The organism is Herbaspirillum sp. NPDC087042, assembly GCF_044745245.1.
Lineage (GTDB): Bacteria > Pseudomonadota > Gammaproteobacteria > Burkholderiales > Burkholderiaceae_D > Herbaspirillum.
Genome location: NZ_JBIUZW010000002.1, coordinates 1 through 112,123, shown reverse-complemented (window position 1 = coordinate 112,123; position 112,123 = coordinate 1). Strand labels below are relative to the sequence as shown.

Here is a 112,123-nt window from a genome sequence, read left to right as displayed (position 1 = left end):
GGGGCCTTCAAGCTCGATGCCGCGCAGATCGATCGCGCCTTCGCCGCTAACGATGCGGCGCCCGTGATCGATATCACGCCACCCCGGCAACGCCTGGGCCAGCACTGATACGCCGCGTCACCCTCATGTGAAAAGCGCCACGACGGCCAACCCGTCGCGGCGCTTTTTTTCTGCATGGCCAAAGACCTCAGGAAGACGGCTTGCCACCCTGCTGCGCACTGGCCGATGAGGGCGTGGCGCTCTGTTCGTTCCAGCCACCACCCAACACCTTGTAGAGCGTGATGCGGTTGCTCTGCTCGGTCAGCCGCAGCGAGATCAGCGTCTGCTGCGCCGAATACAGCGTGCGCTGCGCCACCAGCGTGCTCAGGTAGCTGTCGATGCCATTCTTGTAGCGCGCCTCGGAGAGGCGGAAAGCCTTCTCGCTGGCCGCTGTCGAGCGCGACTGGGCATCCAGGCGCTGGTCCAGCGTCGCCCGCACCGACAGCGCATCGGCCACTTCGCTGAAGGCGGTCTGGATCGCCTTCTCGTAGTTGGCCACATCGATGTCACGCGTGATCTTGGCCGAGTCCAGGCTGGCACGCAGGCTGCCGGCATTGAAGATGGGCAGCTTGATGGACGGCGCGAAACTCCAGGAACCACTCCCCGGATTGAACAGGCCACCCAGCGTGGGACTAGCCGTGCCGCCGCTGGCGGTGAGCGTAATGCTGGGGAAGAAGGCCGCGCGCGCCGCACCGATATCGGCATTGGCCGACTTCAACGTGTGTTCGGCGGCCAGCACGTCGGGCCGGCGCAGCAGCACTTCCGAGGGCAGTCCGGCGGGCGTGGCCGGCAGCACGCTGGCGGTCTGCGGCAAGCCTTGCGGCAGCAACTTCTCATCCACATCGCCGCCCACCAGCAGGCGCAGGGCATTGATGTCCTGTGCCACCTGGCTGGTATAGCGAGCCACGTCGGCACGGGCCGATTCCACGGTGGCTTCCTGGCTGGCCAGGTCCACTCCGGAGACAGTGCCGATGTCGTGACTGCGCTGGCTCAGCGCATAGGTGCGCGACTGGCTGGCATAGGTATCCTCGGCCAGCCGCAACAGGTCGCGGTCCGAGGCCAGCGTCAGCCAGGCGGTGGCGACTTCGGCCACCAGGCTGATGTGCGTGCTGCGGCGGGTCTCGACCTGGTACTGGTAGGTTTCCAGGGCGGCATCCGAGAGGTTCTTGAGGCGACCGAAGAAATCCAGCTCATAGGCGCTCACGCCCAGCGTCACGCTGTCCTGGTGCGACACCGTGGCGCGACCGGTGGAGGACAGGCTGGCCGGCGTGCGGCTGGCCGAGCCACTGCCGGTGGCCGAGATGGCCGGATAGCGGTCGGCGTCGGTGATGCGGTATTGCGCACGCGCCTTCTCGATATTGAGAGCGGCCACGCGCAGGTCGCGGTTGTTCTCCAGTGCGCTGGCGATCACCTGCTGCAAGCGCGTATCGAGGAAGAACTGGCGCCAGCCCAGCTGGTCGGCATCGGTGCTGGCGCCGGCGGCAGGGGTGACGCCGCGGGCAGCCACGATCTGCTTGCCATCGACCTGCTGCGACCAGTTGGCCGGCACCGGCGCGGCCGGTTGTACATAGTCGGGCGCCAGGTTGGCGCAACCACCCAGGGCAGTGGCCAGGGCCACCACCAGGACGCTGCGTTGCAGGAAGGATCGGTGTCGGATGTTCAGGGTAGGCATCACACGCCCTCCTTGTGGTTGGCATGATCGTCAGCCGGGTGCGCCTTCTTGCTGGCGCGGCGATCCAGCCAGGTGCCGATCAGGTAATAGAACAGGGGCACGAAGAAGATGCCCAGCAGGGTCGCCGACATCATGCCGCCCAGCACACCGGTACCGATGGCGCGACGGCTGGCCGAACCGGCACCGCTAGCCACCGCCAGCGGCAGCACGCCGAACATGAAGGCCAGCGACGTCATCAGGATGGGCCGCAGGCGCAGCTGCACCGCCTCCAGTGTGGCATCCCACAGGCTCTTGCCGGACTCGTGCAACTGCTTGGCGAATTCCACGATCAGGATCGCGTTCTTGGCCGACAGCCCCACCGTGGTCAACAAACCCACCTGGAAGTACACGTCGTTGGACATGCCGAAGATCCCCGTCAGCAGCACGGTACCGATGATGCCCAGGGGCACGGCCAGGATCACCGCGAAAGGCACCGACCAGCTCTCATAGAGCGCGGCCAGGCACAGGAAGACGAACAGGATGGAAATCGCATACAGCATCGGCGCCTGGTTGCCCGAGAGCCTTTCCTGATAGGACGAACCGGTCCATTCGAAACCGACCCCGGCCGGCAGTTGCGCCACCAGCTTCTCGACGGCGGCCATGGCCGTGCCCGAGCTCACACCCGCGGCCGGCTCACCGACGATCTCGAAGGAAGACACGCCGTTGTAGCGCTCCAGCAGCGACGGGCCGTAGGTCCACTGACTGCTCATGAAGGCCGAGAACGGCACCATCTGGCTGGCCGAGTTGCGCACATACCAGCGCTTGAGGTCGTCGGCCTGCATGCGGAAGCCGCTATCGCCCTGCACATAGACCTTCTTGACGCGGCCATTGCTGAGGAAGTCGTTGACGTAGGTGCCGCCCATGGCGGTAGCCAGGGTGGCGTTGATGTCCGAGGTCGAGACCGACAGCGCATCAGCCTTGCGGTCATCGATGGCCACGCGCAGCTGCGGCGTGTCATCCAGGCCGGTGGTACGCACGTTGGCCAGCGCCGGGTTCTGGCGCGCCAGTTGCAGGAACTGGTCACGCGCCTGCAACAGCGCATCGTGGCCGACGCCGCCCACATCCTTCAATTCCAGGTCGAAGCCGGAGCTCTGGCCCAGGCCACGCACGGCCGGCGGGTTCATCAGGAACACCCGTGCGCCACGGATCTTGGAGAGGTCCGCATTGGCACGACGCACCAGCTCGGAAGCCGACTGGCCGGCACCGGTACGCTGGTCCCATTCCTTCAAGCGGATGAAGGCACGCGCACCGTTCTGGCTGTTGCCGCCCACGCCGGCACCGACGATGGCCAGAACCGAGTCCACCGATTCGGGCTTGTTCATGAAGTATTCCTGCACCGTCTTGACCACGGTCGCGGTCTGCTCGGCGGTAGCGCCCGTGGGCAGCTGGATCTGCGCCATCAGCACGCCCTGGTCTTCTTCCGGCAGGAAGGAGGTCGGCAGGCGCATGAACAGCACGGCCATGGCCACGGCGATCAGGGCATACATCAAGAGGCCGCGCTTGCCACGCTTGAGCAGGCCACCCACGCCGCCCTGGTAGCGCGTGGCGCTACGGTCGAAGCTGCGGTTGAACCAGCTGAAGAAGCGGCCCTGCTGCACATGGCCGGGCGCATGGGGCTTGAGCAGGGTGGCGCACAGCGCCGGGGTCAGGGTCAGCGCCACCATCACCGAGAGTGCCATGGCCGAGACGATGGTGATGGAGAACTGGCGATAGATCACACCGGTGGAACCACCGAAGAAGGCCATGGGGATGAACACCGCCGAGAGCACCATGGCGATCCCCACCAGGGCACCGGTGATTTCCTGCATGGACTTGCGCGTGGCGTCCTTGGCACTGAGCTTTTCCTCGCTCATGAGTCGCTCGACGTTTTCCACCACCACGATGGCATCATCCACCAGCAAGCCGATGGCCAGCACCATCCCGAACATGGTCAGGGTGTTGATGGAATAGCCGAACATGGCGAGGATGCCGAAGGTCCCCAGCAACACCACCGGCACGGTGATGGCCGGGATGAAGGTGGCGCGGATGTTCTGCAGGAACAGGTACATGATCAGCACCACCAGCACGATGGCTTCGATCAGGGTCTTGACCACTTCTTCCAGCGACACCCGCACGAAGGGCGTGGTGTCATAGGCGACATTGGTCTTCAGCTTCATGGAGGCCGGGAAGTACGGTTCCAGTTCGGCCATCTTCTTCTTGACCGCATCGGCGGTGGAGAGCGCATTGGCGCCGGTGGCCAGCTGGATGGCCAGCGCCGAGGAAGGCTTGCCGTTCTGCTGGGAGGCGACCTGGTAGCTCTCGCCACCCAGTTCCACCCGGGCCACGTCGGAGAGCTTCACCACCGAGCCATCGGAGGACGATTTGACGATGATGTTGCGGAACTCCTCCGGTGTGGTCAGCTTGCTGCGCGCGGTGATGGTGGCGTTGATCTGCTGGCCGGGCACCGCCGGCAGCGCGCCGATTTCGCCCGCCGACACCTCGGTGTTCTGCGCCTCCAGGGCGCTGGTGATATCGGAAGGCATCAGCGCATACTTCTGCAGCTTGGCCGGATCGATCCACACGCGCATGGCGTAGTTGGTCCCGAAGGCGGTGACGTCGCCCACGCCTTCGACACGGCTGATCTGGTCGGTCAGCGTGCTGCTGATGAAGTCACCGATATCGATGCTGGTGATGCGCGGATCATCCGAGGTCAGCGACAGCACCATCAGGATGTCGGTAGAGGCCTTGGTCACCGTCACGCCATTGTTCTGCACCGCCTGCGGCAGGCGCGCCGTGACCTGTTGCAGCTTGTTCTGCACCTGCATCTGCGCCACGTCGGCATTGGTGCCGGCGGTGAAGGTCAGCGCCACCGTGGCACTGCCGGCCGAGCTGGAGCTGGCCGACATGTATTGCAGGTTGTCCAGGCCCTTCATCTGCTGCTCAATGACCTGGGTCACCGAGTCTTCCAGCGTCTTGGCTGAGGCACCGGTATAGGTGGCCTTGATGTTGACCTTGGGTGGGGCGATGTCGGGATACTGTTCCAGCGACAGCGAACGGATCGACATCATGCCCCCCAGCATGATGATGATGGCGATGACCCATGCAAAGATGGGCCGGTCGATAAAGAAACGTGCCATGTGCGCCTCGCTTACTTGGACTGGGCGCCGGTGGCGGCGGTGCTGGTGCTGTTGGTGGTGGCATCAGCGTTATCGGCGGCACCGCCCAGCGAGGGATCGGCGGCGGCAGCGGCGGCTTCGCGGGCCAGGTCCTTCTTCAGCGATTCGGTCACATCGATGGCGCGCGGGGTGTCACCGGTGCGGATCTTCTGCAGGCCATCGACGATGAGCTTGTCACCCTCCTTCAGACCCTTGCTGATCCACCAGTTGTTGCCCACGGCACGCGCTACCGTCACCAGGCGCTGCTCCACCTTGCCATTGGCGCCCAGCACCAGGGCCGTGGCCGCGCCGGTCTGGTCGCGGCTGACTGCCTTCTGCGGCACCAGCAGGGCTTGCTCGTCCACGCCCTCTTCCAGCACGGCACGCACATAGGCGCCCGGCAGCAGCACGCCATCCGGATTGGGGACGACCGCGCGCAGGGTGATCATGCCGGTGCCGGTATCGACCGACAGGCCCGAGAATTCCAGCTTGCCGCTGCGCTCGTAGGTGGAACCGTCTTCCAGCACGATCTTCACCTGGGCCGCGTTCTCGCCGCTCTTCCTGATCTGGCCGCTGGCCAGTTCACGACGCAAGCGCAAGAGGTCCACGCTGGACTGGGTCACGTCCACGTAGATGGGATCGATCTGCTGCACCGTGGTCAGCGCCGTGGTCTGGCTGGCGGTCACCAGCGCACCGGGGGTGACGGAGGATTTCTCGATGCGGCCGGTAATGGGCGACAGGATCCTGGTGTACTGCAGGTTGATGGCAGCGGTCTGCACGGCCGCCTGCTGCACGGCCACGTCGGCCTGGTTCTGGCGCAGGGTGCTCTGGGCATCGTCGTTGTCCTGCTTGGCGACGGCGTCGATCTTGTCCAGTTCGGCATAGCGCTGGGCCTTCAGCTTCGAGGATGCCAGCGTGGCTTCGGCCTTCAGCAACGAAGCGCGGGCGCTGTCATAGGCGGCCTGGTAGCTGGCCGGGTCGATCTGGTACAGCGGCTGGCCAGCCTTGACGTTGGCGCCTTCCTTGAACAGGCGCTTCTGGATGATGCCACCCACCTGCGGACGGATATCGGCCGCTAGGTAAGCGTTGGTGCGACCGGGCAGTTCGGTGGTGACCGCCTGGCGCTGGGCCTTGACCACCACATAGCCGACTTCGGCCTGGGTCTGGCCGGGGGTCTGGTTGCCGGACTTGGAGCAGGCCGCCAGGGCGGTGGCCAGCATCAGGGCCAGGGCCAGCCGCGCCGGGGCCTGGCGGAAAATGGAACGGGGGGTGGAGCTGGAGGTGGAGCGCAAATCGATGGTCTGGTTGGGCATCTTGTGAGGCTTTCTGCCCGCCCCACAAGCCAGGTGTGGCCAGGGTCCGGGCGCAATGAGCTATCGGACTTGCGATTGTGGACAACAAATGTGAGGGAAAAATGAGCAATGTCCACAATGCAACATCAGCTCACGAAGCCACCCACCTGCCCCGCTTATCTTGCTAAGCTCATGGCTGGTTCCTTCTGCCCATGCCTGCCCGTCGTGTCCAAGTCCATTGCCCATTCGATCGCGGATCTGTCTGACCGCTTCTTCTATCGTGCCAACATCCGCCTCAAGCTGTTCTACGCGATGCTGGCGCTGATCGTGGCATTGATCGTGGCCATCAATGGCGCCAGCCACTACATCTTCAACCGCGACTTCCTCGGCTACCTCAACGAGCAGGCGCAACAGCGCATGGAAGACATGGTCCCGCGCCTGGAACAGGCCTATCGCGAACACGGCAGCTGGGATTTCATCCGTGGCCAGCCGCGCACCTGGTTCGACCTGATGAAACCGGCCATCGTCGAACACAATGGCGTGGCCGCCACCCAGGGGCCGCCCATGAGCGCCTCCGACCTGACCGGTGCGACGCTGCGCTTCTCGCTGCTGGACGCCAATCGCAAGCTGGTCATCGGCTATCCCTATGTCGGCCCCGATGCTCGGCTGCGCCCGCTGCTGCAGGATGACACCATCATCGGCTGGGTCGCGCAGACGCCCTTCGAGACCGTCATCGGCGCCATCGACCTGCGTTTCCAGCAGAGCCAGTTCGCTGCCCAGATCGTCATCGCGGTCGTCGCCGTGATGCTGGCGGCCTTCATGGTGGTGCGCATCTCGGGTGTGCTCACGCGTCCACTCACGCGCGTGGCGCGCGCCACCCACCGCCTGGCCGGGGGCGACTATGCGACCCGCGTCGAGGTCGAGTCGGGCGACGAGGTGGGCCGTCTGGCGCATGACTTCAACCAGCTGGCCATGACGCTAGAACGCAATGAAAAACTGCGGCGCGAATTCATGGCCGATGTCTCCCACGAATTGCGCACACCGCTGGGCATCCTCAACGGCCAGCTTGAAGCACTGGAAGATGGCGTCATGCAGCCCGATACCCAGACCCTGCGGTCTCTGAAGAGCGAGGTCGAACACCTCAACAAGCTGGTCGGCGATCTCTACGACCTGTCGCTGGCCGATGCCGGCGCGCTCACCTATCGCAAGGCCGACATCGACCTGGCGCCGCTGCTGCGCGATTCGGTACAGGTCTATGCAGACCGCTTTGCCATGCGTGACATGACGCTGGTGGCCGACCTACCGCAGACCATGCCGGTGCATGCCGATGGCGCGCGCCTGCAGCAGCTTTTCAACAACCTCTTCGAAAACAGCCTGCGTTATACCGATGCCGGTGGCCGGCTGGAATTGCATTGCCGGCTGGAGCAGCAATGCTGGCGCCTGTATGTCGATGACAGCGAACCGGGGGTGCCGGGCGAGGTGATGGCGCGCCTGTTCGAGCGCTTCTTCCGGGTCGAGACCTCGCGCAACCGCGCCAGCGGTGGCGCCGGTCTGGGGCTGGCGATCTGCCGCCGCATCGTCGAGGCGCATCAGGGCAAGATTGCTGCGACTGCCTCGCCGCTGGGCGGCTTGCGGGTGACGGTGGAATTGCCAGCCGGTTTCGCCACTGCACCGGAGCAGGCATGAGCGACGACTTCCAGTTCCAGGCACCGGCCAGCGCCGAGATCCTCATCGTCGAGGACGAACCCAAGCTGGCCGAGCTGTTGCAGAAATACCTGGCCGCTGCCGGCTATGGCGCACGCCACGTCGCGCGCGGCGACCAGGCGCTGGACGCCGTGCGGGAACGCCGGCCCGACCTGATACTGCTCGATATCATGTTGCCCGGCCTGGATGGCTGGGAGATCTGCCGCCAGTTGCGTACCTTCTCGGATGTGCCGGTGCTGATGCTGACCGCCCGCGCCGAAGAGGAAGACCGCCTGCGCGGCCTGGAGCTGGGTGCCGACGATTACATCAGCAAGGCGCCCTTCTCGCCACGGGAAATCGTCGCGCGGGTCAAGGCCATGCTGCGGCGGAACCGCCACCTGCAACGCCTGGGCGGACCGGTCGACGCCACCGACACGGCGACGTCACCGCTCCTGATCGATGAACTGCGCCACCAGGCCAGCGTGCGCGGCGAAGCGCTCAACCTGACGCCGCTGGAGCTGCGCCTGCTCAAGACCTTCGCCGATGCGCCCGGCCAGGTGTTCTCGCGCGAGCAATTGCTGAACCATCTGCACGACGACGACCGCTCCGTCACCGACCGCGCCATCGACACCCACATCAAGAACCTGCGGCGCAAGCTGGAGCCCTTCTTTCCGGGCCACAACGCCATCCAGGCGGTCTATGGCGTGGGGTACTGCTTCGAATTGCCGGCATGAAAAAAGCCGGCGGCCGGATTTCCCGGCGGCCGGCCTGACTTGCCGTGTGAGGTCTCAGCGCTGGATCTTGAACACGCTGACCACGTCCGACAGGCGCCCTGCCTGATCCTGCAGGGATTGCGCGGCAGCGGCCGCCTCTTCCACCAGGGCGGCGTTCTGCTGTGTCACTTCATCCATCTGCGTGATGGCGCGGTTGATTTCCTCGATGCCGGTGCTCTGTTCGTGGCTGGCCGCGCTGATCTCGGCCACCACGTCGGTGACGCGGCGCACGCTGGCGACCACCTCGCTCATGGTGGAACCGGCGCGCTCCACCAGCTGGCTGCCGGCGCCGACCTTCTCCACCGAGTCATCGATGAGCTGCTTGATCTCCTTGGCCGCCGCCGCCGAACGCTGGGCCAGCGAACGCACCTCGGAGGCCACCACCGCAAAGCCGCGCCCCTGCTCGCCGGCACGGGCCGCTTCCACGGCCGCATTCAGGGCAAGGATATTGGTCTGGAAGGCGATGCCATCGATGACCGTGATGATGTCGGCAATGCGGTTGGAACTCTCGGTGATGCCTTCCATGGTCTGCACCACCTGGCTGACCACTTCGCCGCCCTGGCTGGCGATGTCGGACGCCGAGGCCGCCAGCTGGTTGGCCTGGCGCGCATTGTCGGCGTTCTGCTTGACGGTGGAGGTCAGTTCTTCCATGGCCGAGGCGGTCTCTTCGAGCGAACCGGCCTGCTCTTCCGTGCGCGAGGACAAGTCCAGGTTGCCGCTGGCGATCTCCTGCGAGGCAGTGCTGATGGTGTCGGTACCGGTGCGTACCTCGGCGACGATCTTCAGCAGGCTGTCGTTCATGGCGCGCAGGGAATGCATCAGCATGCCGGTTTCATCGGTGCTGGTGGCGCGGATCTGCACCGTCAGGTCGCCCTGCGCCACGCGCTCGGCCACCGCCACGGCTTCATTGAGCGGACGTGCGACCGCGCGCGCCACCATGATGGCCAGGCCAAAGGCGATCACCACGATCAGCGCCAGCAAGACCCCGATCCAGCGGATGGCCGACTGGAAGACCTCGTCGGCGGCCTTGTCCGAGCGTGCGCTGCCGGCGTCGTTGACCTTGATGATCTCATCCATGCTCTCGATCATGCTGCGGAAGGTCTTGTTGGAATCGCCCTTGAAGAGCGTGCGGGCCTCTTCCGTCTGTCCGTCGCCGGAGATCTGGGCCAGCTTCTTGTCGATCTCCAGGTAGGCGGCAAAGTTCTTGGAAAACTTTTCGTAGATCGCCTTCTCTTCCGCCTCCGAGATCAGGGCCTCGTAGCTGGCACGCTGCTTGGCCAGGATGTCCAGGCGCGCCTTGATGGCCTTGATGGCCTCCTCGCGCTCGGCCGGATTGACCGCCGTGATCATCTGCAGCTCCGAAATACGCATGCGCGGCAACGAAGCCTGCAAGACCTGGGCTGCCTTGATACTGGGTAACCAGTTGCTGGCAATGTCGGTAGAAGCCTGGTTGACCATCTTGAGTTCGCGGATGGCGAACAGGCCCAGAATCACAGTCAGGACTATGACGGCCGCAAAGGACAAAATTAACTTCTTGGCTATCTTTAGATTATTGAACCAATTCATGTCTGCCTCGTTTTCTTATCACTGTGAAATCTGACCACAGCTGATTCTAGGCAGGACATGTCAGCCCCAAATCGTTGATTATGTGGGGCTTTACGGGGCAATTGCCGCGCCGGAGGGGCGCTGCTGACGGGGCTGTCAGAAACGACGCAAAACTGGTCTTACCATCTGATCAGTTAGTTCTCTTGCGATGATAAAGTTACTTTTCCAACAATGGGTGCGTCCGCCTGTCCCTCGCCCTGGAGACGTTCTTGCCAGTCGCCCCCCAGTGCCTTGATCAGGAATACCGAACTGAGCAGGCGCTGCCCCATCAATTGGGCCGCCTGGCGCTCGCTGTTGAGCAGGCTCTGTTGCGCGGTGATCACATCCAGGTAGGGAGTCGCGCCACCTTCGTAGCGGCTGTTGGCGATATCGAGCACCTTGCGGGCACTGCCGATGGCCGATTGTGCCTGGCTATAGGCACGGTCCAGGGCGGCGATGCCGGTGATGCCATCTTCCACTTCCTGCATGGCGGTCAGCACCGTGCGCCGGTAGGTCGCCAGCGCGGCTTCATAACCGGCCTTGCTGAAATCCACCCCGGCGCGCAGGCGGCCACCATCGAACAGGCTCTGCGTGGCCGATACCCCCAGCGACCACAGCACGCTGGGCGCATTGAAGAGCGAGGCCCAGTTGCGGCTGTCCACGCCATACGAGGGTTGCAGCATGAAGCTGGGATAGTAGGCCGCGCTGGCCACGCCGATCTGTGCATTGGCCGCAGCCATGGCGCGCTCGGCCGAGGCGATGTCGGGACGACGCTCCAGCACATCCGACGGCACCCCCAGCGGGATGGCCGGCAGCCGGATCGCCGTCAGCGAGGGCGCGATGACAAAGCCGGGGGCGGGCGTGCCGGTCAGCGTGGCGATGGCATGCTCGTACTGGGCGCGCTGGCGGCCCAGCACATCGACCTGGGTCAGGGTGTTATCCAGCAAGGCTTGCTGCTGGGCCACATCCAGGCCGGAGGTGGCGCCCAGGTCGTGGCGCGAGGTGGCCAGTTCCAGGGCCTTGCGCTGCAGGGCGATGGCGCGCTGCACCACGTCAAGCTCGACATCCAGCTCGCGCAGGTTGAAGTAGTTGCTGGCCAGGTCGGCGGTGAGCAAGAGGCGGGTGTTTTCCAGGTCGGCCGCCGATTGCTGCGCCGAGGCACCGGCGGCTTCCACCGAGCGCTGTACACGCCCGAAGAAATCCATCTCGTAGCTCACGTTCAGGCCCAGTGCAAAATCGTTCTGCACCGTGGCGTAGTTGGGCGAGTTGTAGTTGGTCAGCGGACGGTTGGCCGAGATGCGGCCCCGCGCGGCACGCGTGGACAGACCCACCTGCGGCGCCTGGGCTGCCCCGGCCACGTTGAGCTGGGCACGCGCCTGGGCCAGCCGGGCGGTGGCAATGGCCAGCGTCTGGTTACCGGCCAGCGCCTGTTGCTGCAGCGCATTGAGCTGGGCGTCGCCGAAGCGCTCCCACCAGGGACCGCGCACCGTCGCATCCTGCGGCTGCATGCTGCGCCAGGGGGCCTCGGGAGTCCAGGCCGCCGGCAGGTCCAGCGCCGGCTTGTGGTAATCCGGACCGCTGGCGCAACCGGCCAGGGCCAGCGCGGCAGCCATCGCCAGCGCCCTCAGGCGCGGCTGCCGCCTCATGATGCGGCCTTCTTCTTGGCGCCGTCCTGCTTGTCCTGGGTGGGCTCGACCTGGTCGCCCTCAGCCAGCGAGTCCGAAGGATTGAGGATCAGCTTTTCATCGCCCTTCAGTCCATCCAGCACTTCCACGGTTAGGCCGAAGTTGCGCCCCAGCTTGACCGGCTTCAGACGTACCTTGTTCTGCGCATCGACCGCTGCCACCAGCGAACCATCGCGGCGGAACATCAGCGTATCGGCCGCCACCAGCAGCGCGCCACTGGGTTTCAGCGGCAGCGCCACCTGCACGAAGGCGCCCGGCAGGAGCGCATTGTCGGCATTGGGCAGGCTCACCTCGATCTGCATGGAGCGCGTCGCCGGGTCGATGGAGCCGGCCGTGCGCGCCACCTTGCCGTCGAACTTGCGGCCACGCAGCTCGGCCTGGGTCACCACCACCTGCTGGCCGGGCTTGACCAGGTTGGCATAGGACTGCGGCACATTCACATAGACCCGCAGCGGATCAGTCTGCGAGAGCACGAAGAGGGCCCGGCCGGCGCCCGGGTCGATCAGGTCGCCCACGTCCACGTTGCGGCGCGTGATGATGCCCGAGAAGGGCGCCACGATACGCTTGAAGCCTTCCACCTGGCGCAGGCGCTCGACGTTGGCGTCCGCCGCGGCCAGGTTGGAATTGGCCTGGGCGTAGGCACTGCGGCGTTCATCGAGCTCCTGCTGGGACACCGCATCCTTCTTGCGCAGGGCTTCCCAGCGCGCCATCGAACTCTTGGCCAGGTCCGTGCTGGAAGCAGCCTGCTGACGCGCGGCAAGGGCCTGGGACAGTTGCTGGTCGATTTCCGGGGTATCCAGTTCGGCCAGCAGATCGCCCTTCTTCACCTCGGCGCCGATGTCCTTGTACCAGCGCTTGAGGTAGCCGCCCGAACGCGCCGAGATGGGTGACTGCACGAAGCCCTGCAAGGTCCCCGGCAGGGCCAGCGTCTGGCCGTCGGCACTGCTGCGTGCCTCGGTCACGCGCACGAAGATCTTGGCGCGCTCGGCGGTGCCGGCTTGCAGTTCACGGGCGTTGGCCACGCGGCTGACGATGGTGCGCGCCGCACCGGCGGCCAGCAGCACCAGGACCACCAGCGTCACCAGGCGGGCGCGCTTCATCATCTGCTGGCGCTGGAGGGGTTCGGCATCCTCGACGGAATGGATGCCAAGTTCGGAATGACGATCATGCGACATGGTTCAGGACTCCTGATGCGCTGGTCCGCCGGCGGCAGGATGCGCGGTATTGCCGCGCTTGTCCGCCCGCCGGGCCAGTCTCTGATGCACACCGGCAAACACCACCGGCACGAAGAACAAGGTCGATACGGTGGCCAGCAGCAGGCCCCCGATCACGGCGCGCCCCAGCGGCGCGTTCTGCTCGGCACCCTCGCCCAGGCCCAGCGCCATGGGGATCATGCCGATGATCATGGCCAGCGCCGTCATCAGGACCGGCCGGATACGGGTCGATCCCGCTTCCAGGGCGGCGGCCAGCGGCGTGGCGCCCTCCTCCTTGCGCTGGCGCGCGAAGGCGACGATGAGGATACTGTTGGCCGTGGCCACGCCCATGGTCATGATGGCCCCGGTCAGGGCCGGCACCGACAGCGTGGTGCCGGTGATGAAGAGCATCCAGGCAATGCCCGCCAGCGCCGCCGGCAAGGCCGCGATGATGATGGCGGCGTCGATCCACGACTGGAAGTTCACCACCACCAGCAGGTAGACCAGCACGATGGCCATGGCCAGGCCGACGCCCAGGCCGATGAAGGACGACTGCATGGTCTCGACCTGGCCCCGGATGACCACCTGGCTGCCGCGCGGCAGCTTGGGCTTGATCTGCTCCACCAGCACCGAGACCTTGCCGGCCACGCTGGCCAGGTCGGTGCCCTGGACGCTGACGAAGACGTCGATGGCCGGCGAGATGTTGTAGCGCGAGGCCACCGCCATCTGGCGTCCGGCGCGCACATCGACCAGGTTGCCCAGCAGTTGCGGCGGCGTGGTGGCATTGGCGCCGGCGCCCACCGGGATATTGAGCAGGGAATCCAGCGAATCGACCTGGTATTGCGGCGACTGCACCGCGATGTTGTAGACCACGCCGTTGTTGGGATTCAACCAGAACGCCGGTTGCGTCTGCGAGCTGCCCGACAGCGCGATCAGGAGGTTCTGGCCGACGTTGGAAGCCGACAGGCCGAACTGCTGCAAGCGCGTACGGTCCATGCGCAGGTCCAGCGAGGGACCATCCAGACGCTGGTGGACGTGGGCGTCGACGGCGCCGGGGATCTGGCGGATCTGCTTGGTCAGCTCGGCGGCCAGGGCCGCATTGGCTTCCATGTTGGGTCCGGTGAATTGCACGTCGATGGCCGCCGGCAGGCCGAAGTTGAGGATCTGGGTGACGATGTCGGCCGGCTGGAAGAAGAACTCGATGCCGGGGAAGCGGCGCGGCAATTCCTCGCGCAGCATGGACACCAGCTGTTCGGTGGGCCGGTGGCCTTCCTTCAGGGCCATCAGCAGTTCGCCGTCCAGGGTGCCGATGGTGCCGGCATTGCTGTAGGACAGGTTGATGCCGGAGTTGGGCACGCCGAGGTTGTCGAGGATGGTCTCCAGCTCGCGCTCGGGGATGAGGCTGCGGATGGTGCGCTCAACCTCGTCGGCGGCACGCGCGGTTTCCTCGATGCGGGTGCCGGTGGGCATGCGCATGTGCAGGCGGATCTGGCCGCCATCGACAATGGGGAAGAAGTCGCGCCCGAGCATGGGATAGAGCAGGCAGGACAACAGGCAGAAGGCCAGGAAGCCCAGCGCGAAGCGGCGCCGGTGCGCCAGCAGCGAAGACAGCACCAGCGTATAGCCGCGCCGCACCCGCTCGAAGCGGTTGTCGAAGGCGCGATAGAGACGCTGCAGCAGGCTTTGCTTGGCGCCGTCGACCTGGCCATGGCTGCCCATGAGCAACATCACCAGCGTGGGCACCAGCGTGCGCGAGAGGATGTAGGAGGCCACCATGGCGAACACCACCGCCTCGGCCAGCGGCACGAACAGGAAGCGCGCCACCCCCGAGAGGAAGAACATCGGCACGAACACGATGCAGATGCATAGCGTCGCCACGAAGGCCGGCACGCCGATCTCGCCGGCACCGACGATGATGGCGTCGTGCAATGGCTTGCCCAGGTGCAGGTGGCGCTCGATGTTCTCGATGGTGACGATGGCCTGGTCCACCAGGATACCCACCGACAGCGCCAGGCCCCCCAGGGTCATGAGGTTCAGGGTCTCGCCCAGCGCGGCCAGCACCAGGATGGCGGTCATGATGGACAGCGGGATGGTCAGGCCGATGATGAGCGTGCTGCGCCAGTTGCCCAGGAACAGCAGCACCATGGCGGCGGTCAGGCCGGCGGCGATGAGCGCCTCGCTGATGACGCCGGTGACGGCGGCTTTCACGAACAGCGACTGGTCGAACAGCGGCGTGATCTTGAGGTCTTCAGGCAGGGTCTGGGCTGCCGTGGGCAAGAGCTTGCGCAGGTTGTCGACGATGTCCAGGGTGGAAGCGCCACCGTTCTTGAGGATGGACAACAGCACGCCGCGCGCGCCATCCTGGCGCACCACGTTGGTCTGGGGCGAGAAGCCGTCGCGTACGTTGGCCACGTCCTTGAGGTAGATGGTGGCGCCGTTGGCGGTGCGCACCGGCAATTCATTCAGGCCCGCCACCGCCTCAGGCGAGCCATTGATCTTGACCGAATACTCGGTGCCGCCGAACTTGGCGGTCCCCGACGGCAGGATCAGGTTCTGGGTATTGATGGCATTGACCACGTCGATGGGCGCGAGGCCGCGCGCCTGCATGGCCGGGGTATCCAGGTCCACCGAGATCAGGCGGGTCTTGCCGCCATAGGGATAGGGCACGGCCACGCCGGGGATGGTGATGAGCTGCGGGCGCAGCGTCTGCACGGCGGCGTCGAAGACGGCCTGCTCGGGCAGCGTGGGCGAGGATAGCGCCAGCTGCATCACCGGGATGCTGGAGGCCGAGTACTTGATCACCAGCGGCGGCGTGATGCCCGGCGGCAGCTGGCGGATCTGCGACTGCACCGACGCCACCACCTGGGAGATCGCCTGCTGGATGTTGGCCTTGGGCTGGAAGAACACCTTGATCACCGACACCCCGGCCAGCGATTGCGACTCGATGTGCTCGATGTCGCTGACCACGGTGGTGAGGCCCCGCTCGTTCTGGGCGGCGATGCGCAAGCCCATTTCCTGGGCCGACAGGCCGTTGTAGTTCCAGATGATGGAGACCACCGGGATATTGATCTCGGGGAAGATATCGGTGGCCATGTTCTTCAACGTCAATGGCGTAGCCAGCACGATGAGCAAGGCCATCACGATGAAGGTGTACGGGCGGCGCAACGCCAGCGCGACCATGTTCATGAACTGCGATCCCGGTGAGACGCAACAGCACGGCGGGGGCGCCTGCGCCCCTGCTTGTGGCCGGCGTCCCGCGACGTCCGGTCACTCTGTTCCGCTTTGCATTGTTCTATCGATCACGGCCTGGCGCGTTTCCCCGGGCGCCGGCCGTGCTCCCTGATGACGATGGTGCTTGCCGGGGCCGTTCTTTTGTAGGTGGCGGGCCGCCTGGCGAGGGCTATTGTAGCGGCCTGCGCGACTGCGTGCAGAGCGGCTTCGGGTATATTTTTTTCTGACAGAAATGTCAGTAAAGGCTTCTCACCGGATAGAAGCACAACAGGAAAAAACGACCCGATTGTGCAGCCGGCACGGGCGGCCCTGCTGTGGCACACTGCCCTTCTCTCTTCGCCCTCGCCACCCCATGGAATTCCTGCGTCATCGCATCGAGGCCAGCGTCCTGGCCATCAGCCGCCCTCCCGGCAGTGCCGATTTCCTGCAACCGCCCGGCGACCCCGGCCTGTTCGGGCCGGATTCGGCGGCCTGGCAGGTACACAGCGACTTCACCGCCATGCTCACCGGCGGCGTGGCGGCGCTGTTGTTGCAGATGCTGCATCCGCTGCCGCTGGCCGGGGTGTGGGACCATTCCAACTTCCAGGCCGACATGCTGGGCCGGCTGCGCCGCACCGCCCAGTTCATCGCCGGCACCACCTTCGGCAGCCGCGCCGACGCCGAGCGCCTGATAGAACGGGTGCGCAAGATCCACCTGGGCGTGACCGGCGTGGCGCCCGATGGCCGCACTTATGCGGCCAGCGACCCGGACCTGCTGACCTGGGTGCATGCGGCCGAGGTGTCGTGCTTCCTGCGCGGCTACCTGCGCTACCGCAACCCCGGCTTTGCCGCCGAGCGCCAGGATCGCTATTTCGATGAGATCGCCCTGGTCGCCGAGGCCCTGGGCGCGCGCGATGTGCCGCGTTCGCGCGCGGCGGTGGACGCCTATATCGAATCGATGCGGCCGCAGCTGGTCTGCGACGACCGTACCCGCCAGACCCTGCAGCTGGTGCTGGCGGCCCCTGCGCCCAATGCACTGGCCCAGCCCTGGACACGCCTGATGATGCGCGCCGGGGTGGACCTGCTGCCGCACTGGGCGCAGCAAATGCTGGGGGTCACGCCGCGCTCGCCGGCGCGCAGCGAACTGTTGCGCAAGTCAGTACTGGTGGCGGCCCAGCCGCTGCGCTGGGCGGTGCGCAACGGCTCCATCCACCTGGCGCGACAGCGCATGGGATTGCCGCCCTAGGCCCCCCTTACTGCGACTCGAAGCTGCGCAGATAGGCCAGGATATCGTCGATCTGGCGATCGCTGCCGATGCCCCAGAAACGCATCTTGTTGCCCGGCACCACATCGCTGGGGGCCTTGAGGAAGGCACGCAGCTTGTCTTCGGTCCAGACGAAGTTGGCACCGGCCATCGCCGGTGAATACTTGAAGTCGCCGGTGGAACCGGCCTTGCGCCCGATCACGTTGCTCAGTTGCGGCCCGAAGCCAGCGCGCGCCGACGGCCCGACCTGATGGCAGCTGGCGCACTTGGCGAAGGCGGCGCGACCGGCAACGGCGTCGCCGGCCGCCAGGGCGGCGGGGCCCGCCAGTGGCAGGCAGATCAGGAAGACAGCGAGGTGAAAGACCGGGCGCATGGGGTGCAATGCGAGACTCTGCTTATTGGATGACGAAGTGGCTGGCCTCGATGCCCGTCTTCTGCAGGAAGGACAGCACCGAGTCGGCCGTGGTGGTCTCGATTCTATCGCTGAAGCGCAATGCCGTGGGATGGTCGTCGAAGGCGATGTTGGCCTTGAACATGCGACCGCCCAGGCGGGTCAGCGGTCCCAGGTTCAGGGTGTCGGGCGCATAGTCCTTGAGCTTGAGCCAGGCCTGGGCCTGTTCGCGGCTGGCGATCTGCGGCTCCATGGCATGCGCCAGCGTCTCGGTCACCCACTGGTTGGACTGCTGGTACTGCGTGGCCCAGGGATAGGCCAGCATGTTGTAGCGCGGCTCATGCATGCGGGTGGCCTGCGAACGGCTGATGGCCACGCGCAGCTTTTGCTGCACCTCCGGCTGCGGTACGACGACATAGGCTTCCAGGCGATAAGGACTGTCCATGAAGAACTGTCCCAGGCCCTGTTCATAGATGTTGCTCACGGCGGTACCGCATTCGTTGAGCTTGTGGACCACGAACCACTGGTCGCCATCGCGATAGGCTATCCCCAGGTGCGAATAGCGCTGGTGGTACTTGCTCAGGTCCTGGCCGATGCGGCCGATGATGACCACGTCCGCGCCGCTGGCGTTGAGGCGTCCCACGGTCTTGACCGCCATGTCCAGTTGCTGGCGGACCGCATCCAGCTGCGGCACCTGCTGTTCGCAGGACTGGCCCGCATGGGCCGACAGGGGCAAGGTGGCGGCCAGCAGCAGAGTCAACGCCAGGCGCTTGCAGGAAGAGAGATCGATGCGCATGCTGTGGCTCCTCAGGACAGCTTGTCGCTCTTGAGCAGGGCGCGGCCCAGGGCATTGGGGATGATCGCCAGCACCTTGCCCGACGCCACCAGCAGCGTGCCCGAGGCGGTCGTCACGAAGCTCACCGACTCACCCACGCCCACCGAGGCCGCGCCGCTGACATTGCCGGCCACGGTGATGGAGCCGCGCACGCCGTCGCTGAGGTTTTCCAGCACATAGACGGTGCCACGGCCCGAGGCTTCCACGCCCTTGACCACATAGTGACCAGACTCCGAGATGAAGGCCGCCGGCACCATCACCGAGATCGCCACCGAGACGGCGGAGGCTTCGCTGGCGGTGGATTGGGCATGGACCGGCGCGGCCAGCAGGGCAGCGACCAGGGTGCAGGACAGGGTCAGGTGACGCAGCAGGGGGTTCTTCATGATGGCTCCTCGAAAACGTAGGTAGTTGGTCTGGTCTGTTCCGTTGTCGCCGGCGGTACTGCTGTGTTGCTGCGACGACGGAACGCACTGTAACCAAGGGCGGTGGTCTTGTTGAGCATTTCGTCGGAAAACGCGCTTTCCGTCTCGAATGGTATCGAAATACAATACCGGCACACTCACCGGGAAAGCGGAGGAAGAACATGGCCCAGGCCGAATCGCTGGTCAATGCACTGAAAAACGTCCTCAAGGCGCGCGGCATCACCTACGCCCAGCTGGCCAAGTCGCTGGGCCTGAGCGAGGCCAGCATCAAGCGCGTCTTCGCCGAGCGCAGTTTCACGCTGGAGCGGCTGGACCAGATCTGTACCCTGCTGGGCATGCAGATCAGCGACCTGGCGCGCATGATCGCGGCCGAGCAGCCGGTACCCACGCGCCTGACGGTGGAACAGGAAAAGAAGCTGGTGGCCGATCCCCGCCTGCTGCTGGTGGCCGTGCATGCCTTGCATCAGTGGTCGCTGGAGGAGATGGTGGAGACCTTTGCGCTCAGCCGTGCCGACGTCATCCGCCTGCTGGCGCGGCTGGACAAGCTGGGCATCCTCGACCTGATGCCCAACAACCGCATCCGGGTGCGGGTATCGCCGGATTTCACCTGGCTGCCGGGCGGCCCCATCCAGCAATATTTCCGCGACCAGTTGCGCAATGATTTCTTCAATTCCCACTTCGACCAGCCCGGGGAAAAGATGGTCATGGTCAGCGGCACCCTCTCCGAGCAGAGCAACGCCGCCATCCAGCGCGCCATGAACCGGCTCTCGGCCGAATTCCTGGCGGCCCACCAGCAGGATCTGGCGCTGCCGCTGGCACGCCGCACCGGCTCGGCGATGATCGTGGCGCTGCGGCCCTGGTCACCGCGTCAGTTCGTCGAACTGCGCCGGCCGGCCGAGGAATGAATCCAGGCCGCAAGGACTGCCTGCGCGTGATCAGCCTATCGGCCCCTTGAAGATGAAGAAGGCCCCCAGGCAAATGAAGGCAAACCCGACCAGGTGGTTGATGGTGAACTGCTCGCCCAGGTAAAGCACGGAAAACACCGAGAACACCACCAGCGTGATGACTTCCTGCATGGTCTTGAGTTCGGCGGCGTTGTAGACCGCGTGGCCGATGCGGTTGGCCGGCACGGCGAAACAGTATTCGGCCAGGGCGATGAGCCAGCTGACCAGGATCACCAGGTACAGGGGCCGGTTCTCGAACTTGAGATGGCCGTACCAGGCAAAGGTCATGAAGACGTTGGAGATGAGCAGGAAGACGATGGGCAGGATTTTTGGCGACATGGTTTCTTGTTATTCATCAGCATGGAAAAAGAGAAGACGGACTGGCCCGCATCGGCGGCTGCATGGTGCGCTCTTGCAGGCACATCCTGATCTCCGACTGTACAACGCTTGCCGGCGGCGTGCGCGGATGGGGAGTACCAGCAACATGGACCGCCCGAGCAGCGCCGGGTTCCGACGGCGCGGTTTGCGCTGGCCCCGATATAGCGCTATCGTCCGGTACTTCGCGCATCGTTCAAGGCTTGTCGCCGCATATGGAAAATACCGTCCGTTCCGAAAAATCCCGGCAGCTCATCATCCAGGCCGCCCTCGCCGTCATCGACCGCGACGGCGCCAACCGGCTGACCATCGATGCGATCGCGCGCGAAGCCGGCATCAGCAAGGGCGGCGTGCTGCATCACTTCCGCACCAAGCAGGCCGTGCTGATCGCGCTGCTGGACAACCAGCGCACCGAATACGCCCGCTTCGCCCGCGACTATCTGGAGCATGACGGCCGCGACTCCGGCGAGCCTTCGCTGGCAACCCAGATCGCCATCCTGCGCGAAGCGACCAAGCAACCGCAGTCGGTCGCCCTGGCGATCCTCGGCGCCATCGGCGAGCAACCCTCGCTGCTCGATGGCCTGCGCGACGCCGAGGCGCTCAACGTGGCCGCCATCCGCCAGGAGTCGGCCGACCCCGACCTGGCCATCCTGCGCTGGAGCGCGGCGCGCGGGCTGTTGTGGACCTCGCTGTTCAACATGTGTCCCCTGAGCGAAGCCGAGCGCGAACAGTATTTCGCCCTGCTGCTCGACGAGGATCACTGGAACAAGCTGGCCGGCAAGACGACCAGGACCGGCAAGACCAGCCCCCGCACTCGCTGACCCACCCCCGGCTTGCGCTGACGCACGGGTGACCGGCGATAGAAAACCACGGTTACAATAAAAACCGTCTGGTTGGTTTGTAAATTGGCGATAAGCTGCTATAGTCCTTTCAGCCCTGTCGCCGGTGGCGTGCGTGTTTCCGGATCGTCCCCCGGACGGGAACGCGCGCGCCGCCGTGCGGGATGGCCTGTCCCGCCCGGCGCCTGTGCGACCGGGCGCTTGTACCGCATCCTGTAGAGGACTATCCCTATGCCTTCCATCCTGACGATGAAGCGTTCCGGCTTCGTCGCGCTCCTGTGCGCCCTGCTGACGGCGTGCGCCAGTTCGGACCCGGTCAAGTACACCGGCATCGACTCGGCCGCACAGCTCTCCAGCAACACCGGCGACCGTACCGGTCGCGTTCCCTTCAGCTACGAGCAGCCGGTGGACTGGAGCCGCTATCGCAGCGTGCAGGTGGCGCCGGTCATCGTCTATGGCGGCGCCGACCACCAGTTCGGCGACATGAGCGATGCCGACAAGGGCGCGTTGGCCAGCTACATGCAGCAACGCTTCGTCGATGCGCTGCGCCAGCGCTTCGCGCTCACGCAGACGCCACGCGACGATACCCTGCTGATCCGCCTCACCCTGACCGGCGCCAGGACCAATACCGCCGTGCTCTCCACGCTGACCCGTTTCGACATCGGTGGCGGTCTCTACAATGCGGTCCAGAACGCCCGCGACCGCGAAGCCATGATCGGCGGCTCGGTGATCTATGCCGTCGAGATCTACGATGCCCGCGATCGCCGACTGCTCAAGGCCTTCATCAGCAAGCAATACCCCAAACCCTGGGATATCGGCGCCAGCATGGGCGCGCTCAGCGCCTCCCGGGCCGGTATCGACAAGGGCGCCGAAGCGCTGGTGGCGCAGCTGCGATAGGCCGCTCCATGACTGCGCGCCCCGATGAGCCACCTGCTTCGCCCCCCTGGATCGCCGAGGCCACCCTGCAGGACCTGGTGGCCTGCCCCTGCTGCGACGGCATCCACCTGCGCGCGCCCTTGCAGGAGGGTGAAGCGGCGCTCTGCCAGCGCTGCGACGCCCTGCTCTATCGGGTCCCGGCCAGAGGTACTGACATGAGACTGCCGCTGGTGCTGGCGGCAGCCGTGTTCCTGGTGACCAGCCATCTCTGGCCCATCGCCGAGGTCAACCTGCAGGGCGTATCACTCCCGCTGACCCTGTGGGGCTGCATCGCACTGATGCAGGCTGGCCGCATGTTGCCCATCGCGCTGCTGATGCTGGTCACCACCATCGTGCTGCCAGCCATCGAACTCTCGCTCATGGTGGCCGGGCTCATCGCTCCACGCCCGCCGCGCCCGCCGCGCTCACCGTGCACGCCGCTCCTGGCCGGGCGCGGCCAGCGCCTGCTGCGCTGCTTGCGGCAACTGCGACCCTGGATCATCACCGAGCTCTACATGCTGGGCATGCTGCTGGCGCTGTACCAGGCCAGCGCCATGGGGACGCTCGTCATCGGCATCGCCGCCAGCGCCAGTGGCTTGCTGGCCATTGTGCTGGTAGCGATCCTGTTCCTGGACAGCGACCACCGCTGGCCATAGCCGGTGCCGGGGTACACGATCATGTCCGTCAATGTCTGCTCCGCCAGCACCATGGGATTGCTGAGCTGTCGCCAGTGCCAGCGCGTCCATGCGGACAGCATGGACAGCTTGCGCTGCCTGCGCTGCGGCCATCCTCTGCACCGCGCTCACGCGCTCAGCCTGACCCGCTGCGCCATGCTGCTGGCCATGGCCGCGCTGGCCTTTCTGGCTGCCGGGCTGCTGACCATGAGCGTGGCCGATGGCCCGGCCGGGCCGGTGCCGCGTCCGCTGATGGCCACCATCAGCGCCGGCTGGCATGCGGGCGACATGCTGGCGGTCATCCTGCTCACCGTCAGCGCCTTGCTCTTTCCGCTCTTGCGCCTGGGCCTGATGGCCATGTTGCTGCTGACGGCATGGCAAGGATGGCGCCAACCACCACGCCGTCTCGCCACGCTGCTGCGCTGGCAGACGGGTGCCAGCCGTTGCGCCATGCTGCCGCTGGTGATCGCCAGCCTGGCGGCCTCCTGCGCGGGGAGCGCAACGCCGCTGCATGTCCACCCCGGACCGGCGCTGCTGGTCCTGGCGCTATCGACGCTGCTGACCACGCTGGCCACGCGCATCTTCGATGCGCGCCTGCTATGGCATGACGCCGCAGGCCTGGCTCAGGCCCTATCGACTGAATGACCGAATGACCGAATGACCGAATAACCATCCGCTCCCGGGCGACTCCCGAGCAGTCCATCGAAACACCATCATCCCTCGGTATTATCGGTAGAGATCATCCCGGTCGATCTTCGTTGACCCTGGATGAGACGACTTTCCCTGTCAGGAGCCCTCATGTCTGCTTATCTCTCGCTCTCGGTGGCCATCATCGCCGAAGTCATTGCCACCACCGCGCTGAAATCCTCCCAGGGGTTCAGCCGCCTGCTGCCCGCCGCCATCGTGGTGCTGGGCTACGCCGTGTCGTTCTATTGCCTCTCGCTCACGCTCAAGACCATGCCCACCAGCGTGGCCTATGCGATCTGGTCAGGGGTGGGCATCGTGCTCATCACGCTGGCGGCCTGGCTGATCCACGGGCAGCGGCTGGACTGGCCGGCCGTGGCCGGCATCGGACTGATCGTGGCTGGGGTGATGGTCATCAACGTGTTTTCGTCCAGCGCGGCGCATTGATCGCGGGCCTGTTGCGGGCCATGGACGTTGCCTTGCGACAAGCTGGTTCATCCCCGGGATCTATGCGTTAATTGCGCCTGTATTCTCCGGGGGGAAATAAAATCAAGCAGTTGAAGAAATATCTGGCGCTGATCCTGGTCATCGCCGTCCTGATGGTCTTTGCCATCTGTGCCAGCACGCTTTACCAGAGCTATCGGCAGACCCGCCTGTCGGCCGTGGCCAATGCCGGCAACGTCACCCTCATTGCCCAGCGCGCCATTTCACGCAATATCGAAATGCTGTCGCTGTCGCTCGATACCCTGGCCTACCGCTACCTGCATCCGCTGGGAACGCTGCCCCTGTCTGACAGCCAGCGCTATGCCTATCTGTTTGGCAGCACCGCCAGCGTGAGCCATATCACGGTCATGGCCGTCATCGATGCCCAGGGGCAGGTGCGCGCCACCTCGCGGCGCAGCGCGACGCAGGTACGCCCCAACTACGCCGATCGCGCCTATTTCACCGTGCATCGTCTTCACCCCGAGACGGGCCTGTACATCTCGCGGCCCATCCAGGCCAGCCTGGGCAACGAGTTGCCGGTGGTGGTCCTGTCCAAGCGGCTGGCACGCGCCGATGGCAGCTTCGATGGCATCGTCGTCATGGCGCTGGACCTGGCTTATTTCCGCGATCTGTTCATGGGCCTGGCGCTGGGCGATGACGGCGTGATCTCGCTGTATTCGGATGAGGGCGTGGCCTACATGCGGGTCCCTTACCAGGCCGCCGTCATCGGCCGCGATCTCGGCAACAACGCCAACTACCTGCGCATCAAGTCCATGCTGGCCGAGGAGGATGGCAGCTTCTTTGCGCGCGCCACCACCGATGGCGTGGATAGGCTCTACACCTTCCGGCGCATTCCGGGTTCGCCGCTGATCGTGTTTGTCGGGCGCGCCGAGCAAGCGATCTTCAGGAACTGGCGCGAGACGCTCTATGCCGTCCTGTTGTCGCTGGCCGCCTTCACGGTCCTGGCCACCGCGCTGCTGCTGCATGTGCGCCAGGAATTGCGCAAGCGCGTCACGGCCGAAAAGCGGCTGGAGGAACTGGCCCGTACCGACAGCCTCACCGGGCTGCTGAACCGGCGCTCACTGGACGAAGCCTTGCGCACCACCTGGGAACGTTGTCTGCGCAATCCCAGCGCCAGCTTCTCGGCGCTGTTCATCGACGTGGATTATTTCAAGCTCTACAACGATACCTATGGCCATGAGATGGGCGATATCGTCCTGCAGGAAGTCGCCACGGCACTGACGGAAAACCTGCCGCGCCAGACCGACTGGGCCGGTCGCTATGGTGGCGAGGAGTTCGTGGTGCTGCTGGAGCAGACCGACGAGCACGGCGCGCTGCTGATGGCACACCGGCTGTGCGAGGCCGTCTACAGCCGCCTGATCGTGCATGCCGCCAGCCCCTTGCGGGTCGTGACGGTGAGTATCGGCGTGGCGACCCTGCGGCGGGAACGGCATCGCCGTGTCGAGGACGTGCTCAATGCCGCCGACGAAGCGCTCTACCTGGCCAAGAGTGCCGGGCGCAACCGCGTCTGCTTTGCCCATCCCGAGCAGCGCTGAACGCGGGCGGGCTCAGTCGTCCTGGGGCGCCAGCAGCATCTCCGGGATCGCCTTGATGGTGCGCACGAACACCGCCGTATTGCCCTGCGCGCGCGCCACCACCAGGGCGCCGTGCAACATCACCAGCCCATCCTCGGCGCGACGGGCGGCTTCGGCCGGCGCAATGCCGGCCTCTTCCAGCACCGCGGCGATGAGCTTGATGCCCTGGCCGATGCGCTGACGGAACTGCTGCTGGAAATAGCCCGCCGCCTCGCCGATGGTGAAGAGGTCGGTCAGGCAGGGCAGCGTCCCCTTGGCGTAGAACTCGCTGAGGGCCGCAAAGTAGCGCTTGATGCGCTTTTCCGGATCGCCACCACCTTGCAGCTGGGGAATCACCTTCTCCTGCATCCACGCACCGACCACTTCCATGGCCGCCAGGCCCATATCCACCTTGCCATTGGGGAAGTAGTGGTAGAGGCTGGACTTGCCCAGCCCGGTGGCCGCCGACAGGCTGGACAGGCTGGCGCCCTCGTAGCCGGAGCGGCGGAATTCGGCGAGCAGGCGTTGCGCAACTTCTTCGCGGGTGAGACTGGGTGCGGGCATGAGCTGGGTTTCCGGATCCGTAGCAGCTTAGCCACGGATGCATGAAGGTTGGAATCGGGTCGATTATAAGACTGCTGGCTCCCCAGGCGCTGCGTCCACCGGCCAAAAATAGTTACACGACGCTGTTGACAAGCCTCTGGAACAGGCTTTATTGTACCGATCGTTCGGTACACAATCAAATGATTGCCGGATATCACGCCCCGCCGGGGGCCTGTCCATTTCCCGAGAAGATCCCATGTCCACCCCCATCCGTTTCTATAGCTTTCCCCTGTCCGGCCACGCGCATCGCGTCAAGCTGATGCTATCCCTGCTGGCCTTGCCGCACGAGGTCATCGATGTCGACCTGCCGGGCGGCCAGCACAAGCAGCCGCCCTTCCTGGCGCTCAATCCGCGCGGCCAGGTGCCGGTCATCGTTGATGGCGACGTGGTGCTCTACGACTCCACCGCCATCCTGGTCTACCTGGCGCGTCGCTATGGTGGCGACTCATGGCTGCCCACCGATGCGGTGGGCGCGGCGCGGGTCCAGCAATTCCTGTCGCTGGCCTCGGGCGAGATCTTCGAAGGCCCCAATCGCGTGCGGCTGGTCAAGCTCTTCAAGCGCGAGCTCGACTACGCACTGGCGCGGGACAAGACCCTCGCCCTGCTGACCCTGCTGGAGGCCCATCTGGATGGACGCAGCTTCCTGGCCGCAGACCACGCCACCATCGCCGACATCGCCTGCTACAGCTATATTGCCCATGTGCAGGAAGGTGGCGTCGCGCTGGCGCCCTACGCCCATGTGCGCAGCTGGCTGGCGCGCGTGGAAGCGCTGCCCGGCTTCGTCGCCATGCCGACGTCACCGCACGCGCTGGCAGCCTGATCCCATCCCACCCAGGAGCGTTCCATGTCCCCGCATCCTTCCAGCATCGACAGTACTTTCCACGCCGGCGAGCGGTATGCGCAAGAGCGCGCCGGCATGCGCGAAAAGATGGCTGAACTGGGCCCGCGCGTGATCCGCGACTACATGCCGGAGCAGCATCGCAGCTTCTTCGCGCAACTGCCCTTCCTGCTGGTGGGCTCGGTGGATGCGCGGGGACAGCCCTGGGCCTCCATCGTGACGGGGGCACCGGGCTTCGTGCAGGCGCCCGACGAACGCCGACTCACCCTCAGCGGCATGCGCATGGCCGCCGGCGATCCGCTGCGCGGCAACCTGCACGACGGCGCGCCACTGGGCCTGCTGGGGATAGAACCGCACACGCGTCGGCGCAATCGCGCCAATGGCGTGCTGCGGGCATGGTCGGAACAGGACATGGACATCGCCATCACCCAGAGCTTCGGCAACTGTCCCAAGTACATACAAGCACGCCAGCCCGAATTGCTGGAGGCAGAGCAACTGCCTGCCACCGTCATCAGCGACAGCACTACGCTGACACCAGCCATGCAAGCACTGGTGCGCGCTGCCGATACCTTCTTCATCGCCACCGCCGCGGCGGGCAGCGAGCGCCCCCACGGGGTGGATGTCTCGCATCGCGGTGGCAAGCCGGGCTTTGTCCGGGTCGACGGCGATGCCAGCCTCTGCGTGCCGGACTTCGTGGGCAATTCCTTCTTCAATACCATCGGCAACCTGCTGGTCAATGCGCAGGCCGGCCTGCTGTTCGCCGACTTCGCCAGCGGCGCCCTGCTCTATCTGGCCGTGCATGCCGAGGTGATCTGGGATGGCCCCGAGGTCAAGGCCTTTGCCGGGGCGCAACGGCTGCTGCGCCTGCAGGTGCAATCCGCGCGCCTGCTGGAACACGCCCTGCCGCTGCGCTGGAGCGAGGCCGTGCCCTCACCCTTCCTCGACGCCATGGGGAGCTGGCGCTAGCAGCCGGGTCACATGAAAAAAGGGCGCTGCAGATGCAGCGCCCTTTTCTTTGCAGAGATCGATGACCGCGGATGGCGATCAGACTTCGCTCACATCCAGCGCAGCCTCGGTCTGCTCGACGACTTCTTCCTTGGTCACGCCGGTGGCCAGTTCGATCAGCTTCAGGCCACCCGGGGTCACGTCGATGACGCCCAGGTCGGTGATGATGCGGTTGACCACGCCCACGCCGGTCAGCGGCAGGTTGCAGTCCTTCAGGATCTTCTTCGAGGTGCTGCCATCCTTGGCCTTGGCCACGTGCTCCATCAGCACCACGACACGGCCTACGCCGGCCACCAGGTCCATCGCGCCGCCCATGCCCTTGACCATCTTGCCGGGGATCATCCAGTTGGCCAGGTCACCCTTGGCCGAGACCTGCATCGCACCCAGGATGGCGATGTTGATCTTGCCGCCACGGATCATGCCGAAAGAGTCCGACGAGCTGAAGAAGGACGAACCGGCAATGGTCGTCACGGTCTGCTTGCCGGCGTTGATCAGGTCAGCGTCGACCTTGTCTTCGGTGGGGAAGGGGCCGATGCCCAGCAGGCCGTTCTCCGACTGCAGCCACACTTCGATATCGCTGGGGACGTGGTTGGCCACCAGCGTGGGCAAGCCGATACCCAGGTTCACGTAGAAGCCGTCCTGCAGTTCCTTGGCTGCGCGGGCAGCCATTTCATCTCTGGTCCATGCCATTGTCGTGTCTCCTCTTATGCGCGCACGGTGCGTTGTTCGATGCGCTTCTCGGGCGTGGCGTTGACCACGATGCGATGCACGAAGATGCCGGGGGTGTGGATCTGGTCAGGATCGAGCTGGCCCACTTCCACCAGTTCTTCCACCTCGACCACGGTGACCTTGCCGGCCATCGCCACGTTGGGGTTGAAGTTGCGCGCGGTCTTGTTGAAGATCAGGTTGCCGGCCTTGTCGGCCTTCTGCGCCTTCACCAGCGACACGTCGGCCACCAGCGAGCGTTCCATGACGTAGCGCTGGCCGTCGAATTCGCGCACTTCCTTGCCTTCGGCCACCAGCGTGCCTACGCCGGTCTTGGTGAAGAAGGCCGGAATGCCAGCGCCACCGGCGCGCAGCTTCTCGGCCAGCGTGCCTTGCGGGGTGAATTCCAGCGCCAGTTCACCGGCCAGGTACTGGCGCTCGAACTCCTTGTTCTCGCCCACGTAGGACGCGATCATCTTCTTGATCTGGCGGGTGGACAGCAACTGGCCCAGGCCGAAACCATCGACGCCGGCGTTGTTGGAAATGGCGGTCAGGTTCTGCACGCCCGAGTCACGCAGGGCGGCGATCAACGCCTCGGGGATGCCACACAGGCCAAAGCCACCAACCGCAATGGTCTGGCCGTCCTTGACGATGTCTTTCAACGCGGTGGCCGCGTCCGGGTACACTTTATTCACGAGTCTCCTTTCGGCTCTTGTCTTGCGAGCATGATGGCAAGCATAAAACGGGGATCGGCATTGGCGCTTCTCTTTCCCGCCGCACACAGGCGACGGCCTGGCGCCAATCAGCGCCAAATATCATAGGTCAGGTGAAATAAGCCATACAATACGGTAAAAATACCTGGCGCAATGCAGCATAACACCGCCCATCGGGTGCCGCGCCGGGTTCGAGGGACCAGCCGATTTTTGCAGCACACCCATGACCCAGCCACTGCCCATCGACTTCGAACAGGTTTTCATGCACGCGCCCATCGGCATGTGCGTCTCACACCACCGCATCATCCAGCAGGGCAACCTGGCCATGGCGGCCATGTTCGGCTACGACGTGCAAGACCTGCGGCAGTTGTCCTTCCAGGAAATCTACCCCACCGCCGACGAGTTCGAACGTACCGGCCTGCGCCTGGTGCCGCTGCTCAACGAAAAGGGTTTCTACTCCGACGAGCGCATCATGAAGCGCTCCAGCGATGAGATGTTCTGGTGCCACGTCACCGGCCATGCGCTGGTGCAGGGCGATCCGCATGCGGCCGGCATCTGGACCTTCGAGGATGTCAGCGCCAAGCGTCCCATCGCCCCCGGCCTGACCCCGCGCGAGCGCGAAATCGCCGCCCTGCTGGTGGAAGGCAAGACCAGCAAGCTCATCGCCCGCCAGGTGGAACTGAGCCCGCGCACGGTGGAAATGCACCGCGCCCGCCTGATGCGCAAGTTCGCCGCCGCCACCTCCTCGGAGCTGGTCCACAAGCTGCTCAGCATCACGCCCTGAACCCGAACGCGCCCGCTCAGAAGGGCTGGCCGGCGAAGCGCTGGGCCAGGAAGTCCAGCATGCTCCGCAGCGTCGCCGGCATGTGCTTGCGCGAGGCATAGACCCCATACATGCCCAGCTGCAGCGGCTCGTAGTCGGGCAGCAAGGCCACCAGTTGGCCGGTAGCCACCAGCGGCGCCACCGTATAGGCCGGCATGTGGCCGATGCCCACCCCGGCCAGCACCGCCTGCAGCAGCACCGTGACCTCGTTGGCGCTGATGCTGCCGCCCACCGCCACCGATTGGCCGCGTCCACCCTTTCTCCTCGCATCGAACTGCCACAGGCTGCGCCCCACATACGAGTGGGTCAGGCAATTGTGCAGGGCCAGCTCCTCCACCTTGCGCGGCGTGCCGTGGCGCGCCAGGTAATCGGGTGAGGCACAGATGATGGAGCGGCACACGCCCAGCTTGCGCGCGATCAGGTTGGCGTCGAGCCGGTTGGTCATGCGGATGGCCAGGTCGATGCGCTCTTCCACCAGGTTCACGGTGCGGTCCAGCGCCATCAGGTCCACCGCCACCTCGGGATAGCGACGACCGTAGTCGACCACTGCCTGGATCAGTTGCGTCTGGGCAAACGAGGTACTGGCGGTGATGCGCAGGAGGCCACGCGGGGTTTCATCGGGCGCTTCCAGCGCATGGCGCATGTCCTCCGAAAACTCCAGCATCTGCCGACAACGCGGCAGGATCTCGTTGCCCGCTGGCGTGAGCGAGAGGCGCCGCGTGGTCCGGTGCAGCAGGCGCGCCCCCACCCAGTCTTCCAGCTCGGCCACATAGCGCGAGACTACCGGCCGCGACAGATCCAGCTGCTCGGCCGCCGCCGACAGGCTGCCGCCATCGACCACCTTCACGAACACCTGCATGGCCATGAGCCTGTCCATCCGCGCTACCCCCTGCGATATCCATTTGAACGATTTCAGAAACAAACTGTGATGGATTATGCTGTTTTTCAAAAACAAAAGCGATCCTATGATGGCGACTCCTGATACCCGAATCCACCGTTACCGGAGCCCGACATGTCCCACCCTTCCCGCCTGCTGCGCCACACCCTGGCCCTGGCCGTCACCGGCCTGCTGGCCCTTGGCAGCACCGCCGCCCACGCCGCCGAGGCGCTCAAGCTCGACGTCTACAATCCCGGCAAGAGCGCCATCTTCCCGGTCAGCTCGGTGCTGGTCAGCGGTGAGCGCGATGCCATCCTGGTGGACGCCCAGTTCGGCCAGCGCGAAGCCCGGGAGGTGGTGGAAAAGATCCGCGCCAGCGGCAAAACCCTGACCACCATCTACATCAGCCACGGCGACCCGGACTACTACTTCGGCCTGGAAACCCTGCACGCCGCCTATCCCAAGGCCAGGATCGTGGCCAGCGCACCGACCGTGCAACACATCCGCGAGACCGCCCAAGGCAAGCTGGCCTATTGGGGCCCCAAGCTGGGTGACAATGCCCCGCACGCCACCCTCACGCCTGAGGTACTGAAAGGCCACAGCCTCACGCTGGAAGGCCGCAAGCTGGACATCATCGGCCTGGACGGCGCGCAACCGGATCGCAGCTTCGTGTGGATCCCCTCGCTCAAGGCCGTGGTCGGCGGCGTGGTCGTGGCCGGCAACATCCATGTGTGGGTGGCCGATACGCAAAGCCTGAAGGCACGCCAGGACTGGCTGGCCACGCTGGCACGCATCGAGAAGCTCAAACCGGCCATCGTGGTCCCGGGCCACTACGCCGCCGGTGCGCCGCAGGATATCGCCTCGGTACGCTTCACCCGCGACTACCTCAAGGCCTTCGATGAAGAAGCGGCCAAGGCCGCCGACTCCGCCGCCCTGGTCGCCGCCATGCAGCAACGCTATCCCGACCTGGGCGACACCGGCTCGCTGGAGCTGTCCGCCAAGGTCATCAAGGGTGACATGAAGTGGCCCTGAGCCCTTGCCCGCCCGCCAACCTGATCCATCCAAGCTGTTGAAGCTGTTCAATCTCCCGAAAGGAAACATCATGAAAATCGCACTCATCGGCGCCTCCGGCAATGTCGGCAGCCGCATCCTGGAAGAAGCACTGCGCCGCGGCCACAACATCGTCGCCATCGCCCGTGACGCCGCCAAGATCCCGGTGCGCACCGGCGTGACCGCCGTCGCCGCCGACGTCAAGAACGCCGACGCCCTGGCCAGCGCCATCAAGGGCGCCGACGTGGTGGTCTCCAGCGGCCGCTTCACCACCTTCACCGCCGCCGACCTGCTGCCGGCCGTGAAAGCCGCCGGCGTCAAGCGCCTGGCCGTCGTGGGTGGTGCCGGCAGCCTGGAAATCGCACCGGGCAAGGCTCTGATCGACACCCCCGAATTCCCGGCCGAATACAAGCCGGAAGCCTCGGGCGGCCGCGACTTCCTCAATGCCCTGCGCGCCGAAGCGGCGCTGGACTGGACCTTCCTGTCGCCTTCGGCCCTGTTCACCGCCGGTGAGCGCACCGGCCAGTTCCGCCTGGGCGGCGACCAGTTGCTGGTCGGTGCCGATGGCAAGAGCTGGATCTCCTACGAGGACTATGCCGTGGCCCTGCTGGATGAACTGGAACAAGCCAAGCACGTGCGCGCACGTTTCACGGTAGGCTACTAAGTCGTACCCACGCAACGGGCCTGACGGTGCAGAACACCGCAGGCCCGATGCCGATTCAATCAAGAGGAATGCCATCATGACCCGCCCCCAGACTGCACCCGACACCGTGCTGCACTACATCCACGACCCGCTGTGCGGCTGGTGCTACGGCGCCGCCCCGCTGGTGGCCGCCGCCCGCCGCGTGCTGCCGGTGCAAGCCCATGGTGGCGGCATGATGGCCGGCCGCAACCGCCGCCGCGTCGACGCACAATTGCGCGACTACGTGATGCCGCACGACCAGCGCATCGCGCAGATGACCGGACAGGTGTTTGGCGAGAATTACTTCAATGGATTGCTGACCGACACCGACGCCGTGTTCGACTCGGCCCCGCCGATTGCCGCCGTGCTGGCGGTGCAAGCGCTCAAGGACGAAGAGGCCGGACTGGACATGCTGGCGGCCATCCAGCGCGCGCACTACCAGCAGGGTCGCCGCATTTCGGAAGTGGCGACACTGACCGAACTGGCCCAGGCGCTGGGCGTCGATGCCACGGCATTTGCCCAGACCCTGCAACGGATGCAGGAAGAAGAACTGGCCGACCACATCGAAGCCAGCCGCGAGCTGCTGAACTACGTCGGTGGTCGCGGCTTCCCCACCTTCGTGCTGCAACGGGGCGACACGCTGGAGGTACTGGACACCGGCCGCTGGCTGGGACAGCCCGAGCAGTGGGCGCAGTACCTGCGTGATGAAGCCGGTGACCAGCCGCCGGCGACGGAGAGCGCAGCGGCCCAGTGCGACCTGCAGAGCGGGCGCTGCGACTAGACAGGCCTACTCAGACCGGCAGGCCCAGCGCACGCAGTTGCGCCCGGGTCTGCGCTGCATCGACGTGATGGATGCCCTGCCAACCGAGGGCGTGGCAAGCGTCGATATTCTTTTGCACGTCATCGATGAAGACCAGCTGCTGCGGCTGCAGATCGGGCAGGTAGCGACCATAGCGTTCCAGCGCGATCTGGTAGATGCGCGCATCGGGCTTGATGCAACGCTCGGTCCCCGACACCACGATGTCGCCGAACAATTGCAGGAAGTCGTGGTTGTCACGCGCATAGGGGAAAGTCTCGGCGGACCAGTTGGTCAGGCCGAACACCGGCACCTGTTGCGCATGCAGGTCACGCAGCAGCTCCACTCCCTCATGCAGGGGACCGCGCAGCATCTCGTGCCAGCGCTCATAGAAGGCGCGGATCAGCGCCTCGTGCTGCGGATGCTGCTGCACCAGCTGCGCGGTGCCCTCGGCCAGGGTGCGGCCACCATCCTGTTGCACGTTCCAGTCGGGCGAGCAGATGCGTTCGAGGAAATGCCGGCGCTCCTCTTCGTCGGCGATCAGTTCGCGATACAGGTGCTGGGGATTCCAGTCGAAGAGTACGCCGCCGAAGTCGAAGACCACGGCGCGGATGCCGCTGGGTGCTGAAAACGTCATTGTTCAGATCCTTTGAAAATCAATCATGGAAGGCTTCCTGCCGGGGACATCGGACGCAGGTACCAGGCTGGCTTGCACAGCTCCTTGTGCCTGGCCATCAGGACATCCATTTTGATCGAAAACTGCCGGGGCGGCAGATGCCATGCGGAAACAAAATTAGCCAGGGCCAGCAGACACAATTTTCTTTACTTTGATTTACAATCTGGACGACATGAGGGGCGAGCCTGGGGGGGTCGCCGCACAGAACAACGACAAGCGCCATATAGAGCCATGAAAACAAGAATGTCCATCTCTGTACTTGCCTGCCCGCACCACCAGCCACCGGCATTTTCCTTGCCATTGCGTTCCTGACCCGATCCTGAAAGCCCTGCCGTGCGTCGCAACGCACTGCCATGCACGCACGCACGCACGCAGGACAAGGCTGCCATCACCGGCGCAGACCAGGCAAGGTTGAGACAAGCACTGCGCTGGTATCGCTCATTGGCAGAAACAGATTTCTCACCCACCACGCAAAGCACCATGACAAATCAAAAGCTTCGCCAGTTGTTCGCCATCACCTCAATGGGTCTTGCCGCCATCCTGATGACCGGATGCGTCAGCGTCAACAAACAGGCCCTCTCTACCAGCAATGTCGACACCCTCAAGGATCAGCGGGTGGCCCGGCTTGCGCGTGACAAGAAGCCCGACTTTGCTGCCATGACTGCCGGGCGGGCCACCTTTGCCATCATCGGCGCCCTCGTCATGATTTCGGAGGGCAACGCACTGGTCGCCTCCAACGCGATCGACGATCCCGCCAACGATATCGCCGCAGGGATGATCGACACGCTCTCCAGGCGCTATGGCGCACAAGGCAGCGCCACGGATACTCCCATCAAGGCGGACGATACGACTACGCCGGCAGGAACCCCGGCAGCGCGCTATATCGTCGACGTCCAGACGATCAACTGGGGTTTCGCCTACTTCCCCACCGACTGGACACACTACCGTGTCCTCTATAGCGTGAAGGCCAGGTTGTACGACGCGCAGACCAAGACGGTACTTGCCGAAGGTTTCTGCAGGCGCGCGCCGGAGAAGACCGACACCAGTCCGACCTATGACGAAATGCTCGCCAACCAGGCGGCGGTGATCAAGAAGGCCTTGCTGCAATGGCGCGATGAATGCACCGCCGAACTGCTCAAGGACATGTTCCCTTCGGCCGTGACCGCAACGACCAATGCGGCTGCCCCGACTGCCGCGGTTGCCGTGAAGTCCGGTAGCTGATACGGGAAGGAACGACTGCCCGGTAGGCAAGAAGGTCCACAGCCAGCCAATCCCCGGAGGTTCTGCGTCAATGGGGATTGGCTCCCCACAATGCCTTGCACGCATTGATCTTGGGAGCCGCGATCGAGAACCACGGTTGCGAAGCCATCGTCTCCGGGTGAGATTGTTGCGCCTCAAGTTGCGCTGCCGTGGCGGAGCTTGTGATGGCCTCGGTGACGCAGGAACAGACTTTCTTCACCGTGTCGAAATCGCGAAGACCATGGTTGTACTGGGTTTTCATGCAACCGATGGTGTAGTCGTTATCCCTGCGCATAAAGGCTTGTGCCGCCTTCGCATAGATCTCCGCCATGCGCTGCCGGACAGGCTTGTCAAATGCATCCCGGCGTCCTTCCTTGTCGACCAGGCGCGTGTACAGATCCCCGCAGGAGGCGTTCCACTCGGCCTCGCTTCGCTTCGATGCAGCAGCACGGAGTTGCTGGTCCTGCTCACGCAGGGCCTGCTCCTTCTTCGTCCGATCGGCTGCGGGCAAGACCATCCATGCCAGGGTCGCACCGTGCAGCACCTCGAAATAATCTCCCTCCCAGAAGAACTCGATGAACTTGAACGTGCGCCCTTTCTCGAGATAGTGTGCTTCGCAAGACTGCGCCTGCGTCAAGATCATCTGCCTGAGCTGTAGCACTTGCGTGGCCATCCGGATATCGTCGTCAGGTGTGGCCGCAGTGGCGGTCCGGGGTGCCAGGGACATCGCCATGGCAAGCAAGAGGAGGAATGCCGCCACATGTCGTTGAAGAACCATCATTGTCGTCCTTGGTATCGTTGCCCAGTTGCCCAGTTGCCCGTCAGGTTGCACACTGCATCGCAGTGGTGACAAGACTGTACACGGTTTGCGTCATTGCCCGGGCGTGTGCCATTCCATCCTGATCCTGATGTTGAGCGACTGTTCGAGGCGCTCCCTCCAGGCAACGAAGGCCGACGTCGGTCCGGACGCCAGGTCCCGCATGTAGACGGTCAGGATCGGTATCTCGGGAGAGCCGGACTCGTAGTGCAGGATCCCGGCAGCCTTGATGACACCCGGGCAGGCGAACACGATGGCAGCCTTTTCAGGGCAATTGTGCGCGCGGCAGGCGGAGGCGAATCTAAGATTTTCACCGATCACCTCGATGTCGTCGGGAGGACCACCCAGGCCGTCGGCGACCTGCTCGCGCAGTTTCCCCGGATAGAAGAAATCAACCCGCTGCGCACCCAGGAAGCGTCGCAGCGACGCCGCGAGATCCCGGTCCCACGCCAGCTGGTTGGTATTGCGGTAGCTGCAGAAATCCCCTCCCCATGCCGGGCCACCGAGTGTGGCAAGGGCAATGATCAGGGCCGTGACGCGCTTGCCCATTCCTAGCGGCTCCCGATGACTGGTGCCAGATTCGTGCTCTGCACGACGCTTTGATTGACCAGATACAGGCTGCAAGACTGGGGAGATCTCTCCCGGCAACTCTTCAGGGCCCGCTCGATGAAATCGGCCCCGCCGGAAACGCTCACCCAGACATGCGCTGGCGAACGCGCGACGGCGCGTGGCATGTGCAGCTTCAGGAAGGCGGCATAGGCGTCTTGCTCTGCCGGGCTCAGGCCCGCAGGCGGTTGCCCATCCACGATCTCGGTGACCGGCAACTCCCCTTCGTCGGTGGCCACGAACAGGCGCCTGGTCGGCAGGCCGACCTTCTGCAATAACGCTTCGGTCGGCGGCCACCAGATCGGGATCCCGGCAACGCTGCCGCCGAGCTGATGGGCGTCCTTGCCAAAGGGGCCGAAGGCCACCAGCCGGACATCGGCCCGGTGTGACTTCGTGTAGGCCTCGAACATGCGGCGGGCCAGCTCAGGATCAAAGAGACTGTCGTTGGCGCCGTAGAACCAGACACTCGGAATGGTGGTGGTCTTGCCGTAGCTCTCGAAGGCCTGCACCAGGGCATCCTGCCAGCGGCAACTCGTACCCTCTTCGTTCAGGCCGCCGGCAAAATTGACCAGCGCTTTCACATGGGCGGGATTGCGGGCGCCGAAGGCCATCGTGCTGAGGCCGCCATGGGACTGGCCGATGACGACGATCCTGTCATGATCGGCCCACGGCTGTTGCTGGACGAAGTTGACGGCGGCCTGGATATCATCGGCCTCATACTTGCCGTCATATTCGAGATTGCAGCCGGGGACGCTGTAGACCCCGCCGGAATGCGAAAAGCCCTGGCGCATTGGCAGGACGACGGCATAGCCTCGCTCTAGGAATTCGCGCGCCACCACCGGCGAACGGTCACGCGGCTGCCAGGCTGGATTGCCGCGCGCCTTGCCATGATTGATGATCACCACGGGAAAAGGGCCATTGCCGCTGGGCTTGAAGATCGTGGTCTCCAGCTGCAGGGTGTCGCCCAGGTTGGGGATCATGATGACCTGCTCGTGCATGGCCTTGCCCCAGATCGCTTCTTGCGCCTGCGCGCGGCCACTCCATAATGCGGTCCCCGTGATGACCACCACTGCAAGCCAGCACGAGATGATCCCCGGCAGCTTGCATGTCTTGCGGATCGCTTGTCTCATGTCCTATCGGATCTCATTGTCGATGGCCTCTGCCTGCGCTCTTTTTTCCGGTCTGGAACTGTCGCGCTCCCCATGCCGGCAAATGTTCGCATGCATTCCTGACAGATGGCTGATGACATCGAGATTGACGTACCTAACGAGGACGATACAGCCGCGCATCGGCGAGCTCATAGGTGCTCAACGGCCCCTTTCTGATCATGCCCGCATCGAACTGTTCCAGCGGCTTCAGATAGGCAAATACCGTGATCGTTTCGCCCGGGTCACCCGTGGCAAGAGCTACGGATATCTGCAGACGTCGATATCCATCGGACTCATGGATGCGTTCGAGCGCATCCATGGCAGCGAGCGCCGTGTCGCTGACCGAAAAGACCTGGCCATGTACCTGCATGCCCTCGCCGGGGTGGGCGATCATCCATGGGGACATGCGATCCCCGATCAGGTAAAGCGGATACCGATCGACGGTCACGAATTCTCCCGGGCGCCTGCTACCCCGGTTCGTAGCGAAATTGGGAAAGCCTTCCTTCAGGGTGCCAAATACAAAGACCAGATGATCGTTGGGCATTCGCGCTTCCTCTCTTCTCTTGGCTGAAACCGGCCGGCTACGCGCCAGGCCTCTCCTCTTGCCGACGCTCCACCGGATTGATCAGCGAACTCAAGACATGGTCTCGCCACTCCCCGTCGATCATCAGGTAGGAAGCGGCCCGACCTTCCTGCTCAAATCCCAGACGCTGCAGCAAGGCATGACTACGCCTGTTCTCGGGCCGATAGTTCGCCATGATGCGATGCAGCCCTAGCCTGGAGAAAACAAAATCGATCGCGCAGCGCAGGCCTTCATGCATCAGGCCCTTTCCTTCAGACGCATGGTCGAGTGAAAACCCGAGGTGACATGCCTGGAATGGTCCGCGCATGATATGGGTAAATCCGCACTCGCCGATGATGGTTTTAGTCGCCCTGTCGCGCAGGATCAGGTGCAATGACTGCTGCGCTTCCATCTTGCATGTCATGTCGTGGATGCGCTTTTCCATCGCGATTGCAGTAAAGAAGTCGTCCGTCTTCGTCGGCTCCCATGGCTTCAGATGGACTCTGTTGCGTACGTAGTAGTCAAGCAGTTCCCCGGCCTCGCTGCGCAAGGGAGGACTCAAGATCAGGCGACTCGTCGACAACAGGATCATGGCGTTCTCTTCATCGGATACCTTGGATGGCACAGGACAGCTAGCCTACAAGCCCCGCAAGAAATCAAACAACTCCGGCACATCCGCATATCCCACATTGAAGCGGAAGCTGGTCTTCTCCGGCGCCGACAGATGGAAGAAATCCCCCGGCGCCAGCCAGATCCCCTTCTGCCTTGCGCGGTCGGCGATCTCGCGTGCCGACAGTGCGCAATCCTCGATGGTGGCCCAGGTGAACATGCCGCCGCGTGCCGCCGTAAAAGGCGTCAGTCCCGCTTCGGTCAGCTTGGCATTGAGTGTGGCCTGGGCGTTGAGCAGGGTGGCATTGAGGGTCTGCACATGGCGCCGGTGATGGCCTTCGGTCAGGACGTTGTGTACCAGCCGCTCGTTGATTTCGGAATTGGTGAGCGTGAGCACCATCTTGGTATGCACGATCTGGCGCGCCAGTTCGCGCTGGCAGGCAATGTAGCCCACGCGCAGCGAAGGGGCGATGGTCTTGGAATAGCTGCCCACGTAGATCACCCTCTGCAAGCCATCCAGCGCGGCCAGCATGGGGTCGGTGGCCTGGCCCAGCTCGCGGAAGATGTCGTCTTCCACCACCCAGAAGCCATGGCGCTCGGCGGCCTGCAGCACGCGCATGGCGCAGGCCGGCGTATAGGAGGTGCCGGTGGGATTCTGCAGCACACTGGTAGTGAAGAACATCCTGGGCCGGTGCGTGCGTGCCAGCGCGTCCAGCATGTCGGTATCGACACCGCCCGGGGTGCGCGGCACGCCGATCACATTCAGGCCGGCCAGGCGCAGCATGGCGATCAGGTTGCAGTAACCGGGATCGTCGATCATGACGGTGTCGCCGGGCTGGGTCATGGTGCGGATCACCAGGTCCAGCGCCTGGGTGGCGCCGTGCGTGGTGAGCACCTGGTCGATGCCCAGCTCCAGCGACCAGTGACCGAGGAATTGCGTGATCAGCTGGCGCAGCGGTGCGTAACCGTAGGGGTGACCATAGCCGACCTGCTGCGCGCCGGGTGAGCGGATGATGCGGCGTTCGGCCTGGTGCAGGCCTTCGTCGTTGAGCCACTTGCCGGGCAGCCAGCCGCAGCCGGCCTTGATGGGCACGCGCTCGTCGGCGAACATTTCCGAGAGCAGCCAGGCCGAGTCGATCACCGGCTCGTGCGGTACGAACACGGCGCGCGCACCGCCCTGCCCGGCGCGCGCGGCCACGAAGAAACCGGCCCCGCGGCGCGCCAGCAGCATGCCGCGTGCGACCAGTTGCTCGTAGGCTTCCACCACGGTGGAGGCGCCGATGGCGTGGCTCTGCGCGAAATGACGCACCGAGGGCAGCCGTTCACCCGAGCGCAGTTCGCCCGATTCGATCAGGCGTGCCAGGCCGTCGGCCACCTGTTCCACCAGCCGGGCGGCGGTATTGCGTTGCAGATCCAGTTGCAGCGGGGCGCGCTGGAGCTTGGCCATGCTCTTCCTTTCGGGGTGGGACATTGTCCTGTGTCTTGCACTGCATTGCCGGGCGAGACATAGGTGTATCGTTCATGCGGGTACTGTATTGCTCGCTTCAGCCGCAAGCCAGTCGTTGCACCTTTCCTTGAAAAGCCTATGCAATCAGGGCTTGTTGCCAACCGAGCCATGCGACCCCGAGCGACCATGGCGCTTATTGCAAGCAACACAGTTTAGCCACTGAAGCAATACAGTTTCAGATCAAAATCAAAAGTGTAGCTAACAATACTGCCAGTGTCTGGCAATAATCAAGCACTCTCATTGCCTCCACGGTTTTCTCCACCCATTCTTCGATGGTGCGCCCCATGTCCAGTCCAGATCATTCCTCCGCTTCCAGCCTGTCCGCCTACTGGATGCCCTTCACCGCCAACCGCAACTTCAAGGCCGCGCCGCGCATGCTGGTCTCGGCCGAGGGCATGTACTACCGCGACGATGCCGGCCATCCCATCCTGGACGGCACCGCCGGCCTGTGGTGCGTACCGCTGGGTCACGCCCATCCCAAGATCGTGTCGGCCGTACAGAAGTCGGTGGCCACGCTGGACTATGCGCCGTCCTTCCAGCTGGGCCATCCCAGCGCCTTCGAACTGGCCGAGCGTCTCAAGGCCTATACCGGCAACCGCTTCTCCAACGTGTTCTACACCGGCTCCGGTTCGGAATCGGTGGATACCGCCATCAAGATCGCCCTGGCCTATCACCGTGCCACCGGCAACGCCACCCGCACCCGCATGATCGGGCGCGAGCGCGGCTATCACGGCGTCGGCTTTGGTGGCATGTCGGTGGGTGGCATCGGCGGCAACCGCAAGACCTTCAGCACCGCGCTGCTGCAAGGCGTGGACCACCTGCCGCACACCCACAACCTGGAAAAGAATGCCTTCACCAAGGGCGAGCCCGAATACGGCGCCCACCTGGCCGATGAACTGGAACGCATCGTCGCCCTGCACGATGCCTCCAACATCGCCGCCGTCATCGTCGAGCCGGTGGCCGGCTCCACCGGTGTGCTGGTGCCGCCCAAGGGTTACCTGAAGCGCCTGCGCGAGCTGTGCACCAAGCATGGCATCCTGCTGATCTTCGATGAAGTCATCACCGGTTTCGGCCGCCTGGGGACGCCCTTCGCCTCCGACTACTTCGATGTCGAACCGGACATCGTCACCACCGCCAAGGGCCTCACCAATGGCGTGGTGCCCATGGGCGCGGTGTTCGTCAAGCAGCACATCCACGACGCCTTCATGAACGGCCCGGATGGTATCGAGCTGTTCCACGGCTATACCTATTCGGGTCACCCGCTGGCCTGCGCCGCCGGCCTGGCTTCGCTGGAGGTGTTCCAGACCGAAGGGGTGCTGGAGAACGCACAGGCGGTCTCGGACTACTTCCAGGATGCGGCCCATGCACTGCGCGGCCTGCCGCACGTGATCGACGTGCGCACCATCGGCCTGATCGCCGGCATCGAGCTGTCGTCCATCCCGGGTCGCGTCGGCGCCCGCGCCTATGACGCCTTCGTACGCGCCTTCAACGATGGCATCCTGATCCGTGTGACCGGCGACATCATCGCCCTGTCGCCGCCGCTGGTGATCAACAAGCAGCAGATCGACGAGCTGTTCGGCAAGCTGGCGGCCATCCTCAAGACCCTGGCCTGATCCCTCACTACAACGCAAGAAAGATTCATGGAAAAGATTGCACACTACATCGGCGGCCAGCGCGTCGATACCAAGAGCGGGCGCTATGCCGATGTCTTCAACCCGGCGCTGGGCGTGCCGGTAGCGCAGGTGGCGCTGGGCACCACCGAGGAAGTCGATGCGGCAGTGAAGGCTGGCGTGGCGGCCTTCGCCAGCTGGTCCAACACGCCGCCGCTGACGCGCGCACGCGTGCTGTTCCGCTTCCTGCACCTGATCCAGCAGCGGGCCGATGACTTCGCCCGCATCATCGTGCGCGAGCATGGCAAGACCTTCTCGGATGCCCAGGGCGAAGTGGCGCGCGGCATCGAGATCGTCGAGTTCGCTGCCGGTATCCCGCAGATGCTCAAGGGCGAATACACCGACCAGATCGCCCGTGGCATCGATGCCTGGTCGATGCGCCAGCCGCTGGGCGTGGTGGCCGGCATCACGCCGTTCAACTTCCCGGCGATGGTGCCGATGTGGATGTTCCCCATCGCCATCGCCTGTGGCAACTGCTTCGTGCTGAAGCCTTCCGAGCGCGATCCGTCGGCTGCACTCCTGATCGCCGAGCTGCTGCAGGAAGCCGGACTGCCCGATGGCGTCTTCAACGTCGTGCAGGGTGACAAGGTCACCGTCGATGCGCTGCTGGATCATCCCCAGGTCAAGGCCATCAGCTTCGTCGGCTCGACTCCGATTGCCGAATACATCTATGCCCGTGGTTCGGCCAAGGGCAAGCGCGTGCAAGCCCTGGGCGGCGCCAAGAACCACATGGTGGTGATGCCCGACGCCGACATGCAGCTGGCCGTCGATGCCCTGATGGGTGCGGCCTTCGGCTCGGCTGGCGAGCGCTGCATGGCGATCTCGGTGGCGGTGGCCGTGGGCAGTGCCGGCGATGCGCTGGTGGCGGCGCTGGCCGACCGCGCCCGCAGCCTGAAGATCAACGAAGGCATGGCCGCTGATGCCGAGATGGGCCCGGTGGTGACGGCCGCCGCCAAGGAGCGCATCGAGGGACTGATCGGCCGTGGTGTGGAAGAAGGTGCCACGCTGGTGGTCGATGGCCGTGGCTACCAGGTGCCGGGTTTCGAGAAGGGCTTCTTCGTCGGCGGTACCCTGCTCGACCACGTCACCCCGGAGATGACGGTCTACAAGGAAGAGATCTTCGGCCCGGTGCTGTGCGTGCTGCGCTGCCCGGATATCGCCAGCGCGGTCGAACTGATCAATGCCCATGAGTATGGCAACGGCGTGGCCGTCTATACCCGTGACGGCGGCGTGGCGCGCGAGTTCGTGCGCCAGATCGAAGTGGGCATGGTGGGGGTGAACGTGCCGCTGCCGGTGCCGATGGCGTTCAGCAGCTTCGGTGGCTGGAAGCGCAGCCTGTTCGGCGACCACCACATGTATGGACCGGAGGGTGTGCGTTTCTATACGCGGGCCAAGGCGGTGATGCAGCGCTGGCCCAATACGGCAAGCGCGGGAGCAGAGTTCGCCTTCCCGCAGATGAAATAGGCAAGTGAGAAAAACGGCATGAAGATTTCATGCCGTTTTTCTTTGGCGAGAGGCTTGGATGGAGCGCGCCACGCTGGTATTGTTGGTGCAGTCAACGTCAGGCGATGGTGCACAATGACGATGTTTTCCCCACCCGGCAGGAATCGCCATCCGGGACCGCACCAAAAGTAATATTCTTAGAAAAACCAAGCCGTCGTGGCAGACCGGTGGAGACACACCGGCAACACGGGAGCACGGCAGACAAGTCTGGAGACAAGGTCACTCAAGTGGCAGGAGGAGCCCCCATGATGGCTCACGCCATGCAGCGCAAAGTCGCCCTGCACATGCGTTTCATCGCATCATCCCTGCTGCCTTGCGCGGTTTATGCAAGGTGGCACGCAGCTATTGGCCACGTTCTTTCCGCCCGTCCGCGGCGGCGGTTTCTACACGTCACTGCAATGCATCGTTCTCTATCGATTTCTAAGTTTTATGGAATGACGGGCACGGAACTTGCGTTGACGTACTGCAAAGCAGTCCCGATCATTTCCATGGATGTCATCTGTCACACCTTACCTTGAGGGAGAAGTAAGCATGATCAGCCGTCGCGATTTCCTGAAGCTGTCCGCCCTGGCCGCCCCCGGCGCATTGACCTACCAGGATGTGTTTGCCCAAGCCGAGAGCATTGCCTTCGGCTGTCCGGTACCGATGTCGGGTCCCTTCGCCGCCAACGGCAAGTTCGCCGACATGGGCATGAAGCTGGTGCTGCAGAAGTACGGCAAGGTGCTGGGCAAGAGCACCAGCTACGTCACCCTCGATACCGAAGGCAAGCCGGCCACCGCCGTGCGCAAGATGCAGGAGACCATCGAGAAGGGCACGCGCTTCTTCGCCGGCGGCATCCTCTCGGGTGAGGCGCTGGCCATGGGCAAGGAAGCCGAGAAGGCCGGCAGCATCTTCATCACCACCGCCGGCGCCGACGAGATCACCGGCAGCGATTGCAACCGCGCCACCTTCCGCTGGTCGGTGCCGACCTTCGGTGCCATCGAACAGACCGTGCGCCCGCTGCTGGAGAAGCTGCCCAATGCCAAGCGCTGGTACACCATCACGCCGCAATACGTGTTCGGCGAAGGCCTGCTGTCGGCGGCCAAGAACATCTTCAAGGAAAAGGGCATCGAGCATGTGGGCAACAGCTATCACTCGCTGACCGAGAAGGAATTCTCGGGCTATCTCACCAATGCCATGGCGGCCAAGCCGGACGTGCTGCTGCTGCTCAACTTCGGTTCGCAATCCTCGGACACGCTGCGCCAGGCGGTCAGCTTCGGCATGAAGAACAACTGCACCATCCTCATGGCCTGGGCCTCGGGGCTGGAACAGTTCGAGACCCTGGGCGCCGATATCTGCGACGGCGTCTACTTCGGTGCGCAGTACTGGCATGCCATCGATTCGCCCTTCAACAAGGAATTCGTCAAGCTGGTCAACGACACCCTCAAGATCGATCCCAACTACAGCCTGGCCGGTTCCTACATCTGTACCAAGATCATCCTGGATGCCATCATCAAGGCCAACAGCACCGATCCCAAGGCCGTGATCGCGGCCATGGAAGGCATGAAGTACGAGGGCCTGACCGGCACCGAGGAAATCCGCAAGGGCGATCACCAGGTCATCAAGAACTACTACCTGCTCAAGGGCAAGGCGAAAGCGAAGATGGCCAACAAGAATGACTATGCCGATATCGTTTCCTCCGGCAAGTCCTTCCTGCCGCTGGAGAAGACGCAGTGCAAGCTGTGATGAACTTGTCCTGACACTCAGCGAACCAGAACCCGTTCGGACTGAGTAGACCCGCAGGGTCGTATCGAAGGCGCCGTGACCATGCCCACCGGGAGTCAGGCCTTCGATACGCCGCTGGCGCGGCTACTCAGGACGAACGGACAAAGAGAAATGCATCGTCGTCACGAGGTTCCATGAACATCTATCTGCTGCAGATCGCCAATGGCGTGGGCATCGGCATGCTCTACTTCCTGCTGGCGGTGGGCTTGTCGATCGTCTTCGGCCTGCTGCGCTTCGTCAATTTCGCGCACGGCGCCTTCTTCCTGCTGGGCGCCTACCTGTGCTTCCAGGTCACCGACATGGGCATCAATTTCTGGTGGTCGCTGCTGGTGGCACCGCTGTTGGTGGGCCTGTTCGCCTGGGTGGTGGAGCGCTTCGTGCTGCGCCATGTGTATGCGCTGCCGCATCACTTCCATATCCTCTTCACGGTGGGCATGGCCCTGGTGCTGCAGGAAGCGGTGATCTCCATCTGGGGACCGCTGGGCAACAACGTCTCGCCGCCCGACCTGCTGCAGGGTGTGGTGATGGCGGGCGGCTTCGTCTATCCCAAGTATCGCCTCTTCGTCATCGGCGTGACGGCGGTCATGGCGGTGCTGCTGTGGTGGGTGCTGGAAGGCACGCGCCTGGGTTCCATCGTGCGCGCCGGCAGTGAATCGACCGAGATGGTGTCGCTGCTGGGCCTGAACATCAACCGCATCTTCAGCCTGGTCTTCGCCCTGGGGGCGGCCACCGCCGGACTGGCCGGTGCGCTGGCCGCGCCCATCCGCGGCGCCGATCCCTTCATGGGCGTGGAAGCGCTGGGCATCGCCTTCGTGGTGGTGGTGGTCGGCGGCCTGGGCAGCTTCTGGGGCGCGCTGATCGGCGGCATCCTGGTGGGCATCGTGCAAAGCGTGATGAGCACGGTCTGGTCCGAGGGCGCACACCTGATGATCTACGTGGCGATGGCGGCGGTGATGCTGTTGCGTCCGAATGGCTTGCTCGGTCGCCCCGGCGCGGCCTGAGGCTTTCTGCACTGGAGAATCGATGAAACAGATCGCGCATTTCCGCTATACCTTGCTGGCGGCGGCGGTGGTCCTGCTGCTGCCGCTGGTACTGACTTCCGGCACGCTGGCAACAGAAGTGCTGGTGTTCGCGCTGGCCGCGCTGGGTTGCAATCTGCTGCTGGGCTATACCGGGCTGATGTCCTTCGGCCAGGGCATCTTCTTCGGCGTGGGCAGCTATACCGCCGGCGTGGTGCTGCTGCAGCTGAAGCTGGCCCTGCTGCCTTCGCTGGCACTGGCCGCGCTGGGCGGCGCGCTGGTGGCGCTGCTGGTGGGCTGGTTCTCGATCCGCCAGCGCGGCACCTACTTCGTGATGCTGACGCTGGCCTTCGCCCAGATGTTTTACTTCCTGGCCTATACGATGAAGGATGTCACCGGCGGTGACAACGGCTTGCTGGACATTCCGCGTCCGCCGCTGTCGCTGTTCGGCCTGACGCTGTTGCCGACCACGTCCTCGTGGCAGTACTACTCGGTGGTGGCCATCCTGTTCGTGCTGGTGTTCTGGCTCTTGCAGCGGGTGGTCGATTCGGTACTGGGCAAGACGCTGCTGGCGGTACGCGAGAACGAGGCGCGCGCCTCGGCGCTGGGCTATGACGTGCGGCTGCTGAAGCTGGCGGCCTTTGTCATCTCGGGCGCAGTGACCGGCCTGGCCGGCGGCCTGCACGCGATGATGACCGGCGTGGCGCCATTGTCCAATATCGAATACCACACCAGCGAAGCCATCCTGGTCATGACCGTCATCGGTGGCACCGGCAACCTGTTCGCCTCGGTGCTGGGCGCCAGCTTCTATGTGCTGATGGGCAACTGGCTATCGACGCTGTGGCCGCGCTGGCTGATGCTGCTGGGCCTGCTGCTGATCGCAGTGAGCCTGTACATGCAGAAGGGCCTGTTCGGACTGGCGGCCAGGATCATCGCTGTCCTGCGCGGCAACCGCAGCAGGCAGGCCGATGCACAACACGTCACCCAGGAGAAGCACTCATGAGCCGCCCCATCCTGCAAGCGGTGAACGTGACCAAGCGTTACGGCAAGTTCACCGCCGTCAACGACATCACGCTCGATATCCTGCCCGGCACCGTGCATTCGGTGATCGGCCCCAATGGTGCGGGCAAGACCACGCTGTTCCATACCCTGACCGGGACCACGCCCATCACCACCGGCAGCATCCTGGTCGAGGGCGAGGAAGTGGCGCACCTGCCCGGTTACCGGCGCGTGCAGAAGGGGCTGGCGCGTTCCTTCCAAGTGACCAGTCTCTTTCCCAACCTGAGCGTCTGGGAGAACCTGCGCCTGGCCGCGCAGGGACGCTCGCCGCTGGCTGCGCTGAACCCGTGGAAGCGCGCCGAGCAATTCGCCGCGGCCTGTGCGCTAGCCGACCAGCTCATCGCGCGCCTGTCGCTGCAGGCGGTGGCGCAGCGTGCCTGCGCGGAACTCTCGCACGGCCAGCAGCGCCGTCTGGAAGTGGGCATGGCCATGGCCGGCCGGCCCAAGGTGATCTTCCTGGACGAGCCGACCTCGGGCATGGGCATCGATGACATCGCCGACATGAAGCGGCTCATCCATGGCCTGCGCGAGGATTACACCGTGGTCCTGATCGAACACAACATGGATATTGTGATGGATATCTCGGATCGCATCACCGTCATGCAGCTGGGCCAGATCCTGGCGCAGGGCAAGCCCGGCGAGATCCGCAATGACGAACGCGTGCGCCGTGCCTATCTCGGCAGCATGATCACCGGAGGTCGCGCATGATGCTGCAAGTGGAAGAGGTTCACGGCTACTATGGCAAGAGCCACATCCTGCAGGGCGTGTCGCTGCAGGTCGATGCCGGCGAGGTGGTGACCCTGCTGGGTCGCAATGGCGCAGGCAAGACCACCACCTTGAAGAGCATCGTCGGTGTGGTGCCGCCGGCACAGGGCTGGGTGCTGTTCGAGGGTCAGCCCATCAGCGGCCTGCCCTCCTACCAGATCGCCGCGCGCGGCGTGTGCCTGGTGCCGGAGCATCGCGGCATCTTCAAGCTGCTCACGGTGGAAGAGAACCTGACCATGGCCGCGCGCAAGCAGTCGGCCTGGGGGCTGGACGAGATCTACCGCATCTTCCCGCGCCTGAAGGAGCGGCGCAGGAATGGCGGCGGCCAGCTCTCCGGTGGCGAGCAGCAGATGCTGGCCATCGCGCGCGCCCTGATGACGCATCCGCGCGTGCTGATGCTGGACGAACCGGTGGAAGGCCTGGCGCCGGTGATCGTCGACGAGATCGTGGCGCAGATCAGGCTGATCAAGGCCACCGGGATGTCCATCATCCTGGTGGAGCAAAACCTGGAAGTCTGCACGCAACTGGCCGACCGGCATTACATCGTCGAGCAGGGACGCATCGTCTACAGCGGCAGCAATGCCGACTTCCTGGCCGATGATGGCGTGAAGGACCGCTATCTGGGCGTCAATCTGGCGGCATGACAAGGCCGTAACGTTACAACCAACGAAGGATTCGATGATGGACATGCATACCAAGACTTCCACCCTGCGCATCGATGGCGCACGCCTGTGGGATTCGCTGATGGAACTGGCCAGGATCGGTGGCACCGCCAAGGGCGGCGTATGTCGCCTGGCCCTGACCGACCTCGACAAAGAGGGCCGTGACCTGGTCACCGCCTGGGCCCGCGCCGAAGGCATGAGCGTGGTGGTGGACCAGATCGGCAACATCTTCATGCGCCGCGCCGGGCGCAACAATGCGCTGCCTCCAGTGATGACGGGGTCGCACATCGACACCCAGCCCACCGGCGGCAAGTTCGACGGCAACTACGGCGTGCTCTCCGGCATCGAGGTGATCCGCACCCTGAACCAGCACAACATCCAGACCGAGGCCCCCATCGAGGTGGCGGTGTGGACCAATGAAGAAGGTTCGCGCTTCGTGCCGGTGATGATGGGCTCGGGGGTCTTCTGCGGCGCCTTCACGCTGGAGCATGCCTACAACGCTACCGACATCGACGGCAAGAAGGTACGCGACGAGCTGGAGCGCATCGGCTACATCGGCGAGCAGGTCTGTGGCGACCATCCCATCGGCGCCTACTACGAGGCGCATATCGAGCAAGGCCCGGTGCTGGAAAACGCCGACACCGTCATCGGTGTGGTGCCGGCAGTGCTGGGCCTGTCCTGGTACGACTGCACGGTGACCGGTTTCGAATCGCACGCCGGCCCGACACCGATGGAAATCCGCAAGGATGCACTGCAGGTCTCCACCCACATCATGCAGGAGGTGGTGGCCATCGCCAACCGCTATCCGCCTTACGGACGCGGCACGGTGGGCCAGGTCCAGGTGATGCCCAACAGCCGCAATGTGATCCCCGGCCAGGTCAAGTTCTCCATCGACCTGCGCAACGTCAGCGACGAATCGCTCAACCGCATGCATGAGGAGCTGCTGGCCTACCTCGAAGCGACCCGCCAGAAGACCGGGCTGTCCATCGAACTGGAGCGCGTGTCCTACTTCCCGCCCTGCCCCTTCCATCCGGACTGTGTGGACAATGTGCGCGCCGCCTCCTCGGCGCTGGGCTACAAGACCATGGACGTGGTCTCCGGCGCCGGCCATGACGCCATCTACGCGGCGCGCCTGGCTCCGGCCGGGATGATCTTCGTGCCCTGCAAGGATGGCGTGTCGCACAACGAGATCGAGGATGCCCGTCCCGATCACCTCGAAGCCGGTTGCAATGTGCTGCTGCAGGCCATGCTGGCCAGCGCCGGCGTGGTCAACGGCTGAGGCGGGAGGAGATCGATGAAGCCCCGTATCGTCATTGCCCGCATGAATCACGAGACCAATACCTTCTCGCCGATTCCCACACCCCTGGACGCCTTCGCCCCGCAATGGGATGAGGCCGCCTACCGCGACCAGAAGGGTGCGCGCACCGCCATGGGCGCCTTCCTGGAGATCGCCGAAGGCCTCGGTGCCGACATCGTCACGCCGCTGGCGGCCTGGGCCAATCCCAGCGCGGCGGTGGCGGCCGATGCCTATACGCTGATGTGCGACGGCATCGTGGCCGCCATCGAAAAGGGCTGCGACGCCATCATGCTGGACCTGCACGGCGCCATGGTGGCCGAGAACGCCGACGATGGCGAAGGTACGCTGCTGGAACGCATCCGCCGTATCGCTCCCGATACGCCCATGGCGGTGGCGCTGGACCTGCATGGCAACGTCACGCAGAAGATGGTGGAGCACGCCGACATCATCGTCAGCTTCAAGACCTATCCGCATATCGACATGTTCGAGACCGGCGAACACGCCGGCCGCCTGCTGGTGGCCCTGCTGGAGAAACGCTCGCAACCGGCGCTGGCCTGGCGCCAGGTGCCGTTGCTGTCGGCTACGCTGACCAGCAATACCTCGGCCTCGGCCATGCAGCGCGCCGTGGAAGCGGCCAAGGCGGCCGAAGAGGAGACCGGCGTGCTGGCGGTGTCGGTGCTGGCCGGCTTCCCGCTGTCGGACTTCCATGATGCAGGCATGTCGGTGGTGGTGGTCAGCGAGAATGACCCCGCCCTGGCCGATGCCGTGGCCGAACGCATCGCCCGCCAGATCTGGGACGAGCGCGACGATTTCGTCTACGACAGCCTGCCCCTGGCGCAGTCGCTGGCCCAGGCAAAATTGCGCAGCCTGGGGCCTGGTGCCGGGCCGGTGCTGTTGCTGGATCACAGCGACAACGTCATGTCGGGTGGCACCTGCAACACCATGGATGTACTGGAGGCGGCGCTGGAAGCGGGCCTGGACGGTATCGCCGTCGGTCCCGTGAGCGACCCGGAGGCAGTCGCGCATCTGGTGGCCGCCGGTGTCGGCGCCACCGTCACCCTGGCCGTGGGCAACAAGGTGCCATTGACGGCGCAGGGCATCACCAAGATACCGCCGCTGTTCTCGGGCAAGGTGCTGGCCATCACCGATGGCCGCTTCAGCGTGACCGGGCCGATCTATACCGGTTCGACCATCCAGATGGGACGCAGCGTGCTGCTCGATATCGGGCGCGCACGCATCGTGGTCACCGAGGAGCGGGTCGAGCCCTATGACCTGGGCGTGTTCACCAGCCTGGGGTTGGACCCAGCGCAACAATCCTTCCTGATCCTGAAGTCGCGCATGTATTGCCGGCCGGTGTTCGTCCCCATCAGTCGCGGGCTGGTGGAATGCGACTCCGACAGCGGCGGTCCGACCAGCGCCAACCTGAAGCTGTTCCCCATCAAGAAGGTGCGCCGTCCCGTCTATCCGCTGGATGCGGGCATGGACTGGTAAGCGTGGACAGCGGCGCGCCGCAGGGCGCACGGGCGCGTGCCTGGCTGGTGCTGCTGGGCCTGGTCTGGGGCTTGAACTGGCCGGCGGTGAAAGTGGCGCTATCGGGCGTGTCGCCCTGGGGATTGCGCACCATCGGCCTGGGCGCGGCGGCCTGCACCGTGTTCGCACTGGGCTGGGTGCGCGGCGACCGCATGGCCGTGCACGCCGGGCGCGACCGCTGGCATATCGCGGTGGCCGGCCTGCTCAACGTGGCGGCCTTCAACATTCTCCTGACCTTTGCGCAGCTCAATGCGGCCACCTCGCGCGTGGCCATCCTGACCTATTCCATGCCGCTCTGGGCCACCCTGCTGGCCTGCCTGGTGCTACGCGAGCGGCTCGACCGCCTGCGCGCGGGTGGCTTGCTGCTGGGGGCCTGCGGGCTGGGCTGGCTGCTGCTGCCGCTGGTCGGCCATGGCCTCTCGCGTGGCGTATGGCTGGCCCTGGCGGCGGCCATCACCTGGGCCGCCGGCACCGTCTACAGCAAGTGGGCGCGCATCGCCGCGCCACCGATGGCCGTGGCCGCGTGGCAACTGCTGATCGGCGCCGTGGTGGCGCTCACCGGCCTGCTGTCGTTCGAGGGCCTGCCGCACTGGCCGTCACTGGCTGCGGTGCACCATGCGGTCTGGCTGGCCCTGGGCTATCACGTCGTCTTCGGCATGGCCACCGGCTACATCCTGTGGTTCAACATCATCCGCCAGCTGCCCGCCGGTGTGGCTTCCCTGGGGACGCTGCTGGTACCGGTAGTGGGTGTGAGCGGTGCCATGCTGCTGCTGGGCGAGCGGCCTGGCCTGTCTGACCTGGGCGGCTTCGCGCTCATCTTTTGCGCTGCACTATGCGTGCTGCTGCCCGCCCGGCGGCCAGCGGGACTTCCCGCCTCCTGACATTCCCGCCGGAATACAACAGCACTGCCATCCCGGCCTGCCGGGGAGGACGGCAATCTCCTTTTGCTGTGTTAGGCTAGTTACGCTTCAAGCGACATTTCCGATGGCATTGTTCCGATAGCGAACGGCATCCGCAACCGACCAGACCAACAAGCCGGGTGCCGCCACGACAAGGGAGACGAGATGAAGAACCTCAAGATAGGCGTGCGCCTGGCGATCGGTTTCATTTCCTTGCTGATGCTCATGGCCGTGATGGTCGGGCTGGCGGTGTGGCGGCTGGAGAGCATCGGCGACGCCACCGATGCGATGGTGCAGGTCGCCCTGCAGAAAGAACGCGATGCCGTGCAATGGCATGCCACCATCAAGGAAAACGGCGTGCGCACCTTCGCCGTGATGAAGAGCGATGACCCGGCCTTCCAGCAATCCTTCCAGAAGCAGATCGACACCCAGTCCGCCCAGATCAGCCAGTTGCAGAAACGGGTCGAGGGCGCCATCGCCGATCCCGAGGAGAAGCGTCTCTTCGACGAGGTCGGCAAGCTGCGCGTCACCTATCGCGATACGCGCCAAAAGATCTTCGATATGAAGGCCACCGGCCAGATCGACAAGGCGCGCGAGATGACCGATACCGTGCTGGTGAAGATGATGGATGACTATGCCAACGGCGTGTTGCGCTATGCCGAATTCCAGAAAAACCTGATCAACAGCGCCGCCGCCGACATCGACCGCAACTATCGTTCCGGACGCAGCATGCTGATCGCCCTGGGCGCCATCGAGATGCTGCTGGGCGCGATGCTGGCCTGGCTGCTCACGCGCAGCATCACCGGTCCGCTGAACCATGCATTGAACATCGCCGAAAACGTCGCCGCGGGGGACCTCACCTCGCATATCGACAGCGACGCCCGCGACGAGACCGGCAAGCTGCTCCACGCGCTCAAGGCCATGAATGGCAACCTGCTCGATATCGTCGGGCGGGTGCGTGAGGGCAGCGATGCCATCAACACCTCTTCGCGCGAAATCGCCAGCGGCAACCTGGACCTGTCGGCACGCACCGAGCAGCAGGCCGGCTCGCTGGAAGAAACCGCCTCGGCCATGGAACAGCTGACCTCGACGGTGCGCCAGAATGCCGACAACGCCCGCCAGGCCAATGCGCTGGCGGCCTCGGCGTCCGAAGTGGCCAGCCAGGGCGGCGAAGTGGTCGGTCAGGTGGTGCAGACGATGGGCGCCATCCACGCCTCGTCACAGAAGATCGCCGACATCATCGGCGTGATCGACGGCATCGCCTTCCAGACCAATATCCTGGCCCTGAACGCGGCGGTGGAAGCGGCCCGCGCCGGCGAGCAGGGGCGCGGCTTTGCCGTGGTGGCGTCCGAAGTGCGCTCGCTGGCTCAGCGCTCGGCGGCAGCCGCCCGGGAGATCAAGCAACTCATCGATGACTCGGTGGAGAAGGTCGGCGATGGTAGCCGGCTGGTGGCACGCGCCGGCGATACCATGCAGGAAGTGGTGCACAGCGTGGCGCGGGTGACCGAGATCGTGCGCGAGATCACCACGGCCAGCCAGGAACAGAGCGATGGCATCGAGCAGGTCAACCAGGCCATCACCGAGATCGACGAAGCCACCCAGCAGAATGCCGCACTGGTGGAACAGGCAGCAGCCGCGGCCCGTACCATGCAGGACCAGGCGCTGGCGCTGACGGAGGCCGTCAGCGTGTTCCGCCTGGCCTCATCCGACAGTGCGACGACCGGGGATCAGCGCGGGATGTCGCCTTCGACGGTGGTGCGGTAGAGCGTGCGACGCAGGTGGGACGGCGTGATGGCCGCGTAGTGCTGGGTGCTGCGGTTGTCCCAGAACACCATGTCATGCGGCTGCCACCGGTGGGTGTAGACGTTGTCGGGACGGGTAATGTGCTGGTGCAGCTCTTTGAGGAGCGCATCGCTTTCATCGCGCGGAATGCCCACGATGTGCGAGGTGAAGCCTTCGCTGACGAAGAGGATCTTGCGACCACTCTCGGGGTGGGTGATCACCACCGGATGTTCCACCGGGGGCACCTCGTCGATCTGCTTTTGCGTCAGCGCCGGTCGCCACGGCGCCAGCTTGCGCAGGCGGTCGTTGCGATAGACGTAGGAGTGCACGGCGCGCTTGTCGGCCAACAGCGTCTTGAGCGCAGCGGGCAGGGTATCCCAGGCGCTGGCGGTGTTGGCATAGAGCGTGTCGCCCAGCTCGGCCGGCAGTTCCTGCGAATGCAACAATGCGCCCATGCTGGGCCGGGGCAGGTAGGACAGGTCGGAATGCCAGTCGGCACCGGCATCGACCAGGCCGATGGGCTTGCCATCCTCGATCACGTTGGACACCACCAGCAGTTCCGGGTAGCCGGCCAGGTGGAAGCGGTTCTGCACATGCACCTGCAGCGGACCGAAACGGCGGCTGAAGGCAATGTGTTGCTCGGGCGTGATGCGTTGGTCGCGGAAGACCACCACGCCATGCGCGACGAAGGCGCTGCGGATGCGCGCCAGTTCGGCCTCGGAGACGCCCTGGTTCAGATCCAGGCCGATGATCTCGGCGCCCAGCGGTCCATCGAAGGGACGAATCTCGACTTGCTGCTGCGCACGCGGTGCGCTTTCCAATGTGGCAACTGACATGCCCGTTCCTCCATGTTCGGCGATGACTGCGGGTGGTGGCCTCGATGCTCAACTGATCAGGCAGCCCCGGCAGTGAAAACAGGTATTACAACGCCTGCCGGACGACGGGACAAGGAACAAGAACGCATATCGATATGCGCGCAGCGTTGCAGGCACCGGCCACGGTGGCCCGCAGCGCTACAATAGCGCCGATGAAACAGGCCACTCCCGACTCCCCCGCCGACGCCACCCCGTCCGCGACCGATGCCAGCCAGCACAGCGCCCGCGCGCTGCCGCCGCGCCCGGCGGTGGCCGCGCTGTCACCCGAGGAAGCGGCGGCGCGCAGGCAGGACAAGGAACAGCGCGATGCCCGGATCCGTGGCGTGGACTCCATTGCCGCGATGCGCGACGCCATCCGCCAGGCCAGCGCCGGCCTGCCGGTGCTCACCGCCATCCCGCGCCTGGGGCCGATGAAGACGGCGGCATTTCGCCAGCGGGCCGCCGCCGGCCTGCCCTTCATCATGACCGGCATGGCCACGCGCTGGCCGCTGTCGGCACTGACGGTGGCCACGCTGCGTGCGCATTTCGGCACCCTGGCGGTACGCGCACGCGTGGGCGACTACATCAACACCGCCTTCGCCCCGGACCGGGCCATGCAGGACATGCGCCTGCTGGATTACCTGGACCTGGTGGAGCGCGAACCCGGTGAGTTGCCACCCTACCTCGGCAACCTGGAGTTACGTGAACTCAATGCGCTGTGCCACTGGCCCAACTTCTTCGACAAGATGGGCCCGCCGCGCTTCTGGATCGGCCCGGCCGGCACGGTGACGCCGCTGCATTGCGACTATGACGACAATGTCTTCACGCAGATCTGGGGCAGCAAGCGCATCTGGGTGGCACCGCCCCATCACGATCAGTATCTGTACCCGAAGGAGGCCAATGCCATCCTGTTCGGCTCGCCCTTCGACCCGGATCACCCCGATCTGGAGCGCTTTCCACTGGCACGCCAGGCCGCGCTGGTGGACTGCGTGATGCAACCGGGCGAGATGCTCTACCTGCCCGCCGGCTGGTACCACCAGGTCAGCTCGCTGAGTTTCTCGCTGTCGTGCAATCGCTGGGCGCGTGGCCGGCCGCTGGTGCTGGCTGGCTCCTAACGGCGACTGCGTAGCGAAGCGCGCTGCAGCCGCGCCACCGCGCGCACCAGTTCATCAGCTGACATCGAGGCAAATCCCAGGCGCAAGCCGTTGATGGATTCTCCCTGCGGCGAGAACTGGCTGCCGCTGCGCACGAACAAGCCTTCGCTGATGGCGTTGCGGGCCAGGGCATCGACGTCGATGTCATCGGTGAAGGTCACCCACAGCGCCAGTCCACCCTCGGGCAGCCGAGTGGAGATGCGGTCGCCGAAGCTGCGTTGCAGGCAATCCAGCAGCACCGCTTGGCGCTGGCGATAGTGCTTGCTGCTGCGCCGGACATGGCGCCGCAGTTCGCCATCGGCAATGAGTTCGGCCAGCATCTTCTGCAGGATGGCATCACCGTGGGTGGCCAGCAGATGCTGGTTGCTCTCCAGGGTGGCGATCAGGTTCTCGGGACCGACCACGAAGCCGCAGCGAAAGCTCGACCCCAGCAGCTTGGAGAGCGAACCCACATAGATCACATGACGCTGCCACGGATCGCTGGCCAGCGGCGCGTAAGGGCGCCCGCTGAAGTGATACTCGTGGTCATAGTCTTCCTCGATGATGGAGAAGCCATGCCGGGCCGCCAGGGCCAGCAGCTTTTCACGGCGATCGGCAGGCAGACTCACCGTGCTGGGAAACTGGTGATGCGGCGTGAGGTAGATGAAGCGGATGGGGCGGTGCCGGCACAGGGCCTCGAGCTGATCCACCCGGCAGCCATGGGCATCGATATCCACCACCTCCACACGCGCACCCAGCGCCTGGAAGATGGCCCAGGCCGGCGGATAGCTGAGCCGCTCCACCACCACCGTATCGCCCGGTCGGATCAGCGCGGCGGCTGCCAGGTGCAAGGCCATCTGCGTGCCCTGGGTCAGGCAGATGTTGGCGGGCGACACCGCCAGCGCGCGCGTGGCGCCCAGCATCCCGGCCAGGGCCATACGCAACTGGCTGGCCGACTCCAGGTTGCCATAGCGCACGCGACCATTGCGCAAGCCCTCGCGCAGAGCGCGGCGATAGTGACGGTGCAGCATGGCCTGCGGCAGCAGGCGGTGGTCTGGCGAGCCATTGTCGAAGTACATCATGCGCCGGTCGCGCAGCGCCCCCTGCGGCGGCAACTCGTCGAAATACGCGGGCAGCGACAAGGTCTGCAAGGCTGGCGCAAACAGACGCTCTTCCGGTGCTTCGGCGGCATGCACGGCGCCACGGTCAAAGGCGCTGCTGACGAAGGTGCCGCTGCGCTCGCGGCTGACCAGCCAGCCTTTGATGGCGGCCTCTTCATAGGCCACGATGACGGTCTTGCGGTTCACGCCCAGCATGGTGGCCATGTCGCGGGTTCCCGGCAGTGCCGCGCCGGGCAGCAGGCGACCGTCGCCGATGGCGCGCGCCAGGCCGGCCACGATATCGCGATAGGAGACGCTTGCGCCGGTATTGCCGAGGTCGAGCAGCAGGCGCCAGTTTCTGATCTGGACCATGTGAAATTATCAAAACTGGAGGTGTTGGAGGGTCCTATTCTAGCCGCACAATCCATCCATCAACGATTGGTCGTTGCGGCACATGGACAAGGGAGAACAGCATGCAGGAGCACTACAGGATAGCGATCGCCAATGACGCGCACGGTTTCACCAGCGGTGACGGACTCTTGCTCGACGCCGCGCTGGAACAGGGCATCTCGCTGCCCTTCTCCTGTCGGCGTGGCGAGTGCGGATGCTGCCGCGTGCGGGTGCTGGAGGGCCAGCATCGGCGTGATCCCTACCAGGCCCTGGGCACACCCTATCCGCTGGGCGAGGACGAGATGCTGCTGTGCCAGAGCCATGCCTGCAGCGACATGCGCATCGAGGTTCCGGGCTGGCCGCTGCCGGCGCAGGCCTTGCGCTTCGAGGCCGAGGTGCTGGAGAAGCGCCCCCTGAACGCCAGCGTGACCTGCCTGGTGCTGCGCCCTTTGGGCGAGCAGCAACCGCCGGTGCGACCGGGGCAGTACCTGCGCTTCTATCTCGATGATGGCAGCAGCCGCTGCTTCTCGGTGGCCAACCTGCCCGCGCTGGAAGAGGGGCGGCTGGAATTCCATATCCGGCAGGTACGCGATGGTCATTTCTCCCAACGCATGCTCAGCCGCCTGCAGACCGGCGACCGGCTGGCGCTGGAAGGCGGCTTCGGTGCCTGCACCTGGCAGGCTGCATCCGTGGCCGGGGCCAGTGAGCTGGTGCTGCTGGCCACCGGCACCGGTTATGCCGGCATCAAGCCCATCCTGCTGGCGGCGCTGGCCGATGCCCACGCCACGCCGGAGCTACGCGTGACGATCTACTGGGGCAATGCCGAAGCGGGTGATTTCTACGATGCCGCCTTCCTCGATGCACTGGCCGCGCGTGAGCCGCGCCTACGCTGGGTTGCGGCCAACGGCGCCCTGGGGGAACAGGTGCAGGCGCTGGCCGCTGCCGGTGGCCACCACTGGCCCGCCACGCAACTGGTCGCCTGCGGCAATCCGGCCATGATCGCCGCGCTGCATGAGGCCTGCGCACGCTGGGGCGTGTCGTCGCAACAGCTGGTGACGGAGGCCTTCGTTCCGTCCGGTGCCAGCGTGGCACCGATGGCGCTGGGCAGCCTGGACCCGGTGTTCGAACGGGTGGGGCCGCGCTATGCGCTGGAAGGCATGCTCACCGCGCGCGCCCAATCCATCCGCGCCGTGGCGCAGATTGCCGGCAAGCTCAGGGTCGGCATGTCGACTGCCGAGGCGGTGGAGATGGCCGACCGCCACCTGCACGACATGGGGGCGTCGCACACCTGGCACCCGACCTACATCCGCTTCGGCGATGACACGGTGCGCACGCCGCGCCAGGGCGTGCAGCGCGATCGCACCCTGCGCGAGAGCGACATCGTGGTGGTCGATATCGGCCCGGTCTGGGATGGTTGCGAGGGTGACTTCGGCGACACCTTCGTCTTCGGCAGCGAAGCCTTGCACCATGCCTGCGCCCAGGCCGCGCGCGACGTCTTCGATGCCACCCGGGCGGCATGGGAAACCGGCTTGAGCGGTCGCCAGCTATACGACTTTGCCCAGGCCGAGGCCCGGCGCGCAGGCTGGCTGCTGGAGCGCAACCTGGCCGGGCATCGCGTCTCCGACTTCCCGCATGCGCTGTTCGGCCCGGCCAAGCTGGCCGAGATGGAGATCATCCCTAGCCAGGCGCTGTGGGTGCTGGAGATCCAGCTGCGTCATCCGAGCTATCCGGTGGGGGCGTTCTATGAGGACCTGCTGATCGGCCTGCCGGGGCAGTAGTCCGACACGCGTTGTCATCGCGAAGGACGAAAAAAAACCGCATCCGAGGATGCGGTTTTTTCTTGTCGCTGCGGCGATCAACCCACCAGCTTCTTGCGCAGCAATTCGGTCAGCTGCGCCGGGTTGGCCTTGCCGCGCGTGGCCTTCATGGCCTGGCCGATCAGGGCGTTGATGGCCTGCTCCTTGCCGGCGCGGAATTCGGCGACCGACTTCTCATTGGCGGCCAGCACCTGGTCGACGATGGCTTCCAGCGCGCCGCTGTCGGAGATCTGCTTCAGGCCCTTGGCTTCGATGATGTCATCGGCCAGGCTATCCTTGTCGGACGGGGCTTCCCACATGCCGGCGAAGACTTCCTTGGCGATCTTGTTGGAGATGGTGCCGTCGGCGATGCGCTTCAACAGCAGCGCCAGTTGCACTGCCTTGACGGGGGCATCGGCGATGTCGGTGTCGGCACGGTTGAGCGTGGAGGCCACGTCACCCATCAACCAGTTGGCGGCCGGCTTGGCTTGATCTTTACCGGCAGCAGCCACCACTTCCTCGAAATAGGACGCCATGCCCTTGGACTGGGTCAGCACCATGGCATCGTATTCCGGCAGGGCGTACTCGGCCACGAAGCGCTCGCGCATGGCGCCAGGCAGTTCGGGCAGGGTGGCCTTGACGCGGTCGATCCACTCCTGCGAAATCGCCAGCGGCGGCAGGTCGGGGTCGGGGAAGTAGCGGTAATCCTGCGCGTCTTCCTTGCTGCGCATGGAGCGGGTTTCCTTCTTGTCCGGATCGTAGAGGCGGGTTTCCTGGACCACGGTGCCACCGTCTTCGATCAGCTCGATCTGGCGACGCACTTCGTAGTTGATGGCCTCTTCCAGGAAGCGGAAGGAGTTCAGGTTCTTGATCTCGCAACGGGTGCCGAATTTTTCCTGGCCGACCGGTCGCACGGAGACGTTGGCGTCGCAGCGGAAGGAGCCTTCCTGCATGTTGCCGTCGCAGATGCCCATCCACACCACCAGCGAGTGCAGGGCCTTGGCGTAGCCGACGGCTTCGGCGGCGCTGCGCATCTCGGGTTCGGTGACGATTTCCAGCAGCGGCGTGCCGGCGCGGTTCAGGTCGATGCCGGTCATGCCCTGATAGTCTTCGTGCAGCGACTTGCCGGCGTCTTCTTCGAGGTGGGCGCGGGTCAGGTTGATGGTCTTGATCTCGGTCTTGCCTTCCTTCTCGACGGCAAACGACATGGTGCCGCCTTGCACCACGGGGATCTCGAACTGGCTGATCTGGTAGCCCTTGGGCAGGTCAGGATAGAAGTAGTTCTTGCGCGCGAACACCGAGCGCGGCGCGATGGTGGCGCCGATGGCCAGGCCGAACTGGATGGCGCGTTCGACCGCGCCCTTGTTCAGTACCGGCAGCACGCCCGGCAAGGCCAGGTCCACCGGGCTGGCCTGGGTGTTGGGCTCGGCGCCGAAGCGGGTCGAGCTGCCGCTGAAGATCTTGGATTGGGTCGAAAGCTGCGTGTGCGTTTCGAGGCCGATGACGACTTCCCACTGCATGATGTTGTCCTTGCGAATGCTGTTGTTGGTGACGAGGGCCAGGCGATCAGGCCGGTTCGCGCAGGTGCCAGTCGGTGGCCTGCTGGAACTGGTGCGCCACGTTCAGGAGGCGCGCTTCGTCGAAATAATTGCCGATGATCTGCAGGCCGACCGGACGCTTGCCGTTCTTCTCGCCCTGGCCGAAGCCGCAGGGAATCGACATGCCGGGCAGACCGGCCAGGCTGGTGGAGAGCGTGAAGATGTCGGCCAGGTAGTTGGCCACCGGGTCGTTGGTCTTGTCACCGAGATCCCAGGCGACGGTCGGCGAGACCGGGCCCATGATGACGTCGCACTGGCGGTCGGGGCCGGCCAGGGCATTCTGGAAGTCCTGGGCGATCAGGCGGCGGATCTTCTGGGCCTGCAGGTAGTAGGCGTCGTAGTAGCCATGCGAGAGCACGTAGGAACCGACCAGGATGCGGCGCTTGACCTCTTCGCCAAAGCCTTCGGCGCGCGACTTCTTGTACATGTCGGCCAGGTCCTTGTAGTCGGCGGCGCGGTGGCCGTAGCGCACGCCATCGAAGCGCGACAGGTTCGACGAAGCCTCGGCCGGGGCGATCACGTAATACACCGGGATGGACAGCTCGGTCTTGGGCAGGGAGATATCGACCAGCTTGGCGCCGAGCTTCTCGAATTCGGCCAGCGCGCCGCGCACGGCCGCTTCCACGTCGGCGGCCAGGCCGGCGCCGAAGAATTCCTTGGGTACGCCGATGCGCAGGCCTTGCAGGCTCTCGCCCAGCGAGCGGGTGAAATCTTCCTTGGGGCGCTGCAGGCTGGTGGAGTCACGCTCGTCGAAGCCGGTCATGGCGTTCAACAGCAGGCCGCAGTCTTCAGCGGTCTTGGCGATCGGGCCGCCCTGGTCCAGCGAGGAGGCGAAGGCGATCATGCCGAAGCGCGACACGCTGCCGTAGGTAGGCTTGATGCCGGTCACGCCACACAGCGAGGCCGGCTGGCGGATCGAGCCGCCGGTGTCGGTGGCGGTGGCCGCCGGCGCCAGGCGCGCCGCCACGGCGGCGGCCGAGCCACCCGAGGAGCCGCCAGGGACGGCTTTCCTGTCCCAGGGATTCAGGGTGGGACCGTAATAGGAGTTCTCGTTGCCCGAGCCCATGGCGAACTCGTCACAGTTGAGCTTGCCCAGCGTGACCGTGCCGGCGGCATTGAACTGTTCGACCACGGTCGCGTCGAAGGGGCTCACGTAGTCTTGCAGCATGCGTGAACCGGCCGTGGTACGCCAGTTGCGGGTGACGAAGATATCCTTGTGGGCGATCGGCACACCGGTCAGGGGACCAGCGTCATTGCCCGCCAGGCGTGCATCGGCGGCCCTGGCCTGCGCCAGCGTGAATTCGCGGTCCACGTGCAGGAAGGCGTTCAGGTCGCTGCCCTCGATGCGATCGAGGAACAGGGTGGCCAGTTCGGCGGCCGAAATTTTGCGCGCTTGCAGTTGCGCGGACAGTTCTTTGAGGGTGAGCTTGTGCATGGAATTGGTTGGGCTGCGATCTTGCGGGTCGACACTGCCGCTTTGCGGCGCCGGTCGGGCTTGGTCAGGGGCCTGGGCTTATTCGATCACCTTGGGCACCAGGTACAGGCCGTCCTGGGTGGCCGGGGCCGGTTGCTGGTAATCCTCGCGACGATTGGACTCGGTCACCGCGTCTTCGCGCAGGCGCAGCGCCAGCGCCGGCTCGATGGCGGCGATCGGGTGCGACAGCGGTTCCACGCCGGTGGTGTCGATGGCACGCATCTGCTCCACCAGGGCGAAGATGCCATTGAGCTTCTCCAGCGTTTCGCCGGCCTGGGCGTCGGTGAGCTCCAGGCGGGACAGGTTGGCGATGCGTTTGACGTCGGAAAGGGCAAGTGACATGGTCGAATGGCGCGCCGGGCGCGCTGGGCAATAGTGAAACAGGTTGAATTGGGACGACCCCACGCCGGTAACGCCGGGCGATGTTTTTTCGGGGCCTCGCGACCGTCGGCAAGCTGACATGCCTGACAGGTTGGCCGGCTCATGGCGCCTGCCGGGTAAAAAACGGCAAACCCGCGCCAGATGGCGGCTGGCAGGTTCCGGAATGCTGATATTTTTGGCAAACCGGCTTGCTGGTTTCTCTGGAATTATAAGGTAGAATGTCGGATTAATGCCTTGCTGGCGCCGGTTTTTCGCGTCGCCGCGGTCATGAACGGACACCCCCCCTATCAAAAAGCTAGGCGCCCCATGGCGGGCGCATCAGGACAACTCATGTTTGGATTTCTCCGCAGTTACTTTTCCAACGATCTGGCGATCGACCTCGGCACCGCGAACACGCTGATCTACGCGCGCGGCCATGGCATCGTGCTGGACGAGCCGTCGGTGGTGGCAATTCGCCAGCAAGGCGGCCCCAATGGCAAGAAGACCATCCAGGCAGTGGGCAAGGAAGCAAAGCAGATGCTGGGCAAGGTGCCTGGCAACATCGAGGCGATCCGCCCGATGAAGGACGGCGTGATCGCCGATTTCACCGTCACCGAGCAGATGCTGAAGCAGTTCATCCGCATGGTGCACGACTCCAAGCTGTTCCGCCCCTCCCCGCGCATCATCATCTGCGTGCCCTGCGGCTCGACCCAGGTGGAACGTCGCGCCATCCGTGAATCGGCGCTGGGCGCCGGTGCCTCCCAGGTCTACCTGATCGAGGAACCCATGGCAGCCGCCATCGGCTCGGGCCTGCCGGTCTCGGACGCCACCGGCTCGATGGTGGTGGACATCGGCGGCGGCACCACCGAAGTGGGCATCATCTCGCTGGGCGGCATGGTCTACAAGGGTTCGGTGCGCGTGGGCGGTGACAAGTTCGACGAAGCCATCGTCAACTACATCCGCCGCAACTACGGCATGCTGATCGGCGAACAGACCGCCGAAGCGATCAAGAAGGAAATCGGCTCGGCCTTCCCGGGTTCGGAAGTCAAGGAAATGGAAGTCAAGGGCCGCAACCTGTCCGAAGGCATCCCGCGTTCCTTCACCATCTCCAGCAATGAAATCCTGGAAGCCCTGACCGATCCGCTCAACAACATCGTCTCGGCCGTGAAGAACGCGCTGGAACAGACCCCGCCGGAACTGGGCGCCGACATTGCCGAAAAGGGCATGATGCTCACCGGCGGTGGCGCTCTGCTGCGCGACCTGGACCGCCTGCTGATGGAAGAAACCGGCCTGCCGGTGATCGTGGCCGAAGACCCGCTGACCTGCGTGGTGCGCGGCTCGGGCATGGCGCTGGACCGCATGGACAAGCTGGGCTCGATCTTCTCGTCAGAATAAGTCGAACCCGCACATGGCCGGCCTTGCGCCGGCTTTTGCACATTAGACGCAGCAGAGACGCACTTGTTACAACCGGTGGCCACGTACCACCGGAGGACGGGGAACCGATACGTTCACACTATGACGCAGTTCACGCCGACTCACCCTTCGCTGCGCAGCTTGCCTGCGCCGGGGGGCAGGGGCCGGCCGGAGCTGGGTCTGCTGGACGTACCGGATCCCCTTTTTGTTATCGTTTTCGACGCAGGAAGTGAGTTATCCGCCTGCAGCGCGCCGCCCCACGCGGCCCTGCTGACGGCCTGACGCCATGGAAATCCCACCACTCTTCAAGCAGGGCGCCTCGGCCCGGGTGCGCGTGATGATCTTTGCGCTGCTGTCGGTCGTGATGCTGGTGGTTGACGCCCGCATGCACGTCCTGGGCACCATCCGCCAGGCGCTGGGCACCGCCCTCTACCCCTTCCAGACAGTCGCCATGGTCCCGCGCGACGCCGCCACCAGCCTGGCCGATTCGGTCACCTCGCTGAGCGCGCTGCAAAAGGAAAACCGCGACCTGCGCCAGCAGCAGATCGTCAATGCCCAGCTGATGCAGCAGGAGCGCCTGCTGGCGGCCGAGAACGCCCAGCTGCGCAAGCTGCTGGACATGCAGCAGAAGGTGCCGGTCAAGTCCATCGTGGGCGAGATCCTCTACGATGCGCGCGACCCCTTCACCCGCAAGATCATCCTCAACCGTGGCTCGCAACAAGGCGTCACTGCGGGTCAGCCGGTGATTGACGATGTGGGTATCGTGGGCCAGGTGACTCGCGTCTTCCCGTTCACCTCGGAAGTCACGCTCCTGACCGACAAGGACCAGGCCATTCCCGTGCAGGTGCTGCGCAACGGCTTGCGCAGCGTGGCCTATGGCCGCGGCCAGACCGGCGCGCTGGACCTGCGCTTCATGCCGGCCAATGCCGACATCCAGAAGGGTGACATGCTGGTGACCTCGGGCATCGACGGCGTCTATCCGCCCGGCCTGTCGGTGGCCAGCGTGGTGCTGGTGGAGACGCGTTCGGCGGATTCCTTCGCCCGCATCGTCTGCCGCCCGCTGGCCGGTATCGACCGCCATCGCCAGCTGCTGATCCTGCTGGTGGAACAGAACCTGCCACCGCGCCCGGAACCGGACGTGATCGACGAGAAGTCGGCCAAGCTGTTCAAGCGCCGCCTGCGCGACAGCACCCGCGACACCAGCGCCGATGACGCCAACGCCACGCCCAAGGACAAACCCGCCGATGAGCGCAAGGGCGCGGCCAACGTGACGCCGGCGGCCCCGACTGCCGCCCCGGCTGCCCCGGCCGCCGCCAAGGAAAAAGCCCGATGAACGATCCGCACTACATCCTCCTGCCGGCCAATCCGCTGTTCATTGCGTTCAGCCTGATCGTGGCCTTCCTGCTGAACCTGATGCCCTGGGGCCAGATGGTCGGCGTGCCCGACTTCGTGGCGCTGGCGCTGGTGTTCTGGAACATCCACCAGCCGCGCAAGGTCGGCATCAGCGTGGCCTTCATGATGGGCCTGCTGATGGACGTCAACGAAGCCACGCTCTTGGGCGAGAACGCCCTGGCCTATACCCTGCTGTCCTACTTCGCCATCATGATCCACCGCCGCGTGCTGTGGTTCCCGCTGCGCACCCAGGCGCTGCACGTGCTGCCGCTGATGCTGCTGGCGCAGGCGGTGCAACTGGTGGTGCAGCTGATGGTGACGGGCAAGTCGCCGGACTGGTTCTACTTCAGCGAGAGCGTGGTCTCGGCCCTGCTGTGGCCGGTGGTCAGCCTGCTGTTGCTGGCACCGCAGCGCCGCGCCATCGACCGCGACGAGAACCGCCCCATCTGAGGGCCGGGACAGAAGCAGCATGACCGAATTCAAGAATACCGCGCATGAGCTGAGGCTGTTCCGGCTGCGCCTGTTGGCCGTGAGCGTGCTGGTGCTGGTCTGCTTCGGACTGCTGCTGGCGCGCTTCCTGTGGCTGCAGGTGGTGCGTCACGACGCCTATGCTGCCCAGGCCGAGGAAAACCGCATCTCGGTGGTCCCCATCGTGCCCAACCGCGGCCTGATCATGGACCGCAACGGCGTGGTGCTGGCGCGCAACTACTCTGCCTATACGCTGGAAATCACGCCCTCCAAGATCAAGACCAACATCGATGACCTGATCGATGAGCTGGGTACCCTGGTGGAGATCCAGCCGCGCGACCGCCGCCGCTTCCGCCGCCTGCAGGAAGAATCCAAGAACTTCGAAAGCGTGCCCATCCGCACCCGCCTGACCGACGAGGAAGTGGCCAAGTTCACCGCCCAGCGCTACCGCTTCCCGGGCGTGGAAGTGCAGGCGCGCCTGTTCCGCCAGTACCCCTATGGCAAGACGGCGGCCCACGTGATCGGCTACATCGGCCGCATCAGCCAGCGCGATGCCGAGCGCATCGCCGATTCGGATGACGAGGCCAACTACAACGGCACCGACTACATCGGCAAGGAAGGCCTGGAAAAGAGCTACGAAAGCCAGTTGCACGGCACCACCGGCTACGAGGAAGTGGAAATCTCGGCCAGCGGCCGCGCCGTGCGCTCGCTCTCGCGCACCCCGGCCACACCCGGCAAGAACCTGATCCTGTCCATCGACATCGAGTTGCAGAAGGTGGTGGAAGAAGCCTTCGGCGACCAGAAGGGCGCGCTGGTGGCGATCAACCCGGCCACCGGCGACATCCTGGCCTATGTGTCGCAGCCGTCCTACGATCCCAACCTGTTCGTCGAAGGCATCGACCAGCAGAGCTGGGATGAGTTGAACAAGTCGCCCGACCGGCCGCTGCTGAACCGGCCGCTGACGGGCCTGTACTCGCCCGGCTCGACCTACAAGCCCTTCATGGCGCTGGCTGCGCTGGAACTGGGCAAGCGTCGTCCGCAGGACGCCATCCGCGATCCGGGCTTCTTCGTGCTGGGCAACCACCGTTTCCGCGATGACAAGGAAGGTGGCCACGGCGTGGTGGACATGTACCGCTCCATCGCCATCTCCTGCGACACCTACTACTACATGCTGGCCAATGACATGGGGGTCAACGCCATCCATGACTTCATGAAGCCCTTCGGTTTCGGCCAGATCACCGGCATCGACCTGGAGCACGAGAAGCGCGGCATCCTGCCCTCCACCGAATGGAAGCGCAATGCCTTCCGCAAACCCGAGCAGAAGCGCTGGATCGCCGGCGATACCGTCTCGCTGGGCATCGGCCAGGGTTACAACAGCTTCACCCCGCTGCAACTGGCGCAGGCCATGTCGGTGCTGGCCAACAATGGCGTGGTGATGAAGCCCCACCTGGTCAAGATCGTCGAGGATGGTGTCTCCCACGAACGCACCGAGACCGTGCCCAAGGAAAGCTACCGTATCCCGCTGAAGCAGGAAAACGTCGATTTCATCAAGCGCGCCATGATCGGCGTGGTCAAGGAAGGCACCGGCGCGGCCGCCTTCCGGGGCGCGCCCTATGACTCGGGCGGCAAGACCGGTACGGCCCAGGTGGTCAACATCGCCAAGAACCAGAAGTATGATTCGCGCAAGCTCTCGCGCAACTTCCACGACAACGGCCTTTATATCGGCTTCGCCCCGGCGGATTCGCCGCGCATCGCCATTGCGGCGGTGGTCGAGAACGGTGGCTGGGGTGCCGGCGTGGCCGCGCCGCTGGTGCGCAAGGCCATGGACTACTTCATGCTGGGCAAGCGTCCCAACGAGCCGATCAAGTCGGTCGCGCCGACCGAGGGCGTGAACGCCGATACGCCGGTGGAAGGCCCCACCTCCGAGGAGGGCGGCAGCACCACGCCGACGGTCCAGCCGGACGTGCAGGAATGAGCCCGCACCGCATTTGAATGCTTGCCTGCCCGGCCCAGGCCCGGGGCAGGCAAGACCTGACATCGCAACAAGCACTACGCACGAGGAGCCGGCATGAGCCTGCAACGTCCGCCCCTGTGGCAAATCATCAAGCCGCACCTGACGGTGTTCGACGGCGCGCTGTCGCTGATCGTCTTCCTGATCCTGTCGGTGGGCATCGTGACGCTCTATTCGGCCGGCATGAATTTCCCGGGCCGGGTGGAAGACCAGCTGCGCAATATCCTGGTGGCCTTCATCGTCATGTGGATCGCCGCCAACGTCTCGCCCCAGCTACTGCTGCGCATGGCGGTGCCGGTCTATACCGTGGGGGTGACGCTGTTGATTGCGGTGGCCCTGTTCGGCATCATCAAGAAGGGCTCTCGTCGCTGGCTCAACATCGGCATGGTGGTGCAGCCCTCCGAGATCATGAAGATCGCCATGCCGCTGATGCTGGCCTGGTACTTCCAGAAGCGCGAGGGCATGCTGCGCTGGGATGCCTTCGTGGTGGCGGCCATCCTGCTGCTGATCCCGGGCTTTTTGATCATCCGCCAACCTGACCTGGGTACGGGCCTCCTGGTGCTGGCGGCCGGCTTCTACGTGATCTTCTTCGCCGGCCTGCCCTGGAAGATCCTGGTGGGCCTGGTCATCGCCGGTGCGGCCAGCCTGCCGGTGGTGTGGTCCTTCATGCACGATTACCAGCGCCAGCGCATCATGATGCTGATCGACCCGACCTCCGACCCGCTGGGCAAGGGCTTCCACATCATCCAGTCGACCATCGCCATCGGCTCCGGAGGCGTGACCGGCAAGGGCTGGCTGATGGGGACACAAACCCACCTGGAATTCATCCCGGAACGCACCACCGACTTCATCTTCTCGGTCTATTCCGAGGAATTCGGGCTGATCGGCAACATCGTGCTGCTGGTGCTGTACCTGCTGCTGATCGGACGCGGCATGATCATCACGGCCAATGCACCCACGCTCTTCACCCGCCTCCTGGGTGGCGCCATCACGATGATTTTCTTCACCTATGCCTTCGTCAACATGGGCATGGTCAGCGGCATCATCCCGGTGGTGGGCGTACCGCTGCCCTTCATGAGCTATGGCGGCACCGCCCTGGTGACGCTGGGCCTGGGCACCGGCATCCTGATGAGCATCCAGCGCCACCGCAAGCTGGTGCAAAGCTGAACCCGGGCCGGGGCGCACCCGGCCTGTGGACAATATTCGTTGCCCGGATGGCAATTCAGCCCGGGCCCGTGAACTTGCGCCACTGACGAGTTGTCAGCCAGGGTGCGTTGCACTCTGGTATCGTTGCGAACATTCCGGCCGGACAGGCGTGATCAGGCCCGGCACATCGACTTGTTGACCAAGGACAGGCCCATGGGAACACCATCACTCGACACACAAGGCGGGGCCATGCCCCAGCCAGCCTTGCCCACCCTGCCCGCGGCCCTGCGCTGGGGCAGCTTGCTGCTGCCGCTGTGGCTGGCGGCCTGCGGCACGGCCCCCACCACCACCCAGACCGCCCAGGCGCCCACACCGGTCAAGGCGGGCAGCGCGCGCCCGTCCAACGTGCCGGCGCTGCCGCCGGCTGGTTCCGGACGGGGCGGCTACTACAAGGACGACGGCCCGGGTGACCATATCCCCGATGGTCTGCTCGACGTCGCCGATGCCGAGCCGCAGGTGGAGCCCGTCTCCAGGGCGGCCAGCAAGCCCTACGCCGTGTTCGGCAAGACCTATGTACCGCTGACCGACAACCAGCCCTTCATCCAGCGCGGCATCGGTAGCTGGTACGGCAAGAAATTCCATGGCCAGAAGACGTCCTCGGGCGAACTCTACGACATGTACAAGATGACGGCGGCCCACCCGACGTTGCCCATTCCGTCGTACGCGCGGGTGACCAACCTGAAGACCGGCAAGCAGGTGATCGTGCGCATCAATGACCGTGGTCCCTTCCATTCCAGCCGCATCATCGACCTGTCCTACACGGCAGCGCTGAAGCTGGGTTACCTGGGCAATGGCAGCAGCGAGCTGGAAGTCGAGCGCATCCTGCCCGAGGAAGCCCAGCGCATGGCCGATGCGCGCCGCAACGGCACCACGCTGGCCGCGGCCGATCCGATCAACCGCGCCGCCGACAGCGGTGCGGGCGTCGCCACAGGTGCGGTGGAAATCAACTCGGTCAGTGCGCAAAGCCTGCCGCCGCAGCCCACCGTGGCGGCGGTGCAGCCGATCAATGCGGCCACCTCCAGCGCGGCCGGCGGCGCTGGCCTGGCCGGTGGCGGTGGCATCATCAATGCGATCGCCAGCGGTTCGGCACCCTCCCCGGCCATGCCTCAGGCAGTGCCGCTGACGGCCGGCTACTACCTGCAGTTCGGCGCCTATTCGCAGGAAACCAATGCCCTGCAGGCACGCGACAAGCTGCTGCCCAGCCTCTCGGGGATCGTCGACAGCATGCAGGCGGTCCAGGTCAATGGCTTGTATCGCCTCTATGCGGGCCCCTACCCGACCCGTCCGGCGGCCCAGAATGCCGCCACGCTGGTGCGCCAGCGCAGCGCCGGCACGCCCTTCATCGTCGAGCGTTGAGTCCCGACAGCTTTAGAAAAACGCGGATGCGAAGCACACCCGTTCGGACTGAGTAGCGGCTAAGCCGCGTATCGAAGGCGCACCATCAGCACGTCTTCGATACGGCCCTGCGGGCCTACTCAGCCCGAACGGTAGCATTTGGTTTCACTGCTCGCTGACGTCGTCATCCAGTTGCGCGCCCTGCCTGATCTGCAGGGCGCGTTCATACAACGCGTTCTTCTTCTGGCCGGTGATCTGCGCGGCCAGCGCAGCGGCCTGCTTGACCGGCAGCTCCGCCAGCAGGATGCGCAACACGCGCTCGGCGTCGGCATCCTCGCCATCGACTGGCTGCGCTCCTTCCAGCAAGACCACGAATTCGCCGCGCTGGCGATTGGCATCCTGCTCCAGCCAGGCCGGGGCCTCGCCCAACGGGCAACGGTGGATATCCTCGAAGAGCTTGGTCAGTTCGCGCGCCAGCACGATCTGGCGCTGCGGGCCGAACACCTGCAGCATCGACTGCACGGTCTCGACGATGCGATGCGGGGCCTCGTAGAACACCAGGGCTGCCTCCAGTGCGACCAGCTCCTGCAGCGCGGTCTCGCGCTGGCGGGTCTTGGCCGGCAGGAAGCCGACGAACTGGAAGCGCGCATCGGTCAGGCCCGAGGCCGACAAGGCCGTCACCACCGCCGACGCACCCGGCAGCGGGATCACCTGCAAGCCGGCCGCGCGCACCGCATCGACCACCCGCGCCCCGGGGTCGGAAATGGCCGGCGTACCGGCATCCGACACCAACGCCACCCGCTGACCAGCGCGCAGGCGTTCGATGATCTTGTCGGCGGCTTCGCGCTCGTTGTGCTCGTGGGCGGCCAGCAACGGTTTGGACAGGCCATACCGCTGTAACAACTGGCTGGTATTACGGGTATCCTCACAAGCCACGGCATCGGCGATGGCCAGCACATGCAGGCCGCGCAGACTGATGTCGCAGACGTTTCCGATGGGCGTGGCCAGCACATATAATGCCGACACCGGATAGTTTTGCTGGGCGGCATCATGCAGGACGGAGGCGGCGACGCTGGAATTCTGATTCATTTGGGGGGGCGGGATGTTCACTGGATTGAAAAAAATGACCACGCTGGCGGCCCTGCTGGGTCCGCTGGTCCTGCCTTGCCTGGCGACGACGCCAGCCGTGGCAGCCGACAGTGTACCCTTGCTGGCGCAAGCGGCCACACCCGCGCTGTCAGCACCGCCTTCTGCCAGCCCCACCGATGAGGCGCCCGCGCCCGACACCGGCGCCGACATGCAGGCGCCACCGGCGGCCGCGCCGATACGCATGGCCTTGCTGCTGCCCAATCGCAGCGGGGCCTTCGGCGCCGCTGCCGATGCCGTGCGCACGGGCTTCCTGACCGCCTATTCGCGCCAGAAGGACAACATCCAGCTGGCCATCGTCGAGACCGGCGACTCGGCCCAGGACATGCAACGCGCCTATGACGACGCCTCGGCCAAGTACGACATCCTGATCGGCCCGCTCTCGCGCAGCGCCGTCACCTCGGTGGCGCAAAGCGGCCGCGTCACCAAGCCCACCATCGCCCTGGCCCAGCCCGACCTGGCCGGCGAAGCCGAGACGCCGCTGCCGCCGCTGATGCTGGCGGCCGGCCTGTCCATCGATGAAGAGGCGCGCCAGGTCGCCAACTGGGTGGAAAAGGAAAAGGCGCCCGGCAAGATCTTCGCCATTTCGACCAACGTAGCCTGGCAGAAGCGCGCTGCCCGCGCCTTCCAGCTGCGCGCCCGGCAACTGGGCCTGCAGGTCGAGACGCTGGAGTTGAGCACGCCCTCCAACGCCCTCTCCGCCCCGGGCCTGGCGCAACTGGCCAAGCGTGTGGAACAGGAAAAGCCGGCCCTGATCTTCGCCGCACTGGATGCCGGCCAGACCGTGCAGCTGCGCAGCGCCGTGGGCAATGACTTGCCGCTGTATGGCACCTCGCAGATCAATCCCTTCACCCTCAATCGCGGCAATCCCAACGACAAGCTGCCTGAACTGGATGGCGTGCGCCTCATCGACATCCCCTGGCAATTGCAGGCCGACAACGTGGCCGTGGCGCGCTATCCGCGTCCGGCCACCACTGACGGCGAGCGTCCCAATCCCGACCTGGCGCGCCTGTATGCGCTGGGCATCGATGCCTATCGCGTCGCCTACGGCATCGCCCAGCAGCACCCCAGCTTCGACATGGACGGCGTCACCGGTCGTCTCAGCGTCAACATGGTCAATGGCGGCACCACCTATTTCCAGCGCCAGGAAACCCAGGCCATCTACCAGGATGGCTGGCCGATGCCCATCGCCGACCAGTACTGAAGCCGGGTGAGGGCAGCGACGATGGGATGGTCCGACCTGCTGCGACGCACGGCCCGCCAGCACACCGGTGACGCCGCAGAGGATGCGGCCCTGGCGCATCTGCGCAAGCAAGGCCTGCAACTGGTGGAACGCAATTTCCGCTGCCGGGGCGGCGAGATCGACTTGGTCATGCGCGATGGCGCCACCGTGGTCTTCGTCGAAGTGCGCGCCCGCGCCAGCGACTCGCATGGCGGCGCGGCGGCCAGCGTCACGCCGGCCAAGCAGCGGCGCCTGATCCTGGCGGCCCAGACCTGGCTGCAAGCCCAGCCCGACACGCCGCCCTGTCGCTTCGACGTGGTGGCCCTGGACGGCGGCCGGATGCAGTGGCTGCGCAACGCCATCGAAGCCTGAGACGGCCGCATCCGGGCGCTTTTTGCGGCAACACCGGGCCACTGGCGGTATCATGTGCGACCGGTCATCCAGAAACTTTTCTTTACGAATTGCACGGGCTTGCCCCTGTTCAACTCAACTATAATCGCAGGCACTATGACAAATCCCCGCATCCTCGCCCATTTCCAGGAAAGCGCCGAGCTGAAGATCAAGGCCGCCAGCGTACTGGCGCAACCGATCGAGCAAGCCATTGAACTTATGTTCAATGCGCTGTCGAATGGCAACAAGATCCTTGCCTGTGGCAATGGCGGATCGGCCGCCGACAGCCAGCACTTCGCGGCCGAACTGGTCGGTCGCTTCGAGCGCGAGCGCCTGCCGCTGCCGGCCCTGGCATTGACCACCGATACCTCCATCCTCACCGCAGTCGGCAACGACTACAGCTACCAGGAGATCTTCTCGAAGCAGGTGCAGGCCTTCGGCCAGGCGGGCGATGTGCTGCTGGCCTTCTCCACCTCGGGCAATTCGGGCAACATCCTGGCGGCCATCGAAGTGGCCCACGAACGCGACATGCGCGTGGTGGCACTGACCGGCAAGGGTGGTGGCAAGATCGGCAAGGTCTTGAATGACGCCGATGTGCATATCTGCGTGCCGCATGACCGTACCGCGCGCATCCAGGAAGTGCATCTGGTGACCCTGCACTGCATTTGCGACGGCATCGACGTCGCGCTTTTTGGAGATGATGCGAATGAGTGATACTCGATCGTTGTTGACACGGATGCGCCGCCCCCTGGCGGCCGTGGCCCTGGGCGGCATGGTTGCCCTGAGCCTGCAGGGCTGTTTCGCGGTGTTCGCCGGCGGTGCGCTGGCCACCACCTTCGCAGCCACCGACCGCCGTACCCTGGGCGCGCAAACGGAAGACAAATCGATCGTGGTCAAGGGCGAAGCCAGCATCCCCGATGTGGTGGCCGCCGGCTCCCACGTCAACGTGACGGCCTTCAACCGCAAGGTCCTGCTGTCCGGCGAAGTGCCTGACGAAGCCTCCAAGGCCGCCGCCGAACGCGAAGCCAAGGCCATCCAGAACGTCGACACGGTGTACAACGAACTGGCGGTGATGCCGGCGTCGAGCTTCTCCTCGCGCTCCAGCGACGCCCTCATCACCAGCAAGGTCCTGGCCAGCCTGGTGGATGACAAGACGCTCTATTCCAGCGCCTTCAAGATCACCACCGAGCGCGGCATCGTCTACATGCTGGGCCGGGTCACGCAGCGCGAAGGCCAGCGTGCGGCACAGATCACCAGCGGCATCTCGGGCGTGAACAAGGTCGTGACCCTGTTCGAATACATCACCGAGGAAGAACTGAAGGAATACCAGCGCAAGCCGGCCAGCGAGAACAAGGCGACCAGCTGAATGCAGGGTTCGCCCTGGCAAGCCTGATGCAAGTCAAACCGCCGGCCTGTCCGGCGGTTTTCACATCCGGCCAGGCCCCGCAGGAATCGGCCGGGAGGTCTATAATGGCCGGATCAGCCCGGGGCATCGCCCCCCAATCGGAGTTTCCCATGCAAGCACAGGCAAGCGCTCCCAGGAGCAGCCTCATGATCAAGCTGGCCGCCGTCGTGGTGGTGGCCGCCGTGGCCGCCTTCACCTATTTCAAGGTCAATGCCGGCAACGCCGCGCCCGACGTCACCTTCACCAAGCTCGATGGCCAGCGCGTGGCCCTCAAGGATTTGCGCGGCAAGGTGGTGATGGTCAATTTCTGGGCCACCAGCTGCACCACCTGCGTGGGTGAAATGCCGCAGATGATCGAGACCTACAACAAGTTCAAGGACCGTGGCCTGGACTTCGTGGCCGTGGCCATGAGCTATGACCCGCCCAACTACGTGCTGAACTACACCGAAACCCGCAAGCTGCCCTTCCAGGTCGCCCTGGACCCGCAGGACACGCTGGCCAAGGCCTTCGGCGACGTCAAGCTGACCCCGACCACCTTCGTCATCGGCAAGGATGGCAACATCATCAAGCGCTATGTCGGTGAGCCGCAATTCGCCGAATTGCACCAGTTGCTGGAAAAGGCCCTGGCTGCGGCGTGAGCCGACACCAGAAAACTTCCCTTCTGACATCAAAAGCCGGCGCCATGCCGGCTTTTTTTCGTCTGGCGCACACGGATGCCGACTTTCCTGTTTGCCAACTACGAGGAACATCCCTCGTCTCCCCACAGTCCAACTGTTTCAACTTGATGTGACGACAAGTTCACCGGCACCGTGCCGGGAACAGACAACAGGAGGCTGCAATGAGACTACGGACCATTTTCCTGATCGTGCTGCTGGCGCTGGTCGCCCTCTTCGCCACGGTGAACTGGACGGCCTTCACGGCACCGACCACGCTGTCGCTGATCTACACCGATTTCCAGGCCCCGCTGGGCATGGTCATGCTGGGCGTGGTGGTGATGCTGACGGCCTTCTTCCTGCTCTACATCCTGGCCTTGCAAACCAGCGTGATGCTGGAAAGCCGGCGCCTGACCAAGCAGCTCGACGCCCAGCGCGAGCTGGCCGACCAGGCTGAACACTCCCGCTTCAACGACTTGCGCGCCTATCTCAAGATCGAACTGGAGCACCTGCAGCGCCGCCAGATCGAGCAGCAAACCCTGCTGGCGCAGCGCCTGGACAACTTGCAGCGCGATCTCCACCTGCGGGTGGAGCAGACCGAAAATGCCGTGGCGGCCCAGGTCGGCGAACTCGATGACCGCCTGCAGCGGCAAGGGGCGCGCAGCATCACCGAACCGCTCTGACGCGCGATCTGCGCCAATGAAAAAGGCCGCATCCACGAAGATGCGGCCTTTAGACCGACGTTGACGACAGTCAGGACATCAGACCATCAGACACCGTAACGCGTGCGATACGCCGCCACCGCATCCTTGTGCTGGGTCAGGCGGGCATCCCCGCCGTTGGAGATGTACTCGAACAGGTCGTTGAGGTTGCCGATCGAGATGACCGGCATGTCGTATTCGCGCGCCACTTCCTGCACCGCCGACAGTTCGGAGAGTGCGCCATCCTTGCCCGAGCGCTCCATGCGGTCCAGCGCGATCAGCACCGCGCAGGGCGTGGCACCGGCGGCGCGGATCATGTCCACCGATTCACGCACCGAGGTACCGGCCGAGATCACGTCGTCGATGATGACCACCTTGCCCTGCAGCTTGGCGCCGACGATGGTGCCGCCTTCGCCGTGGTCCTTGGCTTCCTTGCGGTTGAAGGCGAAAGGCACGTTGCGGCCCATACCGGCCAGCGCCACGGCGGTGGCGGAGGCCAGGGTGATGCCCTTGTAGGCGGGGCCGAACAGCATGTCGTATTCGACGCCTGAATCCTGCAGCGTCTGGGCATAGAAGCGGGCCACCTGGGCCAGCGTCGCGCCTTCGTTGAACAGGCCAGCGTTGAAGAAGTAAGGCGAGGTACGGCCCGCCTTGGTGATGAATTCGCCAAAGCGCAGCACGCCGGCCGATACCGCGAATTCAATGAATTCCTGTCTCAAGTTGCTCACAATGCATTTCCCGGGAAGAGTCAAAACGGAAGGCGCCGGCGGCAAGCGCTTGCCCGCGGGCAAGGTACAAGCGGCGGCAACGCCTTCATCTGGCCGACATTTTAAATGATTCGCCCTATCGGTTATGCTACCGGCCTTATCCAGCTGCAAGCAAACAGGACCGCACATGCCAAAAATCGTCTCCGCCAACCTCAACGGAATCCGCTCGGCCGCCAAGAAAGGCTTCTTCGACTGGCTGCAGAAGGAAGCGCCGGATTTCGTCTGCGTGCAGGAACTGAAGGCCCAGGCCGCCGACATGACCGAGGATTTCCTGGCCCCGGCCGGCTACGTCGGTCACTTCCACTACGCCCAGAAGAAGGGCTATTCCGGCGTGGGCGTCTATAGCCGCCGGCAGCCGGATTCGGTGCGCATCGGCTTCGGCAATAGCGAATTCGATGACGAAGGCCGCTACGTCGAATGCGATTACGGCGACCTGACCGTGATCTCCCTGTACGCGCCCTCGGGTTCCTCCAGCGACGAGCGCCAGCAAGCCAAGTTCCGCTTCATGGAAGTGTTCTTGCCGCACCTGATGGAGCTGGAAAAGAGTGGCCGCGAAGTCGTCATCTGCGGCGACTGGAACATCGCCCACAAGGAAATCGACCTGAAGAACTGGAAGAGCAACCAGAAGAACTCCGGCTTCCTGCCCGAAGAGCGCGCGTGGATGACGCAGATCTTCGACCAGCTGGGACTGGTGGACGTGTACCGCCGCCTGCATCCCGAGACCACCGGCGAAGCCTATACCTGGTGGAGCAATCGCGGCCAGGCCTGGGCCAACAACGTCGGGTGGCGCATCGACTACCACGTCGCCACCCCCGGCATCGCCGCCAAGGCCGCCAGTGCGGCGATCTACAAGGAGCAGCGTTTTTCGGATCATGCGCCGCTGACGGTGGTGTACGGCGACTGAACAAACGCTAAAAAATCTCCCTCCCACCGTTCGGGCTGAGTAGCGGCGCAGCCGCGTATCGAAGACGCAGCGGCCGTTGCGACGGCGAGTCTTCGATACGGCCCTGACGGGCCTACTCAGTCCGAACGGGAGATAGGTAGCGAACCATCCGTCAAAACACAAAGCCCCCGCACTTCACAGTGCGAGGGCTTTTTAACGTCTGCCGACAGCAAAAATCAGGCGTCCGGTGCCGCTGCCTTCTTCGGCGTGGCCTTGCGCAGTGCCGGCTTCTTGGCCGCTGCTGGCTTGGCTGCCGCCTTGGTCTTGGTGGTCTTGGTGGCCGTAGTCTTGGCCGCCGTCTTCTTGGCAGCTGGCTTGGCAACCGCTTCATCAGCACCATCACCGGCTTCGGCTGCCGCCGCCTTGCCCTTGGCGGGCGCCTTGGCCTTGCGTTCCTCGAACTCGAAGCTGATCTTGCCATCCTTGCCGCGTACCAGGAAGGCCTTGAAAGGCCGGCGGGTACGCTGCGAGATGAAGCCCGGCAGCAGGTCGGTCTTGCCCTCGTTCAAGAGCTTGGCCATCTGCTCGGGCAGGATCTCCTGCTGCAGGATGATGCGGCTGCTGCGGAAGTCGCAGGCCTTGGGCTTGGCCACGGTCTTTTCGCAGACATAGGCCAGGCCCATCTCGTAGACACCGCTGCTGCACTTGGGGCAGGCGCCCAGCGGCGTCTGCTCGCTGAAGTCCACCGGCTCGCCACCCTCGCCATCGGCCTGGTCCTGGCCGAAGTCGAATTCCAGCTTGAAGTTCTTGATCTCTTCGTCGCGCGAAATCTTCAGGATGGCCGCGAACGGACGGCCCATCTTGGAGCGGAATCCCTGCAGCGGGCCGATGGTACGGTTCAGCAGCAGTTCTTCCACTTCGGCGATCTCGAACTGGCGGCCACCCGGCACCTTGCTCATCGAGAATTCGCACTTGGTGCAGGCGAAGCGACGATAGTTTTCCTTCACCACGCCACCGCAATTGGGGCAGGGCGTATGCAGGGTCGCATAGTCGCCGGGGATGGTGTCGTTGTCGTATTCCTTGGCACGCTTGACGATGATCTGGGTCATCTGCGCGATCTCGCGCATGAACTCGTCGCGGCTGATCTTGCCGCGTTCCATCTGGGCCAGCTTGTGTTCCCACTCGCCGGTCAGCTCCGGTTCGGTCAATTCATCCACGCCCAGGCCATGCAGCAGCGTCATCAGCTGGAAGGCCTTGGCGGTGGGCATCATCTCGCGGCCTTCGCGCAGCAGGTACTTTTCGTTGAGCAGGCCTTCGATGATGGCCGCGCGCGTGGCTGGCGTGCCCAGGCCCTTGCCGGCCATGGCTTCGCGCAGCTCGTCGGAATCCACCAGCTTGCCGGCGCCTTCCATGGCCGACAGCAGCGTGGCTTCGGTGTAGCGGGCCGGCGGCTTGGTGACCAGGCCGTTGGCGGTGACCTTGTCGGTCTTGACCTTCTCGCCTGGAGCCACGGCCACCAGGTTGCCGCCGCCTTCCTTGTCCTTGTCGTCTTCCTCGACCTGCTTGCCGTAGATGGCCAGCCAGCCGGGGTTGATCATGACCTTGCCTTCGCTCTTGAACTGATGGCCCGACACTTCCGTGAAGCGGGTGGTCACCTGGAACTCGGCCGGCGGGAAGAACACCGCCATGAAACGGCGCGTCACCAGGTCATAGAGCTTCTGTTCCGGCTCCGACAGGTTCTTGGGCACCTGGGTGGTCGGGATGATGGCGAAGTGGTCGCTGATCTTGGTGTTGTCGAAGATGCGCTTGTTGGGCTTGACCCAGCCTTGCTTCAAGATCTGCTTGGAGAACTGGTGGTAGTTGTTGTTCTCCGCCAGCGCCTCCATGGTGTCCTTGACCGTAGCGATGTAGTCCTCGGGCAGGTGACGCGAGTCGGTACGCGGATAGGTCAGCACCTTGTGCTTTTCATACAGCGCCTGGGCCAGGCCCAGGGTGTTCTTGGCCGAGAAGCCGAAGCGCGAGTTGGCCTCGCGCTGCAGGCTGGTCAGGTCGAACAGGCCCGGCGACATCTGCGTGGTCGGCTTGGATTCCTCGGTGACATTGCCCTGCTTGTCGCGGCAGGCGGCCACGATGGAATCGGCGGCGGCACGGCTCCACAGGCGCTCGGGGCGCTTCTCGGGGTCGTTCTCGTCCTTCTTGTGACCCTTGTCCAGCCAGCGGCCCTTGTAGATGCCGGCAGCGCAGACGAACTCGGCATGCACTTCCCAGTAGTCGCGCGAGACGAACTTCTTGATCTTCTCTTCACGCTCCACCACGATGGACAGGGTCGGCGTCTGCACGCGCCCCACGGTGGTGAGGTAGAAGCCGCCTTCCTTCGAATTGAAGGCGGTCATGGCGCGGGTGCCGTTGATGCCGATCAGCCAGTCGGCCTCGCTGCGGCAGCGGGCGGCATTGGCCAGGGGCATCATCTCGTCATCCTCGCGCAGATGGGCGAAGCCCTCGCGGATGGCACCCGGCGTCATCGACTGCAGCCAGAGGCGCTTCACCGGCTGCTTGGCCTTGGTGTACTGGGCGATGAGGCGGAAGATCAGTTCTCCTTCGCGGCCCGCGTCACATGCGTTGATGAGGGTGGTCACATCCTTGCGCTTGATCAGCTTGGAGAGCACCTTCAGGCGCGACTCGGTCTTGGCGATCGGGTTCAGGGCAAAGTGCGGGGGGATCATCGGCAGGTGGGTGAAGCTCCACTTGCCGCGCTTGACGTCGTATTCCTCAGGGACTGCAATTTCCAGCAGGTGACCGACGGCCGATGACAGGATGTACTCGTCGGATTCGAAATACTCATCGTGCTTGGTGAAGCCGCCGAGCGTCTTCGCGATGTCATTCGCGACAGAGGGCTTCTCGGCAATGATGAGGGTCTTGCTCATAAGTAGTGGTCTCGATTGTGAGAGGTCGATTGCTGGCGCATTCCAGGACAGCGTCCTTGCCCATCTGGGGCCGGGATGTCCCGAAACAACACCATGTCACCCCAGGCGCGGCGGCGGCAACTGCCTGCCGGCGTTTCATTGCCTGTGGACAACGGAATTTTTATATAGTAGCCAATATCGGGCCAATGCGGGGGAATGATAAGCGTGATGCAAATGAAACGGCAAGCACAAGGGCTTGCCGTCTTGGTGTTTCTGCCGCCTGGGCGGTGAATTCATGTGGATTGGACCGCTCCCGACCATGGCCAGGCCCCTCAACCTGGCAGGTCGGCGCCAACGCCCGGCTGCCTCAGTGCAACAGGCGCGGTTCGGCGTCTTCGTCGTCGAGGAACAATTCCTCGAACATCAGGCCATCCGGCTCCTTGCCCTGGCTCCACAGGACCATCAGCACGATGACCTTGAGCTTCTCCAGCCCGACAGGGGCTTCACCGGCGGCCAGCGCGCGCTCGACGACGATCTCGCGCTGGATGGGGTCGAGCATCTTGGCCGACTCCAGGAACTGGATGAAGCCGATGGCTTCCACGCCCAGCACATCGCTCTCCTGGCGCGCGTAGATACGGGTACCGAAGGAGAAGGCGGTCTGGCGGGGGTAATTGTCGGCGAATTCGTGATTGGCGACTTCCAGATCCGTCAGCCATCCGAGTGCCTGGGAGATTTCATCTTCTTCGAAACCGATCGCCGACAGCTTCTTGACCAGGGCCTCCGGTTCGGGGCAGGCATCGGGGCGATAGTAGGTTTCGTACAGGTAAACGAGGACATCAAACATGGGCGTACTCTATCGCGAAGGTTATCAATGTACAAGTCAGCCAAGTCCAGTATGGCAGGATTTGCCGGGCCGCGGGAATTAATTTCTTCACGCCAGACGCCGATATTGCGCACCCGGCAACAGCTCGATACGGCCCTCCAGTTCCAGTGTGAGCAATAAGCCTGCCAGGGCCGCCACATCAAGCTCGCAGCGGCTGGCCAGGGTATCGGCATCGACCGGATCATGGCCCATTGCCTGCAGGACAAGAGCACTTGCCGGATCGACATCGACAGCGGTGGCAGCAGCGGGCCTGGTTGCCATCGGGACAGCTTGCCTGCCTGCAAACTCATCGAGGATGTCCTGCGTGGTATCGACCAGCTTGGCGCCCTGGCGGATCAACTGGTGGCAGCCCTTGGCCAGCGGCGAATGGATGGAGCCGGGTATGGCAAACACATCGCGCCCCTGCTCGGCGGCCATGCGGGCGGTGATCAGCGACCCCGACTGCGCCGCCGCCTCCACCACCAGCACCGCCCGCGACAGGCCCGAGATCAGCCGGTTGCGCCGCGGGAAGTTGGCCGCCAGCGGCGGCGTCCCCAGCGGATACTCGCTGACGATGCAGCCCTGCTCGGCGATGCGTTGCGCCAGGGCGCGGTGGCGCAGCGGGTAGTCGATATCGATGCCGGTACCGATCACGGCCACGGTCGAACCGGCGCCACGCAAGCCGCCTTCATGGGCGGCCGCGTCGATGCCCAGCGCCAGGCCGGAGACGATGGTCAGCCCGGCCCGGCTGAGCTCTTCCGAAAAACGTGCCGCATGCGCCACACCCTGCGCGGTAGCGTTGCGGCTGCCGACCACGGCCAGCGCCTCACCGCACAACCAGGCCGCATTGCCGCGCAGATACAGCAAGGGCGGCGGGTCGGGAATCTGCAACAGTGCAGGAGGATAGTGCGCATCGGCCAGCGTGACGATGGACTGCCCCGGCACCTGCAGCCAGGCCAGCGTGGCCGCGATGCGCGCCTGCTGACGCGGCACCAGCGGCTTGCGCAGGGCTGCTGCGATGGCCGGCCCCACCACGGCGGCCAGCTCCTGGTGACTGGCTCGCCAGATCCGCCCTGGCAAACCGAACACCGCCAGCAGGCGGCGCACGCTGGCCGGCCCTACGCCCTCGGCCAGGGACAGCCAGGCGGCGGAGCTGGCCGGGTCATCATCATCAGGTTCAACTGGCGGGCGGTAGTCCATGTTCTCGTGCAGCGCTCACCGGCTGTCGGCGCGGCTTTCCGGGAGACGCGAGCAACGCTGTGATACACTTTTTCATCTTGATCGGGAAAAACGGGCGGTGGTCACGCGACAATCCCGTCGACCAGGAGGCTGATTCTGCCCCGGTCGCGCTTGAAGCACCGCAACCTGGCCGCATTTAACAGGCAATCCCGAAACGAATTTCCCGGCAGCTCGACAAATGACGAGCTCCGAACCACCCTGCTCCACAGAACACGATTTCCGAGAATTCCACGTATGGCCCAGCTCAACATCCTCCGTTACCCCGATCCACGCCTGCACAAGGTCGCCCAGCCCGTCACCGTCTTCGACGAGCGCATCAGGACACTGGTGGCCGACATGGCCGAGACCATGTACGCCGCGCCCGGCGTGGGCCTGGCCGCCACCCAGGTGGATGTGCATGAGCAGGTGGTGGTGATCGACGTGTCGGATGAGGGCAAGAGCCTGCAGGTCTTCATCAACCCCGAGATCCTCTGGGCCAGCGAGGAAAAGCGCGTCTACGACGAAGGCTGCCTGTCGGTGCCCGGTATCTACGACGGAGTGGAACGCCCGGCCCGCGTGAAGGTGCGCGCCTTCGACGCCGACGGCAAGGCCTTCGAGCTCGAGGCCGACGATCTGCTGGCGGTCTGCATCCAGCACGAGATGGATCACCTCAAGGGCAAGGTCTTCGTTGAATACCTGTCGCCGTTGAAGCGCAACCGCATCAAGACCAAGTTGCAGAAGGAAGAGCGCGAGCTCAAGAAGAAGGCGGGCTGAGCCAGCTTTACATTCCTGCCTGGCATGCCTCTCACGCATGCGAAAACGCCGGCCCGGGTTTCCCCGGCCGGCGTTTTTTCATGGGCGCTGCATACTCAGATCGCCACGAACCGATACACCCCATCCTCCCCCACCACCCGCTTCACCACACCGTCATACCAGAGCTTGTGCAGGTGCGCGACGGCTTCGCCCAGGGCGAAGGAAAGCTGGTGCGTGTCCAGCGGGCGCTTGAACATCACCGGCAGGATATCCACGCCCGATTGCGGCGTGGCGCAGGCTTCCAGCACTTCGGCCAGGCGCAGGCGGTGATGGTCGTTCAACTGCTCGATACGCGTATGCAGGCCACGGAAAGGCTTGCCGTGCGACGGCAGTACCAGGGCGTCGGCCGGCAGGTGGCCGTATTTCTGCAGGGAATCCAGGTACTGCTGCACCGGGTTGCTCTCCGGCTCGATGGCAAACACCGAGACATTGGTGGAGATGCGCGGCAACACCATATCGCCCGAGATCAGCACATTGGCCTGCCGGCAATACAGCGACACATGCTCGGGTGAATGGCCGAAGCCGGTGATGATCTCCCAGTCACGCCCGCCAATGCGCACCGCGTGACCATCCTGCAAGCGCCAGTACGCGCGCGGCACACGTGGCACCAGGTCCTGGTAATAGGTGTTGCGGCCCTGCAGGGTCGCAATGGTCTCGGGATCGACCAGGCCATGACGCTGGAAATGCGGTGTCGCCGCCGTCCCCTCGGCGCCCGGCAAGGCGGCTGACATCACGCGTGCGAAGGCGTAGTCACCGGTACTCATCAGCAGCGGTACCTGCCAGCGCTGGCACAGCCAGTCGGCCAGCCCGACATGGTCGGGGTGGCAGTGCGTGACCAGCACGCGCACGATGGGTAGGCCCTGCAATTCCTCGGCGAAGAGGATTTCCCAGGCCTGGCGGGTTTCGTCGGTGGCGATGCCGCAATCGACCACGGTCCAGCCGCGCTGCCGGCCCTGCGGCGTCTCGACTTCATCTTCCAGCAGCCACAGGTTGATATGGTTCAGCGCAAACGGCAGCCCCATGCGCAGCCAGCGCACGCCGGGTGCGACTTCCATGGTGCGACCGGTGTCGGGCAGGGTGTCGCCGAAGACGTAATCGAGCTGGGATTCAAGTGCATTCATCTGGGTAATCAGTGAGCCTGGCCAAGGAAACGAAGGGAGATGCACGCTGTCGCCGGCATTGCTCCAGCGACAACGAAAAACGAACAGTCTAGCGCATGCTGCATTTTCCGCTGGACGGGAAGGCACAATATACTTTACGTTAACGTAAAGTACCAGCCCGACCATCCTGACACGTCCATGCCCACCTACACCATCACCGAACTGGCTGAGGAATTCGCGATCACGCCCCGCGCGATCCGTTTCTATGAAGACCACGGCATCCTGAACCCCAAGCGCGAAGGCGTGGGCGGGCGGCATCGCGTGTATCCGGCGCGCGAGCGCACGCGCCTGAAACTGACCCTGCGCGGCAAGCGCCTGGGCTTCACGCTCTCGGAGATCAAGGACCTGATCGACATGTACGAATCGCCCAAGGATACGCAACCGCAGCTGCAGCGCTTCCTGGGCCTGTTGCAGACCCACCGCGAAAAACTGGAGCAGCAGCGCGAAGACCTGGAACTGACCCTGTCCGAAATCGCCGCCCACGAAGAAGAGTGCCGGCAACTGCTCGTCGAGGGCAAACCGAAGGCGGCAGGCACCAAGGCACGACGCAAGAGCGTAGCGGCATAACGCTCAGGAACAGGCGCTTGCTTGACGCTAACGTCAAGCAACTCCAACGTATCAAAAAACCAGAACAAGCAAGCATTCGAGACATCACCCAACGAGGAGACAACGATGATCCACCTGCCAGGACTGAGCTTCGACCACGGAGAAGATATCGCCGCACTGCGCGAAGCAGTGGCTGCCTTTGCGCAAGCCGAGATCGCCCCGCGCGCGGCCGAGATCGATCGCAGCGACCAGTTCCCCATGGACCTGTGGAAGAAGATGGGCGAGCTGGGCGTGCTGGGCATCACCGCCAGCGAGCAATACGGTGGCGCCGGCCTGGGCTACCTGGCCCACATCGTGGCGATGGAAGAAATCTCGCGCGCCTCGGCCTCGGTGGGCCTGTCCTATGGCGCGCACTCCAACCTGTGCGTGAACCAGATCAAGCGCAACGGCAACGAGGCGCAGAAGCAGAAGTACCTGCCCAGGCTGATCTCGGGCGAGCATGTCGGCGCCCTGGCCATGTCCGAACCCAATGCCGGTTCCGACGTGGTGAGCATGAAGCTGCGCGCCGACAAGAAGGGCGACCGCTATGTGCTCAACGGCAGCAAGATGTGGATCACCAACGGGCCGGACGCCAATGTGCTGGTGGTCTATGCCAAGACCGACCTGGAGGCCGGCGCGCGCGGCATGACCGCCTTCCTGGTGGAGAAGGGCTACAAGGGTTTCTCGGTGGCGCAGAAGCTGGACAAGCTCGGCATGCGCGGCTCGCACACGGGCGAGCTGGTGTTCCAGGATTGCGAAGTCCCCGAGGAGAATGTACTGGGCGGCATCGGCCGTGGCGTCAATGTGCTCATGTCGGGACTGGACTTCGAACGCACCGTGCTCTCCGGCGGTCCGCTGGGCATCATGCAGGCCTGCATGGATGTGGTGCTGCCCTACGTGCACGACCGCAAGCAATTCGGCCAGGCCATCGGCGAGTTCCAGCTGATGCAGGGCAAGCTGGCCGACATGTATTCGACCATGATGGCTTGCAAGGCCTACGTCTACGCCGTGGGCCAGGCCTGTGACCGCGCCGACTCGCCCGAGAAGGTGCGCGCGCTGCGCAAGGACGCCGCCGGCGCCATCCTGTACTCGGCCGAGAAGGCCACCTGGATGGCCGGCGAGGCGATCCAGACGCTGGGCGGCAATGGCTACATCAATGAATATCCGGTCGGCCGCCTGTGGCGCGACGCCAAGCTCTACGAGATCGGCGCCGGCACCAGCGAGATCCGCCGCATGCTGATCGGCCGCGAACTGTTCGCCGATACGCTCTGAACACGCCCTCCCTTTTTCAACAATACGACTTCCCATCATGAGCACACCCATCGAGTTCTACTTCGACTTCAGCTCGCCCTACGGCTACTTCGCCGCCGTCGAGATCGACCAGCTGGCCGCACGCCATGGCCGCAGCGTGAACTGGCATCCCATCCTGCTGGGGCCGATCTTCAAGGCACTGGGGACCAATTCGCTGGTCAACATCCCGGTCAAGGGTGATTACTCCAGACACGACATGGTGCGCACCGCGCGCTTCCACAACATTTTCTATCAACCGCCCAGCAACTTCCCCATCGGCAGCCAGGTCGCCGCACGCGCCGCGCTATGGGTGCAGTCCACCCAGCCGGCCAAGGCAGTGGATCTGATCAAGACCCTCTACAGCGCCTACTTCACCGAGGACATCGACATCAGCGTGGTCGAGCACGTGCTGCGCATCGCCGCCGATCTCGGCATCGATCGTGATGCCCTGCAGGCCGCGCTGGAGTCGCAGGAACTCAAGGACCAGCTGCGCCAGGCCACCGAGGCGGCGGGCAAGGCCGGCGTGTTCGGCTCGCCCTTCATGATCGTGGACGGCGAATCCTTCTGGGGCTTCGACCGCTTTGCCCAGCTGGACGCATTTCTCAAGAACGGAAAGATCTGATGAGCAACAAGAAAGACAAGGCTGGCCCCTGCCCCTGTGGCCAGCCCAGCTTCGACAAATGCTGTGGCCGCTTCATCAGCGGCGCACAGGTGCCGGCCACGGCGGACCTGCTGATGCGCTCGCGCTACAGCGCCTATGCGCTGCGCGACGAAGCCTATCTGCGCGCCACCTGGTTCCCCGAGACACTGCCGGAGGAAGAACTCACCAGCGAGACCGACGTCAAGTGGATCGGCCTAGAGATCAAGAAGCACCAGCACGCGGCCGGCAGTGATACCGCCACGGTCGAATTCGTGGCGCGCTTCAAGGTCGGGGGCAAGGCCCACCGCATGCAAGAGATCAGCAACTTCGTGCGCCAGCCGGATGGCGAGGGACAGATGCGCTGGTACTACGTGGACGGCAGCTTCCCCGAAGGCTGAGGTTTTCTGCACCACGGCGCCACAACAAGAAACTAAAACAGAGAGACGAGAGACCACCATGCCGCAGATTGAAAGCAAGCTCAACCCGCGCAGTGACGAGTTCCAGCACAACCGCGAAGCCATGCAGCGCATCGTCGATGACCTGCGCGAGAAGGTCGCTGCCATCGCCGAAGGCGGTGGCCAGGCCGCGCGCGAGAAGCACCTGGCGCGCGGCAAGCTGCTGCCGCGTGACCGCGTGCAGATGCTGCTGGATCCCGGCACGCCCTTCCTGGAGTTCTCGCAGTTGGCCGCCTACGGCATGTACCGCGAGAAGGACCGCGACGGCAACATGAAGGATGCCGCGCCCTCGGGCGGCATCATCACCGGCATCGGTCGCGTGGCCGGGCTGGAGTGCGTGATCGTCTGCAACGATGCCACCGTCAAGGGCGGCACCTATTACCCGATGACGGCCAAGAAGCACCTGCGCGCACAAGAGATCGCCGAGTTCAATCACCTGCCCTGCATCTACCTGGTCGACAGTGGCGGCGCCAACCTGCCCAACCAGGATGAGGTCTTCCCCGATCGCGATCACTTCGGCCGCATCTTCTTCAACCAGGCCAACATGTCGGCCAAGGGGATCGCGCAGATCGCCGTGGTGATGGGTTCCTGCACGGCAGGCGGCGCCTACGTACCGGCCATGAGCGATGAGTCCATCATCGTCAAGGAACAGGCCACCATCTTCCTGGCCGGCCCGCCGCTGGTGAAGGCCGCCACCGGCGAAGTGGTGACGGCCGAGGAACTGGGCGGTGGCGACGTCCATACGCGCCTGTCGGGCGTGGCCGATCACCTGGCCCAGGACGACACCCATGCACTGGCGATTGCCCGCAACATCGTCGGCCATCTCAACCGCAGCAAGCCGCCGCAGCTGGCGCTGCGCGAGAGCGTGGAGCCGAAGTACCCGACCCACGAACTGTATGGCGTCATCCCTACCGACACCCGCAAACCCTTCGACGTGCGCGAAGTGATTGCCCGCATCGTCGATGGCAGCGACTTCGACGAATTCAAGGCGCGCTACGGCACCACCCTGGTGTGCGGCTTTGCGCACCTGCACGGCATGCCGGTGGGCATCGTGGCCAACAACGGCATCCTGTTCTCGGAGGCGGCCGAGAAGGGCACGCACTTCATCGAGCTGTGCTGCCAGCGCAAGATCCCGCTGATCTTCCTGCAGAACATCACCGGCTTCATGGTCGGCAAGAAATATGAAAACGAGGGCATCGCCCGCCATGGTGCCAAGATGGTCACCGCCGTCTCCACGGCCAAGGTCCCCAAGCTGACCGTGATCATCGGTGGCAGCTTCGGCGCCGGCAACTATGGCATGTGCGGCCGCGCGTTCTCGCCGCGCTTCCTGTGGATGTGGCCCAATGCGCGCATCTCGGTGATGGGCGGCGAGCAGGCCGCCAGCGTGCTGGCCACTGTCAAGCGCGATGGCATCGAGGCCCGCGGCGGCAGCTGGAGCGCCGACGAGGAAACCGCCTTCAAGGAGCCCATCCGCGCCCAGTACGAAGCCCAGGGCCATCCCTACTACGCCTCGGCACGCCTGTGGGATGACGGCGTGATCGACCCCGCCGATACCCGCCAGGTGCTGGCACTGGGACTGTCGGCGGCCCTGAACGCCCCCATTGAAGAGACCAAGTTCGGCGTGTTCCGCATCTGAACCACGCCACGGAGGAGACACCATGTTCAGCAAGATCCTGATCGCCAATCGCGGCGAAATCGCCTGCCGCGTGGCGGCCACCGCACGTCGCCTGGGCATTGCCACGGTGGCCGTGTATTCCGATGCCGATGCGCGCGCCAAGCATGTCGCGGCCTGCGATGAAAACGTGCATCTGGGCTCGGCACCGGCCAAGGAAAGTTACCTGTGCGGCGACAAGATCATCGCCGCCGCCCTGGCCACCGGCGCACAAGCCATCCATCCCGGCTATGGCTTCCTCTCGGAGAACGCCGAGTTCGCCCAGGCCTGCGCCGATGCCGGCCTGGTCTTCATCGGCCCGCCGGCCTCGGCCATTCGCGCCATGGGCTCCAAGTCGGCCGCCAAGGCACTGATGGAAACGGCGGCCGTGCCGCTGGTACCGGGCTATCACGGCGAACGCCAGGAGAGCGACTTCCTGCGCGGCGAAGCCGACCGCATCGGCTATCCGGTGCTGCTCAAGGCCAGTGCCGGTGGCGGTGGCAAGGGCATGCGCGTAGTCGAGCGCTCGGAAGATTTCGTGGCGGCCCTGGCCTCCTGCAAGCGCGAGGCCATCTCCAGTTTTGGTGACGACCGCGTGCTGGTGGAAAAATACCTGACCCGCCCGCGCCATATCGAGATCCAGGTCTTCGCCGATGCCCACGGCCATTACGTCTACCTGTTCGAACGCGATTGCTCGGTGCAGCGTCGTCACCAGAAAGTGCTGGAAGAAGCCCCGGCTCCCGGCCTGAGCGCTGAACGCCGCGCCGCCATGGGTGAAGCGGCGGTGGCCGCCGCGCGCGCGGTCGGCTACGTGGGTGCGGGTACGGTGGAATTCATCGCCGACTACAGTCATGGCGAGGGTGGCAGTTTCTATTTCATGGAAATGAATACGCGCCTGCAGGTCGAGCATCCGGTCACCGAGATGATCACCGGCCTGGATCTGGTGGAATGGCAATTGCGCGTGGCCGCCGGCCAGACCCTGCCACTGCAGCAGAATGCCTTGCGCATCCACGGCCACGCCATCGAGGCGCGCATCTATGCGGAGAACCCGGAGAAGGGCTTCCTGCCCTCCATCGGCACGCTGGCGCGCATGCGCAGTGCGACGGCGGTGGAGTTCCAGCTGGGCCAGGGACACGCAGGCCAGCCGGCGCAGGTGCGCATCGATTCGGGCGTGCGTGAGGGCGATGCCATCTCGCCCTTCTATGATCCGATGATCGCCAAGCTCATCGTCTGGGGCGCCGACCGCGATGCCGCCCTGCGCAACATGGCGCGTGCGCTGGCGCAGTACCAGGTGGTCGGCCTGGCCACCAACATCGGCTTCCTGCAACGGCTGGTGGCCGGCAGTGCCTTCTCCGGCGCCGACCTCGATACCGGCCTGATCGAACGCCATCGCGATACCCTCTTCCCGCCAGCGTCCGCTCCCGCCATCGATACACTGGCCCTGGCAACGGCGGCGCTGCTGCAGGAAGAACTGCAGGCCTCCCCGGCCTCCCCGACCTCCCGCTGCGCCGATCCCTGGGCCAGCACCAGCGGCTGGCGACTCAACATGCGGCTGCTGCGCACGCTCACGCTGGAGAACGAGGCCGGGCCGACCACGCTGCAGATCGACTATGCCGGCGATGGCCGCCACTGGACCCTGCATATCGATGGCCAGGCCCATGCCCTGCAGATCGATGCCGCCCATGACAATCGCCTGCAGATCAATCTCGATGGCCGCAACCTGCAAGCCGATGTGGTGCGCGAGGGCGAGTGGCTGCATGTGTTCGGCCAGCAGGGACAACGCAGCCTGCGCCATGTCGACCCGATGGCCCATGCCGGCCACAGCGAAGCCGAGGGTGGCCGCCTGACCGCGCCCATGCCCGGCAAGATCGTCGCGCTGCTGGTGCAGAAGGGCGCCAGCGTGGCACAAGGTGCGCCACTGCTGATCATGGAGGCGATGAAGATGGAACACACCATCGCCGCCCCCGCGGCCGGCACCGTCGAGGACCTGCTCTACGCGGTCGGCGACCAGGTCGCCGAGGGCGCGCAGTTGCTGGAATTCAAGGCCGCCTGAGCCGGAGCGATGAACGCCCCCGCGCTCAGGATCGCCCCGTCCATCCATGTGCTGGAACGGGGCTGGCTCTCCTCCAACAACGTGCTGCTGTTCGGCCGCGACGAAGTGGCGATGATCGACAGCGGCTACGTCGCCCATGCCGAGCAGACGCAGACGCTGGTGCGCCACGTGCTGGCACAGCGCGGTCGCACGCGCTTGGACCTGCTGGTCAACACCCACCTGCATTCCGACCATTGCGGTGGCAATGCCGCGCTGCAGGCCGAGCACGATTGCCGCATCGCCATCCCCGCCGCCGAAGCAGAGAAAGTGCGCCGCTGGGATGAAGCCGCGCTGAGCTATCGCGCCACCGGCCAGCGTTGCCCGCGCTTTTCCCATACGCAGACCCTGCGTAGCGGCGAGGTCATGCGCCTGGGTGACCTGGACTGGCAGGTACTGGCCGCGCCCGGCCATGATCCGCATTCGCTGCTGTTCTACTGCGCGCAGGAAGGCGTGCTGATCTCCGCCGATGCGCTGTGGCGCAATGGCTTTGGCATCATCTTCCCCGAGCTCGATGGCGAATCCGGTTTCGAGGAAGCCCGCGCCACGCTGGAGCTGATCCGCACGCTGGACGTGCGCATCGTCATCCCCGGCCATGGCGCGCCTTTCCATGAGGTCGAGGATGCACTGGCGAAGGCCTTTTCGCGACTTGATTACCTGCAGGCCGACCCGCTGCGCAACGCCCACAATGGCATCAAGGTCCTGGTGAAGTTCCTGCTGCTGGATCGGGGCCGCATCCCGCTGGTGGAGTTGCCGGCGATGATGCGCGAGATCCCCTTGCTGCGCATCACCAATGAGCGCTTCATGCAGATGGACGAAGATGCCCTGGCACGCTGGTGCGTGACGCAACTGGAGAAGGCCGGCGCGGCGCGCAGCGATGGCGTCTTCCTGCTGGATAGCTGAGCCCCGGCCAGTGCCGTCCTGGTGCCTGAAGCACGACAGGCATGCTGTTATCATTTCCTGCTTGAGCCACTGTCCCGCCTGACCCACGATGAACGATACCGCCCCCACCCTGCCCTCTTCCGCCCAACGCGTGGCCGACCTGCTCTCCAGCATGGGCCACGACCAGCCGGTGGTGATGCTGCCCTCGACCGGCCGCACCTCGGCCGAGGCTGCCGCCGCTGTCGGTTGCAGTGTGGCCGAGATCGCCAAGTCCATCATCTTCCGCCGCCTGGCCGACGATGCGCCGGTGCTGGTGATCGCCAGCGGCGGCAACCGCGTCGATGAATCCAAGGTGACGGCACTGGTCGGCCCGCTGGGCAAGGCCGACGCCAAGTTCGTGCGCGAGAAGACCGGCTATGCCATCGGTGGCGTCTGCCCGGTGGGCCATGTGGTCGAGCCGGTGATGCTGATCGACCGCGACCTGTTCAACTTCGACAGCGTCTGGGCCGCCGCCGGCCACCCGCATGCGCTGTTCAGCCTGACCGCCACGCAACTGGAACAGATGACCGGCGGTACGGTGGCCGACGTGCGCCAGGACAGCGTCCCGGCAGCCGGCTGATCGTATTTGCCGCCATCACAATCAAGCAACAATCAACAACCCTACCATCCCAGCAAACGGAGACTAGCCAGATGAGCCTGCCCAGGAAAGTGAAGATCGTCGAAGTCGGCCCGCGAGACGGCCTGCAGAACGAAAAGCAAACCATCCCCGCCGAGGTCAAGATCGAGCTGGTCAACCGTCTGTCGGCGGCGGGCTTCCCCAATGTCGAGGCGGCCTCCTTCGTCTCGCCCAAGTGGGTGCCGCAGATGGCGACCTCCACCGAGGTCATGCATGGCATCACGCGCAAACCCGGCGTGGTCTACTCGGCGCTGGTGCCCAACATGAAGGGCTTCGAAGCCGCACTGGAGGCGGGCGTGGATGAGGTGGTGATCTTTGGCGCGGCCTCCGAGGCCTTCTCGCAGAAGAACATCAACTGCTCCATCGCCGAATCCATCGCCCGCTTCGCCGACGTGGCCCGCGCCGCCAAGGCGCATCACAAGCGCCTGCGCGCGGCCGTCAGCTGTGCCTTCGGTTGCCCCTACCAGGGCGAGGTGCCGCTGGATGCCGTGGCCGACGTGGTGCGACGCTTCCGCGAACTGGGCTGCGACGAGATCGACATCGCCGACACCATCGGCGTGGCCACCCCCGACAAGGTCAGGCCGGTGATGGAAACGGCGATCCGCGAATTCCATATCGAGGGCCTCTCCGGCCACTTCCACGATACCTATGGCCAGGCCCTGGCCAACATCTACGCCAGCCTGCAGACCGGCATCAGCATCTACCACGCCTCGGTGGCGGGCCTGGGCGGCTGCCCCTATGCCAAGGGCGCCACCGGCAACGTGGCCACCGAAGACGTGCTCTACATGATGCGCGGGCTGGGGATCGAGACCGGCGTGGATCTCGATGCGGTGGTGGAGGCCGGCCAGTTCATCTCCGAACAGCTGGGCCGCAAGTCGGTCAGCCGGGCCGGCAACGCGATCGCGGCCAAGCGCGCCGGCTGATTCCCGCCAAACAGGAAAATATCAGGATGCGCAAACGAACAACGCCGGGCAATGCCCGGCGTTGTGTCTTGTGGCGCCTGGATCTGCCGATGGGCACATCCGGGGCCGGTCGGTGTCCGACTCAGTGCTGGCGGAAGCGGCGCAGGCCGCGTACGTGCAGCTTGTCGGATTCGACGAGTGCCTTTTTCAGGGCGCGCTTGTGCAATACCGCGCCCACGATCAGGACGACAGCAGCAACGGCGATGATGATGATATTGACCAGATTGAAGCTTTGCATGACTCCCCCCTTGCAACAGCAGATGAAACAATGGAACGATGGAACGGTTGGAACGCGGGCCTGGCCCTTCCGGCCGGAACCGGATCCGCAGCTGGCCCCCGGTGGCGCACTGCGTGGCCTGCATGACACCAGGCTTATGGGAAAAATAGCACGATGTCTTGATTTGGACAGTAAATCATATAAATAATTTCCGGAATTTCCCATCCAAGCAACAAAAAGCACGACCGTAATATTTTGTCCTATAATCGCCAGACCACGGCGACTTCACGCCTTGACATAACGACAACCGACGAGAGACGACCATGCCCCACACCCCGGCTTACCCCAAAGCATTGCAAGATCTGCGCCTGCCTATCATCTGTTCGCCGATGTTCATCGCCAGCGGACCCGCCCTGGTGGCTGCCCAGTGCAAGGCCGGGCTGGTCGGATCGTTTCCTGCGCTCAACGCCCGCCCGGCCGAGCAGCTCGACGTCTGGCTCACGCAATTGCAGGCCGAGCTGGCCGAGTGGCAGCAGCTGCACCCCGAACGCAAGGTCGGGCCGATCGCGGTCAACCAGATCGTGCACCAGTCCAACGACCGCCTGGCGCAGGACGTGGCGGTATGCGTGAAGCACCAGGTGCCCATCATCATCTCCAGCCTGCGCGCGCCGCCCAAGGAGATGCTGGACGCCGTGCACAGCTACGGCGGCATCGTGCTGCACGACGTGATCTCGATCCGCCATGCCGAGAAGGCGCTGGAAGCCGGCGTCGACGGCCTCATCCTGGTGGCCGCCGGCGCGGGTGGGCATGCCGGCCCGCTGTCACCCTTCGCACTGGTGGGTGAAGTGCGCAAGATGTTCAAGGGACCGCTGGCGCTCTCCGGGGCGATTGCCACCGGCGACGCCGTGCTGGCCGCACAGGCCATGGGCGCCGACTTCGCCTACATGGGTTCGCGCTGGCTGGCCACGCGCGAGTCCAACGTCGAGGAGGCGTATCGCCAGGCCATCGTGGAGTCGAACGCGGCCGATGTGGTCTACACCAACCTCTTCACCGGCGTGCATGGCAACTACCTGAAGAAATCCATCGTCAACGCCGGCCTCGATCCGGACAACCTGCCCGAAGCCGACAAGACCAAGATGAACTTCGGCTCCGGCGGTGGCAGCAAGGCCAAGGCCTGGCGCGATATCTGGGGCGCCGGCCAGGGTGTGGGCCTGATGGAAGACGTCCCCACGGTGGCCGAGATGACGGACCGGTTGGAAGCCGAGTACCGCGCCGCGCGCGCGCGCCTGGCCCTGTAACACCAGCCCGGTCTCGGCCCTGCCCGACAGGCCGGAATGAAAGAGGCGGATCTTTACAAGATCCGCCTTTCTTTTTTTGTGCAGCGATGCACCAGCATGAGGGAACGTGCCCCGCCAGGAGGCATCCAAATCTGCACGTCATCCCGGCCCGCTAGGGGCCATACGGCGCCTGCAGCGCTCCTTGTGCGAATTGTCCGTCGGACAATTTCCTATTTTTCAGCGTGATTTGTAACGGGCGGCACTTCTGTGGCCGGGTTCGGTCGTACCTGTTCGCTTCGAGCCTTCGCAGGCGCAACGGTGGTGCGATCGCCACGTTGATGCAGCTACCCGCCCTGCGACAAAGAAGAGCCATGACATTTGATGCGAGGACCCCACCATGACCAGTTTTCTCCGCACCCGGAAAGATCGCCATCCCAAGCATGAGAAGCCACGCCTGCCGCACGAGCAGGACCAGAACCCGGACCGCCAGGAGGCCGCCCGCAGCGGCCATGCCCCCGACCGCAAGCCTATCCACCAGGCCTATGACGATCTCCGCCAGGGCCAGGTCGATACCGACCTGCGCGGCACCGGCGGGATCGACGAGATCAACAAGGGCAGCGGCGCGCGCGCGGCCGGGGCGCCTCGCAAGGCCAGGGACGGCGCCTGATCGCCTGGCTGGGCGGATGGACTGGGTCAGGCTCAGTGGCGCGACTGAGCGATCCAGTCCGATATCAATGTAAATAATTCACGCGGCTTTTCCATCGGCGTCATGTGACCGCAGTCACGGACGATCTCCAGGCGCGCCTGGGTGATCTGCTGCGCCATCTCCTCGGACTCTTCCACGCTGCGCAGCTTGTCCTGGTCGCTGGCCACGATGAGCACCGGGCAACGTAACTGCTGCAGGTCTTCGGCATTGCTGTCCCGCAAGGTCTGGAGCTGGCGCAGGAACACTTCCTTGCCATTGGACAGCGCCATTGCCTGCAATCGATCCAGCAGCACGCGGTCGGTACTGAGCGCCGGATGCAGCGACGAGGCCAGGGCGCGCGAGGTCAGGCCCTTGAAGGGCGTGCGCTGCGCCAGTTCGATCTGGGCGCGCGTACCCAGCGATTCGCGCTCGGTCTGCGGGCGCGAAGAAGTATTGAGCAGGGCCAGCGCCTGCACCCGCTCGGGCGCCTTCAGCGCCACCGCCTGGGCCACGAAGCCCCCCATCGAAAAACCTAACAAGAAGAAACGTTCCGGCGCCTGCCGCAGCACGGCATCGGCCATGGCCTGGATGCCGATGTCCTGGCCGATGTCGCCAAAGCTCAGCTCGCCAAGGGTGGCGAGATCGTCGCGCATGTCGTCCCACAGATGTTCGTTGAGCATGAAGCCCGGCAGCAGGACCAGGTTACGCATGATGGTGTTCTCCCTTGCAGCGTTGTACGGAAATGATGACAGTCTGGCAGGCCGTTATTGCAGCCACTGCGCGCGCCGGCTGGAAGCGGCCATTGCCAGGCACAGCACGCCCAGCAAGGCCAGTGCCGCCTGCAGGCCCCAGCCGTGGGCCAGGAAGCCGAACACCGGCGGACCGATCAGGCTGCCGCTATAGCCCAGCGTCGCCACCGCCGCCAGCGCGGTCGAGCCATGTCGGCCGGCGGCGCTGAAGACGAAGGGAAACACCGCCGCCACCCCGATACCGGCGATGGCGAAGCCGAGGATGGCCGGCGCCATGCTGCCCGAGGCCACCGCCAGGGCGATACCGCCGCTGGCCACCAGGGTCCCCACCGAGACCACGCGACGGGCATCGTAGCGCGCCTTGAGGCCATCGCCGATCATGCGCACCACCAGCATCATGCCGGCGAAGGCGGCATAGGCCAGGGGCGTGGCACCATCGCTGGCACCGATATGGTCCTTCATGTAGATGCCGCTCCAGTCGGCCACCGACCCCTCGACGATGGCGCCGCAAAATGCGATCACGCCCAGCACCACCAGATGGCCATGCGGCAGCACAAAGAGCTGGCGCTCGGGATCGTGCTCGGGGCGGTCGTCCGGCATGGCCTGGTAGGCCGCATACAGAGGCCAGACAAAGAGCGCCGACAGCAGCAGGAAGTGCCAGACCGGCGCCACGCCCAGGCCGGCCACGCCGCTGGCCACCAGCGCCCCGGAGAAGGTCCCCACGCAGAACCAACCATGCAGCATGGACATGATGGGCCGCCCGGCATCGCGTTCGGCCTGCGCGCCCAGCGCATTGATGGCCACGTCGAAGCAGCTGGAGGCCGCGCCATAGCAGGTACACACCGCCATCAGCGACCACAGCCCCGGGGCCAGGCCCAGCAGCGGCAGCGACACCAGCAGGGCCAGCCCGGAATAGAGCGTGCTGTGGCGGGCGCCATAGTGACCGGTGATCCAGGCCGCCAGCGGGAAGGAACCGACCGCCCCAATGCCGCCACACAACAACACCAGCGCCAGCGTGGCCGCATCCAGTTGCAGGTGGTCACGGATGGCCGGGATACGCGCCGCCCAGGTCGCAAAGACCATGCCCAGCAAGAGGAAGAACAGCGGAATGGCGATCCGGCGCCACCAGCGGCGCAGCGGGGATGGGGAAGCGGAAGTGAAAAGCTCGGTTGTCATTAGGGTGTCAGGAATGTAAACTGCCCGGTACTCACGCCAATCCAGGAATGAGTCTCAGTATTGAGCATTGCAACCGCTATTATCCGACAACCGGGAAGGGTGCATGAACATGCGCCTGTCGGGGCGACTGCGGTGACGGGCTGCCATGAGACGGCAGCCATGCCAGGAGGTTCATGGCGGGCCACGTCCGCCGGGCCGCACCCGGGGGTGCGGCGCCCTGCTGCGTTCACCGGCACCGCGACGGAGGCAATCTCACGGGAACAGGAATGCCAGTTTCAGCACCGAACAAGATCTATCAGGAAGTCGTCGATGCATTGATTTCACTGCATCGGCTTACTGACGGCTATACGCCCAATCACGAAGACCAGACGGCCGAGCTGTCGGTGATGATAGGGCGTCACCTGGGCCTGCCCGCCGAGCGCATCGACGTGCTGCACATGGCCGCGCAGGTGCATGACATCGGCAAGGCGCGCATCCCGCTGGAGCTGCTGACCAAGCCCGGTCGCATCACCGCCGACGAGTACTCGGTACTGAAGACGCACGTACAATTCGGTTACGAGATTCTCAACAAGATCAGTTTCCCCTTCAACCTGGCCGAGATCGTCTGGTGCCATCACGAATACCTGGACGGCAGCGGCTACCCGCGCGGCATCCGCGGCGATGACGTCCCCTTCGAAGCACGCATCCTGACGGTGGCTGACATCGTCGAATCCATGTCGGCCGACCGCCCCTATCGCAAGTCGCTGGGCATGCAGGTGGCCCTGGAAGAAATCCAGCGCCAGCGCGGCACGCGCCTGGACCCGCACGTAGTAGACGCCTGCCTGCACGTGGTGAACACCAACAACTGGCGCCCGCTGGCCAACTGAGTCACGCGGCATCCCCTGCTGCATCGGCTACACTGGGTGGCATAACAATGACACCCGGAGACGCCACCTCATGCCGACCCCCACAGCGCATGCGCCCTCGCCTTTCGTCCTGCAGCACCCCATCCTGACCGCCCTGGCCCTCTCGCTGGGCACGGCCGTCGCGCTCGGCGTGGCACGCTTTTCCTACGCGCTGCTGCTGGCGCCGATGCGCAACGATCTCGACTGGCCCTACCTGGTGGCCGGTGGCATGAATACCGGCAACGCCCTGGGTTACCTGCTGGGCGCCCTGGTCACGCCGTTGCTGATGCGCCGTTACCACGCGCACCGCGTACTGGTCGCCGGTGCCTTCGGCACCGCCTTGCTGACCTTCCTGCCCGGACTGGTCACCGACACCGCGATGCAACTGTCGCTACGGATAGTAACCGGCGTGACCAGCGCCCTGATCTTCGTCTCGGGGGGATTGCTGGTGAGCCGCCTGGCCGCCCTGCATGCGCAACGTGCCGGTCTGCTGCTGGGACTCTACTACGGCGGCACCGGCATCGGCATCGTACTGGCATCCCTGCTGGTGCCACCGGTGATGCAGCTGGCCGCCGAGCGTGGCGCCGCGCATCCCTGGCAATGGGCCTGGCTGTTGCTGGGCGCGCTGGCGCTGGTGGCGAGCGTATTCATGGCGCTGCCGGCCCGGCATATCCCGGGCAGCCCGGCGCAGGCACTGGCGGGCGGCAACTGGCGCGCGCGCAGCCTCGGCTTCGGGCTGGTGGGGTATCTCTTTTTCGGATTGGGATATATCGGCTACATGACCTTCGTCATCGCGCTGCTGAAGGAACAGGGCATGGCGCCCGCGCGTATCACGCTGTTCTTTGCCCTGCTGGGCGCCGCCACGTTTGCCTCCTCGCGCATCTGGGCGCGCATGCTGGACCGCTTCCGTGGTGGCCAGTCGCTGGCCATCCTCAACGGCCTGCTGAGCGTAGCCACGCTGATGCCGGCCATGACGGCCGCGCCCCTGGCGGTATTCGCCTCGGGGATCCTGTTCGGCGGATGCTTCTTATCAGCGGTGGCCTCGACCACCGCCATGGTGCGCCACAACCTGCCACCGGCCGACTGGCCAGCCGGCATCAGCGCCTTCACCATCATCTTCGCCGCCGGCCAGATCGTCGGACCGACCATCGTCGGCTGGATCGCCGACGGTGCCGGTGGCTTGCAGCGCGGGCTGGTGTTTTCTGCGGTCATGCTGCTGGCGGGGGCGGTGGTGGCTAGTCGGCAGAGGGGGTTGGTTGGGTGAGTGGCTGATTGTGCTAGTGGCTGCAGCACACCGCTGGCCTGCTGTACGGCCCCTCACCAAGGTCACGCCGACAGTACTCGCGCCACGAAAAACCGTTTTCCACCTAGAGTTCTAACTGTCCTTTTATTGCTAGGACATACCTATTTTCACGCCCTGCAAAGTAATCTTCTAGCCGTTCCTGCACGTAGAACGAGAACCACGTTGAAAGAACTTCGAGTCCATCACACTCTTCAAGACTTGCAGCCGCCTCTTTCCCATTAGAGTAAATGTAACACTGAGCAGACCCTACGGGCTTATGCAAATAACGGCCTGGTTGCGCATAGTCACCTTGCAGTCCCACACTATCAATAACAGTCCAACCGCCAGTTTGTGGTGCATCCTTTGCCACCGGCACTCTAAACGCAAGAGGCAAATTTTGCAGTTCCTTGGGAGGACTTGCGCTATCTGATCGGAAATCAAAAAAAGCAAAATCCTTTCCTGTGCATACAAGCCCAAACGCATAACCACTAGATTTCAAGGGGATGGCAAAGACATCGCCTTCTTCAAATGATTTTTACTTCGTCTATTCATTTTCATACCTTAAAGCGCGTCTGTTTGGTGAGCGGTCTGGCAATGGTCCAAATGCAGAGATAGACGCACCAATATAAATTGGTCGTAGTGGATTAAAGTCAGCAACCCCGTTGATCATATTACGAGATGTACCGCCTACGCCTCGTGCGCCGCCGTAGTAATCAATAAGTTGCTGTTCGCGCCCACGGATAGGTACCTTGGAATCTTGCAGACTATTTCATCGAGAATCGCCATGACCACAGACATCATTGAGCTTGACAAACAACGCGAGCGCCGCCGCTATATCGCACTGGCCCATGCCTCCGACGAGTGGCAGCAGATTAAGACGTCCTTCGGAATCGAGGGCATGATCCTCGACGACAGTAACGCCGAGATCATTGGGCGCATGCTTGCTGGCGAAATGACACTGGATGAGGCGCAGAAGGCAATCCTGCGCCTCCTTGATGTCGGCGAACCAATGTGATTCAGGCTGCAGGCCTACTATTAATCAGCATCAGGGAGATCGTTAAACCACTCTGGCCAGCTATCATTTATCGCATAGTGGATAACAAACTCAGCGATAGTTCTTGTACTAGCTTTCTTCGATCTGATGTATTCAAGCTGCGTCATAAGATCTTCATGATCCAAAACAACCTCAAACCCAGCGTCTGAGACTGACTTCGGTATTGAGAAGTCATCTGACAGCGGAATATATAATGCTTCAGAACACCAAGTAAGTGGAGGTTTCGCAACCAATACCATCTCATCAGAGATTTGCTCCGCTATATTAATCGCCTCTTCTATATTCATAACGGCCTCCTTTACCAAGCCTTTCCCCACTCTGCATACCCACCAGTTCCATTAGGATGCAGAGCTCCTTGAAAAATCGAACCTGGCCTATGTTGAGTAGCTGGAACTAATTGTATAACTCCCGGACGACCAACTACTTGATGCCATTGGAACCCGGCAGGAGTATTTCTACCAAATGACGATTGAACTCCTAGGTTTGACAAAACTTGACTGAGCTCTTTGTTGCTCGACATAGCTTCTGCTAAGCCTCGGTTTGCTAATGACTTATGCTCAGAACGAGATCCTCGGCCGGTCTGAGCAATTTTTGTCTCAAACACAACTGAATAAGCACTTGCCTTCTCAACCGCCGCTGCTGCTTTTGCTCCCTTCCCGAAGGGAAGCAACTCAGACGCGAACAAGACTCCGGCAGTAACATAGTTGCCATCACCGATCTGAGCCCCTACGTCAGGCAAACTTGAGCCCGGCAACATGGCAACGCCGAAATCAACCACGTTACTGGTATAACCACCGATCTTCTCCGCAGTAGTCTCTGACCACATTACGCTGCGGTTATCACCGGTGTACCCGTCTTTCAGCTGCGTCAGCACTCCACCGTTGGGTGCTGTGTTTGCCGAATCTGCCACAGAATCGACAAACAGTGACGTGGCCTGAGAAAAGACGTTCATTGCAGATGCCATTGTCGCAGCGTTCGTCGAAAACGCTGGCGAACCGGTGGTACTAACTACCGGCTTCGCTGCGGGTGCTGGCGTTGGTGCCGCAGCTGGTTTACTGGAGGACGGTGCGTTTCCACGATATGCAGGTGGCCCCTGTGGGTTAAAGAAACCGCCATTCCAGTCAGCGCCACCACCACCGTAGTACGATCCCCCACCACCTGAACTGCCTGAGAACACGTCATAGCCGGATGCGTCTACCCAAATCAGCGGCTGATTGAAGACGTACGCATATCTATTGAAACTTTGGATGTTGCCCGGGTCAGGAATCTTGGGATCCGCACTCATGAACCTGCCCAGAGCAGGATCATAGACCCGGCCATTCATGTGGATCAGCCCCAGCTCCTCCAGGTGCTCATGGTTCGTAAAGCCTCGATCCGTGTTGATCCCTACAACCGTCCCCTCACTATCGGTCGCCCCTCCCACCTGACGTCGCTTGCCGAACGGTTCATACGCCAAGCGCTCAACTCCCTGCTAGTACCGCCGTTGATGCATCAGCCCGCCGGGCGTGGCGCCGCGCATCCTTGGCAATGGGCCTGGCTGTTGCTGGGCGCTATGGCACTGACGGTGATAGTTTATTGACTCCCATATGATCGGCAAGGTGAACCAGCAATAGGGCCTCTCCTTATTCATCTGATCAATCGCCAATTTCACTTCAGGCGAAAAATCCGGCAGCTGATCCAAGAAAAATGAACGGAGCGCTGGAGGGGCAAAGCCAAAGTCAAATTCATACCGCTGAGTCCAGGAACGATAACGAACCGCTATAAGCGCTTCGACGTCGGTCTCCCGGCTATCATCGAAAAAAATAACTTAAATTGCTCGAATTGATCTTCTGTCCGGGGAGGAAGCTAAAGCCAAGGCGTTCAAGTCGGTCAACCACAAGACCATGTTTTTTCATTTGGCGTCAGCACCGCCCCACACTGGTCACACTACCGCAGCAAGATGACGCCCCAACGCCTCCACCAGCGTCGCACAATCCTCATCGGTACCGATGGTGATACGCAGGAACTGGCTGATGCGCTCGCTCTTGAAGTGGCGCACGATGATGCCGTCGCTGCGCAGGGAGGCTGCCAGCGTGGCCGCATCGTGTTGCGGATGGCGCACGAAGACGAAGTTGGCCGCCGATGGCAGCACCTGGAAGCCCAGTGCCGCCAGTTGTTCCACCAGCGCGGTGCGGCTGGCGATGACCATGCCGCAGGTCTTCTGGAAGTAAGCCTCGTCTTCGATCGCGGCCGTGGCGCCGGCAATGGCGGGACGATCCAGCGGGTAGGAATTGAAGCTGTTCTTGACCCGCTCCAGCGCATCGATCAGGTCGGCGTGGCCGATCGCAAAACCGACCCGCATGCCGGCCAGCGCGCGCGACTTGGAGAAGGTCTGCACCACCAGCAGGTTGGGGTAGCGCTGCACCAGCGGGATGGCGGTCTCGCCACCGAAATCGATGTAGGCCTCGTCGACCACCACCACACGCTGCGGGTTGCCCTGCAGGATGCGCTCGATCTCCGCCAGTCCCAACAGGCAGCCGGTGGGGGCATTCGGATTGGGGAAGATGATGCCGCCGATCTCTTCGCCCTGGCCGATGTAGTCGTCGGCGCGCAGCGTGAAATCGTCGGCCAGCGGCACCGCCTGGTAATCGACCTGGTACAGCCCGGCATAGGTCGGATAGAAGCTGTAGGTGATGTCGGGGAAGAGGATGGGCTTGCCGTGCTGGAGCAGCGCGTGGAAGGCATGTGCCAGCACTTCATCGGAACCATTGCCCACGAACACCTCGCGCGCGCTGATGCCGTCGGCGGCATGGCGGCGGGCGATGGCCAGCTTGAGCGGCTCGGCATCCGGGTTGGGATACAGGCGCAGGCTGTCGCCGACCTCGCGGGCGATGGCTTGCAGGGCCAGCGGCGAGGGGCCGTAGGGGCTTTCGTTGGTGTTCAGCTTGACCAGGCGGGCGATCTTGGGTTGTTCGCCGGGCGTGTAGGGCGTCAGGCGGCTGACGATGGGGCTCCAGAACTTGCTCATGAGAAATCGGCCCGCGCAGGGCCCTGCAGAATTGAGGGGAAAGCGCAGATGGTAGCAAACTTGCCGCCTGCTGGCGGCCCACAGCGCGAAAACTCAGAAATACGGCCGGTATCGCGGCCGGCGGCGCTCGTCCTGCCGCATCGGCGTGGGTGCGGCGACATGGCTGAGCAGCGACAGCGCGCGTGCCGCAATCTCGGGCGGCAAGCCGATCACATCGTGGCAGGCCCGCTGCATGGCGGCCGTCGAGGCAAACCCGGCTGCGCCGGCATCGGCGCCGGCATCGTCCATGCGCGCCAGCGCCGCCAGTACCCAGGCCACGCGCTGCTCGCGCACCAGGCTGCGCAGGGACTCGCCTTCGGCAAAGAGTAAAGCGCGCAGGCGTGCCGCGCTGATGTCCCAGGCCTGGGCGATGCCGGCGGCGCTCCAAGGCGCCGACGGATCGGCGAAGATGGCGGCGGCCAGGCGACGGGCGTGGGGCTTGCTGGCGTCGGCTGCGCGCTCCATGTCGGCGGCCGATTGCGCCTCCAGCGCCAGCGACCAGACCGCCGGCCGCATGCCCTGCGGCAATACGCGTGGATGGGCCAGGCAGCTGAAGCGCACGAAGGAAGGCACGCTGAAGCTCTCGCCCTCGCGCAACTCCACGCTCACGCCACCACTGCGCAGGGTGGCGCCGCCCTTCCACACGCGCACCCGCGCCGCTGTGGCAAAGCGCAGCTCTCGTAGGTGCAGGTGATGGTGGGTGACGATGGCCATGGGTGGTATCCGCTGTTACGTTCCGATATTGCGTTCCGATATTAAGGCAGACCCGGCGCGCCAACTGTCATCGCGGTGACCATGCGCGTCATAGCGTGGCCATGCCGAAGGCACGCAAGCCGTCCAGGTCGACCACGCGGATGCTCTGGTAGGAAATCTCCACCAGCCCCAGGTCGGCCAGGCGGCGCATGGCCTGGTTCACGCGCTGGCGCGACAGTCCGGTCAGGAGACCGATCTCTTCCTGCGACAGTTCCAACACCTCGGAGGTACGCGGATAGAGCATGGGATGGAACAGTTGCGCGATGGCCTGGGCCACGCGGGCATCCACATCGAGCAGGCGCTCGTTCTGGACGGTGGCGATGAACTGTCCCATGCGCTCGTTCAGCTGGCCGATGACGAAGGCATTGAAGGGCAGGCTCTCGGCCATGAGGCGATGGAAGGTGTCGGCCGGCACCAGCAAGATCTGCGCGGCGCGGATGGCGATGACATCGTAGCGGCGCGCCTCGCGCTTGATGACGCTGCCCTCGCCGCACCAGCCGCCCTCGGGCACACCCGACAGCGTGCTGCTGCGGCCATCGACGTTGTAGACGGCCAGCTTGATCAAGCCCTCATGCACGCCGATCCAGTAATCCGAACGCTCGCCGCGCCGGGCGATGAAGGCATCGGCCGCATAGCGCACCAGTTGCGTGGTGGCCGCCGCCAGCGCGCGATGCTCGGCCGCCAGGGCGGTGAACCAGGCGTGCTGGGACAGATGCTGCTCCATCGGGATGCTCATGGGGTGAGATGCGGCTCGTTCGGCAAGAAACAGCAAATATTGTCGCATGTCAGCCTTGTCGTCGTGATGACAAAGCGCAAGTGACCATCGGTGCTACCCTAATGGCCATCTGCGCGGCCCACAATAATTCCACCGCAGGCCGCGACCAAACCACGCAGCACCAGGAGACCAGCATGGCAGATTTCGATACCGGCCTCGGCCGCAACGCCGCCAATTTCGCGGCCCTCACCCCGATGGATTTCATCGCCCGCGCCGCCGCCGTCTACGGCAAGCGCCCCGCCATCGTGCACGGCGCGCTGCGCCAGGACTGGGACCAGACCTATCGCCGCACGCGCCGCCTGGCCAGTGCGCTGCAACGCCTGGACGTGGGCAAGAACGATACCGTCTCGGCCATGCTGCCCAATACCCCGGCGATGGTGGAGGCGCACTTCGGCGTGCCCATGGCCGGTGCGGTCCTGAATGCGCTCAACATCCGCCTGGATGCCGAGTCGATCACCTTCATGCTGCGTCATGGCGAGGCCAAGGTCTTGCTCATCGACAGCGAATTCGCCGCACTGGCGCGGCAATTGCGCGCACAGATGCCGGCCCTGAAGATCATCGAGGTGTTCGATGAACTGGGCCCGGCGCCGGTAGCCGGCGAGCGCTTCGGCGAATTCGAATACGAGGCCCTGCTGGCCGATGCCGATGAGGACTTCGACTGGCAGATGCCCGGCGACGAATGGGATGCCATTGCCCTGAACTACACCTCCGGCACCACCGGCGACCCCAAGGGCGTGGTCTATCACCATCGCGGCGCGGCCATCAACGCCATTTCCAACATCCTCGAATGGGACATGCCCAAGCACCCGGTCTATCTGTGGACGCTGCCCATGTTCCACTGCAATGGCTGGTGCTTCCCGTGGACGGTGGCGGCCCGTGCGGGCGTGAATGTGTGCCTGCGCAAGTTCGAGCCCAAGCTGGTGTTCGATCTCATCGCCGAGCATGGCATCACCCACTACTGCGCCGCGCCCATCGTGCATGCGGCGCTGGCCAATGCGCCGGAAGGCTGGCGGGCCGGCATCCGTGGCCCGGTCAAGGCGATGGTGGCCGGTGCGCCGCCGCCAGCGGCCGTGCTGGCCAAGATGGAAGCCATGCAGTTCGACCTGACCCACGTCTATGGCCTGACCGAAGTCTATGGACCGGCGGCGGTGTGCGCCGAACAGGATGAGTGGAGCGGCCTGTCCGTGGACCAGCGCGCCGTGCTGAAGTCGCGCCAGGGGGTGCGCTACCACCTGCAGAGCGGCGTGACGGTGCTCTCGCCGGAGACCATGGAAGCGGTGCAGGCCGATGGCGAAGAGATCGGCGAGATCATGTTCCGCGGCAACATCTGCATGAAGGGTTATCTGAAGAACGACCGCGCCACCCGCGAGGCCTTTGCCGGCGGCTGGTTCCATACCGGCGACCTGGGCGTGATGAATGCCGACGGCTACATCAAGATCAAGGACCGCAGCAAGGACATCATCATCTCCGGCGGCGAGAACATTTCCAGCGTGGAGGTGGAGGACGTGCTGTATCGCCATCCCGCCGTGCTGGCCGCCGCCGTGGTGGCACAGCCCGACGAGAAGTGGGGCGAGACGCCTTGCGCCTTCGTCGAACTGAAAGATGGCGCGACCACCGATGCGGCCGAGCTGACCGAGTTCTGTCGCGGCCACCTGGCCGGCTTCAAGGTCCCCAAAGCCATCTATTTCGGGCCGCTACCCAAGACCTCCACCGGCAAGATCCAGAAGTTCGAATTGCGCAAGCGGATGAAATCCGACAGCGCCATCGACGTCTGATCAGGCCTTGCGCACGGCGATGTGATACAGGCCCCAGGGGCACTGGCCAAAGCGCTCCGCCAGCGGACGCGCGGCCAGCTCGGGAATGCTGTCGGCATCGTAGACCGCCCACAGCGGCCCCAGTCCGCCCAGCGGGATGGGCTTGCCATCGAGATGGGTGGCGACGATGAAGCGCAGCCGCGCGATATCCTGGGGCGAGACCAGCACGGCATAGCCATCGATGGCGCGCAGGGCGCAGTTCTCGATGCTGGCGGGCGCACCGCTGGCGCGCAGCACGTCGCTCAGCAACGGACCGCGCAGCGTGTGACGACGGCCGTCGTATTCCAGCGTGGGGCGGATCTCTACCGACGGCAACGCTGTCAGAGCCGCGAAGTCGAAGGTATGGGCCTTGTCGAAGGCCAGTTTCTGCTTGGCCATCATCTGGTCCAGCGCCGGATCGAGGGCACCGCGATTGGGCGCGTCGATGTCGCCGGTGACGGTCAGCAGGACCGGGCCGTGGCTGCCTGTCTTCTTGCCGGCAGCCAGTGCGGGCAAGGCTGCCGCGCCGGTCAGCAGCGAGGCGCCCAGGCCCAGGAAATGGCGTTTTTGCATATGCTCCCCTCCCCTTTGTTTGCAATGTGGTTTGCGATGTGATGCAGGATTGTAGGCCCATCCGGCCCACCATGGACAACGGCCCGGATCCTGTCAGGGTCCGGGCCGTCGATGTCAGGTACTACGCGCTGGCGCGCCGCACTCAGTCACGCGGCGGACGACCGCGCCAGTAACCGGCCAGCAGCGAGCCGGACAGGTTGTGCCAGACCGAGAACAGCGCACCCGGCAGGGCCGCCACCGGCGTGAAATACAGCTTGCCCAGCGCTGCGGCCAGGCCGGAGTTCTGCATGCCCACTTCGATGGCCAGCGTGCGGCAGACCGCTTCGTCGAAGCCCAGCAGGCGTCCACCCCAGTAGCCACCCAGCAAACCCAGGCCGTTGTGCAGGATCACGCCCACCAGCACCACCAAGCCCACCGAGGCGATGCTGGCCTGGCTGCCCGCCACCACCGCCGAGATGATCAGCAGGATGGCGACCATCGACACCAGCGACAGGTAGGGTTCGATGCGACGGATCAGGCCGCCGGCGAAGATGTTGGCCACCAGGCCCACGGCGATGGGCACCACCACGATCTGCACGATGGACATGAGCATGGCATGTGCATCGAAGTGGATGGCCGCATCCACATACAGCTCGGTCAGCATGGGCGTGGCAAACACCGACACCAGGGCCGACAGCGTGGAGATGGTGACCGACAGCGCGACGTCGCCGCGCGAGAGATAGATCATCACATTGGAGGCGGTGCCGGAGGCAACGCTGCCCACCAGCACCATGCCGGCGGTCAGGTCGGGCGGCATGCGCAGCACCTTGGCGATGACCCAGGCGGCCAGCGGCATGACCAGGTAGTGCAGGACGATGCCGGCAGCCACCGGCGCGGGGCGCTTGATGATGCGCTTGAAGTCGTCCACGGTCAGCGTCACACCCATGGTCAGCATGATCAGCGTCAACAGCTGGGTGATGTATTTGCCCAGGGGCGTGAAGGTCGGCGGCGAGAAGTAGGCGGCGGCGGAAAGCAGCAGCGCCCACACGGGGAACAGGCGGGTAATCGTGGCTAACATGGTCAGAGCGGATGAATGAAGACGGACCCGGCCCCGAAGCAAATCGGAGGTCGGTGGCGCAATTTTTATAATGGGGTACGCGGATGACGCATACGTTGGCAGAGCGTTTTCATCGTTCACCGGATAGGGTGACGGCCTCTGCACAGGCGGGCGTCTTGTGGACGCAAGGGCGTGATTCTACCCGCGCAAGGCGTTTCCTGCCGGCGTCCCGCCGGATGGGAGCGGACTCAGGCCGGCGCGTCGCACTTGAAACTCACCATCACCTTGGGCGGCATCACGCCGATGACACCCTCGGAGCGTTCGCTGCCGATCACGCGCATGCGCCGTCCCAGCTTGCGGCACCAGTCATCGGCCTGCTGCAATCCCTGGATGGCCACGCCATCGTTACCGTGCCAGCGCGAACTGGCCACCAGCAGATAGGTATCCTTGTCGATCTGTGTGACCGGCTGCGAGCTGGCACAGCCGCCCAGCAGCAGGGTGATGGCCAGTACATGGACATGGCGCGTCTTCATCGGGGCTCCCGCATCGTCTTCTGATGCAGCGATGGTAGCCAGCCAGGCGCATGGCGTCATGCATCCCTACAACTCTTTACACGATCGTCATGATGTCGTGATCACGAAAAAAAACGCCGCTGGATGCCAGCGGCGTTCTTCGTCACAACCAAGCAAGCGATCACGCGATCAACGCGTCACCGGCTTGTAGCGGATACGCTTGGGCTTGGCGGCTTCTTCACCGAGGCGCTTCTTCTTGTCGGCTTCGTATTCCTGATAGTTGCCGTCGAAGAAGGTGACCTGCGAATCGCCCTCGAAGGCGATGATGTGGGTGGCGATACGATCCAGGAACCAGCGATCGTGGGAGATCACCAGCACGGTGCCTGCGAATTCCAGCAGCGCATCTTCCAGGGCGCGCAGGGTTTCCACGTCGAGGTCGTTGGAGGGTTCATCCAGCAGCAGGACGTTGCCGCCCTGCAGCAGGGTCTTGGCCAGGTGCAGGCGACCGCGCTCACCACCGGAGAGGTTGCCGACGACCTTCTGCTGGTCACCGCCCTTGAAGTTGAAGCGGCCCAGGTAGGCACGCGAGGGCATTTCGAAGCGGCCCACGGTGAGGATGTCGGCACCGCCCGAGACGTCCTCGAAGACGGTCTTCTTGTTGCCCAGGTCTTCGCGCGACTGGTCCACCAGCGACACCTTGACGGTGGGGCCCAGCACCAGTTCGCCGCTGTCCGGCGTTTCGCGGCCGGCCAGCATGCGGAACAGGGTCGACTTACCGGCGCCGTTGCGCCCCAGCACGGCGATGCGTTCGCCAGGCTGGATGTCCAGCTGGCCGATGTTCAGCACCGGTGGCGCCTCGGGGTCGTAGCGGAAGTTGGCCTGGCGCAGCCTGTACTCGCCGCGGATGGCCGGCAGGTGCACACGGGCTTCGCCTTCGGGGTGGTCGACCGGTGACTGCATCAGCTTGTCCAGGCCTTTCAGCGCCACCTTGGCCTGCTGCCAGCGGGTCAGCACATGGGTCAGCTGGGCCAGCGGCGCCATCATCCGCGAGGACAGCATCGACGCCGCCACCAGGCTACCGGTGGTGAGGTCGCCAGCGATGACCATCGGCGCGCCGATGACGATGACCACGGCAAACACGGCGCCCTGCACGTTCTGGGTCCAGGTCACCAAGCCGTTGGTCAGGGTGCGCAGGTGCAGGTTGGTGTGCGCGCAGGCGGCGTTGTACTGGTTCCACTGGCGCTCGAAACGCGCCTCGGCCTGCAGCGCCTTGATCTCGTCCAGGCCCTGGATGCTTTCCACCAGCATGGCGTTGCGCAGCGATGACTCGCGCATCGAGGCATTGGCCAGGCGCGCCAGCCGGCGTTGCGCCAGCAAGCCGGGCAGCAGCATGGCCAATAGCGCCACCAGCGGAATGAACACCAGCACGCCACCGATCAGCCAGAACACGAACAGGAACAGCAGGAAGAACGGCAGGTCGGCCAGCGCCGTGGCGGTGCTGGAGGTGATCAGGTCGCG

At 64.5% G+C, this 112,123-nt stretch carries 106 protein-coding genes and 1 pseudogene (1 of these 107 cut by a window edge); 61 read left to right on the top strand and 46 right to left on the bottom strand.

All coding sequences use genetic code 11. The features are described 5' to 3' along the window. On the top strand, positions 1-108 hold the final stretch of the coding sequence (locus tag ACIPHN_RS04695; protein ID WP_400433476.1) for a methyl-accepting chemotaxis protein. Its footprint begins 1,527 nt before the window's first position; the window shows 108 of its 1,635 coding nt (coding positions 1,528-1,635); its start codon lies beyond the left edge, outside the window; the stop codon is at positions 106-108. A gap of 79 nt (positions 109-187) precedes the next feature. Here the strand turns inward: ACIPHN_RS04695 and ACIPHN_RS04690 are convergent, their stop codons facing one another. The 3 genes from ACIPHN_RS04690 to ACIPHN_RS04680 are packed head-to-tail and all read right to left on the bottom strand — an operon-like array spanning position 188 to position 6,104. Further along, on the bottom strand, positions 188-1,711 hold the full coding sequence (locus tag ACIPHN_RS04690; protein WP_400433473.1) for an efflux transporter outer membrane subunit: 1,524 nt from the start codon (positions 1,709-1,711) through the stop codon (positions 188-190). Next, positions 1,711-4,866, bottom strand: a complete 3,156-nt coding sequence (locus ACIPHN_RS04685) for an efflux RND transporter permease subunit (RefSeq protein WP_400433470.1) — start codon at positions 4,864-4,866, stop codon at positions 1,711-1,713. The genes ACIPHN_RS04690 and ACIPHN_RS04685 overlap by 1 nt, the downstream gene beginning before the upstream one ends. Positions 4,867-4,877: 11 nt before the next feature. After that, positions 4,878-6,104 (bottom strand): efflux RND transporter periplasmic adaptor subunit, encoded by a 1,227-nt coding sequence (locus ACIPHN_RS04680; protein WP_400434050.1) that lies wholly within the window; start codon positions 6,102-6,104, stop codon positions 4,878-4,880. A gap of 297 nt (positions 6,105-6,401) precedes the next feature. Here ACIPHN_RS04680 and ACIPHN_RS04675 point away from each other — a divergent pair, with 297 nt between their 5' ends. Both ACIPHN_RS04675 and ACIPHN_RS04670 read left to right on the top strand, forming a co-directional pair. Next, a complete protein-coding gene (locus tag ACIPHN_RS04675; RefSeq protein ID WP_400433467.1) occupies positions 6,402-7,862 on the top strand; it encodes an ATP-binding protein in 1,461 nt (486 codons plus the stop codon). Further along, complete coding sequence (locus ACIPHN_RS04670) at positions 7,859-8,593, top strand: response regulator (RefSeq protein WP_400433464.1); 735 nt, start codon at positions 7,859-7,861, stop codon at positions 8,591-8,593. The genes ACIPHN_RS04675 and ACIPHN_RS04670 overlap by 4 nt, the downstream gene beginning before the upstream one ends. Before the next feature lie 54 nt (positions 8,594-8,647). Here ACIPHN_RS04670 and ACIPHN_RS04665 read toward each other — a convergent pair whose 3' ends face one another. From ACIPHN_RS04665 to ACIPHN_RS04650, 4 genes are all read right to left on the bottom strand, one after another. Continuing rightward, positions 8,648-10,198, bottom strand: coding sequence for a methyl-accepting chemotaxis protein (locus ACIPHN_RS04665; protein ID WP_400433461.1), 1,551 nt, complete (start codon positions 10,196-10,198; stop codon positions 8,648-8,650). 173 nt (positions 10,199-10,371) lie between these two features. Next, positions 10,372-11,862: an efflux transporter outer membrane subunit gene (locus tag ACIPHN_RS04660; protein ID WP_400433458.1), complete on the bottom strand. Its 1,491-nt coding sequence runs from the start codon at positions 11,860-11,862 to the stop codon at positions 10,372-10,374. After that, positions 11,859-13,076 carry an efflux RND transporter periplasmic adaptor subunit gene (locus ACIPHN_RS04655; RefSeq protein ID WP_400433455.1) on the bottom strand — a complete coding sequence of 406 codons (1,218 nt, stop codon included), beginning with the start codon at positions 13,074-13,076 and terminating at the stop codon, positions 11,859-11,861. Before ACIPHN_RS04655 ends, ACIPHN_RS04660 begins: the two co-directional genes overlap by 4 nt. A 3-nt stretch (positions 13,077-13,079) precedes the next feature. Beyond that, positions 13,080-16,280, bottom strand: coding sequence for an efflux RND transporter permease subunit (locus ACIPHN_RS04650; RefSeq protein WP_400433452.1), 3,201 nt, complete (start codon positions 16,278-16,280; stop codon positions 13,080-13,082). A gap of 397 nt (positions 16,281-16,677) precedes the next feature. On the opposite strand from ACIPHN_RS04650, the gene ACIPHN_RS04645 reads away from it, so the two are divergent. Further along, positions 16,678-17,550, top strand: a complete 873-nt coding sequence (locus ACIPHN_RS04645) for an oxygenase MpaB family protein (protein ID WP_400433449.1) — start codon at positions 16,678-16,680, stop codon at positions 17,548-17,550. Positions 17,551-17,557: 7 nt separating this feature from the next. On the opposite strand, the gene ACIPHN_RS04640 is transcribed toward ACIPHN_RS04645, so the two are convergent. The 3 genes from ACIPHN_RS04640 to ACIPHN_RS04630 are packed head-to-tail and all read right to left on the bottom strand — an operon-like array spanning position 17,558 to position 19,177. Beyond that, the gene (locus tag ACIPHN_RS04640) at positions 17,558-17,941 is read right to left on the bottom strand and encodes a c-type cytochrome (protein ID WP_400433446.1); all 384 of its coding nucleotides are present in this window, start codon (positions 17,939-17,941) and stop codon (positions 17,558-17,560) included. 22 nt (positions 17,942-17,963) lie between these two features. Further along, positions 17,964-18,755: a DUF2145 domain-containing protein gene (locus tag ACIPHN_RS04635; RefSeq protein WP_400433443.1), complete on the bottom strand. Its 792-nt coding sequence runs from the start codon at positions 18,753-18,755 to the stop codon at positions 17,964-17,966. Positions 18,756-18,766: 11 nt separating this feature from the next. After that, the gene (locus tag ACIPHN_RS04630; RefSeq protein ID WP_400433440.1) at positions 18,767-19,177 is read right to left on the bottom strand and encodes a hypothetical protein; all 411 of its coding nucleotides are present in this window, start codon (positions 19,175-19,177) and stop codon (positions 18,767-18,769) included. Between the two features lie 200 nt (positions 19,178-19,377). Between ACIPHN_RS04630 and ACIPHN_RS04625 the strand changes: the two genes are divergently transcribed. Further along, entirely contained in the window at positions 19,378-20,121 is a 744-nt protein-coding gene (locus ACIPHN_RS04625) for a helix-turn-helix domain-containing protein (protein ID WP_400433437.1), read from the top strand. A 30-nt stretch (positions 20,122-20,151) separates the two neighbouring features. Here the strand turns inward: ACIPHN_RS04625 and ACIPHN_RS04620 are convergent, their stop codons facing one another. After that, positions 20,152-20,499, bottom strand: a complete 348-nt coding sequence (locus ACIPHN_RS04620) for a DMT family protein (protein ID WP_400433434.1) — start codon at positions 20,497-20,499, stop codon at positions 20,152-20,154. Between the two features lie 251 nt (positions 20,500-20,750). Here ACIPHN_RS04620 and ACIPHN_RS04615 point away from each other — a divergent pair, with 251 nt between their 5' ends. From ACIPHN_RS04615 to ACIPHN_RS04590, 6 genes are all read left to right on the top strand, one after another. Beyond that, a complete protein-coding gene (locus ACIPHN_RS04615) occupies positions 20,751-21,356 on the top strand; it encodes a TetR/AcrR family transcriptional regulator (RefSeq protein ID WP_400433431.1) in 606 nt (201 codons plus the stop codon). Positions 21,357-21,605: 249 nt separating this feature from the next. Then, positions 21,606-22,271 carry a DUF3313 domain-containing protein gene (locus ACIPHN_RS04610; RefSeq protein WP_400433428.1) on the top strand — a complete coding sequence of 222 codons (666 nt, stop codon included), beginning with the start codon at positions 21,606-21,608 and terminating at the stop codon, positions 22,269-22,271. An 8-nt stretch (positions 22,272-22,279) separates the two neighbouring features. Further along, positions 22,280-22,945, top strand: coding sequence for a paraquat-inducible protein A (locus ACIPHN_RS04605; protein WP_400433425.1), 666 nt, complete (start codon positions 22,280-22,282; stop codon positions 22,943-22,945). A 21-nt stretch (positions 22,946-22,966) separates the two neighbouring features. After that, entirely contained in the window at positions 22,967-23,608 is a 642-nt protein-coding gene (locus ACIPHN_RS04600; RefSeq protein WP_400433422.1) for a paraquat-inducible protein A, read from the top strand. Between the two features lie 153 nt (positions 23,609-23,761). Then, on the top strand, positions 23,762-24,094 hold the full coding sequence (locus ACIPHN_RS04595; protein WP_400433420.1) for an SMR family transporter: 333 nt from the start codon (positions 23,762-23,764) through the stop codon (positions 24,092-24,094). 71 nt (positions 24,095-24,165) lie between these two features. Further along, complete coding sequence (locus ACIPHN_RS04590; RefSeq protein ID WP_400433417.1) at positions 24,166-25,686, top strand: diguanylate cyclase; 1,521 nt, start codon at positions 24,166-24,168, stop codon at positions 25,684-25,686. Between the two features lie 12 nt (positions 25,687-25,698). On the opposite strand, the gene ACIPHN_RS04585 is transcribed toward ACIPHN_RS04590, so the two are convergent. Beyond that, positions 25,699-26,268 (bottom strand): TetR/AcrR family transcriptional regulator, encoded by a 570-nt coding sequence (locus ACIPHN_RS04585; RefSeq protein WP_400433414.1) that lies wholly within the window; start codon positions 26,266-26,268, stop codon positions 25,699-25,701. A gap of 217 nt (positions 26,269-26,485) precedes the next feature. Here ACIPHN_RS04585 and ACIPHN_RS04580 point away from each other — a divergent pair, with 217 nt between their 5' ends. Both ACIPHN_RS04580 and ACIPHN_RS04575 read left to right on the top strand, forming a co-directional pair. After that, complete coding sequence (locus ACIPHN_RS04580; RefSeq protein ID WP_400434047.1) at positions 26,486-27,127, top strand: glutathione S-transferase family protein; 642 nt, start codon at positions 26,486-26,488, stop codon at positions 27,125-27,127. Positions 27,128-27,151: 24 nt separating this feature from the next. Next, a complete protein-coding gene (locus ACIPHN_RS04575; protein WP_400433411.1) occupies positions 27,152-28,111 on the top strand; it encodes a pyridoxamine 5'-phosphate oxidase family protein in 960 nt (319 codons plus the stop codon). A gap of 78 nt (positions 28,112-28,189) precedes the next feature. Here the strand turns inward: ACIPHN_RS04575 and ACIPHN_RS04570 are convergent, their stop codons facing one another. Continuing rightward, entirely contained in the window at positions 28,190-28,840 is a 651-nt protein-coding gene (locus ACIPHN_RS04570; protein WP_400433408.1) for a 3-oxoacid CoA-transferase subunit B, read from the bottom strand. 14 nt (positions 28,841-28,854) lie between these two features. Next, entirely contained in the window at positions 28,855-29,550 is a 696-nt protein-coding gene (locus ACIPHN_RS04565) for a CoA transferase subunit A (RefSeq protein WP_400433405.1), read from the bottom strand. A 241-nt stretch (positions 29,551-29,791) separates the two neighbouring features. Between ACIPHN_RS04565 and ACIPHN_RS04560 the strand changes: the two genes are divergently transcribed. Then, complete coding sequence (locus ACIPHN_RS04560) at positions 29,792-30,352, top strand: LuxR C-terminal-related transcriptional regulator (protein WP_400433403.1); 561 nt, start codon at positions 29,792-29,794, stop codon at positions 30,350-30,352. Between the two features lie 16 nt (positions 30,353-30,368). Here ACIPHN_RS04560 and ACIPHN_RS04555 read toward each other — a convergent pair whose 3' ends face one another. Next, positions 30,369-31,268, bottom strand: coding sequence for a LysR family transcriptional regulator (locus ACIPHN_RS04555; RefSeq protein WP_400433400.1), 900 nt, complete (start codon positions 31,266-31,268; stop codon positions 30,369-30,371). Between the two features lie 135 nt (positions 31,269-31,403). Between ACIPHN_RS04555 and ACIPHN_RS04550 the strand changes: the two genes are divergently transcribed. The 3 genes from ACIPHN_RS04550 to ACIPHN_RS04540 all read left to right on the top strand — a co-directional run bounded on the left by ACIPHN_RS04550 (position 31,404) and on the right by ACIPHN_RS04540 (position 33,781). Further along, positions 31,404-32,300: an MBL fold metallo-hydrolase gene (locus tag ACIPHN_RS04550; RefSeq protein WP_400433397.1), complete on the top strand. Its 897-nt coding sequence runs from the start codon at positions 31,404-31,406 to the stop codon at positions 32,298-32,300. Positions 32,301-32,370: 70 nt separating this feature from the next. After that, the gene (locus tag ACIPHN_RS04545; protein ID WP_400433394.1) at positions 32,371-32,982 is read left to right on the top strand and encodes an NAD(P)-dependent oxidoreductase; all 612 of its coding nucleotides are present in this window, start codon (positions 32,371-32,373) and stop codon (positions 32,980-32,982) included. A gap of 76 nt (positions 32,983-33,058) precedes the next feature. Then, the gene (locus tag ACIPHN_RS04540; protein ID WP_400433393.1) at positions 33,059-33,781 is read left to right on the top strand and encodes a DsbA family protein; all 723 of its coding nucleotides are present in this window, start codon (positions 33,059-33,061) and stop codon (positions 33,779-33,781) included. Positions 33,782-33,791: 10 nt separating this feature from the next. Here the strand turns inward: ACIPHN_RS04540 and ACIPHN_RS04535 are convergent, their stop codons facing one another. Beyond that, the gene (locus ACIPHN_RS04535) at positions 33,792-34,433 is read right to left on the bottom strand and encodes an HAD family hydrolase (RefSeq protein ID WP_400433390.1); all 642 of its coding nucleotides are present in this window, start codon (positions 34,431-34,433) and stop codon (positions 33,792-33,794) included. A gap of 372 nt (positions 34,434-34,805) precedes the next feature. Between ACIPHN_RS04535 and ACIPHN_RS04530 the strand changes: the two genes are divergently transcribed. Further along, on the top strand, positions 34,806-35,693 hold the full coding sequence (locus ACIPHN_RS04530; RefSeq protein WP_400433387.1) for a hypothetical protein: 888 nt from the start codon (positions 34,806-34,808) through the stop codon (positions 35,691-35,693). Positions 35,694-35,760: 67 nt separating this feature from the next. Here the strand turns inward: ACIPHN_RS04530 and ACIPHN_RS04525 are convergent, their stop codons facing one another. From ACIPHN_RS04525 to ACIPHN_RS04500, 6 genes are all read right to left on the bottom strand, one after another. Then, entirely contained in the window at positions 35,761-36,492 is a 732-nt protein-coding gene (locus ACIPHN_RS04525) for a hypothetical protein (RefSeq protein WP_400433384.1), read from the bottom strand. A gap of 90 nt (positions 36,493-36,582) precedes the next feature. Further along, positions 36,583-37,077, bottom strand: coding sequence for a hypothetical protein (locus ACIPHN_RS04520; protein WP_400433381.1), 495 nt, complete (start codon positions 37,075-37,077; stop codon positions 36,583-36,585). 2 nt (positions 37,078-37,079) lie between these two features. Further along, positions 37,080-38,264 (bottom strand): dienelactone hydrolase family protein, encoded by a 1,185-nt coding sequence (locus ACIPHN_RS04515; protein ID WP_400433379.1) that lies wholly within the window; start codon positions 38,262-38,264, stop codon positions 37,080-37,082. Between the two features lie 133 nt (positions 38,265-38,397). After that, positions 38,398-38,826, bottom strand: coding sequence for a gamma-glutamylcyclotransferase (locus tag ACIPHN_RS04510; RefSeq protein ID WP_400433376.1), 429 nt, complete (start codon positions 38,824-38,826; stop codon positions 38,398-38,400). 37 nt (positions 38,827-38,863) lie between these two features. Continuing rightward, positions 38,864-39,436: a GNAT family N-acetyltransferase gene (locus ACIPHN_RS04505; protein ID WP_400433373.1), complete on the bottom strand. Its 573-nt coding sequence runs from the start codon at positions 39,434-39,436 to the stop codon at positions 38,864-38,866. A gap of 45 nt (positions 39,437-39,481) precedes the next feature. Beyond that, the gene (locus tag ACIPHN_RS04500; RefSeq protein WP_400433370.1) at positions 39,482-40,900 is read right to left on the bottom strand and encodes a PLP-dependent aminotransferase family protein; all 1,419 of its coding nucleotides are present in this window, start codon (positions 40,898-40,900) and stop codon (positions 39,482-39,484) included. 344 nt (positions 40,901-41,244) lie between these two features. Here ACIPHN_RS04500 and ACIPHN_RS04495 point away from each other — a divergent pair, with 344 nt between their 5' ends. The 12 genes from ACIPHN_RS04495 to ACIPHN_RS04440 all read left to right on the top strand — a co-directional run bounded on the left by ACIPHN_RS04495 (position 41,245) and on the right by ACIPHN_RS04440 (position 54,892). Continuing rightward, positions 41,245-42,573 carry an aspartate aminotransferase family protein gene (locus tag ACIPHN_RS04495; protein WP_400433368.1) on the top strand — a complete coding sequence of 443 codons (1,329 nt, stop codon included), beginning with the start codon at positions 41,245-41,247 and terminating at the stop codon, positions 42,571-42,573. A gap of 27 nt (positions 42,574-42,600) precedes the next feature. Then, a complete protein-coding gene (locus ACIPHN_RS04490) occupies positions 42,601-44,094 on the top strand; it encodes a CoA-acylating methylmalonate-semialdehyde dehydrogenase (RefSeq protein WP_400433365.1) in 1,494 nt (497 codons plus the stop codon). A 284-nt stretch (positions 44,095-44,378) separates the two neighbouring features. Further along, positions 44,379-44,651 (top strand): hypothetical protein, encoded by a 273-nt coding sequence (locus tag ACIPHN_RS04485; protein WP_400433363.1) that lies wholly within the window; start codon positions 44,379-44,381, stop codon positions 44,649-44,651. A gap of 13 nt (positions 44,652-44,664) precedes the next feature. Further along, a complete protein-coding gene (locus ACIPHN_RS04480) occupies positions 44,665-45,858 on the top strand; it encodes an ABC transporter substrate-binding protein (RefSeq protein ID WP_400433360.1) in 1,194 nt (397 codons plus the stop codon). A gap of 173 nt (positions 45,859-46,031) precedes the next feature. Next, complete coding sequence (locus tag ACIPHN_RS04475) at positions 46,032-46,898, top strand: branched-chain amino acid ABC transporter permease (protein WP_400433357.1); 867 nt, start codon at positions 46,032-46,034, stop codon at positions 46,896-46,898. Between the two features lie 22 nt (positions 46,899-46,920). Beyond that, positions 46,921-47,919 carry a branched-chain amino acid ABC transporter permease gene (locus ACIPHN_RS04470; RefSeq protein ID WP_400433354.1) on the top strand — a complete coding sequence of 333 codons (999 nt, stop codon included), beginning with the start codon at positions 46,921-46,923 and terminating at the stop codon, positions 47,917-47,919. Beyond that, a complete protein-coding gene (locus ACIPHN_RS04465; protein ID WP_400433352.1) occupies positions 47,916-48,683 on the top strand; it encodes an ABC transporter ATP-binding protein in 768 nt (255 codons plus the stop codon). Before ACIPHN_RS04470 ends, ACIPHN_RS04465 begins: the two co-directional genes overlap by 4 nt. Further along, a complete protein-coding gene (locus tag ACIPHN_RS04460; RefSeq protein WP_400433349.1) occupies positions 48,680-49,384 on the top strand; it encodes an ABC transporter ATP-binding protein in 705 nt (234 codons plus the stop codon). Before ACIPHN_RS04465 ends, ACIPHN_RS04460 begins: the two co-directional genes overlap by 4 nt. Positions 49,385-49,421: 37 nt before the next feature. Next, positions 49,422-50,681, top strand: a complete 1,260-nt coding sequence (locus tag ACIPHN_RS04455; RefSeq protein ID WP_400433346.1) for a Zn-dependent hydrolase — start codon at positions 49,422-49,424, stop codon at positions 50,679-50,681. A gap of 15 nt (positions 50,682-50,696) precedes the next feature. Further along, a complete protein-coding gene (locus ACIPHN_RS04450) occupies positions 50,697-52,190 on the top strand; it encodes a M81 family metallopeptidase (RefSeq protein ID WP_400433344.1) in 1,494 nt (497 codons plus the stop codon). 2 nt (positions 52,191-52,192) lie between these two features. Further along, complete coding sequence (locus ACIPHN_RS04445) at positions 52,193-53,110, top strand: DMT family transporter (RefSeq protein WP_400433341.1); 918 nt, start codon at positions 52,193-52,195, stop codon at positions 53,108-53,110. A gap of 183 nt (positions 53,111-53,293) precedes the next feature. Continuing rightward, positions 53,294-54,892: a methyl-accepting chemotaxis protein gene (locus tag ACIPHN_RS04440; protein WP_400433338.1), complete on the top strand. Its 1,599-nt coding sequence runs from the start codon at positions 53,294-53,296 to the stop codon at positions 54,890-54,892. On the opposite strand, the gene ACIPHN_RS04435 is transcribed toward ACIPHN_RS04440, so the two are convergent. Continuing rightward, positions 54,856-55,746: a TauD/TfdA dioxygenase family protein gene (locus ACIPHN_RS04435; RefSeq protein ID WP_400433335.1), complete on the bottom strand. Its 891-nt coding sequence runs from the start codon at positions 55,744-55,746 to the stop codon at positions 54,856-54,858. The two genes, ACIPHN_RS04440 and ACIPHN_RS04435, sit on opposite strands and share 37 nt — an antisense overlap. 134 nt (positions 55,747-55,880) lie before the next feature. Here ACIPHN_RS04435 and ACIPHN_RS04430 point away from each other — a divergent pair, with 134 nt between their 5' ends. After that, the gene (locus ACIPHN_RS04430; protein WP_400433332.1) at positions 55,881-56,879 is read left to right on the top strand and encodes a cupin-like domain-containing protein; all 999 of its coding nucleotides are present in this window, start codon (positions 55,881-55,883) and stop codon (positions 56,877-56,879) included. Here the strand turns inward: ACIPHN_RS04430 and ACIPHN_RS04425 are convergent. Continuing rightward, positions 56,876-58,369 (bottom strand): PLP-dependent aminotransferase family protein, encoded by a 1,494-nt coding sequence (locus tag ACIPHN_RS04425; RefSeq protein ID WP_400433329.1) that lies wholly within the window; start codon positions 58,367-58,369, stop codon positions 56,876-56,878. The genes ACIPHN_RS04430 and ACIPHN_RS04425 overlap by 4 nt on opposite strands. Before the next feature lie 101 nt (positions 58,370-58,470). Between ACIPHN_RS04425 and ACIPHN_RS04420 the strand changes: the two genes are divergently transcribed. Next, positions 58,471-60,165, top strand: a complete 1,695-nt coding sequence (locus ACIPHN_RS04420) for a M24 family metallopeptidase (RefSeq protein WP_400433327.1) — start codon at positions 58,471-58,473, stop codon at positions 60,163-60,165. Positions 60,166-60,242: 77 nt separating this feature from the next. Here ACIPHN_RS04420 and gatB read toward each other — a convergent pair whose 3' ends face one another. The 3 genes from gatB to gatC form a co-directional block, all read right to left on the bottom strand. Then, positions 60,243-61,703: an Asp-tRNA(Asn)/Glu-tRNA(Gln) amidotransferase subunit GatB gene (gene gatB / locus ACIPHN_RS04415; protein ID WP_400433324.1), complete on the bottom strand. Its 1,461-nt coding sequence runs from the start codon at positions 61,701-61,703 to the stop codon at positions 60,243-60,245. A 46-nt stretch (positions 61,704-61,749) separates the two neighbouring features. Beyond that, a complete protein-coding gene (gene gatA / locus ACIPHN_RS04410; protein WP_400433321.1) occupies positions 61,750-63,216 on the bottom strand; it encodes an Asp-tRNA(Asn)/Glu-tRNA(Gln) amidotransferase subunit GatA in 1,467 nt (488 codons plus the stop codon). Positions 63,217-63,294: 78 nt separating this feature from the next. Then, positions 63,295-63,597 (bottom strand): Asp-tRNA(Asn)/Glu-tRNA(Gln) amidotransferase subunit GatC, encoded by a 303-nt coding sequence (gene gatC, locus ACIPHN_RS04405; protein WP_400433318.1) that lies wholly within the window; start codon positions 63,595-63,597, stop codon positions 63,295-63,297. 369 nt (positions 63,598-63,966) lie between these two features. On the opposite strand from gatC, the gene ACIPHN_RS04400 reads away from it, so the two are divergent. From ACIPHN_RS04400 to ACIPHN_RS04375, 6 genes are all read left to right on the top strand, one after another. Next, on the top strand, positions 63,967-65,010 hold the full coding sequence (locus ACIPHN_RS04400) for a rod shape-determining protein (protein WP_180666880.1): 1,044 nt from the start codon (positions 63,967-63,969) through the stop codon (positions 65,008-65,010). 304 nt (positions 65,011-65,314) lie between these two features. After that, positions 65,315-66,361 carry a rod shape-determining protein MreC gene (gene mreC, locus ACIPHN_RS04395; RefSeq protein ID WP_400433315.1) on the top strand — a complete coding sequence of 349 codons (1,047 nt, stop codon included), beginning with the start codon at positions 65,315-65,317 and terminating at the stop codon, positions 66,359-66,361. Next, positions 66,358-66,870: a rod shape-determining protein MreD gene (gene mreD, locus ACIPHN_RS04390; protein WP_400433312.1), complete on the top strand. Its 513-nt coding sequence runs from the start codon at positions 66,358-66,360 to the stop codon at positions 66,868-66,870. Before mreC ends, mreD begins: the two co-directional genes overlap by 4 nt. A gap of 19 nt (positions 66,871-66,889) precedes the next feature. Next, a complete protein-coding gene (gene mrdA, locus ACIPHN_RS04385) occupies positions 66,890-68,863 on the top strand; it encodes a penicillin-binding protein 2 (protein ID WP_400433309.1) in 1,974 nt (657 codons plus the stop codon). Positions 68,864-68,956: 93 nt separating this feature from the next. Continuing rightward, the gene (gene rodA / locus ACIPHN_RS04380) at positions 68,957-70,066 is read left to right on the top strand and encodes a rod shape-determining protein RodA (RefSeq protein WP_400433306.1); all 1,110 of its coding nucleotides are present in this window, start codon (positions 68,957-68,959) and stop codon (positions 70,064-70,066) included. A 192-nt stretch (positions 70,067-70,258) separates the two neighbouring features. Further along, positions 70,259-71,461 (top strand): septal ring lytic transglycosylase RlpA family protein, encoded by a 1,203-nt coding sequence (locus ACIPHN_RS04375; RefSeq protein WP_400433303.1) that lies wholly within the window; start codon positions 70,259-70,261, stop codon positions 71,459-71,461. 144 nt (positions 71,462-71,605) lie between these two features. Here ACIPHN_RS04375 and rsmI read toward each other — a convergent pair whose 3' ends face one another. Next, entirely contained in the window at positions 71,606-72,529 is a 924-nt protein-coding gene (rsmI, locus tag ACIPHN_RS04370) for a 16S rRNA (cytidine(1402)-2'-O)-methyltransferase (RefSeq protein ID WP_400433300.1), read from the bottom strand. 13 nt (positions 72,530-72,542) lie between these two features. Here rsmI and ACIPHN_RS04365 point away from each other — a divergent pair, with 13 nt between their 5' ends. The 6 genes from ACIPHN_RS04365 (at position 72,543) to ACIPHN_RS04340 (ending at position 76,939) form a co-directional block, all read left to right on the top strand. After that, positions 72,543-73,790, top strand: coding sequence for a penicillin-binding protein activator (locus tag ACIPHN_RS04365; protein ID WP_400433298.1), 1,248 nt, complete (start codon positions 72,543-72,545; stop codon positions 73,788-73,790). A gap of 21 nt (positions 73,791-73,811) precedes the next feature. After that, positions 73,812-74,180, top strand: a complete 369-nt coding sequence (locus ACIPHN_RS04360) for a YraN family protein (protein WP_400433295.1) — start codon at positions 73,812-73,814, stop codon at positions 74,178-74,180. Between the two features lie 135 nt (positions 74,181-74,315). Next, on the top strand, positions 74,316-74,912 hold the full coding sequence (locus ACIPHN_RS04355; RefSeq protein WP_400433292.1) for a phosphoheptose isomerase: 597 nt from the start codon (positions 74,316-74,318) through the stop codon (positions 74,910-74,912). Further along, entirely contained in the window at positions 74,905-75,564 is a 660-nt protein-coding gene (locus tag ACIPHN_RS04350) for a BON domain-containing protein (RefSeq protein ID WP_400433289.1), read from the top strand. Before ACIPHN_RS04355 ends, ACIPHN_RS04350 begins: the two co-directional genes overlap by 8 nt. Before the next feature lie 149 nt (positions 75,565-75,713). Further along, complete coding sequence (locus ACIPHN_RS04345; RefSeq protein WP_400433286.1) at positions 75,714-76,241, top strand: peroxiredoxin family protein; 528 nt, start codon at positions 75,714-75,716, stop codon at positions 76,239-76,241. Between the two features lie 200 nt (positions 76,242-76,441). After that, positions 76,442-76,939, top strand: coding sequence for a LapA family protein (locus ACIPHN_RS04340; RefSeq protein WP_400433283.1), 498 nt, complete (start codon positions 76,442-76,444; stop codon positions 76,937-76,939). 86 nt (positions 76,940-77,025) lie between these two features. On the opposite strand, the gene pyrE is transcribed toward ACIPHN_RS04340, so the two are convergent. Beyond that, positions 77,026-77,685, bottom strand: a complete 660-nt coding sequence (gene pyrE / locus ACIPHN_RS04335; protein WP_400433280.1) for an orotate phosphoribosyltransferase — start codon at positions 77,683-77,685, stop codon at positions 77,026-77,028. 166 nt (positions 77,686-77,851) lie between these two features. Here pyrE and ACIPHN_RS04330 point away from each other — a divergent pair, with 166 nt between their 5' ends. Continuing rightward, the gene (locus ACIPHN_RS04330; RefSeq protein ID WP_400433277.1) at positions 77,852-78,628 is read left to right on the top strand and encodes an exodeoxyribonuclease III; all 777 of its coding nucleotides are present in this window, start codon (positions 77,852-77,854) and stop codon (positions 78,626-78,628) included. A 215-nt stretch (positions 78,629-78,843) separates the two neighbouring features. Here the strand turns inward: ACIPHN_RS04330 and ACIPHN_RS04325 are convergent, their stop codons facing one another. The 3 genes from ACIPHN_RS04325 to dprA all read right to left on the bottom strand — a co-directional run bounded on the left by ACIPHN_RS04325 (position 78,844) and on the right by dprA (position 83,572). Beyond that, on the bottom strand, positions 78,844-81,531 hold the full coding sequence (locus ACIPHN_RS04325; RefSeq protein ID WP_400433275.1) for a DNA topoisomerase III: 2,688 nt from the start codon (positions 81,529-81,531) through the stop codon (positions 78,844-78,846). A gap of 346 nt (positions 81,532-81,877) precedes the next feature. Next, positions 81,878-82,354: a DUF494 family protein gene (locus tag ACIPHN_RS04320; RefSeq protein ID WP_400433274.1), complete on the bottom strand. Its 477-nt coding sequence runs from the start codon at positions 82,352-82,354 to the stop codon at positions 81,878-81,880. Between the two features lie 87 nt (positions 82,355-82,441). Continuing rightward, on the bottom strand, positions 82,442-83,572 hold the full coding sequence (gene dprA, locus ACIPHN_RS04315) for a DNA-processing protein DprA (protein WP_400433273.1): 1,131 nt from the start codon (positions 83,570-83,572) through the stop codon (positions 82,442-82,444). A 273-nt stretch (positions 83,573-83,845) separates the two neighbouring features. On the opposite strand from dprA, the gene def reads away from it, so the two are divergent. Next, a complete protein-coding gene (gene def, locus ACIPHN_RS04310; protein ID WP_400433270.1) occupies positions 83,846-84,364 on the top strand; it encodes a peptide deformylase in 519 nt (172 codons plus the stop codon). A 95-nt stretch (positions 84,365-84,459) separates the two neighbouring features. On the opposite strand, the gene ACIPHN_RS04305 is transcribed toward def, so the two are convergent. Then, a complete protein-coding gene (locus ACIPHN_RS04305) occupies positions 84,460-85,524 on the bottom strand; it encodes an MBL fold metallo-hydrolase (protein WP_400433267.1) in 1,065 nt (354 codons plus the stop codon). Positions 85,525-85,701: 177 nt separating this feature from the next. On the opposite strand from ACIPHN_RS04305, the gene ACIPHN_RS04300 reads away from it, so the two are divergent. From ACIPHN_RS04300 to ACIPHN_RS04260, 9 genes are all read left to right on the top strand, one after another. Then, on the top strand, positions 85,702-86,130 hold the full coding sequence (locus ACIPHN_RS04300; protein ID WP_400433265.1) for a MerR family DNA-binding transcriptional regulator: 429 nt from the start codon (positions 85,702-85,704) through the stop codon (positions 86,128-86,130). Positions 86,131-86,235: 105 nt separating this feature from the next. Then, positions 86,236-87,420, top strand: coding sequence for an isovaleryl-CoA dehydrogenase (locus tag ACIPHN_RS04295; protein WP_400433262.1), 1,185 nt, complete (start codon positions 86,236-86,238; stop codon positions 87,418-87,420). A 37-nt stretch (positions 87,421-87,457) separates the two neighbouring features. Then, the gene (locus ACIPHN_RS04290) at positions 87,458-88,060 is read left to right on the top strand and encodes a 2-hydroxychromene-2-carboxylate isomerase (RefSeq protein ID WP_400433259.1); all 603 of its coding nucleotides are present in this window, start codon (positions 87,458-87,460) and stop codon (positions 88,058-88,060) included. Continuing rightward, positions 88,060-88,476 carry a YchJ family protein gene (locus tag ACIPHN_RS04285; RefSeq protein WP_400433256.1) on the top strand — a complete coding sequence of 139 codons (417 nt, stop codon included), beginning with the start codon at positions 88,060-88,062 and terminating at the stop codon, positions 88,474-88,476. The genes ACIPHN_RS04290 and ACIPHN_RS04285 overlap by 1 nt, the downstream gene beginning before the upstream one ends. A 58-nt stretch (positions 88,477-88,534) precedes the next feature. Next, positions 88,535-90,169 (top strand): carboxyl transferase domain-containing protein, encoded by a 1,635-nt coding sequence (locus tag ACIPHN_RS04280; RefSeq protein ID WP_400433254.1) that lies wholly within the window; start codon positions 88,535-88,537, stop codon positions 90,167-90,169. 22 nt (positions 90,170-90,191) lie between these two features. Further along, a complete protein-coding gene (locus tag ACIPHN_RS04275) occupies positions 90,192-92,237 on the top strand; it encodes an acetyl/propionyl/methylcrotonyl-CoA carboxylase subunit alpha (protein ID WP_400433251.1) in 2,046 nt (681 codons plus the stop codon). A gap of 9 nt (positions 92,238-92,246) precedes the next feature. Continuing rightward, positions 92,247-93,176, top strand: a complete 930-nt coding sequence (locus ACIPHN_RS04270) for an MBL fold metallo-hydrolase (RefSeq protein WP_400433250.1) — start codon at positions 92,247-92,249, stop codon at positions 93,174-93,176. A gap of 88 nt (positions 93,177-93,264) precedes the next feature. After that, positions 93,265-93,774 (top strand): YbaK/EbsC family protein, encoded by a 510-nt coding sequence (locus ACIPHN_RS04265; RefSeq protein ID WP_400433247.1) that lies wholly within the window; start codon positions 93,265-93,267, stop codon positions 93,772-93,774. A 71-nt stretch (positions 93,775-93,845) separates the two neighbouring features. Next, a complete protein-coding gene (locus tag ACIPHN_RS04260; RefSeq protein WP_400433244.1) occupies positions 93,846-94,754 on the top strand; it encodes a hydroxymethylglutaryl-CoA lyase in 909 nt (302 codons plus the stop codon). 121 nt (positions 94,755-94,875) lie between these two features. Here ACIPHN_RS04260 and ACIPHN_RS04255 read toward each other — a convergent pair whose 3' ends face one another. Beyond that, a complete protein-coding gene (locus ACIPHN_RS04255) occupies positions 94,876-95,031 on the bottom strand; it encodes a hypothetical protein (RefSeq protein ID WP_400433241.1) in 156 nt (51 codons plus the stop codon). Positions 95,032-95,333: 302 nt separating this feature from the next. On the opposite strand from ACIPHN_RS04255, the gene ACIPHN_RS04250 reads away from it, so the two are divergent. Together ACIPHN_RS04250 and ACIPHN_RS04245 are read left to right on the top strand one after the other, a co-directional pair. Continuing rightward, complete coding sequence (locus ACIPHN_RS04250) at positions 95,334-96,308, top strand: NAD(P)H-dependent flavin oxidoreductase (protein ID WP_400433238.1); 975 nt, start codon at positions 95,334-95,336, stop codon at positions 96,306-96,308. A 376-nt stretch (positions 96,309-96,684) separates the two neighbouring features. Then, positions 96,685-96,954, top strand: coding sequence for a hypothetical protein (locus ACIPHN_RS04245; RefSeq protein WP_400433235.1), 270 nt, complete (start codon positions 96,685-96,687; stop codon positions 96,952-96,954). A 32-nt stretch (positions 96,955-96,986) separates the two neighbouring features. Here ACIPHN_RS04245 and ACIPHN_RS04240 read toward each other — a convergent pair whose 3' ends face one another. Beyond that, positions 96,987-97,682 (bottom strand): alpha/beta fold hydrolase, encoded by a 696-nt coding sequence (locus tag ACIPHN_RS04240; protein ID WP_400433232.1) that lies wholly within the window; start codon positions 97,680-97,682, stop codon positions 96,987-96,989. Positions 97,683-97,736: 54 nt separating this feature from the next. Then, positions 97,737-98,897, bottom strand: coding sequence for an MFS transporter (locus tag ACIPHN_RS04235; RefSeq protein ID WP_400433229.1), 1,161 nt, complete (start codon positions 98,895-98,897; stop codon positions 97,737-97,739). A gap of 266 nt (positions 98,898-99,163) precedes the next feature. On the opposite strand from ACIPHN_RS04235, the gene ACIPHN_RS04230 reads away from it, so the two are divergent. Both ACIPHN_RS04230 and ACIPHN_RS04225 read left to right on the top strand, forming a co-directional pair. Next, complete coding sequence (locus tag ACIPHN_RS04230; protein WP_400433226.1) at positions 99,164-99,763, top strand: HD-GYP domain-containing protein; 600 nt, start codon at positions 99,164-99,166, stop codon at positions 99,761-99,763. A 70-nt stretch (positions 99,764-99,833) separates the two neighbouring features. Next, the gene (locus ACIPHN_RS04225) at positions 99,834-101,045 is read left to right on the top strand and encodes a YbfB/YjiJ family MFS transporter (RefSeq protein WP_400433223.1); all 1,212 of its coding nucleotides are present in this window, start codon (positions 99,834-99,836) and stop codon (positions 101,043-101,045) included. 103 nt (positions 101,046-101,148) lie between these two features. Here the strand turns inward: ACIPHN_RS04225 and ACIPHN_RS04220 are convergent. Then, positions 101,149-101,577, bottom strand: a pseudogene (locus tag ACIPHN_RS04220) (Imm26 family immunity protein); the annotation flags it as partial. Positions 101,578-101,847: 270 nt separating this feature from the next. Between ACIPHN_RS04220 and ACIPHN_RS04215 the strand changes: the two are divergent. Continuing rightward, complete coding sequence (locus tag ACIPHN_RS04215) at positions 101,848-102,078, top strand: antitoxin VbhA family protein (RefSeq protein WP_400433220.1); 231 nt, start codon at positions 101,848-101,850, stop codon at positions 102,076-102,078. Between the two features lie 20 nt (positions 102,079-102,098). Here the strand turns inward: ACIPHN_RS04215 and ACIPHN_RS04210 are convergent, their stop codons facing one another. The 5 genes from ACIPHN_RS04210 to ACIPHN_RS04190 form a co-directional block, all read right to left on the bottom strand. Then, positions 102,099-102,404, bottom strand: a complete 306-nt coding sequence (locus ACIPHN_RS04210) for a hypothetical protein (protein ID WP_400433218.1) — start codon at positions 102,402-102,404, stop codon at positions 102,099-102,101. 11 nt (positions 102,405-102,415) lie between these two features. Continuing rightward, positions 102,416-103,573 carry an RHS repeat-associated core domain-containing protein gene (locus tag ACIPHN_RS04205; RefSeq protein ID WP_400433216.1) on the bottom strand — a complete coding sequence of 386 codons (1,158 nt, stop codon included), beginning with the start codon at positions 103,571-103,573 and terminating at the stop codon, positions 102,416-102,418. A 465-nt stretch (positions 103,574-104,038) separates the two neighbouring features. Further along, positions 104,039-105,124: a histidinol-phosphate transaminase gene (gene hisC, locus ACIPHN_RS04200; protein ID WP_400433213.1), complete on the bottom strand. Its 1,086-nt coding sequence runs from the start codon at positions 105,122-105,124 to the stop codon at positions 104,039-104,041. 93 nt (positions 105,125-105,217) lie between these two features. Then, positions 105,218-105,877: a hypothetical protein gene (locus ACIPHN_RS04195; protein ID WP_400433210.1), complete on the bottom strand. Its 660-nt coding sequence runs from the start codon at positions 105,875-105,877 to the stop codon at positions 105,218-105,220. An 88-nt stretch (positions 105,878-105,965) separates the two neighbouring features. Beyond that, positions 105,966-106,640, bottom strand: coding sequence for a Crp/Fnr family transcriptional regulator (locus tag ACIPHN_RS04190; protein WP_400434044.1), 675 nt, complete (start codon positions 106,638-106,640; stop codon positions 105,966-105,968). Positions 106,641-106,825: 185 nt separating this feature from the next. On the opposite strand from ACIPHN_RS04190, the gene ACIPHN_RS04185 reads away from it, so the two are divergent. Continuing rightward, the gene (locus ACIPHN_RS04185; protein ID WP_400433207.1) at positions 106,826-108,466 is read left to right on the top strand and encodes an acyl-CoA synthetase; all 1,641 of its coding nucleotides are present in this window, start codon (positions 106,826-106,828) and stop codon (positions 108,464-108,466) included. On the opposite strand, the gene ACIPHN_RS04180 is transcribed toward ACIPHN_RS04185, so the two are convergent. From ACIPHN_RS04180 to ACIPHN_RS04165, 4 genes are all read right to left on the bottom strand, one after another. Then, positions 108,467-109,057 carry a molybdopterin-dependent oxidoreductase gene (locus ACIPHN_RS04180; RefSeq protein WP_400433205.1) on the bottom strand — a complete coding sequence of 197 codons (591 nt, stop codon included), beginning with the start codon at positions 109,055-109,057 and terminating at the stop codon, positions 108,467-108,469. Positions 109,058-109,199: 142 nt separating this feature from the next. Beyond that, positions 109,200-110,114: a bile acid:sodium symporter family protein gene (locus tag ACIPHN_RS04175; RefSeq protein WP_400433202.1), complete on the bottom strand. Its 915-nt coding sequence runs from the start codon at positions 110,112-110,114 to the stop codon at positions 109,200-109,202. A 227-nt stretch (positions 110,115-110,341) separates the two neighbouring features. Beyond that, positions 110,342-110,626 (bottom strand): hypothetical protein, encoded by a 285-nt coding sequence (locus ACIPHN_RS04170; protein ID WP_400433199.1) that lies wholly within the window; start codon positions 110,624-110,626, stop codon positions 110,342-110,344. 168 nt (positions 110,627-110,794) lie between these two features. Continuing rightward, positions 110,795-112,123: ATP-binding cassette domain-containing protein (locus ACIPHN_RS04165; protein WP_400433196.1), on the bottom strand; the 1,329-nt coding region annotated here is incomplete at its 5' end.

What these genes read in the sequence shown, in the direction of transcription:
- ACIPHN_RS04690 (WP_400433473.1), bottom strand. Translation starts at nt 1,711, where the DNA reads ATGCCTACCCTGAACATCCGACACCGATCCTTCCTGCAACGCAGCGTC.
- ACIPHN_RS04685 (WP_400433470.1), bottom strand. Translation starts at nt 4,866, where the DNA reads ATGGCACGTTTCTTTATCGACCGGCCCATCTTTGCATGGGTCATCGCC.
- ACIPHN_RS04680 (WP_400434050.1), bottom strand. Translation starts at nt 6,104, where the DNA reads ATGCTGGCCACCGCCCTGGCGGCCTGCTCCAAGTCCGGCAACCAGACC.
- ACIPHN_RS04670 (WP_400433464.1), top strand. Translation starts at nt 7,859, where the DNA reads ATGAGCGACGACTTCCAGTTCCAGGCACCGGCCAGCGCCGAGATCCTC.
- ACIPHN_RS04665 (WP_400433461.1), bottom strand. Translation starts at nt 10,198, where the DNA reads ATGAATTGGTTCAATAATCTAAAGATAGCCAAGAAGTTAATTTTGTCC.
- ACIPHN_RS04660 (WP_400433458.1), bottom strand. Translation starts at nt 11,862, where the DNA reads ATGAGGCGGCAGCCGCGCCTGAGGGCGCTGGCGATGGCTGCCGCGCTG.
- ACIPHN_RS04655 (WP_400433455.1), bottom strand. Translation starts at nt 13,076, where the DNA reads ATGTCGCATGATCGTCATTCCGAACTTGGCATCCATTCCGTCGAGGAT.
- ACIPHN_RS04650 (WP_400433452.1), bottom strand. Translation starts at nt 16,280, where the DNA reads ATGAACATGGTCGCGCTGGCGTTGCGCCGCCCGTACACCTTCATCGTG.
- ACIPHN_RS04645 (WP_400433449.1), top strand. Translation starts at nt 16,678, where the DNA reads ATGGAATTCCTGCGTCATCGCATCGAGGCCAGCGTCCTGGCCATCAGC.
- ACIPHN_RS04640 (WP_400433446.1), bottom strand. Translation starts at nt 17,941, where the DNA reads ATGCGCCCGGTCTTTCACCTCGCTGTCTTCCTGATCTGCCTGCCACTG.
- ACIPHN_RS04635 (WP_400433443.1), bottom strand. Translation starts at nt 18,755, where the DNA reads ATGCGCATCGATCTCTCTTCCTGCAAGCGCCTGGCGTTGACTCTGCTG.
- ACIPHN_RS04630 (WP_400433440.1), bottom strand. Translation starts at nt 19,177, where the DNA reads ATGAAGAACCCCCTGCTGCGTCACCTGACCCTGTCCTGCACCCTGGTC.
- ACIPHN_RS04625 (WP_400433437.1), top strand. Translation starts at nt 19,378, where the DNA reads ATGGCCCAGGCCGAATCGCTGGTCAATGCACTGAAAAACGTCCTCAAG.
- ACIPHN_RS04620 (WP_400433434.1), bottom strand. Translation starts at nt 20,499, where the DNA reads ATGTCGCCAAAAATCCTGCCCATCGTCTTCCTGCTCATCTCCAACGTC.
- ACIPHN_RS04615 (WP_400433431.1), top strand. Translation starts at nt 20,751, where the DNA reads ATGGAAAATACCGTCCGTTCCGAAAAATCCCGGCAGCTCATCATCCAG.
- ACIPHN_RS04610 (WP_400433428.1), top strand. Translation starts at nt 21,606, where the DNA reads ATGCCTTCCATCCTGACGATGAAGCGTTCCGGCTTCGTCGCGCTCCTG.
- ACIPHN_RS04605 (WP_400433425.1), top strand. Translation starts at nt 22,280, where the DNA reads ATGACTGCGCGCCCCGATGAGCCACCTGCTTCGCCCCCCTGGATCGCC.
- ACIPHN_RS04600 (WP_400433422.1), top strand. Translation starts at nt 22,967, where the DNA reads ATGTCCGTCAATGTCTGCTCCGCCAGCACCATGGGATTGCTGAGCTGT.
- ACIPHN_RS04595 (WP_400433420.1), top strand. Translation starts at nt 23,762, where the DNA reads ATGTCTGCTTATCTCTCGCTCTCGGTGGCCATCATCGCCGAAGTCATT.
- ACIPHN_RS04585 (WP_400433414.1), bottom strand. Translation starts at nt 26,268, where the DNA reads ATGCCCGCACCCAGTCTCACCCGCGAAGAAGTTGCGCAACGCCTGCTC.
- ACIPHN_RS04575 (WP_400433411.1), top strand. Translation starts at nt 27,152, where the DNA reads ATGTCCCCGCATCCTTCCAGCATCGACAGTACTTTCCACGCCGGCGAG.
- ACIPHN_RS04570 (WP_400433408.1), bottom strand. Translation starts at nt 28,840, where the DNA reads ATGGCATGGACCAGAGATGAAATGGCTGCCCGCGCAGCCAAGGAACTG.
- ACIPHN_RS04560 (WP_400433403.1), top strand. Translation starts at nt 29,792, where the DNA reads ATGACCCAGCCACTGCCCATCGACTTCGAACAGGTTTTCATGCACGCG.
- ACIPHN_RS04555 (WP_400433400.1), bottom strand. Translation starts at nt 31,268, where the DNA reads ATGGACAGGCTCATGGCCATGCAGGTGTTCGTGAAGGTGGTCGATGGC.
- ACIPHN_RS04550 (WP_400433397.1), top strand. Translation starts at nt 31,404, where the DNA reads ATGTCCCACCCTTCCCGCCTGCTGCGCCACACCCTGGCCCTGGCCGTC.
- ACIPHN_RS04545 (WP_400433394.1), top strand. Translation starts at nt 32,371, where the DNA reads ATGAAAATCGCACTCATCGGCGCCTCCGGCAATGTCGGCAGCCGCATC.
- ACIPHN_RS04540 (WP_400433393.1), top strand. Translation starts at nt 33,059, where the DNA reads ATGACCCGCCCCCAGACTGCACCCGACACCGTGCTGCACTACATCCAC.
- ACIPHN_RS04535 (WP_400433390.1), bottom strand. Translation starts at nt 34,433, where the DNA reads ATGACGTTTTCAGCACCCAGCGGCATCCGCGCCGTGGTCTTCGACTTC.
- ACIPHN_RS04525 (WP_400433384.1), bottom strand. Translation starts at nt 36,492, where the DNA reads ATGATGGTTCTTCAACGACATGTGGCGGCATTCCTCCTCTTGCTTGCC.
- ACIPHN_RS04520 (WP_400433381.1), bottom strand. Translation starts at nt 37,077, where the DNA reads ATGGGCAAGCGCGTCACGGCCCTGATCATTGCCCTTGCCACACTCGGT.
- ACIPHN_RS04515 (WP_400433379.1), bottom strand. Translation starts at nt 38,264, where the DNA reads ATGAGACAAGCGATCCGCAAGACATGCAAGCTGCCGGGGATCATCTCG.
- ACIPHN_RS04510 (WP_400433376.1), bottom strand. Translation starts at nt 38,826, where the DNA reads ATGCCCAACGATCATCTGGTCTTTGTATTTGGCACCCTGAAGGAAGGC.
- ACIPHN_RS04505 (WP_400433373.1), bottom strand. Translation starts at nt 39,436, where the DNA reads ATGATCCTGTTGTCGACGAGTCGCCTGATCTTGAGTCCTCCCTTGCGC.
- ACIPHN_RS04500 (WP_400433370.1), bottom strand. Translation starts at nt 40,900, where the DNA reads ATGGCCAAGCTCCAGCGCGCCCCGCTGCAACTGGATCTGCAACGCAAT.
- ACIPHN_RS04495 (WP_400433368.1), top strand. Translation starts at nt 41,245, where the DNA reads ATGTCCAGTCCAGATCATTCCTCCGCTTCCAGCCTGTCCGCCTACTGG.
- ACIPHN_RS04490 (WP_400433365.1), top strand. Translation starts at nt 42,601, where the DNA reads ATGGAAAAGATTGCACACTACATCGGCGGCCAGCGCGTCGATACCAAG.
- ACIPHN_RS04485 (WP_400433363.1), top strand. Translation starts at nt 44,379, where the DNA reads ATGATGGCTCACGCCATGCAGCGCAAAGTCGCCCTGCACATGCGTTTC.
- ACIPHN_RS04480 (WP_400433360.1), top strand. Translation starts at nt 44,665, where the DNA reads ATGATCAGCCGTCGCGATTTCCTGAAGCTGTCCGCCCTGGCCGCCCCC.
- ACIPHN_RS04475 (WP_400433357.1), top strand. Translation starts at nt 46,032, where the DNA reads ATGAACATCTATCTGCTGCAGATCGCCAATGGCGTGGGCATCGGCATG.
- ACIPHN_RS04470 (WP_400433354.1), top strand. Translation starts at nt 46,921, where the DNA reads ATGAAACAGATCGCGCATTTCCGCTATACCTTGCTGGCGGCGGCGGTG.
- ACIPHN_RS04465 (WP_400433352.1), top strand. Translation starts at nt 47,916, where the DNA reads ATGAGCCGCCCCATCCTGCAAGCGGTGAACGTGACCAAGCGTTACGGC.
- ACIPHN_RS04460 (WP_400433349.1), top strand. Translation starts at nt 48,680, where the DNA reads ATGATGCTGCAAGTGGAAGAGGTTCACGGCTACTATGGCAAGAGCCAC.
- ACIPHN_RS04455 (WP_400433346.1), top strand. Translation starts at nt 49,422, where the DNA reads ATGGACATGCATACCAAGACTTCCACCCTGCGCATCGATGGCGCACGC.
- ACIPHN_RS04450 (WP_400433344.1), top strand. Translation starts at nt 50,697, where the DNA reads ATGAAGCCCCGTATCGTCATTGCCCGCATGAATCACGAGACCAATACC.
- ACIPHN_RS04440 (WP_400433338.1), top strand. Translation starts at nt 53,294, where the DNA reads ATGAAGAACCTCAAGATAGGCGTGCGCCTGGCGATCGGTTTCATTTCC.
- ACIPHN_RS04435 (WP_400433335.1), bottom strand. Translation starts at nt 55,746, where the DNA reads ATGTCAGTTGCCACATTGGAAAGCGCACCGCGTGCGCAGCAGCAAGTC.
- ACIPHN_RS04430 (WP_400433332.1), top strand. Translation starts at nt 55,881, where the DNA reads ATGCGCGCAGCGTTGCAGGCACCGGCCACGGTGGCCCGCAGCGCTACA.
- ACIPHN_RS04425 (WP_400433329.1), bottom strand. Translation starts at nt 58,369, where the DNA reads ATGGTCCAGATCAGAAACTGGCGCCTGCTGCTCGACCTCGGCAATACC.
- ACIPHN_RS04420 (WP_400433327.1), top strand. Translation starts at nt 58,471, where the DNA reads ATGCAGGAGCACTACAGGATAGCGATCGCCAATGACGCGCACGGTTTC.
- gatB (WP_400433324.1), bottom strand. Translation starts at nt 61,703, where the DNA reads ATGCAGTGGGAAGTCGTCATCGGCCTCGAAACGCACACGCAGCTTTCG.
- gatA (WP_400433321.1), bottom strand. Translation starts at nt 63,216, where the DNA reads ATGCACAAGCTCACCCTCAAAGAACTGTCCGCGCAACTGCAAGCGCGC.
- gatC (WP_400433318.1), bottom strand. Translation starts at nt 63,597, where the DNA reads ATGTCACTTGCCCTTTCCGACGTCAAACGCATCGCCAACCTGTCCCGC.
- ACIPHN_RS04400 (WP_180666880.1), top strand. Translation starts at nt 63,967, where the DNA reads ATGTTTGGATTTCTCCGCAGTTACTTTTCCAACGATCTGGCGATCGAC.
- mreC (WP_400433315.1), top strand. Translation starts at nt 65,315, where the DNA reads ATGGAAATCCCACCACTCTTCAAGCAGGGCGCCTCGGCCCGGGTGCGC.
- mreD (WP_400433312.1), top strand. Translation starts at nt 66,358, where the DNA reads ATGAACGATCCGCACTACATCCTCCTGCCGGCCAATCCGCTGTTCATT.
- mrdA (WP_400433309.1), top strand. Translation starts at nt 66,890, where the DNA reads ATGACCGAATTCAAGAATACCGCGCATGAGCTGAGGCTGTTCCGGCTG.
- rodA (WP_400433306.1), top strand. Translation starts at nt 68,957, where the DNA reads ATGAGCCTGCAACGTCCGCCCCTGTGGCAAATCATCAAGCCGCACCTG.
- ACIPHN_RS04375 (WP_400433303.1), top strand. Translation starts at nt 70,259, where the DNA reads ATGGGAACACCATCACTCGACACACAAGGCGGGGCCATGCCCCAGCCA.
- rsmI (WP_400433300.1), bottom strand. Translation starts at nt 72,529, where the DNA reads ATGAATCAGAATTCCAGCGTCGCCGCCTCCGTCCTGCATGATGCCGCC.
- ACIPHN_RS04365 (WP_400433298.1), top strand. Translation starts at nt 72,543, where the DNA reads ATGTTCACTGGATTGAAAAAAATGACCACGCTGGCGGCCCTGCTGGGT.
- ACIPHN_RS04360 (WP_400433295.1), top strand. Translation starts at nt 73,812, where the DNA reads ATGGGATGGTCCGACCTGCTGCGACGCACGGCCCGCCAGCACACCGGT.
- ACIPHN_RS04355 (WP_400433292.1), top strand. Translation starts at nt 74,316, where the DNA reads ATGACAAATCCCCGCATCCTCGCCCATTTCCAGGAAAGCGCCGAGCTG.
- ACIPHN_RS04350 (WP_400433289.1), top strand. Translation starts at nt 74,905, where the DNA reads ATGAGTGATACTCGATCGTTGTTGACACGGATGCGCCGCCCCCTGGCG.
- ACIPHN_RS04345 (WP_400433286.1), top strand. Translation starts at nt 75,714, where the DNA reads ATGCAAGCACAGGCAAGCGCTCCCAGGAGCAGCCTCATGATCAAGCTG.
- ACIPHN_RS04340 (WP_400433283.1), top strand. Translation starts at nt 76,442, where the DNA reads ATGAGACTACGGACCATTTTCCTGATCGTGCTGCTGGCGCTGGTCGCC.
- ACIPHN_RS04330 (WP_400433277.1), top strand. Translation starts at nt 77,852, where the DNA reads ATGCCAAAAATCGTCTCCGCCAACCTCAACGGAATCCGCTCGGCCGCC.
- ACIPHN_RS04325 (WP_400433275.1), bottom strand. Translation starts at nt 81,531, where the DNA reads ATGAGCAAGACCCTCATCATTGCCGAGAAGCCCTCTGTCGCGAATGAC.
- ACIPHN_RS04320 (WP_400433274.1), bottom strand. Translation starts at nt 82,354, where the DNA reads ATGTTTGATGTCCTCGTTTACCTGTACGAAACCTACTATCGCCCCGAT.
- dprA (WP_400433273.1), bottom strand. Translation starts at nt 83,572, where the DNA reads ATGGACTACCGCCCGCCAGTTGAACCTGATGATGATGACCCGGCCAGC.
- def (WP_400433270.1), top strand. Translation starts at nt 83,846, where the DNA reads ATGGCCCAGCTCAACATCCTCCGTTACCCCGATCCACGCCTGCACAAG.
- ACIPHN_RS04305 (WP_400433267.1), bottom strand. Translation starts at nt 85,524, where the DNA reads ATGAATGCACTTGAATCCCAGCTCGATTACGTCTTCGGCGACACCCTG.
- ACIPHN_RS04300 (WP_400433265.1), top strand. Translation starts at nt 85,702, where the DNA reads ATGCCCACCTACACCATCACCGAACTGGCTGAGGAATTCGCGATCACG.
- ACIPHN_RS04295 (WP_400433262.1), top strand. Translation starts at nt 86,236, where the DNA reads ATGATCCACCTGCCAGGACTGAGCTTCGACCACGGAGAAGATATCGCC.
- ACIPHN_RS04290 (WP_400433259.1), top strand. Translation starts at nt 87,458, where the DNA reads ATGAGCACACCCATCGAGTTCTACTTCGACTTCAGCTCGCCCTACGGC.
- ACIPHN_RS04285 (WP_400433256.1), top strand. Translation starts at nt 88,060, where the DNA reads ATGAGCAACAAGAAAGACAAGGCTGGCCCCTGCCCCTGTGGCCAGCCC.
- ACIPHN_RS04280 (WP_400433254.1), top strand. Translation starts at nt 88,535, where the DNA reads ATGCCGCAGATTGAAAGCAAGCTCAACCCGCGCAGTGACGAGTTCCAG.
- ACIPHN_RS04275 (WP_400433251.1), top strand. Translation starts at nt 90,192, where the DNA reads ATGTTCAGCAAGATCCTGATCGCCAATCGCGGCGAAATCGCCTGCCGC.
- ACIPHN_RS04270 (WP_400433250.1), top strand. Translation starts at nt 92,247, where the DNA reads ATGAACGCCCCCGCGCTCAGGATCGCCCCGTCCATCCATGTGCTGGAA.
- ACIPHN_RS04265 (WP_400433247.1), top strand. Translation starts at nt 93,265, where the DNA reads ATGAACGATACCGCCCCCACCCTGCCCTCTTCCGCCCAACGCGTGGCC.
- ACIPHN_RS04260 (WP_400433244.1), top strand. Translation starts at nt 93,846, where the DNA reads ATGAGCCTGCCCAGGAAAGTGAAGATCGTCGAAGTCGGCCCGCGAGAC.
- ACIPHN_RS04255 (WP_400433241.1), bottom strand. Translation starts at nt 95,031, where the DNA reads ATGCAAAGCTTCAATCTGGTCAATATCATCATCATCGCCGTTGCTGCT.
- ACIPHN_RS04250 (WP_400433238.1), top strand. Translation starts at nt 95,334, where the DNA reads ATGCCCCACACCCCGGCTTACCCCAAAGCATTGCAAGATCTGCGCCTG.
- ACIPHN_RS04245 (WP_400433235.1), top strand. Translation starts at nt 96,685, where the DNA reads ATGACCAGTTTTCTCCGCACCCGGAAAGATCGCCATCCCAAGCATGAG.
- ACIPHN_RS04240 (WP_400433232.1), bottom strand. Translation starts at nt 97,682, where the DNA reads ATGCGTAACCTGGTCCTGCTGCCGGGCTTCATGCTCAACGAACATCTG.
- ACIPHN_RS04235 (WP_400433229.1), bottom strand. Translation starts at nt 98,897, where the DNA reads ATGACAACCGAGCTTTTCACTTCCGCTTCCCCATCCCCGCTGCGCCGC.
- ACIPHN_RS04230 (WP_400433226.1), top strand. Translation starts at nt 99,164, where the DNA reads ATGCCAGTTTCAGCACCGAACAAGATCTATCAGGAAGTCGTCGATGCA.
- ACIPHN_RS04225 (WP_400433223.1), top strand. Translation starts at nt 99,834, where the DNA reads ATGCCGACCCCCACAGCGCATGCGCCCTCGCCTTTCGTCCTGCAGCAC.
- ACIPHN_RS04215 (WP_400433220.1), top strand. Translation starts at nt 101,848, where the DNA reads ATGACCACAGACATCATTGAGCTTGACAAACAACGCGAGCGCCGCCGC.
- ACIPHN_RS04210 (WP_400433218.1), bottom strand. Translation starts at nt 102,404, where the DNA reads ATGAATATAGAAGAGGCGATTAATATAGCGGAGCAAATCTCTGATGAG.
- hisC (WP_400433213.1), bottom strand. Translation starts at nt 105,124, where the DNA reads ATGAGCAAGTTCTGGAGCCCCATCGTCAGCCGCCTGACGCCCTACACG.
- ACIPHN_RS04195 (WP_400433210.1), bottom strand. Translation starts at nt 105,877, where the DNA reads ATGGCCATCGTCACCCACCATCACCTGCACCTACGAGAGCTGCGCTTT.
- ACIPHN_RS04190 (WP_400434044.1), bottom strand. Translation starts at nt 106,640, where the DNA reads ATGGAGCAGCATCTGTCCCAGCACGCCTGGTTCACCGCCCTGGCGGCC.
- ACIPHN_RS04185 (WP_400433207.1), top strand. Translation starts at nt 106,826, where the DNA reads ATGGCAGATTTCGATACCGGCCTCGGCCGCAACGCCGCCAATTTCGCG.
- ACIPHN_RS04180 (WP_400433205.1), bottom strand. Translation starts at nt 109,057, where the DNA reads ATGCAAAAACGCCATTTCCTGGGCCTGGGCGCCTCGCTGCTGACCGGC.
- ACIPHN_RS04175 (WP_400433202.1), bottom strand. Translation starts at nt 110,114, where the DNA reads ATGTTAGCCACGATTACCCGCCTGTTCCCCGTGTGGGCGCTGCTGCTT.
- ACIPHN_RS04170 (WP_400433199.1), bottom strand. Translation starts at nt 110,626, where the DNA reads ATGAAGACGCGCCATGTCCATGTACTGGCCATCACCCTGCTGCTGGGC.